62 protein-coding genes and 2 pseudogenes are annotated in these 81,852 nt (G+C 33.8%); 33 read left to right on the top strand and 31 right to left on the bottom strand.

Annotated elements, in window-relative coordinates; all coding sequences use genetic code 11:
* Window positions 1-110 (top strand): annotated as a pseudogene (locus AAEO57_RS20905) (IS982 family transposase); the annotation flags it as partial.
* A 226-nt stretch (window positions 111-336) separates the two neighbouring features.
* Here AAEO57_RS20905 and AAEO57_RS19055 read toward each other — a convergent pair.
* The 13 genes and pseudogenes from AAEO57_RS19055 to AAEO57_RS18995 all read right to left on the bottom strand — a co-directional run bounded on the left by AAEO57_RS19055 (window position 337) and on the right by AAEO57_RS18995 (window position 28,253).
* A pseudogene (locus AAEO57_RS19055) lies at window positions 337-913 on the bottom strand (REP-associated tyrosine transposase).
* 445 nt (window positions 914-1,358) lie between these two features.
* Window positions 1,359-1,772 carry a hypothetical protein gene (locus AAEO57_RS19050; RefSeq protein ID WP_341694625.1) on the bottom strand — a complete coding sequence of 138 codons (414 nt, stop codon included), beginning with the start codon at window positions 1,770-1,772 and terminating at the stop codon, window positions 1,359-1,361.
* Between the two features lie 289 nt (window positions 1,773-2,061).
* A complete protein-coding gene (locus tag AAEO57_RS19045) occupies window positions 2,062-3,252 on the bottom strand; it encodes a hypothetical protein (protein WP_341694624.1) in 1,191 nt (396 codons plus the stop codon).
* Entirely contained in the window at window positions 3,249-3,719 is a 471-nt protein-coding gene (locus AAEO57_RS19040; protein WP_341694623.1) for a hypothetical protein, read from the bottom strand. The genes AAEO57_RS19045 and AAEO57_RS19040 overlap by 4 nt, the downstream gene beginning before the upstream one ends.
* A 6-nt stretch (window positions 3,720-3,725) precedes the next feature.
* On the bottom strand, window positions 3,726-6,938 hold the full coding sequence (locus tag AAEO57_RS19035; RefSeq protein ID WP_341694622.1) for a fibronectin type III domain-containing protein: 3,213 nt from the start codon (window positions 6,936-6,938) through the stop codon (window positions 3,726-3,728).
* A gap of 31 nt (window positions 6,939-6,969) precedes the next feature.
* Window positions 6,970-9,429, bottom strand: coding sequence for a TonB-dependent receptor (locus AAEO57_RS19030; protein WP_341694621.1), 2,460 nt, complete (start codon window positions 9,427-9,429; stop codon window positions 6,970-6,972).
* Between the two features lie 96 nt (window positions 9,430-9,525).
* Window positions 9,526-16,089 (bottom strand): T9SS type A sorting domain-containing protein, encoded by a 6,564-nt coding sequence (locus AAEO57_RS19025; protein ID WP_341694620.1) that lies wholly within the window; start codon window positions 16,087-16,089, stop codon window positions 9,526-9,528.
* Between the two features lie 16 nt (window positions 16,090-16,105).
* On the bottom strand, window positions 16,106-17,488 hold the full coding sequence (locus AAEO57_RS19020; protein WP_341694619.1) for a hypothetical protein: 1,383 nt from the start codon (window positions 17,486-17,488) through the stop codon (window positions 16,106-16,108).
* Between the two features lie 3 nt (window positions 17,489-17,491).
* Window positions 17,492-18,763 carry a hypothetical protein gene (locus tag AAEO57_RS19015; RefSeq protein ID WP_341694618.1) on the bottom strand — a complete coding sequence of 424 codons (1,272 nt, stop codon included), beginning with the start codon at window positions 18,761-18,763 and terminating at the stop codon, window positions 17,492-17,494.
* Between the two features lie 3 nt (window positions 18,764-18,766).
* Window positions 18,767-20,491 carry a SprB repeat-containing protein gene (locus tag AAEO57_RS19010; RefSeq protein WP_341694617.1) on the bottom strand — a complete coding sequence of 575 codons (1,725 nt, stop codon included), beginning with the start codon at window positions 20,489-20,491 and terminating at the stop codon, window positions 18,767-18,769.
* 21 nt (window positions 20,492-20,512) lie between these two features.
* Entirely contained in the window at window positions 20,513-22,591 is a 2,079-nt protein-coding gene (locus AAEO57_RS19005) for a fibronectin type III domain-containing protein (protein ID WP_341694616.1), read from the bottom strand.
* A gap of 2 nt (window positions 22,592-22,593) precedes the next feature.
* The gene (locus tag AAEO57_RS19000) at window positions 22,594-27,381 is read right to left on the bottom strand and encodes a hypothetical protein (RefSeq protein WP_341694615.1); all 4,788 of its coding nucleotides are present in this window, start codon (window positions 27,379-27,381) and stop codon (window positions 22,594-22,596) included.
* A 254-nt stretch (window positions 27,382-27,635) separates the two neighbouring features.
* Window positions 27,636-28,253 carry an alpha-ketoglutarate-dependent dioxygenase AlkB family protein gene (locus tag AAEO57_RS18995; RefSeq protein ID WP_341694614.1) on the bottom strand — a complete coding sequence of 206 codons (618 nt, stop codon included), beginning with the start codon at window positions 28,251-28,253 and terminating at the stop codon, window positions 27,636-27,638.
* 86 nt (window positions 28,254-28,339) lie between these two features.
* On the opposite strand from AAEO57_RS18995, the gene AAEO57_RS18990 reads away from it, so the two are divergent.
* Together AAEO57_RS18990 and AAEO57_RS18985 are read left to right on the top strand one after the other, a co-directional pair.
* A complete protein-coding gene (locus tag AAEO57_RS18990; protein WP_341694613.1) occupies window positions 28,340-29,116 on the top strand; it encodes an XRE family transcriptional regulator in 777 nt (258 codons plus the stop codon).
* 116 nt (window positions 29,117-29,232) lie between these two features.
* Window positions 29,233-30,834 carry a Na+/H+ antiporter gene (locus tag AAEO57_RS18985; RefSeq protein WP_341694612.1) on the top strand — a complete coding sequence of 534 codons (1,602 nt, stop codon included), beginning with the start codon at window positions 29,233-29,235 and terminating at the stop codon, window positions 30,832-30,834.
* Between the two features lie 124 nt (window positions 30,835-30,958).
* On the opposite strand, the gene AAEO57_RS18980 is transcribed toward AAEO57_RS18985, so the two are convergent.
* Both AAEO57_RS18980 and AAEO57_RS18975 read right to left on the bottom strand, forming a co-directional pair.
* A complete protein-coding gene (locus AAEO57_RS18980) occupies window positions 30,959-33,412 on the bottom strand; it encodes an AAA family ATPase (RefSeq protein ID WP_341694611.1) in 2,454 nt (817 codons plus the stop codon).
* A gap of 6 nt (window positions 33,413-33,418) precedes the next feature.
* Window positions 33,419-34,471 (bottom strand): PKD domain-containing protein, encoded by a 1,053-nt coding sequence (locus AAEO57_RS18975; protein WP_341694610.1) that lies wholly within the window; start codon window positions 34,469-34,471, stop codon window positions 33,419-33,421.
* Between the two features lie 301 nt (window positions 34,472-34,772).
* Here AAEO57_RS18975 and AAEO57_RS18970 point away from each other — a divergent pair, with 301 nt between their 5' ends.
* The 28 genes from AAEO57_RS18970 to AAEO57_RS18840 all read left to right on the top strand — a co-directional run bounded on the left by AAEO57_RS18970 (window position 34,773) and on the right by AAEO57_RS18840 (window position 63,400).
* Window positions 34,773-35,414 (top strand): C40 family peptidase, encoded by a 642-nt coding sequence (locus AAEO57_RS18970; protein ID WP_341694609.1) that lies wholly within the window; start codon window positions 34,773-34,775, stop codon window positions 35,412-35,414.
* A gap of 1 nt (window position 35,415) precedes the next feature.
* On the top strand, window positions 35,416-36,342 hold the full coding sequence (locus AAEO57_RS18965) for a type VI secretion system baseplate subunit TssG (protein WP_341694608.1): 927 nt from the start codon (window positions 35,416-35,418) through the stop codon (window positions 36,340-36,342).
* A 2-nt stretch (window positions 36,343-36,344) separates the two neighbouring features.
* Window positions 36,345-37,295 (top strand): TssN family type VI secretion system protein, encoded by a 951-nt coding sequence (locus AAEO57_RS18960; RefSeq protein ID WP_341694607.1) that lies wholly within the window; start codon window positions 36,345-36,347, stop codon window positions 37,293-37,295.
* Window positions 37,296-37,319: 24 nt separating this feature from the next.
* The gene (locus AAEO57_RS18955) at window positions 37,320-38,390 is read left to right on the top strand and encodes a LysM peptidoglycan-binding domain-containing protein (RefSeq protein WP_341694606.1); all 1,071 of its coding nucleotides are present in this window, start codon (window positions 37,320-37,322) and stop codon (window positions 38,388-38,390) included.
* Window positions 38,391-38,443: 53 nt separating this feature from the next.
* On the top strand, window positions 38,444-38,941 hold the full coding sequence (locus tag AAEO57_RS18950; protein ID WP_341694605.1) for a DUF4280 domain-containing protein: 498 nt from the start codon (window positions 38,444-38,446) through the stop codon (window positions 38,939-38,941).
* Window positions 38,942-38,972: 31 nt separating this feature from the next.
* Window positions 38,973-42,140, top strand: a complete 3,168-nt coding sequence (locus AAEO57_RS18945; RefSeq protein WP_341694604.1) for a glycoside hydrolase family 19 protein — start codon at window positions 38,973-38,975, stop codon at window positions 42,138-42,140.
* Window positions 42,137-43,381 (top strand): hypothetical protein, encoded by a 1,245-nt coding sequence (locus AAEO57_RS18940; protein WP_341694603.1) that lies wholly within the window; start codon window positions 42,137-42,139, stop codon window positions 43,379-43,381. Before AAEO57_RS18945 ends, AAEO57_RS18940 begins: the two co-directional genes overlap by 4 nt.
* 86 nt (window positions 43,382-43,467) lie before the next feature.
* On the top strand, window positions 43,468-43,692 hold the full coding sequence (locus AAEO57_RS18935; protein WP_341694602.1) for a hypothetical protein: 225 nt from the start codon (window positions 43,468-43,470) through the stop codon (window positions 43,690-43,692).
* Window positions 43,693-44,056: 364 nt separating this feature from the next.
* A complete protein-coding gene (locus AAEO57_RS18930; RefSeq protein WP_341694601.1) occupies window positions 44,057-45,226 on the top strand; it encodes a hypothetical protein in 1,170 nt (389 codons plus the stop codon).
* A 21-nt stretch (window positions 45,227-45,247) separates the two neighbouring features.
* On the top strand, window positions 45,248-45,760 hold the full coding sequence (tssO, locus tag AAEO57_RS18925; protein ID WP_031457441.1) for a type VI secretion system TssO: 513 nt from the start codon (window positions 45,248-45,250) through the stop codon (window positions 45,758-45,760).
* Window positions 45,761-45,814: 54 nt separating this feature from the next.
* The gene (locus tag AAEO57_RS18920; RefSeq protein ID WP_031457442.1) at window positions 45,815-46,264 is read left to right on the top strand and encodes a hypothetical protein; all 450 of its coding nucleotides are present in this window, start codon (window positions 45,815-45,817) and stop codon (window positions 46,262-46,264) included.
* An 18-nt stretch (window positions 46,265-46,282) separates the two neighbouring features.
* Complete coding sequence (locus AAEO57_RS18915) at window positions 46,283-47,659, top strand: DUF5458 family protein (RefSeq protein ID WP_341694600.1); 1,377 nt, start codon at window positions 46,283-46,285, stop codon at window positions 47,657-47,659.
* 96 nt (window positions 47,660-47,755) lie between these two features.
* Window positions 47,756-48,289 (top strand): hypothetical protein, encoded by a 534-nt coding sequence (locus AAEO57_RS18910; protein ID WP_341694599.1) that lies wholly within the window; start codon window positions 47,756-47,758, stop codon window positions 48,287-48,289.
* Between the two features lie 76 nt (window positions 48,290-48,365).
* The gene (locus tag AAEO57_RS18905) at window positions 48,366-49,079 is read left to right on the top strand and encodes a type 2 periplasmic-binding domain-containing protein (RefSeq protein WP_341694598.1); all 714 of its coding nucleotides are present in this window, start codon (window positions 48,366-48,368) and stop codon (window positions 49,077-49,079) included.
* Window positions 49,080-49,090: 11 nt separating this feature from the next.
* Window positions 49,091-49,522 (top strand): GPW/gp25 family protein, encoded by a 432-nt coding sequence (locus tag AAEO57_RS18900; RefSeq protein WP_341694597.1) that lies wholly within the window; start codon window positions 49,091-49,093, stop codon window positions 49,520-49,522.
* Window positions 49,523-49,625: 103 nt separating this feature from the next.
* Window positions 49,626-50,012, top strand: coding sequence for a type VI secretion system tube protein TssD (gene tssD / locus AAEO57_RS18895; protein WP_110345063.1), 387 nt, complete (start codon window positions 49,626-49,628; stop codon window positions 50,010-50,012).
* 129 nt (window positions 50,013-50,141) lie between these two features.
* Window positions 50,142-50,537, top strand: a complete 396-nt coding sequence (gene tssD / locus AAEO57_RS18890) for a type VI secretion system tube protein TssD (protein ID WP_341694596.1) — start codon at window positions 50,142-50,144, stop codon at window positions 50,535-50,537.
* 28 nt (window positions 50,538-50,565) lie between these two features.
* The gene (locus AAEO57_RS18885) at window positions 50,566-52,371 is read left to right on the top strand and encodes a type VI secretion system Vgr family protein (protein WP_341694595.1); all 1,806 of its coding nucleotides are present in this window, start codon (window positions 50,566-50,568) and stop codon (window positions 52,369-52,371) included.
* Between the two features lie 2 nt (window positions 52,372-52,373).
* Window positions 52,374-55,466 carry an HET-C-related protein gene (locus AAEO57_RS18880; RefSeq protein WP_341694594.1) on the top strand — a complete coding sequence of 1,031 codons (3,093 nt, stop codon included), beginning with the start codon at window positions 52,374-52,376 and terminating at the stop codon, window positions 55,464-55,466.
* A 17-nt stretch (window positions 55,467-55,483) separates the two neighbouring features.
* Window positions 55,484-56,389 (top strand): DUF7738 domain-containing protein, encoded by a 906-nt coding sequence (locus tag AAEO57_RS18875; RefSeq protein WP_341694593.1) that lies wholly within the window; start codon window positions 55,484-55,486, stop codon window positions 56,387-56,389.
* 132 nt (window positions 56,390-56,521) lie between these two features.
* The gene (locus AAEO57_RS18870) at window positions 56,522-57,325 is read left to right on the top strand and encodes a DUF7738 domain-containing protein (RefSeq protein ID WP_341694592.1); all 804 of its coding nucleotides are present in this window, start codon (window positions 56,522-56,524) and stop codon (window positions 57,323-57,325) included.
* A 129-nt stretch (window positions 57,326-57,454) separates the two neighbouring features.
* Window positions 57,455-58,414: a hypothetical protein gene (locus AAEO57_RS18865; RefSeq protein WP_341694591.1), complete on the top strand. Its 960-nt coding sequence runs from the start codon at window positions 57,455-57,457 to the stop codon at window positions 58,412-58,414.
* Window positions 58,415-58,504: 90 nt separating this feature from the next.
* Window positions 58,505-60,367, top strand: a complete 1,863-nt coding sequence (locus AAEO57_RS18860) for a type VI secretion system baseplate subunit TssF (RefSeq protein ID WP_341694590.1) — start codon at window positions 58,505-58,507, stop codon at window positions 60,365-60,367.
* 3 nt (window positions 60,368-60,370) lie between these two features.
* A complete protein-coding gene (locus AAEO57_RS20900; protein ID WP_423972154.1) occupies window positions 60,371-60,688 on the top strand; it encodes a transposase in 318 nt (105 codons plus the stop codon).
* A gap of 160 nt (window positions 60,689-60,848) precedes the next feature.
* Window positions 60,849-61,217, top strand: coding sequence for a nuclear transport factor 2 family protein (locus AAEO57_RS18855; RefSeq protein WP_341694589.1), 369 nt, complete (start codon window positions 60,849-60,851; stop codon window positions 61,215-61,217).
* An 11-nt stretch (window positions 61,218-61,228) separates the two neighbouring features.
* Complete coding sequence (locus AAEO57_RS18850; RefSeq protein WP_341694588.1) at window positions 61,229-61,651, top strand: DUF1801 domain-containing protein; 423 nt, start codon at window positions 61,229-61,231, stop codon at window positions 61,649-61,651.
* Window positions 61,652-61,733: 82 nt separating this feature from the next.
* A complete protein-coding gene (locus tag AAEO57_RS18845) occupies window positions 61,734-62,861 on the top strand; it encodes a lactonase family protein (protein WP_341694587.1) in 1,128 nt (375 codons plus the stop codon).
* Between the two features lie 11 nt (window positions 62,862-62,872).
* Window positions 62,873-63,400 carry a GNAT family N-acetyltransferase gene (locus tag AAEO57_RS18840; protein WP_341694586.1) on the top strand — a complete coding sequence of 176 codons (528 nt, stop codon included), beginning with the start codon at window positions 62,873-62,875 and terminating at the stop codon, window positions 63,398-63,400.
* Window positions 63,401-63,437: 37 nt separating this feature from the next.
* Here AAEO57_RS18840 and ypfJ read toward each other — a convergent pair whose 3' ends face one another.
* From ypfJ to AAEO57_RS18800, 8 genes are all read right to left on the bottom strand, one after another.
* On the bottom strand, window positions 63,438-64,286 hold the full coding sequence (gene ypfJ, locus AAEO57_RS18835) for a KPN_02809 family neutral zinc metallopeptidase (RefSeq protein WP_341694585.1): 849 nt from the start codon (window positions 64,284-64,286) through the stop codon (window positions 63,438-63,440).
* Window positions 64,287-64,379: 93 nt separating this feature from the next.
* Entirely contained in the window at window positions 64,380-68,414 is a 4,035-nt protein-coding gene (locus AAEO57_RS18830; protein WP_341694584.1) for a PAS domain S-box protein, read from the bottom strand.
* A gap of 39 nt (window positions 68,415-68,453) precedes the next feature.
* Window positions 68,454-69,245: a hypothetical protein gene (locus AAEO57_RS18825; protein ID WP_341694583.1), complete on the bottom strand. Its 792-nt coding sequence runs from the start codon at window positions 69,243-69,245 to the stop codon at window positions 68,454-68,456.
* Between the two features lie 106 nt (window positions 69,246-69,351).
* A complete protein-coding gene (locus AAEO57_RS18820) occupies window positions 69,352-70,680 on the bottom strand; it encodes an aldehyde dehydrogenase (RefSeq protein ID WP_341694582.1) in 1,329 nt (442 codons plus the stop codon).
* Between the two features lie 75 nt (window positions 70,681-70,755).
* A complete protein-coding gene (locus tag AAEO57_RS18815; RefSeq protein WP_341694581.1) occupies window positions 70,756-71,445 on the bottom strand; it encodes an RluA family pseudouridine synthase in 690 nt (229 codons plus the stop codon).
* Window positions 71,446-71,504: 59 nt separating this feature from the next.
* Window positions 71,505-71,855 (bottom strand): four helix bundle protein, encoded by a 351-nt coding sequence (locus AAEO57_RS18810; RefSeq protein ID WP_341694580.1) that lies wholly within the window; start codon window positions 71,853-71,855, stop codon window positions 71,505-71,507.
* A 103-nt stretch (window positions 71,856-71,958) separates the two neighbouring features.
* The gene (gene panB, locus AAEO57_RS18805; protein ID WP_341694579.1) at window positions 71,959-72,777 is read right to left on the bottom strand and encodes a 3-methyl-2-oxobutanoate hydroxymethyltransferase; all 819 of its coding nucleotides are present in this window, start codon (window positions 72,775-72,777) and stop codon (window positions 71,959-71,961) included.
* 86 nt (window positions 72,778-72,863) lie between these two features.
* Window positions 72,864-74,291: an L-serine ammonia-lyase gene (locus AAEO57_RS18800; RefSeq protein WP_341694578.1), complete on the bottom strand. Its 1,428-nt coding sequence runs from the start codon at window positions 74,289-74,291 to the stop codon at window positions 72,864-72,866.
* Between the two features lie 321 nt (window positions 74,292-74,612).
* On the opposite strand from AAEO57_RS18800, the gene AAEO57_RS18795 reads away from it, so the two are divergent.
* Both AAEO57_RS18795 and AAEO57_RS18790 read left to right on the top strand, forming a co-directional pair.
* Window positions 74,613-76,760: a cation:proton antiporter gene (locus AAEO57_RS18795; RefSeq protein WP_341694577.1), complete on the top strand. Its 2,148-nt coding sequence runs from the start codon at window positions 74,613-74,615 to the stop codon at window positions 76,758-76,760.
* Between the two features lie 54 nt (window positions 76,761-76,814).
* Window positions 76,815-77,177 carry a VOC family protein gene (locus tag AAEO57_RS18790; protein WP_341694576.1) on the top strand — a complete coding sequence of 121 codons (363 nt, stop codon included), beginning with the start codon at window positions 76,815-76,817 and terminating at the stop codon, window positions 77,175-77,177.
* Here AAEO57_RS18790 and AAEO57_RS18785 read toward each other — a convergent pair whose 3' ends face one another.
* The 8 genes from AAEO57_RS18785 to AAEO57_RS18750 form a co-directional block, all read right to left on the bottom strand.
* Window positions 77,178-77,861 (bottom strand): 2'-5' RNA ligase family protein, encoded by a 684-nt coding sequence (locus AAEO57_RS18785; RefSeq protein ID WP_341694575.1) that lies wholly within the window; start codon window positions 77,859-77,861, stop codon window positions 77,178-77,180. It abuts the gene before it with no gap.
* A gap of 6 nt (window positions 77,862-77,867) precedes the next feature.
* Complete coding sequence (locus AAEO57_RS18780) at window positions 77,868-78,245, bottom strand: iron chaperone (protein ID WP_341694574.1); 378 nt, start codon at window positions 78,243-78,245, stop codon at window positions 77,868-77,870.
* Between the two features lie 20 nt (window positions 78,246-78,265).
* Window positions 78,266-78,733 (bottom strand): SRPBCC family protein, encoded by a 468-nt coding sequence (locus AAEO57_RS18775; RefSeq protein WP_341694573.1) that lies wholly within the window; start codon window positions 78,731-78,733, stop codon window positions 78,266-78,268.
* 19 nt (window positions 78,734-78,752) lie between these two features.
* Window positions 78,753-79,439, bottom strand: coding sequence for a DUF2490 domain-containing protein (locus AAEO57_RS18770; protein ID WP_341694572.1), 687 nt, complete (start codon window positions 79,437-79,439; stop codon window positions 78,753-78,755).
* Between the two features lie 97 nt (window positions 79,440-79,536).
* On the bottom strand, window positions 79,537-80,118 hold the full coding sequence (locus AAEO57_RS18765) for an LOG family protein (RefSeq protein ID WP_341694571.1): 582 nt from the start codon (window positions 80,116-80,118) through the stop codon (window positions 79,537-79,539).
* A gap of 127 nt (window positions 80,119-80,245) precedes the next feature.
* A complete protein-coding gene (locus tag AAEO57_RS18760; RefSeq protein ID WP_341694570.1) occupies window positions 80,246-80,533 on the bottom strand; it encodes a hypothetical protein in 288 nt (95 codons plus the stop codon).
* A gap of 39 nt (window positions 80,534-80,572) precedes the next feature.
* Entirely contained in the window at window positions 80,573-80,722 is a 150-nt protein-coding gene (locus AAEO57_RS18755; protein ID WP_341694569.1) for a hypothetical protein, read from the bottom strand.
* A 299-nt stretch (window positions 80,723-81,021) separates the two neighbouring features.
* On the bottom strand, window positions 81,022-81,465 hold the full coding sequence (locus AAEO57_RS18750) for a DUF1877 family protein (protein ID WP_341694568.1): 444 nt from the start codon (window positions 81,463-81,465) through the stop codon (window positions 81,022-81,024).
* Window positions 81,466-81,852 lie beyond the last annotated feature (387 nt).

The following is an 81,852-nucleotide window of genomic DNA, read 5'->3' as shown; positions in this document are numbered from 1 at the left end:
ACATCAAGAAAATGTTTCCTAGAACAATACATGCAGTTACACTTGAAGGTTTTCTAATAAAGTTAACTCTGTTTGTGTTTGGACTCCAATTAAACAAATCAATTAACTAGCAACTTGAATTATCTAATAAATCAGCTATTTTTCCTTTTTTCAGGTTAATTATACTATTTTTATTATCGGTCAACCATCCTACCAACTTATCTTTCGTTAAAGTTGTATTTTTCAATCTCCATTGTATTTCTTCTAATGAGTTTGCTGTAAACAGATCGCGCTCAATAAATTGTTTTTGTATCTCCCCGCTAGCGCGAGCGTCCCGCTCGTGCCCGTAAAGCATCATCAATTAATATCAATTTCCAAAACAGTTTGGTCATTATCTCCATAATTTCTGGCAGAGCTATATTTCCAGTCTATAGGATTCGTTACAAAGCCCGTTTCGACTGGATTGTTATGAATGTAATTTAATTTTTGCTCAAAAACTTTTAAAGACCAGATTTCAATAGGTTTATTGTTTTGCTGCCAAAACTGCCTGAATTTGACGTTGCTGTTTTTCTTTCCGGCTCTTTCAAACATCCATAATATCCATTGGCTCCGCCGAACCACTTCGTTAGGTTTCTTTTCTGCTTTCTTGCGGGTTTTCTTCAATTGCTTTGAGCATTTTTCTGGAAGTAAAGCCTTTAAAGTCTCTTATTAATCCTGAAGGATCTCCGCTTGCCGATCTAAAAATTAAATGAATATGGTTAGGCATGATACAATAACCATAAAGTTCCATAGATTTATGCTTTCTGCAATAATCTAATGACTCAGTTATGTTAGCAAAATATTCGTCTCTTGTAAATACATCTATCCAGTAAACCGTAGCAAAACTTATAAAGTATGCTCCTGTTTTTTCTCCAAACTTGTATTTTCTGCTCATTTATTTTTTTTGAGCTAATGTAATAAATACTTCTCTTTTATGAGCAGGACGGTTTTAAGTTAAGGAATACTTTGTGTACACGAGCATGATGCTCGCGCCAGCGTGGGGTAGTTTTGAGTTACTGTAAAAGATATACTTTGTGTTCACGAGCATGATGCTCGCGCCAGCGGGGGTTGCATGTATTTCATTCTCAAAAATTTCTGCCCATTTTTTGCCTTTACTATCAACTAAAACAAGTTTGCCGTCAAGCTTTTTAATTGTCCAGGTACTTGGTAATTGTTTTGTGATTTCAAGCAGTTCAGCTAACCTTTTAGAGCCCAATGTTTTTTCAAGGTCTTCAAGTACTTGTTTGTCAAGATTCTCCCTCTGGCTCTCGTTTGCAACGAGTGCCTACTTAACTTAAAAGATAAATCGTAGCGTTTGCAACGCGGCTGTATTAAATACATTACCATAAAGGTTCAATATTTACGTTACAAAAAACAGTGTTGTCTTCTTCATAATTTCTATAACTACTATTTACATAATCTCGTTCATAAAAAACAATTTCTGCTTCAATTGGATTAGAATGGATGTAGTTTACACGTTGTTCTATTTTTTCCAAAGTATCTAAGATAACGGGATGAAATCCATCTTTCCACAATTTATAATTTTTAGCTCTTCCTGATTTTTGAGCTTCAAAACTAAATTTTTTTAATAACCATTCTCTCCTGCTTTCTGGATGTTCTTGTATTGCTTCTATTAATTTTTTAGAGGTATACTTTTTAAAATCACGTATAACATTTTGCAGTTCCCCATCAAATGAATATGACTTGTCATATAGACATAGGCATGTACACTCAATCCTTTTTCCTTGATGCAATAATTCAAAGATTCATCTAAGATATTGCAATAAACGGGACGGACAAATATATCAACCCAATCAACAACAGTAATGGTAATAAAAGTGGGCACTGTACTATCAATGACTTTGTATTTTTCAGACATTCTTTTTTTTTTAATATATTGATTTTAAAAGAAAAGTAATAAAAAAAACAGGAATATACTTGCTTTAAAATTACTCCTGTTTTAGTTAACCGCGTTGCAAACGCTACGAGATGTTTTTACAAGGTAAGTAGGCACTCGTTGCAAACGAGTACCAGAGGGGGTTATTAGTTGTCTAAGTATTTGGATAGTTTGTTTTTGTCCTGAACTACCAAATCTGATAAGTTTGATATATTTATTCCATTTGTGTTTCCTGCGGATTTAGCCATGATGTCTTGGAAATCTTTTCCGAAATTCCTGCGTAAAATATCTTTAAAAGTTTCACTTTTAACCGTTCTAAAAAATTCGGTTAAATTATCAATGTTAGCAATATCAAGATGTTGAGAGTCTGTCAGTAGTTTAGCATAAAATTTATCATTTAATTGATATTTTACAATCTCAATCTTTGAATTATTTAATTTAAATCTAAGCTTGTGAACAAGTTTAATGGTATCATTATTGGTCGGAATAATAGAATTAACAAGTTCATTTTTATATTGATTTTTAATTTTTGGATCATTGTATAATCTTTCTTTTTTTCCATATTCAGAAAAAACGGCATTTTCGAATATAAAAGTCTGTAGAGTTTTATTTGATATTGTTACATTATTACCATTTTTGTTATAGTTTAAACCAACTTTTGGATTCCATATTCTTTCATCCTCAATTTTTCGTTTTTCAATAGTAGTCAATGCTTGATAATTATCGAATAATAAATCAAAATCAACATATTGATATCTTGAGGATTTGTTTTTCATTGGATTTGAAGAATTAGGAGCTAAAATATCGAGTAAAAAGGAATTGTTTAGATTTGTCAGACACATACTAATTTTTACCTGGTTTGCTAAGTTGTATATATACCATCTGCCACCCTCATTTGTTAGTGATAAAAAATTTACAATTTGAAATGGAACACCTTCGAAAGTAAAGGAAAACTTTACGTACGCCATAGACTTATTATTATATTCGAATTTGTAAATGTTCTCAATTTCGACATAATTTTTTTCCTTATCTAGACTTTTTAACTTATCAAAATGCTCCTGATCTCTTGAAATGGTCAATAATGAGTCTTTATAATCGCTTTTTGCCCATTCCAGAGTGTTTGCCGAGAAATAAGATTGTATAACACCCTCAATTGAACTATAATCTATTTCATTTGGAGAGTTTACTAATTTTAGTTTTTTTGGTTTCAAAGCTGTATAATCAAAAGTCTTTACCGAATTGTATTCTAAAACCACTCCATTGGCATCATTTACCTGGCTGTAAAATACACTAGTTGAGAATATAAAAGTTAGAAGTATTATTAAATTATTGTTCATTTTTTATTTTTCATTTTTAAAATTAATAAGTACAGAATCAAAAATATTGATATAAAGAATAAGACAGGATCTATAAAGTATGTTAATCCTAATGTTAAAGCACTATCCGGTTTTTCTATGAATAAAAAGTGACTGGATAGATTTGAATGATATACAATTATTTTATTCGGTTTTATTTTTGCGTAGTCTTTTCGTTCATTAAGATACGGATATACACTATTAGACAATGTTATTTGCGCAGTTTCATTATTAGAACTTAATATGCCTTTATATACTATAGATGTAGAGGTTGTTCCAGAATGTGAAGCAGGGTCATTTGAACTAACTAAAAGAGTATCACGGACTATTCCTCCTTTAACACATAAAAAAGAATAACTCGTTTTAAACTTTGGAAAATTATATGTTAATTCAATAATTAAATAAAAGCTTGAATAGATAATGATAAGATAAATAATAAATTTTTTCATGTTTTTTTAGTTTGTGTTTGGTTCTACAATTTGAATGTGATATAGTTTTCCTTTTTCATATTTTAGTCCTGCAACGTTTACATATCCGTTAAAAAGGACATCCATGGCTACGCCTTCGCTAAAAAACTTACTATTGATCTTTCCATCAAAATATCCAAATCTAAAGATTTCGGCTTTTGCAATTCCAGATGCTTCTCCGCCGAATGAAAAATACTCATTATTTTCAAAAGCTTTAATTTCACCTATCACGCCAAGATCCATATTAAATTTAACTATTGCAGGATTGAGTGATTCACTATATTTGCTTTTGTTTGTTTCGACATATTTTTTTTGTATCCCGGTGTATTTTATTTCTCCAGCGGATGACGCGGTAGCATCAATTCTTATTTCGATTTTGAGTGATTCTGTAACCCAGCTTGGCGTTCCCGGAAAATAAGCCAAAGGATTTGGGTTCCACTTCATTAGTGTAGCAGTTCCTTTTAAACCAATTTCAACACCAGTTTTTATTTCTGTTTGTCTATAATATAAGCGAGAATCTTCATCTTCAACGTTTTTGGCTTCGGTAGATCCTACAGCAAAATCTGCATAAAACGAAATATTACCACTACTTCTCTCATTCTTTTTAAGGAGTTTAATTCCAGGTATTTTTTCTATAATTTTAGTAGTTTTAGCCATTAAAGATTTCCATTTAAGAAACTCTTCAAGAACTTTAAAATTACTAGTTGAACTTGAAAATCCACCTTTTATAATATTTTCATCAACCCATTTTACATATACGTCTTTTGTTGTTATTTCAGGAGAACCTGAAATATTTGTAAATTTAGAATCTAAAACTTTATTATCATCAGCAAGACGAATTTTAATTTGTGTTGTTCCGTCTTTATTTTCATCTGCGACATCATTAATTTTCCATTTTATATAATCTTTTGGAATTTTTTTAAGATCTGTTTGACTTAAAACAGCCTTTATTTCCGTATTTCTGTGGTCAGTTTTTCCAGGTCTGTTTACATAATATAGTGTTTGCCCAGCATTTGCTATCCTGGTTTTTGGAGTTTTTATAGAATTTGGTATATGAGTAGCTGTTAATTTATCTTGTGTAAATTTTTCAACAACTTTTTCAATCTCCACTCGTACTTTTGGATTGCCTTCAACACTCGTCGCTTCTGCTTGTAAATCCTGTTTTAATAAATTATATGCAATAGTATTATCTTCAATTGGTAAACTATTCTTAGGAGTACTACCATTATAACCACGAACCATTTTTTGTTGGCCAGGTTCGTAAATACTGTAAGTAACTTTTGCATCACTTGGTAGAGTTTTCATTTCAAAGATTTCTTCCATATAGCGTCTATATGGTATTTTGATTCGACCACCATTATAATATTTTTGTCCTTTGTATTCTATATAATAACCATTTTCTGTTACAGTTCCATTACTTGGAGTTGTCTTAGACGGCTCTCTGGTCTCATTTTTTACAGGAGTAGTATCTTTTATTGGAGGAGGTGTAGGTAATGGTTCGTCTACATCTACAACAGTAATAGGATTATATTCAATTGGAGTTTCTGAAGGAGGTGTTGGATTATTAGGCTCAACAGTTTCTTCTTTTTCAGCAGCATCTACTTCTTCTTGTGTTGGTTTTGGCCCGAAAATAGATTCCATAATAGGATCGTATTCTTCTGAAATATCATCAGCCAATTTATCTATATCCAGCATTTTGTCCCAGTTACCTTCATCATAACTGGCAACAATCTCACCTGAAATCAGTTTAAAATCGGTATTGACTCCAATATTGGTAAAAGTAATTTTGATACGGGAAAATTGACCAATATTGATTTTTTCTCCACCAAGAGCATCGGCAGCATCAATCAGTTTTCTGAATTTCTCAAGGAAAGGCAGCGTTACATAACCGTCTCCGGTAAAGGTTCCGTTGCTTCCCGTACTGTGAAGAACCACAATAGGGAAGTCACCTGCCGTAACCACATCATTCGGGAAAAGTTCTGGTAACGGATTTTTATTGGCTAAATCCTTAGGATCCGGTTGAATACCACAACCCTGAAACGCAATTTCATCTCTGACAAGGGTTGTAAATTCTTTGATGGTGCTGTGAGTGTATTTGCCAACATCGCAGGATGCACCAACAGTATACTCATAAGTTGCATTTGGTTTTAAATTACTTATCGTGATGTTTTCTCTCGGGGTAACGAGTTTATACCATTCTGAATCTGCATTTTTTTCACGGTAATTTACCTCATAATCATAATTATCAATATTACCGCTCCAGGTTATTTTGGCCTGATTTTCACTAACTCCAGAAGTTGTGATGACAAGTGGGGCAGTACAAAAAGTTTCGTAATCAAAAGAAAAGATTTCGCTGTAACCATTATTCTTAAAAACACCTATTTCTTCAGCTCCAAAAATAGCCTTTGCCTTGATGCGCCATGCGTATTTTTTGCCCGGAAGCAGCTGAGGTTCACTAACCCCGTATTGCAGTGTGGTGTTTCTGGTAGTGGTAGTGTATAATGGAGGAGAATAAGCAAATGCGTTTTGTACAGGTGTGTATTTGTCCCAGATTTCGACTATCGAAAATTCATATTCTACATTGCTTACATTGACACTTCCGGGCGTCCAGCTGAAAATAATGTTCTGAATATTTTGCTGCATAAAAGAAGCATTATTGGAAGGCAGGTTTAGAAATGGAGGTTGGTTCTGAAAAATAATAGTACTGGTTGCGGTTTTTTGGGAGAGTTTTCTACCTGTAGCAAAATCATATACCTCTACATAAATATTGTAAGCACCATCCGGCAAAGGCTGTGCATATTGATAAGGAGTTAGCCCCAGTAGATTCTGATACTCGAAGTAAGGAGCCAGATCCACATTGGTTAACTGTAACGGAACCCCTCCTTCGAGATACAACGGACGTGCTCCTGTTACAAAATCATTTGTACTGAAAGAAATTTTGTTGCCCTGAAAATAAATTTTCAGTTTTACCTGTCTGCTGGAGATGGTCAAATCGTTTAAGACCAGCTGAATTTTTATTGGGCTGTTAATAGTTGTGGCATCTGCATAATGGCTCAGATAAATAGGAGAGGGCTGTGTAATTTGTGTAGATACCGATATAGGAAAGGTCTGTGCATAGGTTCCAACTCCAATGAGGGAACTCAACAGTAATAAGTACAGGTGTAATTTTTTCAGCATTTTGGGTAATTGAGGTTTATCCATTATTTTGTTATTTATAGCGTGCGGACTGCTTTTATTTTTGAATGTATTTTAAATCGATTTCATCATTTGAAGTGTTTTTAATCGCAAGATCATGATAAAACGGAATTATTTTTATTTCGATGGCATTGACTATTTCTGCTGCATTTTTCTTTTCTTTTATTAATTTAAAAATCCCGTCAATTGTTTGCTCGCTAAACGCTGCTGCATTTTCGTTTTGCTGTATTTCTTTTGCAGGTGTTTTTGCGGCTAATGCCATTTCATTAAGCATCCATCGGTGGTTTTTTAGCTGGTTGCGGCTGTTGTCGCTCCTTTCTACCAGTTTCAGATACGAATTGTAACTGTTTTTGTTGGCAGCATCAGCTTCATTTACCCCGTGCATCGGATGACCGTTTACCCTCCCGAGGGTTGCTACATAAACATTTTCAAGACTTTCGTCCCTTTGTTTCATGTCAGTTTCCAGTTTTTGGAAAGCCTCAACAAAATAGTTATTGTATTTTTCTAAAGTCTCTTTTTCTGTTGAGTAGGCGTCCAGATAATCCAGAACTTTTTCTTTTAAATCCTTGTCATCTGGAGTAAGGCTGGCAAGTGTGATTAAATGTTCTAAACTGGCTGTCGATTCTGTTGGCAAAGGATGAAGAACAGATTGTTTCTCTTTCAGTTGTGCAATAATCTGATCTCTTGTTCCTTCGAACAGCTGATCTTTGAAATTGATTTTTAAAACAGGATCAGCAGTTTTTTTCTCTGTTGCCGCTTCGGTTTCAGGCACCCTTTTCGGACGCAATTTTATTTTATCAAACGAATAAGTATAAGAAAGGGTAGCGGTTAAATCATTATTTTTTTGAGAAGCCGAATTACTAAATAAAGAAATTACACCCATATTAAAATTATGATTTTGAAGATAGATGTAAGATCCGTTAAGCCTGAAGTTTAAAATATCGTTTTGTTTATCACCGTTGGCGTAACTGGTATTGTAGCTTGTTGAGGCATTGGCAGTCAGTTTTTTATCAAAAAACAGTTTTGAAGCCCCGATGGTTGGTCCGATAATAAAGCTGTTCCCTGAACCGGTGTTTCCGTAAGTGTTGTTTATGGATCCGGTAAAGTTCATGTCCTTTTCGGGATAGCCAATCATATATGACACCCCCGAATTGTAATAGGTAGAAGCACCTCCCTCTATTGTTCTGCCTTCCTGTTGGTTTATGGCGTCCTGCATAGAAAAATTAGCACTTAAAGCTCTTTTTAAATGTTTGTCATTTTTTAATAAATAATTGATGTTCAAAGAAGCATTCTGGTTTACCTGTCTGAAATTTAAAGTATCCAGATATTCATAATCAGAAGTCTGGTTGATGTAGTCAAACTGGTTTCTGCTGTTGGTATAGGATTGAAAATTTGAATAGTTTACACTGAGGTTTAATTTTTCATTAGGTCTGTAATCCGCATTAATGGAGGAGACCAGACGTTTCATCTGACTTTGTTTTTGCTTGTCAAGGTTGTCTTTTTGAAGTCCCAGATTTAAGGCTAATGAAACTTTGTCTTTCAAGATGTTTTGAGTTGCATTTACGGTAATATTTTCTAAATCGTTATTGAAATAATAACCTCCTAAAGTTCTGTAATTAGGATCGATTCTTTCGTAACCCAATCCAAGGGTTCCTTTTCCGGCAGGATAAGTCAATTGACCTTTAAAAGCATCATGGCTGCTTGTCGTACTGTTTTTGTTTAAAAATAAAGAAGAAAGACTACTTCCTTTTCCGTTTCCTTCAGCGCGAGTATCTTCGGTAATACTGCTGTTGGCATATTCCGCAAAAACCTGTAATTTTTTTAAAAGTTTAAAAGAAGATTCAATACTGATGGCAGCATTTTCCTTTGGGGCTACACCTAATCCAAAAGGAATCGGGTTTGATAATGAACTGGCTTCATCTTTTGCTCTAAAAAAGGTCAATCCCAAATTTATTTTTTCAAAAGCGTATGAGGTTTTAAAACCGTATCCTAATCTTTTGTAAGTTGGTACAATATCTGGATAAGCAATATTATATTCGCTGCTTTTTAATAATCGTCCGTACATCGCACTGACTTTAAAATTACCCTGTGGCGTAAGATCGACCCCAACTCCTGAAAATTGATGCCCACTTAATGTATAAGGAGAAAAAGTCATGCTTACATCACCAATATGACCAGTAATCCATTTATATGACGGATGTATACTTAACCTGTTCATCAATACCGGTTTGCCATATCCAAATTTTTGATTGGTGTATGAAAATGAAAAAGGCAAATTGTATAAACCTGCTATATTTAAATTAATGTTTCCGTTTAGGAAAAAACTGAAAGGATCCCTGGCAGCATTTCCTGAATAGAAAACGGAACTGGCAGATGCCCCCCCGCTTACATTAACTAATTTGGCTTTGCCTAATTCCTGTACATTGAAGTTCTGTGAAAAACCAAATGCACTTATAAGAAGCAATGTTGTATTAAATAATAGTTTCTTTAAAATCATTCTTTATCTGCTATGAGCATCAAATACCCGAAAGTTATTTCGCTTTTTGAATTCTTAATTATTATTTGAAATTGATGTTTTGTATTTGATATTAAATTACTGAATGATAATTTTTCTCAGTTTACTGCCTTGCTGGGACTCAAATAGTACAAAGTATAGTCCCGGGGCAAGACCGCCCAAGTTAAAATTGAACATATAATTATCTTGGCCTTCACCTGTTTTAGAATCGATAAGCAGATTGTTGTTCAAATTGTAAACTTTTACACGGGCTGGCATGGCTTTATCCAGAGTTACATCTACGGTAAAAATTCCCTGTGACGGGTTCGGATAAATTTTCAGGTCAAATTTTTTATCAATAATAGTATCATCCGGATCTTCTTCATATTCTCCTTCTGTAACCAGAATTTGTTTGGTCTGAAAAGCGGTACAGTTTCCTTTCTTTGTATTTAAGGTAACATCATACGTTCCAGCCTCGCTAAAACTGATTTCAGCATAATCCTTATTCCTCGTAACAACGTTTGCTTTGGCAGGTAAAACCCATTCGATTTCATCAGCAGCAGGATTACTGATATCTACAATTACAATTTTTTCATTTTTGAATACCTGACTCGATACAGCAAATTCAGCACTGATAGCTGTGTTTTGACTCAATATCTGAATCGTATCTGTTGCCTCACAACCTAATTTATTGGTAACGATTACTGTATAATTGGCAGGTTCAGAAACCGTAATCATTGCTTTGTTGCTTGAGAAACCTTTGTCTGATTTCCACTTGTAGGTTGCCTGGTCATCGTTTATAGTTGCGTTTATAGTCAGGGTCTGTTCCCAGCAAAGGGTTACATCATCGCCAAGGTTTATAATGTCTTTTGGAGGATCTACAATTGTATAATTTCTTGAAATAACACAGCCTTTAGAATCTGTAATAGTTACTGAGTAGTCTCCTGCCTGGGCGTTACTCAAAGTATTTGTTTTTTCACCCGTATTCCATAAATAAGTATACGGCGCAATTCCGGCAGTAGGAGTTACTGTAATTGTTGCATCAGAACCGCCATAGCAGGTTGGTATTTTTATGTTTGCTGAAGCATCCAGATGTGCAGGCGCTGTCAGTGTAATGGTTTTGGTAATGGTACAGCCATGACTATCACTTACAACAACAGAATAATTACCCGGAGGGACGTTTTGGATGCTGGCTGTTTTAGCTCCGGTATTCCAGGCATAATTATAAGGTTGGGTTCCTCCGGTAGGGGTAGCATTAATAGTCCAGTCATTAAAATCTCCGCAAAGCACGTAGTCTGAGGTTAATGAATTGGCTAAAACAGCAGGTTCGGTAACCGCTAAAATCTGACTTGTAGCTTTATTGCCGTTAGAATCGGTAGCAATTACAAAATAAGAACCTCTGCCAATACCATTTAAAATAGCAGTTGATGCCAGTGCTGTTGGATTTCCGTTTTCAAACCACTGATAGGTATAAGAATCGCCGGCTTTTAAGAATCCGCCTGTGGTAGTTGGTTTTAAACTTCCGTTTTTATCTCCATTACACAAAATAACATTTTGAACCGCAATAACGGTTTCCAGCAATAGAGGTTCTGTTACTTCTAATAATGGAGAAGTCAGTTCACAGCCTTTTAAATCTGAAACGACGACGTAATATTTGCCTGCAGCTAAGTTTGTCGCTGTATTTGTATTTTGGCTGATATTAGTATTATCACTTTTAAACCATTTATAAGTATAGCTGCCATTGCCACCCTGAGCAGTAATAGTAGCAGATCCGTTGCTGAGACCTTTTCCGGTAGCAGGAGTTGTACTGGCAGTAATGCTTAATGCTGTTGGAGCAGTAATTTTGATAATAGCGTTTAGACTTTCACACCCCTGTGAATCTTTTACATAAATGGTATAGTCTCCTTCGGCTAAATCTGAAATAGTAGTATTTGCTACATTAGTGAAACTTTGCCAGTCTTTAACTAATATTCCTTTATTAAAATAACGATAACTGAAATTTCCATTTCCTCCTGAAGCTGTCAGTGTAATTTTTCCGTTACTGTCTCCTAAGCATTTTACAGGTTCTTGCGTTGTAGTGAATGCTAACGGATCCGGCTGAGTGACAATAATTGTGTTACTTGTCACTTCCACCTTTTTGGAATCTTTTACTACAGCATAATAATTGCCCGGTTTTACATTCAAAAGAATATCATTGTCCTCGTTGACTAATAAAGCATTATTTCTGTACCATGAATATTTTTTCTGCCCATATCCGCCATCTGCATTTATTTTTATAATAGCATTATTGGCATCATAACAACTTATATTTTGAGTTTGGTTTACACTAATGGTTAATGGATTATCCCTGAAATCAAAGTCTGTATATTTTGTACAACCTGTGTCATCTTTAGCGGAGATATAATAATGATCTTTAACCAGCCCTGTGAAATCTGCAGTTTTTAAAGAACTATCAGAAATCGTTTTTAGTATTATTTCAGTTCCTGAAGTATTTTTTGTATAAAACTTATATTCATAATTTGGTTTTCCTCCCGTAACTTCAAAATGTAGTGTACCATCATTACCATTTAGTGCAGTAGGATTTGTGTAAGTTATTTTATCGATATCAAATTTAAAATCATCAGGTTGTGTGATTGCAATATCTTCGAGAATACCAATACAATGAACAGCATCGCTGGCATTATAATTTGCATCACGGACCTCAACAGCATAAATGCCTGCATACAGTTGGTTTAATGCGGTAGGAGTAAAGTTTTCGTAGATATTGGTTACTGTATTTTTTTTCTTCCATTGGTAGGTATATTCAGGGGCAGTCGTAAGCGGAGTTCCGCCTGATACGGAAATAGTTATTGAACCATCCTTATCTCCAAAACAGTTAACGTTGGTTTTCGAAACTAAAGAAACTACAATTGGTGTAGGCTGAGTAAAAAGTACATCAACAGTATTTGAATCAACTCCGCTTATGTCAGTAGCAGTAAGGGTGTACTCACCATCAGCAATATTGGTAAAACTAGCAATATTTCCGCTAATCGAGTTAACAGCTCCGCTAGTTTTATTCTTCAATTTATAAGTATAAACTCTGTCCGCCTGATTCTGATTGTAAGTCGCTCCTCCCGTTGCTGTGGCTTCTAATGAACCGAATAAACCGTTGCATTTTGAATTCTGATGTGTTTCGGTAAGAACAGGTTTTGCAGGCTGGTCAATTGTGTAAACACCCGAAGCTGTACAACCGCTCGCATCGGTTACCAAAACGCTATAAGTTCCCGCAGCTGCATTTATTAAATTTGGGCTATTGGTTCCCACTACAGCATCTGAGTTGTTTTTCCATTGGTAATTATATCCGATAGTACCTCCTGAAGCCGTTATTGCTATTTTTCCGGTGGTCAGGCCAAAACCTGTAGCAGGGGTTACAGTACTGTTTGCAATGTATACGGATGCTGAAGGTTCGGTAATTGTAATAGTTTGCTCAGTCTGACAACCATTGGTATCCCTTACTTTTATTGTATATAACCCTTCGGCTAATCCTGTCACAATTGCATTTTGGCTGTCGGCTGTTCCTCCATTACTAATGATTGTGTATGGTTTGATTCCTCCTGAAATGTTCAGCCTTATAATACCATTATTACCTTCAAAACAGGATACATTTTGTGTAGTATAAGTAAAAGCTAATTGGTCCGGTTCAGTGATAGTAAAGGTATTGGTACCAAAAAGGGTATTGCTATTGGCATCCTTAACGGTAACAACATAATTACCTGCACCTAAATTAGATGCTTTTGAAGTCGTTGACTCTGCTAAAATTGTCTCAGTTGAAGTATATTTTGTTCCCGTTGTTATGTTACGCCACTCAAAACTGTATTCTTTAACACCACCTTTTACTATAATGGTATATTCTCCGGAAAGATTTCCCCTGCAGGCTATGTCTGTAAAAGGAGTCTGGGTTAAACTAACCACTTCTAATTTGTCAGGCTGGTTAACAGTATAGTCAATTTCCGGAAGTGTACAGTTATTGGCATCTTTTACAAGTAAATGATACACACCTGCAGCTAAACCGGTAATTGAAGATCCGGTACCAATTATCGTTGCCGATGCATCTTTACGCCATTGATAAGTATAATTTGGGGTTCCGCCGGAAACGGTAACAGATATACTTCCGTCAGCGGTTTCAAAACCCTTCAGATGAACAGGTCCAGGGCTTGAAACTTGTAGTGGGGCAGCAGGTTGTGTGATTGTAGCAGGCTGGTTTAGAGTAGCAGTACATCCGTGCCCAACGGCATCGGTAACAATAACATTGTATTCGCCTTTTTCAAGCTGATTTAAATTACCTGTATAGATCACACCATCTTTAGTCCATTGCTGTGTGTAAGGAGCAGTTCCTCCCTCAATAGCAATTTCGATAGCTCCGGTTGCGGCACCATGGCATAAAACATTGGTTTGTTTGGCAAGTGATACTTTTAATACGTCAGGCTGTGTTAATTTAAAATTGAGTTGTTGTGCAGTAGCAAATGGTCCCGGCTCAGGGTTTGCACTATCTGTTACATAAACGCTGTAGTCGCCAAATCCTATAGCTGGGAGGCTCGATGAATTTTCCCCGGATAGTGTGACCCCATTCTTTTCCCATCTATACTTATAAGGAGCAACTCCCCCTGTAACTTCTGCGACCAGCCTGCCATTAGAATCTCCATTACACTTAATAAATGCAGATTCTTTTATAGTAACTTCCAGTTTAGGTTGCTCATTAACAGTGAAAGTGTATGGAGTTGACAAACATAATTCTTTATCAGATACAGTTAAGTAATATGTACCCGCTTTTATACCACTTAAATCTCTTGTACTTGCCGAATAACCATTATTGGATGTCCATTGGTAGCTATAATTTCCATTTCCGCCCGATGGGTCAGAAGGAAACAGAATAGATCCCGTACTTTGACCGTTGATAGCAACATCTTTTATTACTGGTGTAGGTATGGTTATTTTTTCGGGCTCAGAAATTACAATACCGCTTAGTGTTTTTTCGCATCCATTTGCATCTGTAACAGCAACATAGTAGGTTCCTTCTGTTAAGCCTGAACGGTCTTTACTTGTTGAGCCATCATTCCATTTGTAACTGTACCCCGGAGTTCCTCCGGAAACATTAATTGCAATCGTCCCACTATTGCCTCCGTGGCAGGATACATTTTGTTGTTGTCCCGGGCTGCTTGTTATGGATAGCTGGTTTAGTGGTTCAGTAATTTCAAATGATTCAGACCAAATGCCGGAAGTATCTGAAAGCAGGGTCACACTATCACCAATTCTTACTTTATAAAATCCTTTAGATAAATCTGTAATTGCAGGATTAGTTTTCCCACTAATTTTATTATAGGTTCCATTTGCAGTACTGCTCTCATACCATTGATAAGTATAATTTTCGTTAGTGTACAATGTGCCACCATTAGCCGTCACTGTTATACTCCCCATACTTGCTGGATCGCCCTTACATAATATATTTACATGTAAAGTTTCAGTAACAATCAATGGTTTTATGGCTATAGGGGTTGGATAATCTACGGAGCAGCCGTTTGCATCAGATACTCTTAATGTATATATGCCATTAAGATTAGTAATTGAGCTTGAAATATATTTGACTTCCGTTTCATTTTCCTTTTTTAGAAAATAGCTGTAACTGCCTGTACCACCTGTAACTGAAAGGTTTAAGGTTCCGTCTAAAGCATTGACTGATGTTGGGGTGGTTTGGGATATTATATCGATTTTTATAATTTCAGGTTCAGAAAATCCTATTTCTATCGGATTCTTTGAAAATGAGCATCCTTTGGCATCGGTAATAGTGTAATAATAAGTTCCTGTTTTGGCAGTTAATATGGTACCATTATTGGTTATTGTTGCTGTAGCGATATTGTCTCCTGTCCAGGCTACAGTATAAGGAGCTGTTCCTTCTGAAACGGTCAATGAAATAGTCCCGGTACCACCTTTGCATAAAATTGGAGAAACTGTTTCAGTAGCTAGAATTTGAGAATTTTGTTTTAATTCTTTTATATAAGGATCGGATAGATTTTTAGAATCAGATACAATAACCATGTAAAAACCAGCTGCTTTGTCGCTAAGTTCTGAATCAGTTTCGCCAAATATCTCACTTTTATTTGCACCTGATTCATCACATTTATACCATGTATAAGTATAATTTCTTGCCTGATTTGTTTCATAAGGGTATCCGCCAGCCGCCTCAGCGTTTAAAGTTCCTTTACCGCCTGGACAGTCTATTATCGAAGGCTCTTTTATTATCACTTCAAGTTTTGCGGGTTGGAATATTTCGAATGAAAAAGCTTCTTTACTTTCGCATAAATTTCCATCAATTGCAGTTATCGTATAAATTCCGGCTCCGAGAGCATTCCAGGGCCAGGATCCGGGGTTGAAAGGCTGATTATCTTTAGTCCAGCTATAAGTATAGGACTCGGTTCCTCCTTTAAATACGATGTCAATAGAGCCATTTGCTGAACCAAATTTTGTTGCATGTTTAATGGTCGGTGTGCCATTAACCACAATAGGGGCAGGATTAACAAAAGTTACCGTTCTTGATCCTTCTGATAAGCCAGAGACAGTAGCCTGAGTTGTTTGAGAGTAACCCAAAAATCTTGTGAAAACCAATAGTAAGAGTAAATATTTTTTCATAGTTTTTATTTTAGGATTATTGCTCGATGCATTTATTGGTATCAGTTACTTTGATGTTGTATTTTTTTAATTCCAAATCTTTTAATTCAACTGTGGTTCTAGTTATGTCAGAAGAATCAAACCGGATTCTTTTAACCTGTGACACCCCATCGATAATTTCAGTTTCTCCGTTTAGATGATCATAATAATAGGGTGGGGTACCGCCACTTGCTTCAATGGTTATATCAACTTTATCGTTATTGCATACTGGATTTTCTGCATTGATTTTAAAAGTGAGGGCTGGGGGGGCGCTATATGTAAAAAAGTTACTAATTTCTAAAGCTCTTGGTTTATCATTTTTATAGGCTACATACTTTATTTGATAATTCGCCTTCGATATTAATGTCACATCGTCAACAGGGAAATAAAAGGTTTTGTTTGTATAAGTAACAGAAGTATTGATTGTTTTTACAGGTGTCCCTGGTGTAATATCATTATACAAAGACATGTCTCTTAATTCTTCACCTTCCTCCAAATCCCTATCAAACGGTATTTTTATTTCAGTGATGTTTTGATAACTGCAATCTGGAGCTTTTACGATAATATCTCCATCAACAACAGGGGCACATTTTAAATATAAAACACCGTAGTCAAGGCTTGCGTAAGTGATATTTCGATAAGGCATACCATGTGGATCAAGATGCGCATTCAGGTCTAATCCTAATTGGAAATAAATAATTTTATTGTAAAAATCTTTGTGATTTAAGCCAATGATTTCATCAATACTAGCGGTTAACTTTGGTGTATTATAGCTGGTGTTCTTTGTTGAGACTCCATTTTTTACTATATATTCGGGAACATTTATCCAGGTTTCTTTGTTATCAATAGAATATTGCCAATGAAATGCCGAAGGAGGGTAATAATTTTCAGCTTCTACAATTGGGTCTTTGTTTGCAATGGTTGCAAATACCTCTAATTGAGCACCAGAACATATTGTATAGTGTGGAGGATTTCCTGAAGTAGATTCAGGTAGCATCGCTGAATTCAAAACTATTTCAGTAGGTTTAAAATAGAGAATTTCACCAGTGCCCCAACATCCATCACTAACAACATCCCCAGATAGTATATTTTGTACAGAGAACTTCATAAATTGGCCTGGATTCCAACCACAAGCACTAATCATGATGTCATCTAATTCAAAGAGTAAATTGTCTGTAGGACTGAGCTGTAATTCATAGTCTTTGTATTCGAACAGGCCATTGTTTTTTTGATAGTATTTATCAATTTGGGAATTTCCAACTTTTAGCGTGTAAGATTCTCCAGCCTGTAGTACGGGATGCCAAGCAAATGTAAATTTATATTTTTGTCCAAATCCATTTATTGAACAAATTAATAAAATTATAAAGTATATTTTCCTCATAAACTAAAGTGTCTTTTCTATGCAGTTATTCTCATCCATTACTTTAATACTATTTACCGCTGTTGGGACTAATCCTTTGATATGATAATAACCATCAGCTTCCTTTACAGGTTTTGGGCTTGTTTTTTCTACACCATCTACATAAAATTTATAGTCACCTGTTCCACCTCTAACATCTATAGACACTTCCACAGGATCATTAGTACATATAGGGTTATCTGCTTTTTTTATTTCAAATTTTAAAGGGGCGGGTTCAGTATACTTGAAATTGAATTCTTTCGGAGAATATAAAACACCTCTCATAATAGGGTTTGAAGCATCATTAGGATTTGGTATTTGTGCCTGATATTTAATCCTGTAGGTATGGCCGTTTTCTAGTTGTTGAAAACTTGTATACGTATATTTTTTTGTATCGTTTGCATATGATATCGGTCCTGGAATCTGCATAAATATTTTAGAATCGTCTTCGATGTCTACAACAGAAAGTGAGGCCAATTGTTCGCCTATTTCAGAATTTAATTCTTCTTTAAAGGTGAATGATAATGATTTTACAATATCACCATTGCAATCAGGACCTTTAAAGGATATATCTGAAACGGTAGGGCCACAAGCATAATATTGGATAGCTATTGGAGATGTAAAAGGTCTATGCTGATTGTATCCAAGTCTAAAATAAATAGTACTAAAATACTTGATTTCATTATTATTAAGATCCTCAATTTTAAAACCCGTCCTAGGCGTATTGTTTTTACTTTCAGGTAAATCTATCCAATTGGAAATTCCATCTAAAGAATATTGCCAGTGATAAGCTTCATCTGGAAATTTATGGGGAGCGATACCAGGTGAAGCCTGAAGAATAATTTCTTCGCCACCACAAATTTCAGAAGTTGCTTTTGAATTTTCTATTGTAACATTTGGTCTAAAATTTGACGTTTGTATATTTACATAACATCCAATTATACTTAAAACTGAACCCTTTATTAATTCAATAGCGGTTCTCTCATCTTTATATATGCTGACACTTTCACATTTAGGCGGTATTTGATAACCTTCGCAAAAAAATGTTGATGACAACTTAAATGTTGTAAGATTGGGTATATCATTGTATGTTTTACTTCCCAAAATAATGTAATCTTCAAAAATGTGCTCATTTAAATACCACCATACTTCGTTACATGCAATAGTTGGTTTCTTGAAAGTAACATCCATTGTATAAGTTTGTCCAAAACCAATTAATCCCACGCAGAAAAATAATAATAAATATATTTTTTTCATAGACTAAAGCGTTTTTTCAATACACCCGTGTTCATCTGTTACTTTTATTTTATAACTTTTTTTGGCATCAGTTATGGGCAAGGTTACAGGTTGGCTTGCACTTCTGCTTACAGTAGTAATATTGTTTGTAGTAGTTGATGTTTCAACTGTCGTAACAGTAAACGGGATTGGAGTACCATCGTCAAGTGAATAATTATATACTCCGGAACCTCCTTTAACGCTTAAGGTAATACCGCCTTCACCATTATGGCATAATGGGTCTGTAGGGGTTATAGAAAAGGAAAGTTCTTCTGGGTCTTGGTATAGGAAAGGTTGTGCCTCAGCCATCGTTCCTTTCGGAACTCCGTTTAATGCTGCTTGATATTCGACAACATACTTTTTGTTATTTTCTAAGGTGTTGTTTGACGTTGGTATTATGAAAGAATATTTGTATTGATCTTTTATGGGATCATAAATAAGATTTTTTATTTCAGGCTGAGAAAATCTAACGGCATCACCGCTTACTTTAGGAAAAGGGACAATTCTAAAAAGCGAAAAAGATTCTCCCGAAACTAAATCCCGGTTAAAATATACGTCAATGCTTGTTACTGCATTTCCATTACATTTTGGTGGAACATATTCTATATTAGTTATTACCGGTGCACCGGGTTTATAAATAATACGATAGGCAGTAGTAAAAGCTCTGTCATCAGGACCATAACCGAGTCTGAAATCAATTGCTCCAAATGGAGCCCAAGGTAAGTCACGCATAGTGAAAATTGGCCTTGGAGTGTTGTTGGTTTTTAATGTGTTTATAACAGTATTAGGAACATCTTCCCAAGACTGGCTTCCTTCTGGACGATATTGCCAGTGGTATACAAAATCGGGGAACGACATGGTAGTATTTACGCTGGGAGTTGATGCTATTAAATCAAAAGTTTCACCTGCTAAAATTTCCGGCGGTGTGTAAACTCCTGTAGCATAAGGATTATATCCGGGTTTGGAAATAACTAAGTCGTTTGGGCGGAAGTTACTTAGTATAATTTGGCCATCTGGAACGTCATCAGCACTATCATAGGCAATACCCCCTGTTACAACTGAACATTCTACACAATAATCACGGTCGTTTGGATCGCTTGCGATATAAGTGGTTGAATTTGACTGGCGGTCATAGCAGTTGGATCCGGCCATTCTGGTCATCGGTATTTTTACAGATAAAAAGTCCTGTGTATCTGCCGTTCCTGATGTATTTTGTGGTTCCCTGTAAGCTTCATAATTCCAGTTAATATATCTTCCCTGAAAAAAAATACGCCCTCTGGATTCACTATAATATCTGTCGCCACCCGGATTATTCCAGGGTTCATTAGCGTAGTCTTTTTTGTAATCGCAATAACCGCAGCTGGGCTCATAAACAGCTCTTCCTGGCGGTTTAGCATCTAAAGTATAAAATGAGTTATCATAATCATAATTCGTAGTAAGAATAAATTCATAATCAATTGCTATTGTTGAAGTAATTTTTTTAGGGGATGATCTGGTGCCTCTGTGGTAATCATCGCCGGCATTTCCAAAATTCCAGGAAAAAACATTAAAAGGTTCCGAAAATCCAGTTGATGTAATAGTGGTATTAGGCTGGCAATATTGTGAATAATAGTTTCCGCACGAATAATACTCCACATCAAAAGTATAAGTAAGCTGTCCAAATGTCCAGTAAGAATTTATAAAAACAAAAAAGAGTAGAAGTTTTTTCATATTCAAATTTATTATGGCAATCTAAAATTTTAAGCTAAAAAAATCCATTTTAGAGGTCCTTCCATCTTTATACACGGCTCTGATACCATATTTGTAAGTGGTATTAATGGTTATAGTTGGATCGGATAAACGTTTTATTTTTCCGGCAAGCACCTGAATAAGCTGAAGAGGTTCTGTATCAGAAGCTTTGTAAATTTCAAAACTGCCCACTTCAGTATTAGGATATTCCCATGATAAGTCGATGGTATTGGTGGTTTTGTTCGCCTGTGCAAAAAAGCCTTTTACAGAAGGTATAACTGAGTATTTAGGAACAAACATAGCTATCTCTGGCGATGGTTTCGAAATCAGGTTGCTCTCATCTTTGGCAAAAATCGCATAACGGTAGGTATTGCCTTCCACAACGGTTTTGTCCTGATACTTTTCTTCCTTGTTTTTGGTGTCCAGAATTAATGTCCAGTCTTTTTGGTCATTTTCTTTTCTGTAAAGATGATGGCTGGCAACGTCCTCGCTCTGACTATTGATCCATTCAAGGAAAACGGATCCTTCTTTTATTGCAAAATGGGTAAAAACAGGTGATGTTGGCGGAATCACATCTGGCTTCTTAAGAATCAGTACTTCTGAAAATGCCGACATATTATAGCGGTTGTCAACAGCAATGATTTTATAATACACTTTGCTGTTTAAGTTTTTAATGATAACCTTATCTGTATAAGAATTAGATTCATGCGGGCTAACGGTTAGTTGGCTGAATTCTTCCTGAGCAGTATTCCCTTTATAAATACGATAGCCAAATAAATCCTTTTCTTTATTAGGAGTCCAGGTTAATTTTACAACTCCGAGACTGTCAATAACGCCTTTTAATCCAACAGGTCTGTCAGGAGGTATAGAATCCACCGGCTGAACAAGCATAGGAAATGAAGTCCTGTTGCTCCCTTGTTTTCCTATGGCGGTAATAGTAAAATAATTGGTTGAAGAAAGTTTATTATACGTAACAGAGCGGTTTTTGGGAGGTATGTTTTTTACAACGGTAGTATAATTTTTATCGTCATTGTCAGAACGGTTTAATTCAAATCCCGAGATTTCGCTGTCGCCTTCTTCCGGGAATTCCCATGATAAGGTAACAGTTGTATCGTCTTTAAATTCCTTAACTCTCAGGTGAGGTACAAATTTTAAAATAGAAGTTCCTTTTCCGGTAATAATTTGAGAATAAGGTCCTAATTCCCCAAACGGAGAAATTCCCTGAATTCGATAACTGTATGGTTTGTTGTTCGCAATAGAATCAACGTAAAAAATACGATTATTATTTGCGTTTTCCTGATTCAGGCTAGTATATGGTTTATCTGTAATTCTTTCAAAAGTTTTTTTGTCAGTTGAACGTTCAATATAGTAACTTCCGTAAACCTGTGACAATGTTTTGAAATTCCAGCTAAGCATACTGCTTTGATCTGTAAAATGAACAGTAAAGTCCATAGGCTGCGGTAATGGCTCATATTCTTTTAAGCTAACGAAAACTCCACCATAATCAATGCTTAGTTCGTTTTCCGGTACATTTGACAATATCCTGTAGGCATATTTTTCATTTAGTTTCACATTTTTGTCTTCAAGGCCAAGACCGGCTTTTTTGGCAATTTCAAAATCCTTATCGGCACTAAATAGGGCAAATGTGAATCGTTGCTCATTTTCTTCAGAAAGATTTACAATGCTTTCAATAGTACTGTTACTGCCACCTTCTACCGCAAAGCTTTCACCATAAAGGGCCTGGGCAATAATAGCGGCATTATCGTTGTTTTCAATAAGTTTTTCCCAAGTTTCGGCAGGTTCCGGCTTAAGCGCCTTTGCTAAAACAACTTTTTCAGGCTGAGATAATGTCTTATTATCGCGGGTTACGGTATATCTTTCTACAGTATAGCCATAAGTGTTTAATTTTTTCCAGGCAATAGGCGTGGTTACAGCCCATCTCAATAAGATTCTGTCTTTTTGTACTCTGGCTATTACTTGTATTTCAGGTTTCTTTTCAGGTGCAACAGTATCTTTTTTACTTTGGGAAAAACTGGTAAAACCTATCATAAAAAGGAATAGGATTGAAAATTGGAATCTCATGCTTAATTTGATTTATTGAAAGTAAAAATAGAACTTGTTCCTGCCTGACCGCCCGGAAGGGTATAATTTAGTTTGATATTATAAGTACCTTTTTTTAGGTATGGAAATTCCCCGTTGATTATATAATCGTATTTCGTTATCATCGCCTGATTATTGGTAGTCACATATTTGTTTACGATTTTATACCTTAAATCAATAAAATCATTTTTAAAATGAAATGGCAAATTGTAACGATAAGGGAGATATTCTTTCAGCATAAAACTGGTTGGGTTGTTAAATATATAATCCTGATACCAGGCCATGGTTTCTACACCCTTTACAGGAGGAATGCCTAAAGCCAAATTACTGCTTTTATTCAGTTTTAAATCAGCTTCTAAAGGATATCCCTTATAAATTAGTGGATAAATTTCGTTGTTGTAATAATTGTTATCCAAAATAGCTTCTGTACTTACCAACGGCTGAAACAAGGTTTTGGCATTACCAATAAGTTCTGCTTCATCAAAAGGCTCTGTAGAACTATTTAAAGACTGCAAAGCATGGACATCCATATAAATAATTTCTACTAATGTCTGTTTAGGCTTTTTGGCGGCCATCTTTTCCTGAAACGTATTGTATTGGCTGGTATTGAAATTGTACTGTACAAGTTCAATAGATTCTGCCCCTGAAACAACTTCTTTAAGCTCATTATCTTTTACATCTATATTATTGTCATCTTCGAGATTTTGGGACTGGTAATTTTCAGTCAGATTACCATTGGCATCACTTTGGTTTTCAAGTGTCATCAATGATAAACTATAAGGCTTTGTTGTTTCCAACACAGGTATGTCAATACTTATTTTTCTTATATCGTTATTATATCGGATAGCACTATTGGCAATTTTATTCCCTGTTTTATAAAAAGCTTTTTGGGATTGTCCCGGCTTTAAGTCAAATAAATAAGGCTGACCTTGTTTTAATACGATATAAGCTTCTTTGCTTTCGTTTTGATAGACATATTTTTGGTCAAAAACAGGATAGCAATACGCAATATTGCTTACAGGAATATTGTTAGGGGCTGTACCAGTTGTAAAATTTCTTACTTCATGTTCTATAGCAACCTGGCCCTGGTCCATAATAGTTTTCCATGTACCGTTTACATTTTCCTGAAAACTTACTTTAACAGTTAATGTCAGGTTAGAGTTTTGAGGCAATACATCAGTAGCATTAAAACTTAGTAAATCTTTGGTAGTGTTTGTACTTAATGTACCACTTATAGGAACTCCATCTTTTTTTATAGTGTATTCTTCCAGTTTGAGTCGATATGTTTTAGTTCCTGCATCATCTTCAAGTGTAAAGTTTTTATCGATAGGCATATTAAAAGCAACCTGTGGAATAGCAAAGACATCTACTTCTTTTGATCCTTCTGTTGGTGTAATGTCAGCAATAGATTTCAACCCTGCGAGTGGATCCGCATTTATAAATTCGCACTCTTTTCCAAACTGTAATTTAAATCTGAAACTGCCTCGGACAGCACCTCCAAGTATACTAAACTTGCCGGCCATATACCCGCGAATCCATAACGGATTAGGCAATTTGGCTTGTAATAAAACCGCTCCGCCTCCTTTGATAATGGATATTTTTTTTCGGACAAAGAATATTTTTATATTGATACCCAATTCTCCCTGCATGTAAGCATAGGATTGCCCGCTTGCATACCAGCCGTCTAAACCAATCTCTCCGGAACCTTTGCAGACAGCATTCTCATATTTTTTTACCATAATATCAAACCCGAACCCTGCCTGAAAATTAGCATAAAACATTAAAAAGCTTAAGTTGCCTGTTTTTAAACTGAAATCAGATCCAAAGGCAAAACCTCTTCCTCCTTTTAACATGTTTTCATTACGCATGTAATCTAGCTTAGATGCATCCACACCTAAAAGCTGAGCAACAATAGCGGGAGGTGGCGGACTTGCGGGAATGTCATCACCTAGCATAAAGTAACCTCCGGCTTCCACTTCAATTGATCCTACAGCTAACTTAATACCTAATCGGTCTGTAGGTGTCCCCATATGAATATACCATTTGTCCGGACCGAAATGAAGAACGGCCCATCCGGCTCTGTTGCCTGACGCACGGCCTTTTATAAAACCACCAGGGGTATCGATATATAAGTCGAAGGAACCATGTAGTGTTTTCGCTTTGAAATCATATTCTATAGCTGCAAAGGCATTGATACCCATGGAACTTTTTACATCATTTGGATACAAAGTAGCCGCCGCTTCTGATAAATTGGATGTTTTTAAGGCTTCAAGAGCTACCTTTCCCATTAATGATTCGTTTTCGGTAACCGTTTTTAATACTTTGGTTAATTCTTCAGCACCCGGAATTTCAAATGGCTGCATGACATGGCCTTCTCCGTAAAGGCTTATCCTGTTGATACCTCCGTGACTATTAAATGCAATTTCAAATCCGGCACCTCCCCAAAAAGCATCAGCAGTTGCGGTGCCGGCAAATTTTATCATGGCTTTAACCCCAAGCCCTGATTCTGAATCCGGTACATAGTTGGATCCGGAAGCTGCAAATCGGTTGCTGAACCCGTCTTTTTTCATTCGGTAAAAGGCTCCTCCGCCAAAACCTTTAAAAGTAATGGCTCCGGCAGGGATATTCAGGTTATCTACCATCGCATCCACATACCAGTACCTGAAAGTGGTAGAACCAAAAATAGCATTAGCTTCAACAGAAATTCCTCCTGAGAAATCGGCTTTAAGAGATCCCCTGAAACCTTTGCCATAAACAGGATGATCATCCATTATTTCAATACTTCCCTTGAATTTCATTCCGCCTAAATCGGCTGCAATGTCTACCCGCTCAAATTTTAAATGAGAAAATTTCCATTTCTGTATCCCTTCATCTTTCCCGAATTTTCCAACAATATTAAATTTGGTTCTTCCGTTAAACTGGTCCTTCATTAAATTAACGGATAAATCTATTTTCAGGGAGGCGGATACATCATCTGCCGTAAGCGCAATCTCATGAATCGTTATCGGGAAATTAGCGACTTTAGAAGAGTTAGGGTCGGTTTCGGCTTCATTTTTATAACCAAAATAATCGGCCTTAAAAATAGGGGTTACGGTTTGTAATTCTAAATTTTGAAACAATATCCCTTTAAAGGCGACAGCCCCTTTCTCATCTTCATCCTCCTCAGGAAGGGCAGGAGTTGTGGAGGCTGGGGTGGTGGTTTTTACTTGTGTTCCCTGTGCCATAGGGATTCCCATGCCTGATAATTCAGGGCTTTTGGTTTCCGGTTCCTGGTCAGGATTGGGTTTGTTGCTGCCTTTTATGGCTATGCTTCCATTCAGGAAAGCTTTAGGTAGAAATTTGCCTTCTTTTACTTTTAGTTCAATGTAAGAGCCTTTGTCAAATTTGGCAGTAGCTTTAAATGCCTGAAAACATACATTTTCACTTACTTCTGCTTTTAAAAGATATTCGTTGTCTATTGGGTTTATGAGAGCGTTATACGCAATTTCGCCACGGGTTTTGGCAGCACATTTCTTTGATTTATCCGATAAAGGCAATACAATGGCACCATTAAACCTGGCTAACATTAGGGCATTTGCCTTAAATTCCATTTCAATATGATCAACAGAAAATTGCCAGCCTGAAGCACTTCCTTTCCCTAAATCTAAAACGTTATCTCCTGAAAAATTACCCGAAACACCCATTCTGTCTATTAACAGGTTGGTTGCCTTAAAGGTAATCCTGTTATTGGTTTCTTTGTCTTTGAATTCAGGAGGCAGTACAACTTTCAAAGAGTTTACATAAAATCCCCTCCATAGGTTTTCATTTCCTGGAACTAAATAATCTTTTTGGTAATCAGGCGGCCAGACGATATTGCCGGAGTTTCTGATATCACTAAAATCAACTACAGCTTTGTTGAGTTCAAAGCAGGTTCCTTTATATTTTGTGAGTTGAAATGTTGGCAGGGATACTTCTACCAGAATATCGTTCCAATTGGTGATAACCGTTTTAAAAGATGCTTTAACTCTTTCTGTATCAGGAAGTGGTTTGTAGCTTGCGTCAACAGGTTCCAGTAAATTTCTTGAAAAAATGACTTCAGCATCTATACCGAGCTCTTTAAAACCATTACAATCGATCGTAACATAGGTTTTGTTTTTAACTTCACCGGTAGACATTTCCATGCCGCCTTTAAGTACGAGCAATAAATTTTCGCCATTAATTTTAATCGGAACATCACCTAATAAAACCAGATTAGTGTCACCTACTAAACCTCCTTTGTGGGAAAGTTTGATATTATTAGCACCGAAAAATAATTGTTTTTGTTTGCCATCTTCATCCTGTGGGATAGTAATTCTGACAAAAGCCGTTAATTCGGTATATTCAGGAGTAAATTTAGCATTACTGATGCCTAGCAGGTATTGTATTCCGCCAATCGTCTTCTTTATTCCTAAAGGCAGGGTAGAAAGTTTTTTTGGCTCTAAAAAATCAGTAAGAAGGCTCATGTTCTTGTCGATTTCTTCGCAGGTGGCCATCGCCTTGCTTAAATCATCATTGGTCTGTGCCGAAATAGGGAAATTCTTTTTGAGAAAGGCATTGGTAAATTCGCTTTCGGAAGTCGCAGGTGCAGAAAAATTGGTTAGTACATGAAGTTTAGATGCAGCTTTATGTAAAATTACATTATCTCTTTTTTGACCGGCAATTGTATCGTTAGTATTCGAAAAAGAAGTAGTACTGATTATAAATAAAACAAAACTAAATACGCAATAAATAGACTTCGAAGTAATTTTTTTCAATTTGACACAGGTTAAGTTGAAATTAAGTTTTTATTTACAGTTGGATTTACGTGTAAATAATCACTTAATAATAATTGATTTAACGGGCGGTCAAATATAAGATAAAATTAACAGGAAAAAAGGAGGTAACCTTTTTTTTGAAACTTTTTTGAAAAAAAACAACAATAAAAAAAGGACTACAAAAAAAAATAACAAACAATAATATAGAAATGATATTTTTTTGATAGAAAAAAGTAAAGTTTAATAAGTAATATTTAGCTCATAACTCTCCTAAAAGTAAGGTTAATTCTAGGCAAAACTTCTCTGGAGGTTTTAGGCACCTGATGCTGCCAGAAACTATTGGTGGTTCCGGCCATGAGCAAAAATGTACCGTGATGTAGAGGAATTTCTATCTGCGGGATTTCCTTTCGAAATTTATGACGAAGTCGGAACATTCTGGTTTCCCCAAAAGTGACCGAGGCAATATTCATGTTTTTATTACTGCTTACAGTTTTGTCACTATGCCATCCAACTCCGTCTTTTCCATTTCTGTAAAGATTAAGTAATACGGCATTAAATCGTATATGGGTTTCGTTTTCAACACGCTGTCTGATGGTTAGCAGTTCTAATGGCCAGTTTGGATTGGGTTTGTATTCATCTAACTTATTATCTCTATACCAGGAAACCATGCGCGGGGCAGTAACTATTTTATCATACATAGGTATTTCATATTCATGCCATTGGGTTTGGCTTAATAGTGTATTGTAATAGTAATCTGATTCTTCTTTCGAAAAAAAATTGTCGATTAAAAGTAAATCAGCGTCAGGAACTTCAAATGTTTTTTTGCCTCCTGTACCGCTCGAAAAGAATTCGGTATCGTCAAATAGTCTCATTTTTCATTGTTTTTGGAAAAACAAAATTAGCTCATATGGTAACAATTTTATGTATATTTGTTGTTATAAATTATAACATAATTATTATGTCGCTATTTTCAGATAACATCAGGGCATTAAGGGTAAAACAGAAAATTTCACAGGAAAAACTCGCAGAGAATCTCGGAATCACAAGAGGCAGGTATGTTAAATACGAAGACGGAACTTCAGAAGCACCTTACGAAATACTAAAGAAAATAGCACAGCATTATCATATCAGTATCGATTTATTGCTTTCAGTTGATATACGAAAAATTGATACATATGATTTGTTAAAGTTGGAAGACAATAGATTAATCCTGCCCATACAGGTGAATCGGGAAGGAGAAAATTTCATTGAGTTAGTAACCCAAAAAGTAAAAGCTGGCTATCTGAACGGCTATGCAGATCCCGAATATATAGAAAACCTACAGCAAATCTCATTGCCTTTTTTAGGACCCGGTAAACACAGGGGCTTTCCTGTAGAAGGAGACTCAATGCCGCCTCATGAAGACGGAAGCATAATTATTGGCCGTTATGTAGAAAGGCTGGGTGAGGTACAGGATGGTAAAACCTACATTCTGATTACGAAAAATGAAGGAATGGTATACAAACGTCTGAATAAAAATAAAAAAAATGCCTTGGTTTTGGAGTCTGATAACAGCTTTTATCCTCAATATGAGGTTAAAGTTTCAGATATTGTCGAAATTTGGGAGTATCAATGTAATATTGGCCGTACAGATAAAAAAAAGGAATTAAACGAAATAGAAAGCATGAAGCAGTTACTTCTGGAAGTAAAAAGAGAAGTAATGGAATTGCAAAAAAATAATTCAAATGAGTATTAATTGGAAGACTGACAACATAATAGATTATATAATCTCAGATATTTTTAAGGACTAAATTCTAAAGGTTAAAATATTATATTCGTACTCTTGAATATAAATTACCAAAACAGTTTGAAATGGAAAATATTACCGTAATTATAATGTTATTATTTGGTGTCGCATTCCTTAGCCTTATTAGTAAAAGATATAATTTTCCTGTTCCCGTTGTACTTGTGCTTTGCGGAGTTGTCATTAGTATTATCCCCGGACTTCCGGTAATTGCTTTAAGCCCTGAAGTCGTTTTTATTGTCTTTCTTCCTCCACTTTTATATCACGCTGCATGGTATACCAGTTGGTCTGATTTTAAACAAACCATTCGGCCTATAACTTTGGCAGCCGTTGGTTTAGTGCTTTTTACAACCGTTGCAGTTGCAGTTGTCGCGCATATGTTAATCGATTATATTTCCTGGCCGTTAGCGTTTCTTTTAGGAGCGATTGTTTCACCTCCTGATGCTGTTTCGGCAACTTCGATCACAAAAGGCTTGGGGTTACACCCTAGACTGATTGCAATTCTCGAAGGGGAAAGTCTGGTAAATGATGCCAGTGGTCTTGTAGCGTACAAATATGCTCTGACTGCAATTACGGCTGGAAATTTTGTGCTTTGGGAGGCGGGATTGAATTTTGTTGTAATGTCGGTTTTAGGAATCGGGATTGGATTGGCTATTGGTTATATAATGAGTTTTATTCATAAAAGGTTTGTGTGCGATGAGGTTATCGAAGCAACTTTAACTTTATTGACGCCTTTTGCTTCTTATTTAATTGCAGAACATTTTGAGGCTTCAGGAGTTTTGGCTGTAGTAGCAACAGGACTTTTTCTCTCGGCAAGATCAGGAACTATTTTTACACACGAAAGCCGAATCATGACTGGAACAATCTGGAGTGTTTTAACTAATATATTAAACGGATTAATCTTTATCTTAATTGGATTACAGTTGCGGCAAATTATTTTGGGCATTGGAGATTATTCAGGCTGGTCTTTATTTGTTTGGGGGACTTCAGTAAGCTTGGCCGTTATTTTGGTTCGTTTTTTATGGGTAATTCCAGCAACATTACTTCCCAGGGTCATGAGTAAAAAGATCCGTCTGCAAGAAGAATTTGATTACCGGAACATGATTATTTTTGGCTGGTCCGGAATGCGTGGTGTAGTATCTATGGCAGCTGCTTTGGCACTTCCATTAATGATTAGTGAAACACAGGAATTTCCTTTGAGAAATCTTATTATTTACTTAGTTTTTTGTGTGATACTTTCTACTTTGGTTATTCAGGGATTTAGTTTACCCTGGCTGATTAAGAAATTAAAAATCGAACGTTATTCCATAATTGCTGAAGAATACGAGATTCGAAATAGCATCGTTTCACAAACTATTACGCATATCGAAGATAATTTCTCGTTACTCAATGATGATTTGCTGCACAATATTAAAAGCAAATATGAAGTAAAATTTAATCGTTTACAGAAAACTGAACTTCCGGCCAATTTCTTCGGAAAAGGAAATCTGATAGGAGGAGAGATTTTCAATGACTTTACAAAGCTCCAAATAGATCTTTTAAATGTAGAACGCAACAAATTGGAATCAATGCACAAAGCTGGTACTGTTAATGAGGAAATTTTTAGAAAGATTGAAAAGGAACTGGATCTGGAAGAAACCAGGCTATGGATGGAAATGTATGAGGAATAGGTTATATAATTTAAGATATATCCAGGCACCACTACATTTTTAAGTATTTTATGTAATTCAGATTAAATGAGCGTAGAAGTAAAAATGAAAAAGCATGACCTTTTAAAAATCATGCTTTTGATTATCATAATGTTAAAACATCTTCCTTAATCCATTTTACTTCTTCATTTTCTAAAGCAACAATGATTTTGTCCCCATCTTTGACTTCTCCCGAAATTATTTTCTTGGCCAAAGGTCTTCGTAAATGACTTCTAATAATACTTTTTATAGGCCTTGCTCCATATTTTGCGTTATATCCGTTTTCGGCAAGATATAGTTTGGTTTCCATTGGAATTTTAACTTCGATATTAAGGTTTTGAAGTAAATCCATAAATTCCTTTTTAAGATGGATTTCAAATATTTTTAACGCATTTTCCTTGTTGATAGGCGCAAAAGGTACAATTTCTGTCAAACGTCCTAAAAATTCAGGTCTAAAATAGTTAGCCATAATTTCCATTAGCGAAGATGAAGCCGGAATTTGACCATTATTGAACGTTTCTACAATATGATCTGACCCAATATTTGAGGTAAAAAGAATGATAGCATTAGAGAAATCTCCTTCTTTTCCTAGTCGGTCATGTAATTTTCCTTCGTCCATAATTTGAAGAAATACATCATAAACAGAGGCATGTGCTTTTTCAATTTCATCAAATAATACAATAGAATACGGTTTTTGTCTTATTTTATTCACCAGCAATCCGCCTTCTTCATAACCTACATATCCTGGAGGTGCTCCGTAAAGTAATGCTGCCGAATGTTCTTCTTTAAATTCAGACATGTCAAAACGGATAATAGCATTTTCATCCTGAAAAAGAAACTCTGCCAGACTTTTGGCTAATTCTGTTTTTCCTGTTCCTGTTGGTCCTAAAAAAAAGAAGGATGCGATAGGCTGACCTGCTTTGCTTAATCCGGATCTTGATTCTAAAATTGATCCTGCAACCGTTGCAATACAATGATCCTGACCAATTACTCTGCGGTTTAAAACATCCTCAATATTATTCAGTTTTTGTTTTTCTTCTTCTTTTAATTTTCCTGCAGGAATACCTGTTTTTTGAGCAATTATAAGGGATAAATCAAAAGCCTCAATATGAATACGTTTGTCCAGTGCTCTTTCTTCAAGAGTATTGATAAGGTTTTCAATATGTTTGATGATAGCTTCAGAAGTTTGAAAAATTTGTGGTTCATTTTCATCAGCCGCAATCATTAAAAATGTTGTTTTGCTGATTAAATCAGAAAGGAACCAATGGTATTCTTTTAGTAATTGATCTTCAGGTAATTCATTATCATTTTGTTTTAAAAGAGATAATTTATCCAAAAGAGATTGCTTCTCTTTTAAATAAGTTTCACCCGATGTCTTTAAAACCGACATGGTATGATCAATAAGGTTGATTGCAGATTCGGGTAAGCTTTTTTCTTTTAAATATCTTCTTGATAAACGTATAGATTCTGTAATTGTTAAATCATCAATTTGTATTTTATGATGCTCCTGATAAGGTTTTATAGATTCCCGAATCATTCTGAACAAAGTTTCATCATTTGATTCTTCTAATTTTACAATTTCAAACATTCCGGAAAGGCCTTGTTCTTTTTCAATTCTTTTGGAATATTCATCAATTGTAGATGTAGCGATAATGTTTAATCCTTTTGTCAATTCACCTTTCAATACGTTTGATACGCCAGAATCTCCTCCGTTTTTATCTAATAAAGTATGAATTTCTTCAATAATTAATATCGCTTTTGGAAATTGTTTTAATTCTAGGATACAATTTTTTAAGCGGTCTTCGATTTCGCCTTTGTAGGATGCGCCAGCAATAAGTGTAGATAAATCCAGTTCAAAAAGCTGCACTTTATTTAAAACCTCAGGAACCTGATTCGCAACTACATTTTGAACAAGTGTGTCAATTAAAATTGATTTGCCAATGCCTCTGTCACCAATTAATAATACATTGGGTTTGGAAAACCGGCAAAGAATTTCTTTCATCGTATTTAACTCTGTTTCACGTCCAATGGCAAGGATTTTTTTATTCTTTTTTTCAGAATTTTTATGGATGCAATATTTGCTTAAAAAACCTTTTTTTATTTCTTTTTGAGGAATGTTAACTTCAGAAGGAGTAATTGCAATATTTTCTAACAATTCGTTTCGGGAAATAGGGTAGGTCTTCATTTGGTCAAAATTAAAACCAACTCCGGGCGAACTTAAAGCGACTAAGATTGCGTAAATACTAATTTCATCTTCATTTAAAATTATGCGTACCGATTCGGCTTCTTTTATGATTTCATCAATAAGATCGCCTGGTTCTGTATCGGAAATATTTGTTGATTTTGGTTCATCTTCCATACGAACCTCTGCCCATTCATCAAGATAGTACACATCCTTGCCCATAGTCTCAAGACGTTTTAATAGAGATAAATCCCTGTTAAGTATGGCTTTTAACAGATGTGATGCAGAGTAAAATTTATTCGAATTGTTCTTAGCGATTTTTTTAGCGATTTCTAATGCGCTAAGTAATTCTGTGCTGAAAATATTTTTTTCTTCCATCCTTTTTTAATCTTTAGACCAGATCAGGTATTTTTTTACTTTATAACTAATATTTAATCCCTTTACGCAATTGTTTTGTTTGTCTTTATTGAGACGAATTGATTCTATCCTTATTTTTTTTCCTTTAATGGAGGCACATAGTTGAGAAAAAGTCAATAAATCAGTATCGTTTTTGACAATTGGAATTTCTAGATCATCACATAAAAATTCTGAAAAATCATCTTTTACTTTGCTTCCTTCAGCTACTTTGTTAAGTAAAATTTCAAATTGGTCTTCGGATATTTTTTGGGCTTTTTTTATTGCTATAATGCTGTCTTTTTGTGTTTTAGTTTTAGGAGCTACAGGGACATATTGCAGCATATCCTCAAGAGGATCTTTCTTTGCTGCACCTCTGGGTAATGAAAAAGCTTCTGCTTTTTTTTCGTACTCATAAGAGGTTATATCAAGAGGATTTGTTTTTTTTATTACTTTGGGATGTACGTAAATAATCTTCTTTGCCACTGTGCCAAAGTTTCCGTTTACAACAAGAGTAACTGTTTTTTCACCCGGTGTTGAAAATGTATAAACCGGATTTGGAGAGGTATCGTCAATTCCTTTGTTTTCCCCAAAAGCCCATTCCCAGGTTTTAGCATCTTCGGATTCTGAATTGAAATAGGTGGGTTGACCAGCAGTAATAATTTTTGAAACAATAATTCTAGGCGTTCCTAATTTATCAGTTTGATATTTGTTTGTTATTGTAATCTCTTTATTATGAATGCATTCTCCGTTTATGGTCAGGGTAATTAGGTATTTACCAGGTGTTTTGTAAACATGAAAGGTATGTTTTCTTACATCGGGTTCAGAGCCATCTCCAAAATCCCATTTCCATGATTTTGCATTTGGTGTTTTATCAAAAAACTCTATCGATTCTTCTGTTCTTGGATTTTCAGCCAATACATAAAAACGGACATCTTCGCAATCAACATGGTTGAAAAATTGAATTAAAAAAGCAATAATCCCAATTAATAGTAGGATTACAAAGAAAAATACAACCCTGATATCGATATTTTTTTTATTCATTTTTTTCTAAAGGCTAATAATTAAGTAAGATATTTTTTATAAAGGCGGTGGCAAAAATAGTTTTTATTATTTAAAAAAAGTAAAATAATTGCTATAAATTTTTATAAAATTCATAACAATTCTTACAAAATAATTTCTTAGGTTTGCGACCTCAAATATTTATGAAAGTAATTTTTTCATAAACAAACGACAAACTGATAATACCACCTTTCGTCAGTTTCGAATCCAAAAACCGTAATAGTTAAAGATGATTTTATCATTGCCATAATATATAAATATGGTAAAACAACAAGTATTTTTTATGAATAAAACAATTGTATTAGTACTCATAATACTGTTTGGTATAGGATGTAGTAGTAAGAAATATATTTCTCAGGTTCCTTTTAAATATGATTATTCTTTGGAAGCACTCAAAAAGCAAGCTAAAATGGAAGAGTCAGGTTTGAGCAATAAAACAGTTGTAAATGATAATTCAGAAAATTTAAGCGATGCTGTTTTAGCTTTAAAAGAAAAATATTCTATAGTGTTGGGTGTAATACCCAATAAGATTACGAATTACAAATTGTATTCATACATAGATCCCTGGATCAATACGCCTTACAAAGAAAAAAGCTTTTCGGATAAAGGGATTGACTGTTCTTATTTTGTCCAGTCCTTGTATAGCGAAGTTTACAAAGTTACTCTTCCTAAAGACCCTGCCGGAATGTGGAAATCAAAATCGATTCAGATTTTTACTGGACGAAGTTTTTTAGCAGAAGGGGATTTGGTTTTTTTTAGATATGATAAGGATCATCCTATTTCTGATGTTGGTTTGTACCTGCATAATGACAGGATTTTGGCCTGTACAAACAAAGGATTGGCTATTTATAATTTTAATGACGAATATTTTCAGTTACGATACATAGGAGCAGGAAGAATCAATGAAGACACAAAGAAAAAATAACATGAATCTTGAAGACCTGGTTCAGGAAATAGAGAATATCTCAGAAGACATAAGGGCTGAGGTAGTTGCTAATGAACTTTTGGAGAATACTTCTATTGTCCAGGATGAAATTATGATTTCTAATCAGGGTCAGTTTTCCAGAGCATTCAGAAGCGATATTTTAGGAGCAGGTATTAAGGATGATAATTACGATAAACGTGAATACCTTAATTTACTCTTGTCAAGAGACAGTATTTATGATACACTGCCTGAAGGATATATACATAGTTTAAAGGAAAATAATGCTGATAAATCTGTGCAACAGATGATCAGGGAACATAAGCATCAGAAAAAGCAGGAATCAGAAGCACGTAATTTTTTCAGCCCTTTTGAGAATGAAATTTTTCATTACAAAACTAAAATAGAAAGCGTCGAGAGGAATTTTTTGTACAAACTTAATTCAGCTAAGTCACTAGATTTTTTCTATGATTTTTGGGGTTTACCTCACATTTATCCGGATGTATTAGTCTCTAAATTTATCAGGCTTTTACCGTATGCATACAAAATTGTTGGAGATATTGATTTGGCCTGTAAATGCTTATCAACTATTATAGAAGAAAAAGTGACTTTTGGAACGACAACATCCAAAGAACTTAGTGAAGAAGGTGAGCAGATTGTATTGGGTGAAAACAGATTAGGAGTAGATTTCATCAGCGGAAAAAATTATACCGATTATTCTATGAATGTAACCATAGAAATAGGCCCGATAGTCAATAAACCTTTTCATAATTATATAAATGAAGGAGATATAAAAAAGTTTATAGATTGTTTTTGCGAACATTTTTTTCCGATGGAAGTAGAGATCAAAATAGTCTTATTGATAAACAACGAAATAGAAAAGTTTAATTTTAATAATGAGCCTGTGTTGGGCTATACAACACGACTTTAGAAATGGTAAAAAAGCATTTAGGAGCACTTATTGATGTCAGGCTCATTGTATTTTTGGTTGTAATTATAGCAGTTAGTGTTTTACTTACAATGGTTTTTAGTGATAAAGTAAAAGAATTTGCAGTAAAATATAAAAAGAAATTTTATATCTATATTTTCTCAGCCGTACTCATTTATGCTCTGGTTGGGTTTTTAGGTTACAACAAATTATTTACAGAAGTATCAGATGAGTTTCTTTTTTACCAGACGGCTTCTTTACTATTTGGAACGCTTCACGTTTACTTGTACCGCATTTATTTTAATGAATTTAATCAGAAGCTGGTTGCTAATGAATTACTGTTTTCGTGCCTGATTATGCTTTATTCGAGTGTATTGTTTATCATTATTTATACAGCATTAAGTGGTATTGGACTTACTTTTTTGATGTGCTCACACTTTCTGGTATTTATTGTACCTACCGGAATTTATGCTGTGTTCAATTATATGCTGCAGATACCTCCCAAAGAATACGTAACATGGAAGATACCAGAAAGAGACGACCCTTTTCCAGTTATAGAGAATGTAGAAATGAAAGATCTTTTATTGATTACGCTATTGATCCAAAAAGATTCGGATAGCGAAACATACACTTCCTTAAGGTCAAAAGGACCGGTAAGAATTGATTTCGGTGCTCTGTTTTACCATACCGTTACAGGATATAATAAACATAATGCGGAGAGTAAAATACAATTAAAACATAATGGACAAAATTGTAACTGGGTATTTTTTCTACAGCCAAAATGGTACCAGCCAGCCAGATATGTAGATGCAAAATATACATTAGGAATGAATGGTATAACAGAGAATTCGGTTATTATCTGTAAAAGGCAAAAAGAGAAAAAGGCTGAAATAAATAAAAAAAACAAGCCAAAGGATCCAGAATTTGTATATGGTGCAAATGCAGGAATGAATTGATAAAATTTAGATCTATCTGAACAAATGTATTATATAGAAGAATCAGAAGTTTCATTTCACGGCCGGCACCGTACTTACAAAGTTAAAAAAGGAGATACGCTCGAGAGTGTTTCTCTTGATCTTGGTATTGCTGCCAGTGAACTCAGAAGGTATCATAATATGTATTGTGAGATTCCCGATCTAATCGAAGCCGATTTTAAAAGACATTTAGAGTTTTTGATTTTGGCTCCGGAAAAAAGTGAGATTTCGAAAACGGATATAATTGATAAAAGGCCTCAGGAAGTCATCTTAGGTAAAAATTACAGATTACCTTTTACGCCTGAACAAGTCGACCAAAGTTATAACGTAAAATATACTTATGAACGAGAGGATGAGATTGATGTCACGGAAATAAAGATTAATGTAAAATGGATTGCTGCTGATATAAACAAGTATCATCTTTTTGAAATTAACAGAGCATCTGATATTTATATAAACGGTAAAATTCCGGACACCATGATGGACGGATTGGCAGCTAAAACAGCAGAGGTTTTATATCCGTTAAAAATTGTTGTGGATGAATTTGGTAAATGGATTGATATTTATAACCATGCTGAAATAGAAAGCCGTTGGGGTAAGATTAAAAGTGAAATTTTAGATTATTATGAAGGTGAAGTAGTTGAAAAGTATATAGAGCATTTAGAACGTACACTTGAGAGCTCAGAGAGAGTATTGAGTTCACTTCGTTCTGATTATTTTTTAAGGTCTTTTTTTAATGGTATTCATGTAGGTTATACAGCTGATTATGAATTTGAGAAAGATTTGTCATTTCCGTTACAAAAAGAAACAGAATCTGTATTTAGAGTACAACATAAAATGGCTCCTAATTTAGATGATGCGGAGTATATTAGAATAGAACAAAGAGGAAATTATACAGATTCAGGGTTTGGTTTTTTATATGGACATGCTCATTTAAAAGTAAATTATAATGCCGCTTATTTTATAAATTCAGATACTTATACTATAGAAAAAATGAATCTGGAATGCAATATTGAGAAAGCCCAGCCCATAAAAACAATGATTGAAATTGAGCTTTTGAAAATGAAAAAAGTATGAAATAATTGAAAATAAAGGAGAGTAATTTTTTTAACATCTTAAAAGGTAAGGTTATGAGTGCAAAACATGTAGTGGTACAAGGAGCGACCGTAAAATGTAAGTTTAGTGTAGAGCCTAAGTTAGATAAACTGAAGGTAAAATCACATAGTAAGCATTATGCGAATGACAAAGACGCTGCAAATAAACTCATAGCAACCGATAAAGAAATTGGACAGACATTAGAGAAAAATACTTTTGGTAAATGTAAAATGCAGCCCAATGGAAGCGGGGATTACTTGCCATGTCAGGCAGTAATTACAAAATGGAGTGGTTTTTATGAAAAAGTTACATTATCTAATAAAGGAAAGATATTACTGGAAGACAGTAAAGCCACCTGTCCTATAGGAGGTGCTGATTGTATTGAAGTAGATAAACACGGACAAAAAGCAGAAGTGGCTGAACAGAATGTAAAGAATGCCAAACCCGAAGTCCAAAAGCAAATAAACCCGATGGTAGATATAGAAGAACTATTTCAAAGGGAACATACAGACGAAGGAATACTATATAGTTAAAAAGTAATTTCATTATTCTCAAAACATAGAAATGGCAAAGGGTGTAAAAAAAATAAAGGAATCAGAAACAAGCAATGTTCTTGAAAATTATACTTCAAGAGCAAATAACATTATATGCATAAAACCCAATCAAATGGTAAATTTTGTTGTTAGCGAATGGTATGAGGACACGACGCCAGCAGATAAACAACGAGACATTACATGGTTGTGGCAAGATCAAAAGAAAATTACAGTTTTTAAAAGTACAGTAAAATTAGCCAATAGCCCTTTTGGAGTTACTATTCCTAATAACCTTTGCGGTTCCTATGCATATTACTTAGAAGCCAGTCTATTTGGTGTACATGATCCTAGAAAAACAGGATTACATGTATATGGTAAATGCGACCAAAAAATAATATCCTCCTCTTGGAGTAAAACAAGAGGAGCTGTAGATACTAGCGAAATAAGTTATGGTCATAACTTATTTATTACATTAAAAACGGAAGGAGTAAATGGGGATACCCTTTCAATAGAATTATATAGTGAAAAAAATCCTCAGAGCATCCAAACAAAAAGTGAGAAATGTATTGATGGTAAAATAGTGGATGTGAAGTTTTCTACTTTAGGATATAATTTTTTTATTCCAGGAGTAAATACACTCATGTCAGGTCAAAATCCTCAGTCAGAAAAATTTTATATAAAAGTAAAAGACATAACAGGGGAGTACCTTAAAAATGCTAGCGGTAACGACAGAATACTGTCTTTTTCCATAGCAAACAAAGTGGTACAACCCGTAATTGAAATACCAACTAATACAGCTCCTTTGACAATTGATACAACTCCAGTTGAGGAAATAGTTAGAACAGAAGGTATTTTTGCTGCTTATTTTGCTAAAGAAGAATTTTCGTTGGAAACTGCAGAGACTGCAGGTCAGCATACATACATATTTAAAAATCCATATTCTAGCATTAACAAAGATGTAATTGCTCCAATCATCAAAAAAAGAGTAGATGCAGAAGTAAAAGCAGATAAAAAATATGCCAAACTTGATGATATTAAAAATGCACTTACAACTGGTCCTTATGCAATTGGGGATCCTGTTTCTTTTAATTTGTGCAAGTTAGGAGCAAACTATATAAAAATAAATAATGCCCCACTGGAAGATGAAGTATATGTTGTTGCAAAAACATTTTTGTTAGATGGTAAAGAAGTATCGATTACGATAAAAGAAAAAGAGGCTGTTTTAGGTGAAACTGATGCAGATTTGACTGTCTTAGAAGCCAAAGAAAATGGAGAAGAACTTACTATACTAAAAGCAACTGTTGAAAACGGCATAGCAAAGGTAAAGGTGAAATTACGCCCAAAAGCTGATGAAGATTTAAAAATATGGAAAGAAAAACTGCTTAAAGGAAAAAAAGAAGAAGCTTATACCTATACATTTAAAAGTGAAGAAACAACCATTACAGTTGACAACAAAAAGCAATTTGCAGCAATAATACTAAAAAATGCAAAAGAAGGAAAACAAGGCAATACCAAGATAGCAGCCGGAAAAACGGTCTTTGTAGACGATGTAGAAAAAGCATTACAAAATGGAACTTACGGCAGAGGTGCCACGATTAGTTTTGATACCTACAAAACACAAGCAGAGAGTCTATGGTTAAAAGCCGAATGCCAAGGGGATACTGTAAAACACGAAGGGGAATTTTTGAAAAGAGATGGGGAGTATTTTGTGATTGGGAAAGGAAAATGTATTAGATGCGGTATATTAACACTTGATGAACTAGATTTAATCTTTACTAGCGCAACTAAAGCTAAAAAAGAAGAATTAATGAATGCCTTTAATTTAGCAAACGGTAAATTTGGATTAAATACATGTCAACAAAAAGCTCATTTCTTTGCTCAGGTAAGAGAAGAAGTCGGACTAAGTATTGATATAAAAGATGGAGAAGGCTTAAATTATGCTGTTGAAAAATTAACAGAAAACTTTGCGCGATTTAGCACAACAGGATTCTTAAATGGTCCTCCAAATGATTTAGCTTTTGCTTATGGAAGAATTGATAGTAATAATATTGCTTTTTTAAGGAACACATACAATAGACATAATTTAACTCAGCATTCGGCTAATGTGCAAATGATAGCAAATATTGCCTATTCAAATAGAAATGGAAACGGTGATATTGCAAGTGGTGATGGATGGAAATATAGGGGAAGAGGTATTATACAAATTACGGGAAAAGATAAATACATTAAAATCAATAACAGAATCGATTCTGATTATGTAGATTTTACTACAGATATTGATGCAAATAACATCAATAATATAAATGAAGGAACTGTTGCTAGCATGGCGTATTGGAAAGAATACAAGTGTATGGATGAAGCAAATAAAGGATATGAAAAAAGACATTTAGATAAGATAGTAGATATAATAAATAGTAATACACCTACAAGAAATGCAAGATGGGAAAATTTGAAAAAAATGATTGAAATATTCAAGGTAAAAGAATGTTCTAAAGATAATGCCGCTAATGAATTGATAGAAGGACAATCTGAATATTATATTTATAAAACTGGAAAAGTTAAACTTATAAAAGGAACCCAAAAAAAGCATTCTTATTATGTTGAAAAAATGGAAGGAGAATTTAAACTACTTTATTGTTTAGATGAAAATGAGTATGGGATGGTTCAAATACCAGCTTCAGGTAGTGGTTTTAACAGATATGGAGGTGTAGATGCAGGAGGGGCTTCAGGAGGAGAGATAGTTGGGCAAGGGGATCATTACTTGCTACCTAAAACAGCATCTGCGTTATTTGGTATTATCAATGATGTTAATGAAAAAGGATGGGAAATTCATTTAGGAGATATGTCTTCTAAAAATGGTAGCGATCCGTGGGGACCAGGTTCCTTTCATCATGCGGGGCATGGTCATAATGGAACTAGGAAAGGTTTAGACTGTGATTTTAGATATTTAAACACTTCAGGTAAAAGTTATCAAGGCTTAAATACTAGTTCAGTTTTCGATAAAGAAAAAAATAAAACGGTTTTTACTTTTGCTTATAAATATGGCTTTAGAAAAAATTTTTGTGCTAATCCAGTTACTGTTTTAGGAAGTACTGTTTCAGGTGTGATACATCAAAATGATCATGATGATCATGGGCATATAGGATTAACAGATTTAGACTTAGAAGAAGTTTCGTCAATTAATGTAATAAAAATATGAAAAAAAAATTGATGCTTTTATGGAGTCTATTTTTAATAGGATGTAACGGTCAAACAAAGAAGGACGATTTAAACGAGAAAACTGATATAATTAAATTAAATTTTAAAAATGTATCTGTAGCTCTTTCGGGAATTAATAGTGTGAATAATAATGCTCAAGAAGATTTTAATATTAAAAATGATGCAACGAAAATTTTAATGCAACCTGCATTTTTAGAAAGTGATTTATTGGATGGAAAAGAATTAAAATTTTCAAATGAGAATGTCAAAAATATCAAAATAACTTTTAGTTATGATGCAGTTTTTTATGGTGAAGAAAAAGTTAAAACTACACTTGGATTCAAACGAGATACTACAATAGTTTTGAAATTTGAAAATAAAAAAGTTCAAATTCCAAGTTTTGAAGACATAAAAAAAACAGTATTTAAGAAATTTGAAAAAAAAGAAATATATGATGTTGCATATTTAGTCAATCGAAATTATTTTAATAAAATAGTTGAAAATTATGAAGTTTATGGAGGTAAAGATTCTCCTGATTATAAATTAGCTGTAGCTTTTTTAAAGAGTAAAAAGAAGTCTCAAAAATTAGAAGATTTATTTATAAATATTGACTACATGAAATTTAATATTGAATTTGAAGATAATTCGAAGTTACATTCTATAGTTTTTGATAGAATGTTTCAAAATTATGTTTTTTCAGAAAAAGAAAAAATTTCAAATGTGGGCGAAATAATTCCTAAAGGATTTTATGTCCTAGACAGTAATATCCTTAACCTAAAAAAAAATGGATTTAAAATATTAGCATTAGAAAAAAATGAAATAAAAAATAAGGATAATGCTCAACACAATTCTAACCCTATAATTGTTTTACAAAAAAAAAGTAATCAATATCAAAAAGTTAATGATAATTATAATTTGATTTTTAAATATGATGACAATTGTCCTGCTGACGGATATGGAGGTATTGTAAGTAAAAATAATTATTTTACTGTTCAACAGATATTTTGTGTAGATTTTTTATTTGTTAATTCATATACAACATTTAAAATAGATGAAAATACAGGAAATATAAATCTTTATAAATATGGAGAAGAATACACTAACCGAAGTAATACAATGTTAAAAATTCCTTCAAAAGTATGGTCAGTAAAAGATTTCGGCATGGTCAAATTTGAAAGCGTAAATGAAGGTTTTTTATTAAATCTTAGAAATAAGAAACCATTAGAAAAACTAAATAAATGAAGCTCATTGACATATGAAAAGAAAAAGCAGCAGTTAGCAAAAAAATATAAAAGTTTTTGTTAGCTGAGGATTTATAAATATAAATTATGAAGAAAGTTATAAATGTTATTTCACTTGTTACTATATTTTTTAATTACTGTAAAGGACAAAATAAGGAGTATTCCAATGTAAATACAAATAACGCAGCTCAAACTATTATATCAGAAAGCGGAATGTATTATTATACACCAAACCTTAAAGTAATAGATTCTCTTAAAAAAACTATGGGAGAAAAGAGTTTTTATGTTATAGCAGACGATATTCATATTTAAGTTTTAAAAAGATAAAATAGCTCAATATTCAATAGTTCCTCCTGACTTAAAAAGTGATTTAAAATATGTTTACATTGAAAAAAAACTGAATTTATAAGTAGGTAATGTACCAAAGGCAATATAAAGGTCAATAAATGAAATCCTGTGAAATAAAAAATATCCAAATCTATAAAATGATTAATAAAGATTTTAGAAAATAATCTAGGTAAAATTTGCCATTAAATAATATTTTTAAAGATTAAACCTGCTTAATTTAAAAAATTAACCCAATAAATCTTTAAAATTAATATTTAGCACAAACCAACACAATTAATTTAAGGAAAAATGCAATAAATCTTTGTTTAAAAAGAAATACATAAAAGATATGATAGAAAAATTAAATCATTTTCCCGTAAACTGGATTGACGGGATGAAAATAAACAAAAGCCATTTCTTATCCATGCAGAACAATGTTTCTGAATTGGTAAATGACGCAATAGGTATTCATACCACTCCGATGAGTTATGGATTACTGGATTCCGGAAATCAGAATAAGGAGGCTACAAAAATTACACTCGGAATCGACAATCACAAATTACTGCGCGTTCGGGTAGAAGAATGTCATGCGATTACACCAAACGGATCGAGAATTGAAATTAGCAGGAGCAGTACTGATACATTAGATCTTCAGGTTCCGTACCCGGAAGATACTTATGAAATAAAAGATGGAGAACAATTGGTTTTGCTGGCTTGTATATCGGTTAATTCAAAAAAAAGAATTCCGTTTGGAGAGCCAGATCCGGAGGAAGTTCCGCCAAGATATCCATACACGCAACCTGAATATAAACTTCATTTAATTAAAGCTGAGGAATTTCGTTCCGGAATAGGGTATGGTGGTTTTTATCTGGCTATTGGTAAAGTTATAATTGGGGATAACACAATCCTTGATGAAAATTATATTCCGCCATCAGTAACTGTTGCCTGTCATCCAAAACTGGTTGATATGCATGCACAGATCGCACGTACGTTTGGTCAGATAGAAATTTATTCAGTTCAGATTTCTCAAAAAATTAATCGTATTCAGCAATCTGGAATTTTACCTCAGACGGTAATTCAGTTAACAGATACGACTAGTTATTATCTAGGAAGTTGTCTTACACAGTTTCGTTGGTTCGCTTTGCATCAGCATCCTGCAGCAATGCTGACTACCGTAGTATCATTTGCAAGAGTCATCAAAAATTTTATTGATTCAAAATCGGGAGCGGGTAAAGAGGAACTGCTTAATTATTTTGCCGAATGGTGTGATATATCACAAGGGGAGTTGGAAATGCTTTTTGCATCCCTTATTAACTCCGGATACGATCATGTGCATATCGATAAAACGGCAACGCTGGTCATGAACTTCCTGGTTAAGATTGAAAAGTTATACGAGACCTTAAACAAACTGGATTATATAGGTAAGAAGAAAGAAAATATCGAGTTGTTTGTTGCCGAAACAGATCAGAAAGATATTCTTCATACTTCTAAAAGACACAGTTTCTTCATAAAAGATTAAAAACAATTACGAATAACAAATATGGAAGTATTAAATAAACAAGAACGTCAAAAAGCATTTATAGCTTTTTTAATAGCATTTATCCTGACTTTTTCAGTGATGTTAATTGCAGTATCATTTAATTTTTATATGCCAAAAGCAGAAAATAAATTACTTAAGGCAGAAAACGAAATGATGAAAAGAGAATACGATTATCAAACCAATTTTTCGGTAAAAATTGACAGCATCAGAATGACCATTGATTCTATCAATTCACCAAAAGTAGATAACGATTTTCAGCAGCGTCTGGCAAATGTTATGATTGCCAATATGTATCAGAAAATTCCAAAAGATACTACAGACAATAAAAAGTTGTATAACAATATCATTCTCGCATACAAGAATATTATCGATTATAAAAAGCAGATCAGAAGCCTTACACATAATTCACACCTTATAGACAGTTTGAACCAATCGGCAAAAACCTACAAAGAAGAGCTGGAAAAAGTAAGCAGGGATTTAGATGTCTGTCGTCAGATTTATCAAAATCAATAAATAGAGTTTAGAGTAAAAAAGAATTAATAGAATAATCACTAAAAATTAAAAATTATGTTATCAAATTATGGAATTGGAGGTAATGAAGTAAAATTAGATGCTGATGAAGCAATCATTGCCATCCCACAAAACAGAACACTTGTTGCTCAGAAATTAACAGTTGATGCACCTATTAAACCAGAATTGGTTGAAGGAATTACAAGTATCGAAAAAGCATTTGAACACTTTAAGCCAGAAGTAAAAGTAAACTTTGAAACTGCTGAAGGTGCAACAAAAGTAGAAGCTTTAAATTTTAAAAACCTGGGAGATTTTGGAATAAAAGGAATTACATCACAAAGCAATTTCCTGTCTGAACTGGAAACAGAAAAAGATCAGTATCAAAAAATCATTCGTCAGTTAAAGTCAAACAAAATCCTGAAAGCGGCTTTAGAAGACGGAGAAGCAAAAAAAGCTTTATTAGAAAGTCTTGGAACGCTTATCAATGAACTAAAACAAAATAAATAATATAAAAAATACGAAGAAATGTCAAATAAAGAAGCATATAAAAATAACGACGGCGATATTGCAGTATTAGAACCTAGAGTAATTGCAGGAGCAGGTTCAATTGAAAAAAATGTTGAAAAACTGGCTAAATACGGTGGTTTTGATTTACTGGAAATGTCAATTGAAGGCATTCAGAATCTTAATCCGGAGAGAAAAGCAAGAAGAAAAATTTTTCTTGGAGAAGTAAACAAAGCAAAAGAAAGAGAAACACTTTTAAAGACGTTAGAATTATGGTCTTCAGTTTTAAGCAGTAACGAAGCTTTGACTGATATGGTGGCACAAAGTGAAGACAAAAGCAAAGAGTCTGAAGCATTATTGAAAAAGAATCTTGCGAAAGCGGTTGAAGATACAAGAGAAATCGAAGCAGCTTACAGAACAGTTGCATTGTTCTTCAAAAACACAGAAACAGATAAAGTAAAAAATGTTACGATTGTAAATGCTGATTTAGAGCAATTAAAAGATCTTGACAATACACGTTTTATTGATGCTATTCATGCTGAACTAGTAGACAATTATGATCGTTTAGATCTTAAAAACAACTACGGTATTTTGGTAATTCCAGGATATTTAGGTTCAAATAAAGTAATCGAAAAATGGGCAAAAATTGCACATGAAAATAAAGTAATGCTGGTTACCGATTTCGAGCACCTTGACGAACCGGATGATGTAATGGAAATGTTTGATGCAGCTTCTTTAACAGGTGGAGATGTGTACCGTTCTAACGTAATCATGACTTGTAACTGGTTAGTAGGGCGTGGCAGATTTGACCAGATAGGAGAAAACGAAGATTTACACATAGCTCCTTCTGCAGCACTTGCCGGAAAAATTTATAAAACGTTGATGTCTCAGGTTACAGCCGGTAAAAAATTCGGTGGAATCAATGAAGTTGACGGAGTAAAATTTGACCTTAAGAAAAGCGAAATCGCAAATCTTGAAAACTTAGGATTGGTTCCTATGGTAAACGAGTACGGAAAAGTTATGGCTTTCTCTGCCAAAACATTATTCAGCGGTGATAATTTAGGATTGCAAACCTACTCAGTTGTTCGTGTTTTTGATTACGTGACCAAAGTATTAATGGATTTCCTTAACCGTCGTGCTTTCGAAAACTTTACAGCAAAAACGCGTAAAGAAATCATGAATCAGATTGTGGCTTTCCTTGATGGAATCACAGGCCCTGATAAATTGATTGAAAATTTTGAAATCCGCAGATTCGAACAGGATCCAATTCAGAAAGACAGAATTTACATGGATATCCACATGAAACCTTATTTTCCTGCAAAAAACTTCCTGATCAAAATGGACGGACATAAAGGAGATGACGGAACGGAATGGGATACTGATTACGAACAAAAATAATAGTAATACCTCTATAAAAAGGAAGCATATTTTTATGTTTCCTTTTTTAAACAAAACATTGATCTTTTGAATGGTCAAACCAAATAATTCAAATTTATGAACCTACTGAAAATTTTGCTTGCAATCATTGTATTGTTTATAGCTTCAAATCGGGTTAAAGCTCAAAAAATACCTGTACTAAGTGAAATAAACTGCCCCATTACGCAAAATGACTTACTGCTTTCGGGGAAACTTTTTGCAAGTGCACCGCCAATTTTGTTAAGAGTTTTTAATGAAGATTCTGAATATGCAGTATTACAGCTTGGCAAAAGAAAAAGTAGTTTGTATCTATACTTCAAAATATTTACAGATAACGTTTGTGTAAAGCAGGAACAGCCATTAGAACTTTATTTCAAAAATGGAGATACGTATATTTTAAAGAATTCATTTGCAGTAAATTGTGATGGTACAGCTGTTATGGAACTCACAGGTGCAGATATAAAAAAACTGAATGCTAACACAATTAATTCAATAAGATTTTATACGCTTAAAAAAGATTATGAATTTAGTCCGAGTGCGGCTGATAACCAGAATTTAAAACATTATCTCAATTGTTTGAAGGTGTATAAGATTAGAAAAAAGCAGCGTTAGTTTTAATTTCAAGCAGTTTATATATAAGCTGTCTTCTTTCAAATAAAATTAAAATTCATCAAATAAATAGCTAAATATGCCATTTCCAGAATTAAATCTTTCATTAGGACTTACAGATAACAAAGGTTCTGTTTTTTATGCAGGCAGCGGTGAGGGCGATGTGGTTGTCAGAACAGATTCGGCTTTAACGAAGCATACGATCAGTATCATAATTTCAGAACAGGAAGTGGGGACAGTAAATCTCAAAACATTTTTTGAAAGCTCTGAAATTCCTGTAGAAATTGAAGTTCCTACGTATCAAATGATTGTAACTGATGATAAAACCAAGGAAAAAGAGATATATAAAGTGACACGAGATACTTTTTTTTATAAAGAGAAAACCACCAAAAAAGGAATCTGGAGTTTTTTTGGACTGAAATTTTTAGCTCCAAAGAATTTTCTTTTTGAAAATATACCTTTTGAGCCTTTAAAAGAAGAAATAGAAGTGTTTGATATTTCGAAATACAGAAAATTAAATGATGAAGAACTCTGTTATACTTTTCAAAAAGAAAATCAAAACATTCAGCTTTTTGCCGGAGACATCAATACACTGAAAATTGAAAAAGGGACGAGTTATTTTATTATTGTTGATGAAAATAAAGGAAAACGTTTTATTGGTGATATTTTGTATCGTGAAAAATTTTTGAAACTTACTCCAAAAGTAACACTCAGTATTATTAAGAGGAAAAAGGTTTCTAAAGCTATAGAAACAGGATATAACGGAAAAACGGACAGGATAATTTATATATAAATTAAAGAAAAATGAAAGGAGCTTTTTATAAACTGCCGATAGATTTTAATGCCATCATTCAGAAAAAAGAATTAGAAAAAACATCGATTGAACATTCTATTGCCCAACAAATAATTTTGCTTGCTACCACAACATTTGGTGAATGCAAGTTTGATGAAACCTTTGGATCTAAAATATGGGAAATCGATTTTGATTTGCTGATGAATGAAAACACCCTGAAAGATATAATTTCGAAAACGATGAAACAATCTTTGATTTTGCATGAAGGAAGAATTAAACTTAATGATTTGAGGGTTGAACTTTCTGAAGAGTTTTTTTTTGTTGATAATATAAGCAGAGCAAAAAAACGTGTTGATATTATCATTGATGCAACAATAAAAAGTACCAATAGAAATTTCGATTTCAGAGGATATTTTTTTGTTGGACCATTGTCTTATAAATAAATATAAAAAGTAAATAAAATATTATTAATTTATTTTTTATTGTAAGAATTATTTTTATATTTGCTGCATGAATAAATAAATTAATAATTAAAAAATTTTTATTATGTCGTTTTTAACATCGTTGTCAGTAGCCGGAAAGGATTACAAAGTATTAAATGTGAGCTATGATTTAGCTCAGGAAACAGACGCTTCTGGGCGTCCATCTACAGTAACTCGTGGTGGAAGAATTATGCTTGAAGTTGAGTCTACAGGAAGTACTGAATTGTTTGAGTGGATGACCAATAATTTCGAAAGAAAAGATGGTTCTGTAAAATTCATCAAACGTGATTCTAATGCTACTTTAAAAGAGCTAAAGTTTACAGAGGCTTACATGGTTAAGTACAAAGAAAACTTTGATCATAACAGTGACACTCCTTTAACGGAGACTTTTATGATTTCAGCACGCAAAATTTCGATGGGCGGAGGAGAATTTGATAATGCATGGGTATAATCCTTGGACTTTATCAAACTTTTTTAAGCTTGAAACTATTAAAGGGAGTCCTGCTATGGGACTTCCTTTTTTGTTTAATAAGCACTAAATCTATTTTTATATCTTTTAATAACCTAACAAAATCTAAACATGAGTTTTTTATCTAAATTAAATATAGACGGAGAAGAATACAACATTCTTGAATTCAATGTAAACTTCAAACAAGAGATTGACAACACAAGTAAGCCTACCGGAAATGCTAAAGGCGGAATTGTAAAAATGATAATAGAAGCCACTAAGGATACTAATTTTTTGAGCTGGATGCTAAATAGTGATTTAACAAAAGACGGTAAAATCATTTTTTACAGAAGAGATGCAATGAGTAAAATGAAAGAACTTACGTTTACGAAAGCATTTTGCATTGGTTATGACGAACAGTTTACAAGCACTACTGAAGTCCCTATGAAAATTACTATAGAATTAGTGGCTAAAGAACTGACTTTTGGAGATGCGAAATTTTCTAACAACTGGATTGCCTTAAGTTAATTGTAAAGAACCAATAAATAGTATTATTATGGCACATTTTTCAGAGCAGGTACATATCAGCATAGGAAGTTTTACCCAAAACGTGGTTTATCATAATTTAGAACTGTCCCAAAAGATGGCCGATCATCATCATTTTTCTTTTGTATGGCAATATACCGGCAAAGCTATCATAAATCCTGCAGATCAGGCAAAGGCAATACGAACATATCTGGGAGATGAAGTTATTTTTACTTTTAAAAGCCTTACCGGAATCCGGTTGATGAGCAAAGGAATTATAACAGAACTTACCTCTGTAGACCTTCACGGCAGCGCCGAAGGATTACATGTCAAAGGTATCAGCCACAGTATCGTTCTGGATGATATGAAAAAATCAAGAACTTATCAGCAAAGAGGTATGGATGATATTGTTCTGGATATTTTAGCAGAAGGACCGGGAGAATTCTATGAAAGAGATGCTATAAAATCTACTTATCTTCAGGAGTTCAAATACATGGCTCAGTACAATGAGACCAATTTTGATTTCTTAAAAAGATTAGCCAGACGTTACGGACAATGGTTCTATTTTGACGGAATGCGAATGCAGTTCGGACAAACCAAAAGCAGTAAAATAAAACTCATCAATGGAGCTTCGCTGCATGGATTTAAAATTCAGGCTAATATGGCATCCCATAAAATTTCTCTGGGAGGTTATGATTACAATGGCGCAGCCAATATTCGTAATTCCTCAGCAAGAACCTCTTCAGGAAGCAAAGACAGTTTCTCGGCTGTTGTAGGTCATAACCAGGGAACCGTTACCCAAAACGATTTGAGCAATGGTGCTTATACCACCAATGCCCAAAGCAATGAAGAAATCGAAGAAATGGTTAAACTGCAGACTGCAGGAAGTGACGCCAATAGTGTATATTACAGTGGAATATCCTATTTTCCGCTAGGACTTGGGCAGGTTTTCAGCATCATAAACCAAACAGTTGAACACGAACTCATTGTGACAGAAGTATCACACCTTTCACAGGTACACGGAAATTATACGTGTCATTTCAAAGCAATTCCGGCAGATGTTGCAGCACCTCATTATACAGACGTAAATGTATTTGCCAAAGCCGAAACACAGCCAGCCAAAGTAAAAGACAACAATGATCCTGAAGGATTGGGACGTGTAAAAGTACAGTTCAACTGGGCAGGCGGAAACAATTCAAGTGAGTGGCTTCGTATGATACAGCCACATTCAGGTTCAGGAAAAGGATTTTACTTTATTCCCGAAATTGACGAAGAGGTTTTAGTAGGTTTTGAAGGAAGCAATGCACAGAATCCTTACGTTTTAGGAACGCAGTATAATGGCAGTGAAACCAGCGGTTATGCAGACGGTCAAAATAATGTTAAGGCGATTCACACGCGTTCAGGAATCAAATTTATTTTGAATGACGGTGAAGGAAGTATTTTAATCGAAGACCCGAGTGGCAATACCTGGAAAATGGATGGTCAGGGAAATATTGATGTTAATGCGCCAAAGAATTTTACAGTAAAAGCCGGAGAAAATGTTAGTATTACTGCAGGTAAAAATGTTTCTGTTAGTGCAGGAGAAAACATGGATAATTCGGCAAATAATGATATAACAGTAGTTGCAGGAAACGATATTATGCAAACCGCTGCCGGAGAAATTATGGAAAACTCTGATGTAAGAAATGAAATATCATCAGATAAAACACATCGACAAACCGCTGATTTTAATACCCTTGCCGAAAAAGTAACTATTTTTAGTGAAAAAGAAAACATGACACTCCAAAGTGGTAAAACCATAGAAAAAAACAGTACCGAAAAATCTAAAATGTTTTAATTATGGGTATTACTAAACAAGCTAAAAATATTACAATACATGCTAAAACCAGCTATACTGTTAGAGCTAAAGAATTGGTCGAAATTGCTGATAAAGTAAATTATGAAGCTCATAAGGACAATCTGGTTTTAAATAGTAATGCAAGCATTGATTTAAAAGGAGAGGAAAATGGTGTTATATACAGTGATTATTCTCCCCCGGAATTAAAAGTAGAAGAAAGTGAGTTTATATTAGAAAGTAAATTTGCCCTTGAACAATTATTTGCTTTTGCAAAAAAGGATAGTAAAGCTATGTTCTGTTTCTGGATGGCAGATATATTCGGAGCAGATATTCCTTTAAAAGCTTATGAAAAACTTTATGAGGATGCCTCAGAAAAGAAAGAAAGTTTAAATCCAAAGATAACAGTTGCATTAAGCTTACCTGGTTATGGCGCAGCTTATTATTCCGGAGAAAATGAAAAAATAAAAAATCACATTATCATTTCTGAAGGATTTATTTTAAATGCGATCAAAGACAATAAATACCAAAAACTGTTAATGATTGCTTTGGTGGAAGAATTTGGGCATCATCTTGATTACTTATTGCGTAATAAATATTCAACTAAAAAAGGAGATGCAAAAAATGACGAAGGAGCCCTCTTTAGTGGAAGAATGAACAGAAAATATAAAAAATATTATATAGATCCGTTTAAAATTAAAGAACAGCATTATGCGACAGCGACTATTAAGGGAGAAGAGAAAAAATTAACTTGGGACTTTGCCGATTTAAATGAAAAATTAAATGAATTTGTAGATAACAGGGTTGAAAAAGATGATAATTATTTTGCCGGCTATGAGTTTTTTGGGGCCGGTCTTGGAGATGATTTACACGGTTTAGGACATCAATCTATAGAAAATGAAGCTCTTGGAAGAATTGCCAGATATAGAAATAATAGTAAAGGAGAAAATATAGAAAGATCTCAAATCTATTTTGGCAACTGGTTACGGGATTTTTCTCAGTTTGTCGACCCTATGGTTGTGAGACCGATGGCAAACTCTTTAGATAAGTTAAGTAAAGAATATGAAGACAAACACGTTAATAAAGACGAGAATAAAAAGATACTTGATGAACTAAGTGATTTAATGGATAAAAATTATGTCACTAAAGCTGATGAGAGAACCTTTAATCTTCCTGTTGGATTTAGACTTAAAAATTTTGAGGCTGAAATTGTATGGGAACCGACTAAATTGTCTCCGGTTAAATTAAGCCGTGAATCGATAACATCTTTGGTAGAATTAATTGGTTTAAAGGAATTTGGAGATTTAAAAGAACAAAAAGCTAAGGAAGACAAGGATAAAAAACCTCAAAATTACATTAAATATATCCAGGACTTCCGCTCTAAATATGCAAAAGTTAGTACAGAATTATTAGGAGTTTACAGACCACAGGAACATATTGATAATCCCGCAGCCCTGCATCGTAAATTAATCTGTGAAGAGAATAAAAAGAAAGGTAAGGCCTGTCCTCCTGAAAATTTAAACAATCAGCTGGATTCTGATTTTGTAAAAGATCCTGTAGAAAAGCAATGGGATAATAATAAAGCAACAGGTACCAAGAATTATATAAGGGGTTTTAATGTTGAAAAAGATAAAGACGGTAATCCCGTTAATGGTTTTGAAAGCGCTTATAATTGTTTTATAAATTACATTAATAACTCAAATCCTAATACCGTTGAAGGGCGAATAAATTTTGGGGCAGCCTTGCATATCCTTGAAGATTATTTTGCCCATAGTAATTTTTGCGAAATTGCTATTATGAAAGTATACGATCCAGAGGTGTTTCCTTGGGATAATATGCCTGTTACCTGTAAAAATGAAGAATTAAAAAATCATAAAGCAGACATTTCTAAAAATAGTCACGCCATAAATTCTGTAATAGACCGGAATAAAATAAAATTTAAAACCATAAATAATAGTGATTTATGGTCGAATTCTGTTAAAGATTTTATGTCGGATAAAGATCCTAAAAAAGTGCATCCGGCACAATATTATGCTAATTTAGGACACAGTAATTATTTAGAAAATAAAGGATTATATTACGCTCATGCAGAATGCCCCATAGTTCAGACAGGTAGTTTTGGATTATTGGATACGATTGCAAGTATAGCCCCCAAAATCATTAATAAACAATTTTCGATTCATGTTGAAAAACAAGACGAACTTAAAGAGGGAGAGAGGACTTTTAATGATGCTTTAATTTATGAATTTTTAAAAGATATATCAAATGCCCAGGCATCGGATACCAAAGAAAAACAAGCGTCTTACAAAGGAACTGATGATAATGTTTATTCGGAAGCATTTTTAACCTATTTGAGCTTTAGGGATTTTATGGTGACAGAAAGATGGTTTGGGGCTTCTTACAAAGATATTATGAGTGGTTTTGGAATATTAGAATACGTTACGGGTTATATTAATGTGGTAAAAAATGTTTTTTATCATTTTTTATTTTTAAGTGCTGCAAATTTAATAGATGATTATCAAACGTATTTAGATAACGAATTGAATTTATTAGAATCGGGGAACTGGAAGGTAAACCAATATGGCCCTACCCATACACAGCTGGCGAAAGACAACGGTATCCAGCCACTACACCACCTGGCAGTAGAATTAGCAGAAGATGCAGTGTATGAAGTAGGGAGATTGTTTGGGAAAGATGATTATAAAAGATTAATTATAAATTATGCTGATAAAATTTTATTTCAGCATCCTATGCATACCGACTGGATGGATGAAAAAGTTATTAATTGGTGTAAAACTAATCCAAAAAAGGTTAAGTTAGCCCATGAATCAAGCGTTGTGCTATATGGTATACGGCATGGTTATCAGGAAATTGCCAACCTTTACAATCAAATTTCTGTAATTAGTGACTTTAATACAACGGATAAACAAAAAGAGGAATTTAAAGCGGCAATCAATAAAATTCCGGCGAAATGGAATGCAGGTTGGGAACGTTTGAATAAATTATGGGAAGAAAAAGGTTTAGAGAAAATTAAAACAAAAACCGGAAAACAAAGTTATGAAGATGTTATGAAAGAAGCAGGCCACGATCACAAATAATATAATAACCATAGAGAATGAAAATTTTAAAAATCATCGTATTAATTACATTTGTTCAACTGATGAGTTGTCAATCTAAACAAGAAAAAAAAATGGAATCAGGTTTTGTTATACAAGAAGGTAAATTATATTATGATAGTAAGGAGATAGCGTTAGGTATGCCTATTGAAAAGTTTACAGATGCGATGGGAATGTATGATAGAATAGATATTGATTCTTCAGGTGGTTTTACAAGTAAAAGATGGCTTTGGACTAAAGATAATTATTATGCTTTTTACCTTAAAGAAGAAAAAAAATATAGTTTTTATTTAAATAATGAAGAATCTATTTATGACTCTATGGAAGAAATAGTATCTAAATATGGAAAATATGATAGTATTGAGGAAATAAAATCGCCCTTACTCATTGATAAACTATTTATTTGGGACAAATTAGGGATCAGCTTATCAGCATATCCGGAAACTAATATTGTAGGTAACATACACATACAGACATTGCACGTAACCAAATATTGGGAACTCGACTTAGGTTTGGTTAAGAATTTTGAAGAACAGAATGGTTTTCCCTTAACAAAAGAAGTTAAGGAAAAGAGAGAACAAGACAAAGAACATTTCGAAGAAGCACCAAAGGAAGAATACAAAGGTAATTTTACTTATAACGGTAATACGATTAATTTAAAAAAAATAGGATATACAGGCTGGGATAAAGGAATAAAAGGTTTAGGTCTTGAAGGTCCAGATTTTGACCCGCCGGGAGATTCCTCGACTTCATCAAGATGGATTAAAGACGATTATGATATGTATGTTACGATAGATCGATTTTCTAATGCACAAGAATATGAAGGATTAAGTCCGGAAAAAGTGGGCAAGTTTGATTGTATTAAAGATATTGTAATATGGTGGCATAAAACCAATGATCAATAAATGAAAGGAATAAAAATAATTATACTATTAACTTTTTTTCAATTTTCTAGCTGTCAAAACAAAAAAATGGAATCAGGTTTTGTTATACAAGACGGTAAATTATATTATGATAGTAAGGAGATAGCACTAGGTATGTCCATAGAAAAGTTTACAGGTGCAATGGGAATGTATGATAGAATTGATATAGATTCATCTGATGTAAGTGTTGTGAAAAACTATTTCTGGAAAACCAAATTAATAAATGTCAATAAACATTCAGACAATGATTATTTTACTATAATAAAAATGATTAGAGATAAAGTAACAGGAGAAATAACTGAAGATACTGAAAGTTATAAAAAAGTTAAGACTCTGGAACAAATCATTAACATATATGGTAAATATGATAGTATAGAAGAAGAAAAATCGCCTCTACGGATCGATAAACTATTTATTTGGGATAAATTAGGGATCAGTTTATCAGCGTATCCGGAAACTAACATTGTTGGGAACATTCACATACAAACACTACATGTAACGAAATATTGGGAATTGGATTTAGGCTTGGTTAAGAATTTTGAAGAACAGAATGGTTTTCCCTTAACAAAAGAAGTTAAGGAGAAAAGGAAACAAGACAAAGAACATTTTCAAGAATCACCAAAGGAAGAATACAAAGGTAATTTTACTTATAACGGTAATACGATTAATTTAAAAAAAATAGGATATACAGGCTGGCATAAAGGAATAAAAGGTTTACGTCTTGAAGGTCCAGATTTTGACCCTCCGGGAGATTCGTCGACTTCATCAAGATGGATTAAGGACGATTATGATATGTATGTCACTCTGGAACGATTTTCAAATGCAGAAGAATTTGAAGGATTGAGTCCGGATAAAGTTGGTAGATTTGATTGTATTAAAAGTATTGTAATATGGTGGCACAAAACGAATGACCAATAGATGAGGGTAATAAAAATAATTTTGCTATTAGTATTTTTACAATTATTAGCAGTCAAACCAAAAAGCAATTAGGTTTTGTTATACAAGACAGTAAACTATATTATAATTGAATTTGCCAAAATATTAAAAATGTATATAAACGATTTATTTAGTACAGCGTTTAAAAAAAATAAAATCATGTTTATCTTTTTAATTATACTTTCTTCCTGTACAGAAAAAGAAGGAAAAGATAAATATCCTGAAATCCCTGAGTTTCCTAAAACAATAAATGCAAAAATTAAATTCAAAAAAATTTTTGGAATAGGAGGAACCCAATTTTATAATGATTCTCTTTTGATAAAATTTTCTGGAGATACTATTGCACTTTATGATATAGCAAAAAGAAAAACTTCAGAAATGAAGGGTTATTATATATGTTATGAAGATGATCAGTTTTTATTATCCAGTTCAGAAGGATATTTTACTATTGACGATACTAATTTTAAAAAACGCAGTATAGATAGTTATAATGAATATTCAAAATTTAATTCAATAAGTGATAGTCTTAGAAAAAAAAGAACAAATCCTAATTCAGATATTAATGAAAAGCAATTAGATTCTATTTATCTTAATTTTTTTTGCAACAAATATAAAATAGATAATAAAACGAAACCTTATAAAGCAGTCGAACTAGGGAATCGAAGTTATTTAATACAGACTAGAAATAACAAGTTTGTTTTAAATGATACCCCATCTTGTCTGGTGACGTTTTTTGATGAAAATGCTCAAAAAATGAAATCTAATATTGGGAATTTAAAAAAAATGCAGGATGCTGAGTATGAAAAAAGCTATTTTGAAGTATATGATTATGCTATGATACATAAATTTTGGACTTCAAGTGGTGGTGGAAACCATTTTATTCCATCCATTCCCTATATGGACGAAGCGGGTTATTATTATATCAAATATGAGATAAATAATAGTAGAGGAAATTTTAAAGTGCTTTCTTATGATAATGTTACTTTTCACGATCTAACAAAAATAAAGGATGATAGATTTTTAACTTATGCTCCAGACGGAATATATGAAGTCGTATTGCATGATAATTAGGTAAATTTAAATATAATATACTTTCTAATTAAGTGTAATATAAGTTAAAGAATTATAGATATAAAGAATATTTGATTTCAAGAACGAATAATGAGACAAGAACGAATAAAAGACAGGGTATTAAAAAGAGCAGCCAGATCATGGGGTTTTTCAGATGTGGAAATGGAAACTTCATTTGATCCTGTTGTGTCCATGATGCTAAATGCATTATCGTATGAATTAGAAAAAGTGGCACACGAACTTGAAGACTCCAAAACACGGGTAGTTGAAAGAGTCTTGGAAATTATGTTTCCTGAAGTTGCTGCCGGTGCTAAACCGGCCAGAGCAATCATGCATGCACTGCCAATAGATAACAATATGAAAGTTTCTCTGCAAAACCAAATGACGGTGAGCAGAAGGTTGCACAATATTTATAACCCTTTGGCACCTATTACTAAAGAAATTGTTCTTTCACCAACCCTGGAAGTAAAATTATCTTCCTGTGAGGTTAGATATGTAGCGTACGAAAGAAATCTGTATGAGGTTTCCAATCTGTTTTATAAAGACGCAGTTAGAGATTACAAACATTCGCTGCCTTCCGGAGAAGTATTTTTAGGAATCGAATTAAAAGACACCAATGTATTTGAGTTGGAGGATTTAATGCTGTACATTGATATTAAAAATATCCATCAGAAAGAGATGTTTCATTATTATCTAAAGCAAATGAAATGCTATCATGATGATATAGAAATTAAAGTAAAAGAGGGGTATAATGTTCCGGTAAACAGTCTTGATATCGAAAACATCATAAACCGCAACTATACGCACCTGAGTGAATTGATGCAGGAAGTAAACGAGTTTTATTTTGATAATTTTTATACGCTAAAAGGCGTATTAAAACATAAAAAAATAAACGAATATCATCCTGAATATAAGTTTTTTGAGAATATAACAAATCATAACGAAAATCCTGTTATTTGGATAAAAATGGTTTTTCCGGAATCTTTAATTCCTCAAATAATAGACAATGTATCTTTTACCGCAAATTGTTTTCCGGTAATTAATAAAAAACGCCATGTGATAAACAAAACTCTTGGAGGATTTTTGTCGTACGTAGCATTAGATACAGGTAGTGATATTTATCTGGATGTAGATACTGTTGTAGATACCTATGCAAATCATTATGAAATTAAGGATTTTAGCGAAGGTGTAATCGAAGAAGGAAATGCGGTATTACGTGCAGGGGGAGTTTCCAGATTTGATTCAAGATCAGCTTCAGAACTGCTTCAGAATGTATTGGATTTATTAAAAGATGAAAGTTCTTCTTTTGCAGGTTTGGGGAAAGATTTTATGAATAGTTCTTTGATAGAGATTAATCAATTGTTGGCCTCTGTTGAGCAGCAAGCCAAAGAAAGTAATTTTTCTAAAAACAACGATCCCTATTTAATGATTAAGCCTAAAGTAAATGAATCTGCCGGAAAAACATTTACAATAAGTTATTGGTCAACTTGCGCAGAGGACGGTAATGATATTAAAGCCGGGACAGTTCTGGAAGCTAAGGATGATTTGTTCTTTACGAGTAAGGCCGCAACATTAGTTACAAATACAGTAGGAGGAACAAACAAACAAAACAATAAAGACAGAATTTTAGAATACCGAAATGCCTTATTAACAAGAGGAAGAATAGTAACTTTTGCTGATATAAAAGCATTTAGTTTTAATCATTTTAAAAGTTACATTCAGGATGTTAAAATTGAAAAAGGAACCCGAAAAGAAATTTCAAGCAAAGCAGGTTTTAGCCGTACTGTAGATATTCATATAAAAACGAATCAGGAAGAAAAAGAATCTTTATCAGCGACAGAGTGGAATTATTTATGTGAAAGCTATATGAAAAACTTAATTAATAAATCTTCGAATGTGTTTCCGTATCGATTATTTATAGAAAATGAGCCTGTAGCCTTAGGAAACCGGTAAGAAATCCATTTTAAACTTAAAAATGTTTTTCAATTAAGTAAAGAAGCCGTCTTTGGACAGCTAAAAAGCAATAATAAATTTAATCGATTTACTTTCAAAGGATTAGATAAAGTAGAAATGGAATTTCTATTGATGGCTATTGGACACAATTTTAGAAAAATGGTGGCAAATAACAATAAAAAGCATAATACTCATATAAAATTTTCTATGCGAGTTCGAAATAGAGTTGTAGAAGTCGAAATTTACCTTTTTAAAATCGCAACAGAATATTTTTTCATAAAACAACCAATGCAAAATCAATCCCTAAAATTTGCTGCATAAAAAAGGCTGCCCTTTTCGGACAGCCTCTTTACTTAATTAATATGTTGATATTGCCGAAAGATTAATTTGGATAAGAATTCGATATATTCCAAATCTATTTGGATCATGCTTTCACATTCGTTTTTAATTCATAATTTTATTGTAATCTAAAATGGAAATCATGACAAAGAAAAAAATTGCTGAGGATTTTCTTAAACTAGCCGTTGCTGGGCATTCAAACGAAGCTTTCCGATTATACACCGGCAAAAATTTCAGGCATCATAATGTTTATTTTAAAGGAGATGCAGAAACATTAATGCAGGCTATGGAAGAATCAGCAAAAACAAATCCCAATAAAATTTTCACCATTCATCATATTTTAGAAGACGGAAATTTAGTTGCAGTTCATTCACATGTCAAACAAAATTTAACAGATTTGGGTGCTGCTGTTGTTCATATTTTTCGATTTGAATCAGACAAAATAGTCGAACTTTGGGATTCAGGACAGCCCGTTCCTAATAAAATAATTAATGAAAATGGAATGTTTTAAACTGATTCAAAATGGCTAAAAATAAAACCACAGAAACAGAAAGCATTGTTATTGATTTTATTAATACTATTACTGATGAAGGGAAAAGAAAAGACGTTTATGAACTTCTATATATAGCACAGAAAGTTACCGGTTTTGAACCTAAAATGTGGGGAGCAGCAATTATTGGCTTTGGAAATTATCATTACAAATACGATAGCGGGCATGAAGGCGATGCTCCATTAGTTGGTTTTTCTCCCAGAAAAGATGCGATTTCACTTTACTTGTCTTCTTCTTTTGAAAATAAAGAGGAACTACTTTCTAAATTCGGAAAACATAAAGCCGGAAAAGGCTGTATATACATCAAAAAACTAACGGATATTGATATTGAGGTTTTAAAAGAAATGATTTCACTTTCAGTCAACAGTTTTAAAAAAATATATCCTTCAAAATAAATGGTTACATTCAAAATAGCACTTATGCTTTTTTTAAAGCCAAAATATCAAAGCGTAATTTTAAAAATAAAACCCAAAAAAATTGAATTATAAAAAACTAATACCCGTATTTATCTTGTTAATTTTTGAAAGTTCTTTCTCACAAAACACTTACGTTTTTTTAGGTTCATACAACAAAGATAAAACGGCGGAATCAATTCAGGTTTACCAGTTGGATACCCTAAACGGAAATCTGAGTAAAATAACCGGAGAGAAGAATATAATTAATCCGTCGTTTTTAACTGTTTCTCCAAACGGAAAATATGTGTATGCCTGTACCGATACGAAAACAGCAAATGCCGGGAGTGTAAGCAGTTTTGAATTTAATGCACAAAATAAAACTCTTACCTTTTTAAATAAGCAGGCAAGCGGAGGAGAAAATCCGGTTTATGTTACCATTCACAAAAATGGAAAATGGATTGCTAATGCCAATTATAATGAAGGAAGTGTTTCGGTTTTTCCTGTTTTAGAAAATGGAAAAATAGATTCTATAGTTCAAAATTTTAAATATACTGACGGAAGTATTCACAAAGAAAGGCAAACACGTTCTCATGTTCATTCGGCGGTATTTTCTCCCGGTTTTGATTATCTCTTTTTACCGGATTTAGGGGCTGATAAAATAAGATGTTATCAATTTGATGAAAAACAAAAGAAGCCTTTATTTGAAGCTAAACTTCCTTTTACAAAAACCGATTTAGAAGCCGGGCCAAGGCATTTTACTTTTCATCCGAATCAAAAATTTGGATATTGTATTGAAGAGATGGCTGGTCAAATAAGTGTTTACCAATATAAAAAGGGAAGCTTAAAAAAGATTCAGCGCATTAGCGCAAATCCTGATACTATAACAGAAGGTTATGCAAGTTCGGATATTCATATTTCTCCTGATGGGAAATTTTTATACGCCTCAAATAGGGGAAAAGAAAATAATATTGCTATTTTTTCTATTGATAAAAAAGGGCTCTTAAAAAATATAGGATATCAGTCTACTTTTGGGGATCATCCGAGGGTTTTTGCTCTTGACGAAACCGGAAATTTTTTAATTGCAACAAACGTCAATTCTGGAAATGTAGTCGTTTTTAGAAGAAATAAAAAAAGTGGTCTGTTGACCAAAACGGGAGAAGAAATTAAAATGCCAAATGTTTCGTGTGTAAAAATCAAACAAATACTGTAAAAAAATAAAAAATGAAAACACTCAATTTCAATTTACAGCCTGAAATTTTAGAAAATAAAATCATAAAGTTAATTCCGCTTCAGGAAGATCATTTTGAAACCCTTTATGAAATAGCCTCAGATCCTTTAGTTTGGGAGCAGCATCCAATAAAAGACCGATATAAAAAAGATGTTTTTAAATCTTTTTTTGAGGGAGCCATGAGTTCAAAAGGTTCCTTCTTGATTCTTGACCAAGAAACAAACGAAGTGATTGGAACAACACGATTTTATGATTACAACCCAGAGAAATCAAATGTAGGTATTGGTTATACTTTTATAGGGCGAAAATTCTGGGGAGGTCCTTATAATGCTGCTGCAAAAAAAATGCTTATTGATTATGCTTTTAAAACAGTAGATTCAATACTTTTTCATGTTGGCGCAGAGAATATCCGTTCACAAAAAGCAGTTTTGAAATTAGGAGCTGTAAAAAGAAACGAAATAATTTATCCAGATAATGGAGGAGTTCTACATTTTGAATATGAATTGGCTAAAATTGAATAGTAATACCTATTGACAATTAAAATTGATGTTGAGGATGTTATCGTATCTCGTCAAAAGTATTTCCCTGATGGATATCACCGCTGTTATATCCTTTTTTAAACCAGTACATTCGTTGTTCAGAGGTGCCATGGGTAAATGAGTCAGGTACTACATGCCCCTGCATTTTGCTTTGGATGGCATCATCACCAACAGCGTGCGCAGCACTCAGTGCTTCCTCAATATCGCCCTCGTCCAGATTTTGTTTGTTATAATGTGCCCATACACCCGCATAGAAATCTGCCTGAAGTTCCAGTGCTACAGATAGTTTGTTAGCAGCAGCTTCACTTTTTCCTTCCTGTGCTTCACGCATTTTGGCAGAGGTGCCCAGTAAGGTCTGTACATGATGTCCTATTTCATGAGCAATGACATACGCTATGGCAAAATCACCGCCTTTTGCGCCAAACTTAGTTTTTAATTCTTCAAAAAAATCAAGATCCATATATACTTTTTGGTCGCCCGGGCAATAAAAAGGTCCCGAGGCAGATGAAGCACCACCGCAGGCAGTCTGAACACTTCCTCTAAAAAGAACGAGTTTTGGCTCTTTATATGTCATTCCGTTTTCTTCAAAAATTTTTCCCCAGATATCTTCAGTATAAGCTAAGGTTACTTTAACAAAATCACCGAGTTCTTTATCTTCAGCACTTAGTGGTGCAGCAGTTTCAGTTTGGGGTTGACCACCTTGTAATTGTTCGAGTATAGGCGTAATGACTTTTGCATTTTCACCACCGAAAACATTCACTAATAAAATGATAACACCAATGATTCCGCCTCCCAGAACGGCTTTACCTCCGGATACGGAACGCCTGTCTTCAACATTGTCGCTTTGTCTTCTGCCTAACCATTTCATAGTATATTATTTTTAAGTTCCTTTATTGATTTGTGAATAACTAATTTATATTATTTTTTGCAATAAATGGGCTTCTAAGAATATTATTGTTTATTAAACTAACCATTTAAGTAAAATAGTTTCAATAACTCCCTTCATAATCGGTTTGGCAATATAATCGTTCATTCCTGCTAACAGACATTTGTCACGCTCTTCTTTTTCTGCACCAGCTGTCACTGCAATGATAGGAATTTTTTCGCCTTTAAGCGTGTTGCGTACTATTTTGGTAGTTTCATAACCGTTCATAACAGGCATCTGGATATCCATAAAAATTAAATCTGGTGTAATGCTTTCAAACTGAAGAAGTGCTTCATGACCATTTTCGCTACCATAAATAGTACTTTCCGGGCATAGGTTTTTAAGAATTGTTTTTAAAAGCAGCATGTTTACCTTATTATCTTCCACAATCATAAAAACCGGGGTTTGTACAGGTGGTAAGTTTAGTACTGCAGGGATATCATTATCTTTGATTATGTTTTTTTCGTTTGGGTTCTCATGGCTTGTGAAGAGTTTAAGGTCAAAATAAAAGGTACTTCCTTCTCCGATAGCACTTTTAAGCTGTAGATGACTGCTCATTAATGCCAGTAGCTGGTTCGAAATTGTAAGACCTAGTCCGGTACCACCAAATTTTCGGGTAGTAGAACCGTCTTCCTGTGAAAAAGCCTTAAATATCTTTGCTTGGTTTTCTTCCAGAATTCCTATACCAGTATCTGTAACCGCAAATCGCATGGTGCATAGCGGCTCTTGGATTTCTATCACTGTAACATCGAGTCTGATTAACCCTTTTGGAGTAAATTTGACAGCATTCGACAATAAATTGATTAGTATTTGTTTTAGGCGTACAATGTCGGTACGAATATATTTTGGAACATTGGTTGCAACATGAAGCTCAAGGTTAAGGTTTTTGAGATTTGCTTCATACCGAATAAGATCGAATGTCTGCTCTAGTAATTTTTTGATATCATATAGGTCGATAAACAGTTCGAGTTTGCCTGCTTCAATTTTAGAAAAATCAAGAATATCATTGATAATCTCTAATAATGAATGTGCCGACTGGTTAATCGTAGTCATGTATTTTTCCTGTATTGGGGCAAGTTCGGTTTTCATAAGCAGGTTAGTAAAACCGATAATACCGTTAAGAGGAGTCCTTATTTCATGCGACATATTGGCAAGGAATTCCGACTTAGATTTATTGGCCGCTTCCGCAAGCTGTTTGGCTTTTATAGCGTCTTCTGTTTGTTTTTTATTCGTTATATCGAAATAAATACCCCCTACAAATTCAATTTCATCTCCCTTTTTGATAACATCTCCAAATTCCTCTATCCAGATATATTCACCGCTTTTTCGTTTAATTCGGTAAGTATTGTGTAATGGTTTTCCGTGCTGTAAATTTTGTACCTGATTATGGATTACATCCTCTTTGTCGTCGGGATGAATAAGTGATAAAAAAGAAAGGTTATGCTCTAGAAATTCGACTTTGGAATAGCCTGTAAGATTAAGAATCTGGTCATTCAGGAATATTTTGGTCGAGAAAGCATCAAATTTAGACAGATAGACTGTACCAGGAATATTATTGGTAATTAGTTTAAACTTCTCTTCACTTTCAAGGATTTTGCTCTGATTCCGGTTTCGTTCAAGGGCAGACGAAATATTGTTGGCAAGGGTCTGGAAAATATAAATCTCTTCTTCGGACCATTTATGTTCGTTTTTGCAATCATCAAAACCAATAAAACCGCTAAAGATATCATGCACATACAGAGGAAGAATCAATATCGATTTGATATGATGAGTTTCTAGTAAATTTTTAAAAAAAGAATCATCAAGCTGACGGGTCAGCGTGTTCAGTATTTTCCTGCTTTGTGCTTTTTCAACGATTTCTTTTAAATTGGTTTCAGTAAACTTTTGAAGAATGATATTTTCGTTCAGATCTTCAGCTCGTGACCATTTGTATTTTTGGCTAATGGTATTAGTCTCAAAATCCTTTTCATAATAATAAATATGGTCGGCATTGGCTACTTTTCCTATGATATTATAGGTTTCCTGAAACATTTCTTCAATAGTCTTACTTAGTAAAAATTTCTCTGTGCAAAGAGCCAGTGCAGAGAGTAACTGACTTTTAAGTTCCAGTTTACGTTCAGCTTTCAGACGCATTTGTGACGAAATGGCAAGTGAGATGACATCGGCAATAGTCCGGGCGTAATTAATATCCTCATTGTCCCATGTTCTTTTCTTTTTAGTACTTTCAAAACAAATTACACCTGAGAGCCGTCCACTATAAAAAACAGGTACATCCAGCATAGAAATAATCTTATTCTGGATAAAATATTCTTTTTGAAATTCTGAGGTCTCCTTTTTGTTAAAAACATCAGGAGCATTAATGATGGCTTTCTTTTGCAAAGTCTCAAAATAAACAGGCAGGGAGGCCTTGTCAAGGATATGGGTATTGTAAAAATCAGATTTATCTTTGTTGTAAAAGTTTTTGCAGATAAGAGTGTCATTACTGTATTTCCAGAAACTGATTCGGTTGGCTTTTGAAACAGCAGCTTCTTTAATGATAAAATCAATTAAACTGTGCAGGTTGTCAAAAAGGCTAAAGTCGGTCGTAGATAATTTTTTGGTAGAATTAGTGTACGATTCGATTTTTTCAAGCCTGATTCTTTTTTCGTTTTCGTTGTTTTTAAGTTCCGTAATATCGCGGGCAATACCAGCAAAACCGACTACTTGTCCCAGATCATTTTTCTGTGTGATAACTTTTTGAGAAATCCAGATAGCATCACCGTTTTTCTTTAAAATTGGAAATTCAATAGTGTCATAATTGAATTTATTTTCTTCGAGGTTTTCATAAAAATCAGCAACCTTTTTTCGGTAATCTGGATGGATGAAATTAGAATAATGAGCAGATATGACCTCTTTTTCGGTATATTCCAGTACAGAAAAAGCAAAATCATTTATAAAGGTAAAATTTCCTTCTGTATCAATTTCAAAAATAATATCGGCTGCGGTCTGGATCAGGTTTTTATACTGGTCTTTTATTTTGAATTGCTCCGTAATATCCTGTCCTATACCAATAATCAGATCTTCGGTAAAACGTTTGTCTTTCCATTGAATGTATTTGTGTTCGCCGTTTTTACATTTTAATTTTCTAACGTACGGGACATTGCTCTGGTAAGTGTCCCAAAATTGATCACCAATAAAATCGGGATCTTCGGTAAGTTTCCAAAATCCCATTCCCATTACTTCCTCGCTAGTATATCCAAGTATTTCGGTAATAGACTCACTGCAAAATATAAGTTCACCTTTTTTATTGCAGGCGAGTGTGAGTGAATTGCCCTTGTGTACTATTTCATTGGTAAACCTGAAATTATCCCGGGTATTTAAAAAAATGGCGTATTTAACATGGTTGATTACAAAAATAACCAGGCAGAAAGACATCAATAAAACAGAAGATTTTAGCGGTATCGAATTAAAAACAAGGTTGACTATGTTGAAAATAAATACAGCAACGACAAAAAAACGGTAAATTTTTATGGGTCTTAGAATACTATACGAAAAATAAAAAGATATTAAAAAACCGATAATTGGTACGTTGTCATTCGGGAAAATAATAATATTGCGTGCTATGTGGGCTGTAAATAATAAAAAGATACTGATGAAAATGATACCAACTTTGTTTTTGAAAGACTCATTTTTATAACTTAAAAAATAAAGCAGTAAGATAGAAAACCCTATAGAAAGATTGACGGCCAGAAGACTTTTTGACCTTATTTTAAAAATTTCATTGATGATTTCGATCACTATGATAGTAATACCGAAAAATAAAAGGTAAAGCTGATATTCTTTATTAGTAACTTCTTTTTCCTTATTTTTTTCAATGAAGGAACCAATCTGTTTTTTGATATTAAAAAAATTGTAAACCAGCATCCCCAAAAACAAACAGAGACCGAGCCCCAAAAGAATAAGTTTTGGGATGTAATGAAAAACAAAATCCGGAGGCAAAAAAAGCTGGAGTCCCCATGATAGTTTCAGGCTATTGCCAAAAAAAGCAAGCCCTGAAAATTCAAAATCATAAAAACTGCAGCTTCCTCCCATAAGATTTGGATTGGTGTTGTTCTTAAATAGTAAGCTGAGTTATTCCCAATCTGACTGACCTATTGAATCAATAGAGTCCTGATTTTCAATTCCGATGATTGCGCTGTAAATCGCATATTTTACAGAATAAGTAATAGGAATCGTAAACACTACGCCAATACAGCACCCGATAAAACCAACAAGGGAACCAATGAATGCTACAATAAGCAGAAGTGCAATTACAACGGGTTGTTTGCTTACAATAATAATACTCGATTTAATAGCGTCTGTTGTGTTGAGATTTCCAAAAATAATTAATGGTATCGTTAATGATGTAAAGAGCGAAATCCCTAATGACAATAAAGTATCGATAAAAGTAATTCCAATAAAGTTTAACCCAACTGAAATCAGACCTGTTAGAAGGCTGATTAATAATGAGGCAATAAAAATTCTGGAAAAATAAGGCGCTTTATAATAAGTAAAAATAGTCGAAAAATTAAAAGACTGGTCTTTTTCTGCACAATCGGCCATTTTTAAAAATCCTGCGGAAAAAGGACCAAAAATAGCAGTTAAACCAACAATGACAGCGGTGTAAATTAGAAGCATTTCTGGTGTCGGTTCCTGTTTTTGTAAGGATTCTAAAAACTCTTTGTTAAAATTTTCAACCCCATATATGCTGGCAAAGATTCCTCCTCCCAAAAAAAAGGAGAGTATTGAAATGACCAATAAAATAAGTCCGGCGTAAATGGCTATTTTTTTATAATTTTCGAAAGTATTGGTAAAAACTTCCGAGAAATCTATGTTATAACCGTTGTTTTTTATCTCTTCGATTTGATTAAGGGTAGACTTCATAATCTGATAAAATTGTATTAAACTGTTTAGGTTTTTAGGTTAAAATTTAAACGTAAATATAGATGTTTTTAATCAATTTTATTAGAGTCTGTCCGGTTATTATTGGCTATATCCAGTCTAACAACTTTCGGATGTTTTTCAATTTATCTTTATAAGGGGCATAACGCATAGGAAGGTCAAGCCAGTTGGCTTTTTTAACAATGGATTTATGGTGTGAAAAAATATCAAAACTGAGTTTTCCATGGTAGGCTCCGATACCGCTGTACCCAACACCTCCAAAAGGGAGTCTTTTGTTCGAAAAATGAATTACAGTATCATTGATACAGCCACCTCCAAAGGAATAACGTGAAATCATCTTTTGAGAAAAAGAATCATTTTCGCTAAAAATATAAAAGGCGAGAGGTTTTTCATATTTGCTGATAATCCTATCAATGTCCTCTTCTGAATCATAAGACAGAATTGGCAGCACAGGACCAAAAATCTCTTCCGACATGATTTTACTGTTTAGTTCGGGTTCGTCAACAAGAGTGGGGGCGATGTAAAGATCGGCAGCATCCGATTCTCCTCCGAAAAATACTTTTTCCGGGGAAATCATATCTGTCAGACGCACCCAGTTTTTAGCGTTGATAATACGGGCATAATCAGGTGAGTCTTGTATTTTTTTGCCATAAGCGAGAATGATTTCTTCAATGAGGTACGTAATAAAATTAATTTTCATATTTTTTTGTACCAGAATATAATCCGGAGCGATACAGGTTTGTCCGGCATTAATAAATTTTCCCCAGATGATGCGTTTGGCAGCAAGTCTTAAGTTCGCGGTTTCGTCAATCACACAAGGATTTTTACCACCCAGTTCCAGTGTTACTGGAGTTAAATGCTCGGCGGCGGCTTTAGCTACAATTTTGCCAACAGTAACGCTTCCGGTAAAGAAAATATAATCCCAGCGTTTTGCCAAAAGTTTTTCTGAAATTTCAACACCTCCCTGAACAACTTCCACATGATTGATGTGGAATGATTTTTCGATAATTTTGGCGATGATGGCAGAAGTATGCGGAGTAAGTTCTGAAGGTTTTAATACGACCCTGTTTCCTGCAGCTACGGCAGAAATTAAAGGACATAAAGCCAGTTGAAAAGGATAATTCCAGGGAGCAATAACCAAAACGTCTCCATAAGGTTCTTTATAAATATAATCTGTCGATGGAAAATTGAGCAGGGAAGGAAAAACGCGTTGAGGTTTTGTCCATGTGTTTATATTTTTTATGGTCGTTTTCAGTTCTGAAATAACATAATTTGTCTCAGTTAAAACGGCTTCGAATTCCGGTTTTTTAAAATCATCATACAAGGCCTTCACAATTAAATCCTCACTTTTCTGAATGTTAAAAAGTAATTTTTTAAGCGTTTCTTTTCTGTACTTTATATCGTTTTTATAGTCCATTTTAGTGAAAACTTAAATTTTGGCTATGCAAGTTAACAGATATAAATTGAAAATATTACAATTAAATCATAAAAATCATACAGCATTCCAGATTGTTTCATCCGGAGTTGGGGCAGTTATAATGATATTTTCTTTGGAAACAGGATGAACAAAAACTAATTTTCGTGCATGCAGGTGAATGCCTCCGTCAGGGTTACTCCGGTCAGCCCCATATTTCAAATCTCCTTTTATGGGAGAACCAATAGCAGATAACTGAGCACGGATTTGGTGATGACGGCCTGTATGAAGATTAATCTCTAAAGCCGTATAATTTTGAAGTTCTTTAATAATGGTATAATCCAGACTCGCCAGTTTGCTGTCCGGAACTTCTTTTAAATGTGCTTTTGAAGTATTGTTTTTTTCGTTTCTTTTTAAATAATGAACCAGTCTGGCTGAAGCTTCTTTTGGTTTGTTTTTTACCACAGCCCAATACGTTTTTTTAGTTTCACGATTGCTGAATAATTCATTCATTCGGGACAAAGCTTTACTGGTTCTGGCAAAAACCACAATTCCGGTTGTGGGACGATCCAGTCGGTGAATCACACCTAGAAAAACATCGCCAGGTTTATTGTATTTGTCTTTTATGTATTCTTTTACAATATCAGACAAGGGTTTGTCTCCGGTTTTATCTCCTTGTACAATATCTCCAACACGTTTATTGACTACAATAATATGGTTGTCTTCGTGGAGGATTTGGAGGTTATTTTTGTTGGAAACGATTTTCATTTAGACTTGCTTAGATTTTTAGACTGGCTTAGGCTTTTAGATTTTAATTTTCTTTGGAATTATAACAAAGTTGCTCTGAATCTTGAAGTCATTTTAGTTATTTCTTCTAGCAGATTTATCAATTCTATTATGTTTTCTTCATTAATAAACCCTAAATCAGATGAAATTAAAAGTTGAGTTTCTACTTCGTAAGCAGAACCAATTGCAATTTCTAAGAATCGTGCAAAATCTTTATTAGAATTTCTTGAAGACCCTTCAGCAATGTTTGAAGGAATAGAAACAGCAGCTCTTCGTAATTGATTTGTAATTCCAAATTTTTCTTCATTCGGAAAATTAGCTGTTACATTGTAAATTTTAGAACAAAACAATCTGCTTTTTTTCCAAATTAAAAGTTCTTTAAATTGATGCATAATATCTTTAGATGATTAGATTTTAGACTGGCTTAGACTTTTTAGATTAAATTTAGAATTCAAATCTAAGAAGTCTAATGTCTAAGAAGTCTAAAAATCTAGACTAGTATTGTTCTCTTTCATTAGGAAAGTCCTTCGATTTCACATCAGCTGCATACTGACCGATGGCTTTGGTCATTTCTTCATATAAATTCAGGTAACGGCGAAGGAAACGCGGACTGAATTCATTGTTCATTCCCAGCATATCATGAATAACGAGAACCTGTCCGTCAACACCGCCTCCGGCACCTATTCCGATAACCGGGATTGAAATACTTTTAGCCACTTTTTCGGCTAAATCAGCAGGTATTTTTTCAAGTACCACTGCAAAACAACCCACTTTTTCAAGCATTTTGGCATCTTCAATTAATTTTTCTGCTTCTTCGTCTTCTTTGGCACGAACGCTGTAAGTTCCGAATTTATAAATAGACTGAGGAGTTAATCCCAAATGACCCATTACAGGAATTCCGGCATTTAATATTTTTTTGATGGATTCTTTAATTTCTTTTCCGCCTTCCAGTTTCACAGCATGTCCACCGCTTTCTTTCATGATTCTGATAGCAGAACGCAAAGCTTCTTTAGGATCAGACTGGTAACTTCCAAAAGGTAAATCAACCACGACCAAACCTCTTTCTACTGCACGAACAACCGATGAAGCATGGTAAATCATTTGATCTAAAGTAATAGGCAAAGTTGTTTCATGACCAGCCATTACATTAGAAGCCGAATCTCCCACTAAAATGACGTCTACACCAGCAGTATCAACAATTTTTGCCATCGTATAATCGTAAGCCGTTAACATAGAGATTTTTTCTCCATGACTTTTCATTTCTATTAACGACTTTGTAGTGATTCTTTTATAATCTTTTTTTGCTACTGACATTGATACTTTTTTTAGTTTTTTTGAATAGTTTTAAAGTTGATTTTCTTTAAAACGAATTTTTTTTTGCAAAATTAAGCAATATTATACTAACAATCGGCCATATTTACCGCAATTGCCAAACCGCCTTCTGAGGTTTCTTTGTATTTTGAATTCATGTCTTTAGCTGTTTCCCACATCGTATTGATTACTTTGTCTAATGGAACTTTGGCATTTTTAGAATCGGTTTCCAAAGCAAGTTCGGCTGCGTTTATGGCTTTTATGGCACCCATCGTATTTCTTTCAATACACGGAATCTGAACCAGACCGCCAATTGGGTCACAGGTTAAACCCAAATGATGTTCCATGGCAATTTCGGCTGCCATTAAAACCTGTGCAGGAGTGCCGCCCATTAATTCGCAAAGTGCTGCAGCAGCCATTGAGGACGAAACGCCAATTTCGGCCTGACAACCACCCATTGCGGCAGAAATGGTAGATCCTTGTTTGAATAAACTTCCTATTTCTCCGGCTACCATCAAAAATTGTTTAATTTCTTTTTCGCCAGCGTTATGGTTTTCTATTACCAAATAATACATCAAAACTGCCGGGATTACTCCGGCACTTCCGTTTGTTGGGGCTGTGACAACACGTCCTAAAGAGGCATTGACTTCATTTACAGCCAATGCAAAACAGCTAACCCATTTTAGGATTTGACGAAATTTTACCTCGGTTTTCCTGATTTCTTCCAGCCACGATTGGGGATCATTATAATTTGATAAACCAATTAAATTCTGATGCATATCAAAAGCTCTACGGCGAACATTCAATCCTCCGGGAAGAATTCCTTCAGAATGGCAGCCAATATACATGCATTCTAACATGGTTTTCCAGATACGCATTAATTCGGAGTGAATTTTGTCTTCAGAGCGCATTGATTTTTCATTTTCATATACGATTTCAGAAATCTTTTTATTTTCCTGAATTGTATACTTTAATAAATCATCGGCATTGTCAATCATAAACGGAAAAGCACATTTTATGGCAATTTTATTTTTGGCATTCGTACGTTCTTCTTTTACTACAAAACCACCGCCAATAGAATAAAAGGTAGATTCGTATTCAGAATCATCATTTTTATAAGCCGTAAACTTTAATCCGTTGGCATGAAAGGGAAGAAAGTCTTTATTGAAAATAATATCCTGAAGAAAATAAAACGGAATTTTAACCTGATCTCCCAAAAAAATCTCATTTTTAGTCTCAATCGTTTTGATGATTCCCGAAATATTTTCAACGGGAATGTATTCAGGATCCTGACCGCTTAGTCCAAGCATAACAGCCAGATCGGTAGCATGACCTTTGCCTGTTAACGAAAGCGATCCGTACAGGTCAACTTTAACTCTGATAATTTGTTCTAAAATGGTTTGCTCTCTTAACTCTTTCAAAAAGCGTTCTGCTGCGCGCCAAGGTCCGAGCGTGTGGGAACTTGATGGGCCGACACCAATTTTAAGCATATCAAAAACAGAGATACATTCTTCCATTGTTTAGTTTTTTATTAAAACAAAGATAGTTGAATAATGCAAAGAAGTTTCATTTTTATTTGTTAATGTTGCGGTTTTGTTAAAAAATATATTAAATATTAATAATTCGTCAAGGAAATAAAATTTATTACTTAATATCGGGCTTTAATAAAAAGTTCAGTCCTTTTTTTAGGTATTTTTGTAATGAGGCTTTCTCTGAAAAACTGGTCTTTTTTAGTTTTTTAATAATTGAAACAAATAGCACACTATGGGTATTTGGTTTGAATTCTGAAAAGATAATTTTCAGGGAATAGTTATAATACCAGCAGCTAAAACTACACTATGATAGAATTTTTCAGGCATTTTATACAAGAATTTGAATTACCGCTTACCAATCCAGTATTGATTTTTTCGTTGATACTTCTAATCATTTTATTAAGCCCCATTTTGCTCAAAAAAATTAACATTCCCGGAATTATAGGTTTGATTATTTCGGGTGTAATTATTGGGCCTCACGGGTTTAATATTTTGGCTAAAAACTCTGCTGTCGATTTATTTTCAACTATTGGATTGCTTTATATTATGTTTATTGCAGGTTTGGAACTCGATATGAATGAGTTTAAAGCCAACCGAAATAAAAGTTTATTATTCGGTTTTTTTACTTTCATATTTCCGCTGACTATTGGGTTTCCGGTTTGTTTTTATTTGCTGCAATACGATTTTAACGCCAGTTTTTTAACGGCAAGTATGTTTGCAACCCACACGTTGGTGGCATATCCGATTGTGAGTAAATTAGGGATTGCCAAAAATCAGGCGGTTGCTATAACCGTAGGAGGAACGATTTTGACAGACACAGCCGTTTTGATTATTCTGGCGGTGATTATGGGAAGCAGCCAGGGAAATCTGAATCAGGCTTTCTGGATAAAATTAGGGGTTTCACTGGCTATTTTTTCGGCAATTATGTTTTTGGTGATTCCAAGAATTGCAAAATGGTTTTTTAAAAAACTGGAAAGTGAAAAACACGCACATTATATTTTTGTACTTTCTGTAGTTTTCTTTGCTGCGTTTTTGGCAGAAGTAGCAGGAGTAGAACCCATTATTGGTGCTTTCGTAGCAGGTCTGGCTTTAAATCCTTTAATTCCGCATTCATCAGCGTTAATGAACAGAATTGAGTTTATAGGGAACGCTTTGTTTATTCCTTTTTTCCTGATTTCGGTAGGAATGCTCGTGGATATTAGTGTGATTTTAAGTGGACCAACAGCATTGATTGTTGCCGGAACTTTGAGCGTTGTGGCCATTTTTGGAAAATGGATTGCAGCTTTCTTTACACAAATTGTTTTTAAATATACAAGAACAGAAAGACAGTTGATTTTTGGATTGAGCAGTGCACATGCAGCAGCAACACTGGCCGTAATTCTGGTTGGGTTTAAAGCAAAAATTCTGGATGAAAACATATTAAACGGAACGATTATTTTAATATTGATTACTTGTATCGTAGCTTCTTTTGCAACTGAAAAAGCAGGTAAAAAGATTGCCATCTGCGAAGAAGAAGTTTCGCCGGAAGATGCCAGTAAAGATTTGATTTTAGATGAACATATTTTGATTCCGCTGGCAAAAACTTCGGCAACGGCCAGTTTATTAGATTTTGCACTTTTGATAAAAGATAAAAAGTCTTCAAATCCTGTAACTTTATTAACGATAGTGCCAAACAATGACCAGGCAGAAATTAATATTTTAAAATACAGAAAAGCAGTCGATAAATTTGTGATTCAGGGTTCTGCTTCAGAAGTAAAAATTAATACCATAGCCAGAATAGACCATAATCCTGCCAGTGGAATTGCGAGAACTTCCAAAGAAATCATGTCGGATATTGTGATTGTGGGATGGCCTAGAAAAACAGGTTTTCTGGATAAGATTTTTGGTGAAAACGTTGACTCTATTATTAACAATGTTGACAAAAGCTTATTCATCTGTAGATTTCCGAAAAACTTTATAGAAGAAAAAAGACTGGTTTTTATTTGCCCGCCTTTTTCTGAGAGAGGAATAGGATTTCATCTTTTATTACAGAAAATCTGCAGACTGTCGCAGGAATTTAGTATTCCGATTGTCATTTATGCCGAATATAAAACGCATCAGGCCATACAGCAGATTGCTAATAATTTGAGATTAAATGCGAAATTAGGTTTTAAAAGTGTTTTAGACTGGGATGATTTTGAGGCTATTACCGATGAAATTAAGCCAACCGATTTGATTGTTTTCAATTTATCAAGAAAAGGTTCTGTTTCTTACCAGTCGATTTTTGATAGATTGCCTCAGAAATTTGAGAAGTCATTCAGCGAAAACAATATAATTTTGGTATACCAGCAGGATGACCGTAAAGAAAGTGCCATGGATGCTTATGAAGATTTTACAGCCACGCCTTTAACCAAAGGAATAGAAGCCATTGAGCAGATTGGCAAAGGATTGGGGAATATTTTGAAGAAGGGGTAAATTAAGAATTAAGAATATTCAGATTATTGCTCTTCTGTTTAAATTTAATAAAAAATGAATCATAATATCAAATCTATCCGCCCATTTATAGGTTCTAAAAACTTTGAAACTTCAAGACGTTTTTATAGGGATTTGGGGTATGAAGAAACAATTTTAGATTCTAAATTGTCCGTATTTAAATCAAACGAAATAGCATTTTATCTACAAGATGCCTATGTTAAGGATTGGATTGACAACACCATGATTTTTTTGGAAGTTGATGATGTCGATTGTTATTATAATGCCCTTTTGGCTTTAAATCTTCCTGAAAAATATCCTGATGTTAAATTAATTCCAACTCGTAATTTAGACTGGGGAAGCGAATGTTTTTTGCATGATCCTTCCGGAATTTTATGGCATTTCGGAAAGTTTAAATAATTATCTTAAATAAAGATCACACATATTTACGGTGTTCTTTTCACGCTGATACCAGTCGTTAAAAACCAGTTCAATTTTTTCAGCAGTAAATTTTCCAAAATTATGATTTCTGAATTTTTCAATTACTTCTATTAGTTTCTCAGGGTTTTCTAATTTTTTCTGAAATCGCATTATTGTCGAATGCGCAGCAGTGATAATGTAACGGCTGTCTATGCTTTGAGGAAGAGAAGAGCTTTTGAAATTTTCGCGCAGTTTGTCCCGTAAAACATTCAATGAGTTGTCAGTTGGAAAACCCTGAAGCATAATAGCAGAAGGGGAGAGAGTTACCCCCTGAAAATCAATTTGTATTTCATTTACATCTACAAGGCTTTTCTCGATGATATCAACATACTCAGACATACTAAATTTATCCAGTGAAAAACCTTGATAACATGAAATTAAGGACATGATGGTAATATGAATATCAGAGTTGGGATAATAGTACTGATGAGGTTCTGTTTTTTTTAATTCTTTTAAAAATGCCTGAATATTAGCCTTTATTTCTTCATTTGGACGAACCAGTAAAGTAATGCCGAATCTCCTGTCTGACTCATCATTGATTTTGGAATCAATAGTATAATTTCCTGATAAAATGAGTTCAGATGATTTTTTGAAAAGCGCATTATAATGTTCAGATAAATTCATATTTGATTATTTATTTTTTACTTTTTCAAGATTTTCTTTAACTCTGAATTTGACAATTTTGGTAATTAAATCAAAAGGCATGGGCTGATTTAACGGAAATTGTACAGAACCTTTACCTGATTTGTATTTTGAAAGAGCTTCCTTAAATTCTTCATGTCCGCTTGGCAGCGCATAGAGTCCAATGTGATTTTTAAAAGCGGCAAAATAAACAAGGATTCCGTTTTGCTCAAAAGCTGGCATGGAGTAACTGATTTTTTCTTTGGCATCAGGAGCAGCTTTATGGATTGTCATTCTGACTTTTTCTAAAATTCCCTGTACCTCATTTGGAAAACCACCGATATATTGATCAATTGTAGTAGGTTTTGAAATCGGAATTGTTGCCATGACAATTATTTTTTAGATGATTAACTCAAACCTTTCGGGAATCGGTCTAATACCAAATTCAACTGAATCTGATGTTCTAAAAAAGCTTTAGCTCCTGCCAAAACAAGGGTAAAACCTTCAGTAGCATTTCGAACTTCAGAAAGTATTTTATCAGCATCGCCCTTAAAATTAGAATTGGTAATGCTAACAAAAGTTTCTTTTTCGTTCAATGGGTTGAAAATCCATTCTACAATGGTTTCCTCTCCGCTATTTCCCCATTCGATAACAATTCGTCTGTCTTCTTCAATTATTTTAGTTAAAACAGTAAGCGAAAAACCATACATCTCCCAGCTCCATACGGTTGATTTGCCTTCTTCTAAATTTTCGGATCCCTTGGTAAACCAAAATTTGCTGGTAATTTCAGGATTTATAAAAGCCTGAAAAACTTCTGAAACAGGTTTTCTAATCAGCATTTCGGCTTTTGCAAAATTATTATTCACTGTTGCCATATTTACAGATTTTGAAACGTTATTTACTACTGTTAAAAGGGATATTGTTGTAAACCACTATCTGAAATTGATTCCTCCCTGTGTTTTCCTGAATCTGTCTCATAAATCCGGCTTCTACCCTGAAATTTTTATTGATTACATATCCTAAAGCTCCATATATGCGATCGCGGTCAAAGGCTGGTGATTCTGCGTTTATAAAAATTTCATTATAAGCGGAGAAATAAAAAGCATTATCTTCCATTTTAGGCTTGTTCAGCGGAACATTTATAGCTAAAAAATAGCGAAAACGCATTTGGAAGTCATCTTTTAAAAAACGTTCTTCCACGCGATAACGGTGCTGCAGATAAACTCTTCCAAAATTTTGGCGTGTTATAAACTGTTGAAAAATACGATGTTCATTACTGTCTGCTTTATTGTCTGTTCCCGGAATATAATTTTGTGAATTAATAAAACCGTAACCTAATAAAACATTATTGTTGTTTTCAGTAAGATTGTATCCGATTCCCGTTCTTAATAATAACTGTTGAGTGTCTCCTGCAAAATTATAATTTCGGTATTGCACTTCGTTATGCCAGTTCCATTTTTTATTGATGGCCTGATTTCCAAAATAGATAAACCAGTTTCCGGTATCTGTGTCTTGTGCATTTATGAAATTTACTGATAAAATAAGGGCGAATAAGAGAGAAGTGGCTTTTAAATGTTTCATTTAAGATAACTGATTTTCTGTTTTTTTTGGAGTCACAAGATAAGAAAGTTATTCGGTAAATTATGTTAAAAACAGAAAATCAGGTTGTCAAAAAAGACTAAAGTTCCTTTTTTTCAATCCATTTCCCAACACTTGGAGCTTTGTAATTCTTCATTTTATCCAATAATTCATCAATGTTATCACTTACTAAAAGCATCTGTTGATTCACATCCTTCAGTAAACCTTTACTAACCATGATTTCAGTCAATTGTATCAAAGAATCATAAAAACCATTAATATTTAAAATTGCAATTGGTTTTTTATGCAGTCCTAATTGAGCCCAGGTAAGCATTTCGAAAAGTTCTTCCAATGTTCCAAAGCCGCCTGGGAGCGCAATTACACCATCACATAAATCATTCATTCTGGTTTTTCTTTCGTGCATGCTTTCCACCAGAATAAGTTCTGTTAAGCCCAGATGTGCAATTTCTTTAGATCTTAAAAAATTAGGCAAAACACCAATTGCTTTTCCGCCGTTATTTAAAACACTATCTGCTACTGCACCCATCAATCCTACATTGGCACCGCCATAAACCAATTCTATATTTTCCTGTGCTAATGTTTTACCCAGTAAAGCTGCCTGTTCTCTATAAATTTCTTCGGTACCAAAACTGGATCCGCAGAAGACTGTTATTCTTTTCATTTTTTTTTAGGATTTAGGGCTAAATTAACCCCAATCTTTGTATTTGCCAAATCATCCAAATACAAAACCTACTTTTCATTAAGCCAAATGCCCAATTCCGTTGTAGTGGCTCTTGTGTGGCGTGCTTTTATTTCTGATTTAGAACCTCCAATATTTCTTCAGAAGGAGCATCACATTCTGAGCTCGTTAAGTACAAGTCAAAAGCTTGATTCAAGACTTCTTTGACAATATTAGATAACTGCTTTTTGGTAACACTTTTTTCTGGAAAGTCATAATCCATTTCAAGATTAAAAATAATATCGTCAACTTCCGTTTCATAATCATTTAAATCTGGAATGCTATGTTCAGCATTTCCTAGTGGATTCCATTGCTTTAGTATCGACTTGATTTGTTCGATTTTTTGTTTTTGATTCATTTTGTCTGTGGATGTTTGTATTTGGCTTAAGAGTCTTCCTTAGTATTGGATTTTATATTTAGTTTTGATATGGATTTCATAATAGAAATCTTCATCATAATTACTTGGTGAAATTCCAAGAATGTAATTTTGGTCGTTTTGTTTTTCAAACGACACTAATACATAAGGATTATATTTTGAACTATCCATAAATTAATTAAGTCTTGCATTTTACGATGCGTTTTGCAAAAATAGCAACTAACGTCAGTCTGTGAAAAAACCTCTTCAAATTTAGAAAGTATTCGGAGAGCTTCCGGAGAAAAATCTCAAATATGATATTCTCAAGACGTTGATTTTAGTTTTTTCACAGACTGACGTTCTCGTGCGACAAGCAGTTTGGAATTAAATTTGCGTTATCTTTCGGATTTGCCAAATCATCCCAAATACAAAACCATCTTTCCATTAAGCCAAATGCCCAAATTGCTTGTAGCGTGTGGTGGCAGTAGTTTTTATCCTAATCTAAAAATTAATGCCATATTTTCACTTACAGCTTTTTCGTATGCTTTTTTAATGTTTTCAAAATATTGCATTAAAAAATCTCTATCTCTTTTCGGAGTATTTGGGTTATTTTCAATTTCTCCTTTATTTAAATATTCAATGAAATTTTCTGAAGTTATTTTGTCCAATATTTCAGTTTTGTTTTTTTTTACTTCATTAGATTTTGAAAATCCAATAAAACCGTCTTCCGGACTAAAAGAATTATTTCCCTGCAAAATTTTACCAACTGAGGCACTGTTTAAATTAGAATATTTAGACAAAATTTCTAAAAGGTTTATTGCGAAATAACTTAAATCCGCAATTTCGGTTAAAGATTCTAATAAATCAAAATCATTTTTAATTAAGGATTTTAATTTATCGTCTGTAGTCTTATATAATGAACCTGTTAATGACATAATTTTCAGTTTTTTTATTAAGGATTTTTGATTCTGCGCTAAAATTCTAACTAATGTTTTTTATGTTTATAAAATCAATAATTTTTTCTAATATTCATCCAAACTCTCACTTTCTTCCGTTAGCTGAAGAAGTCAATTTCGTGTAAATATGTGTAATTACTGCCAACGTTCTCGCGCTACAAGCAGTTTGGGACTAAATTAAGCCCATTATTCTGATTTGCCAAATCTTCCAAATACAAACCAATTTTTCCATTAAGGCAAATGCCCAAATTGCTTGTAGCGTGTGTGCTTGTTGCACAACTGTTCAAATATATAAAAAACGTTGTTTAAAAATATGATTTTTGGTATTTTTAAGTATGCAAGGAAGAAAGGAACTCAGCCCAAAAA

The organism is Flavobacterium calami, from assembly GCF_038290035.1.
GTDB lineage: Bacteria > Bacteroidota > Bacteroidia > Flavobacteriales > Flavobacteriaceae > Flavobacterium > Flavobacterium calami.
This window is presented reverse-complemented; position numbering and strand designations above follow the sequence as displayed.

Coding starts and splice junctions, on each gene's coding strand:
- tssO (WP_031457441.1), top strand. CDS start 45,248: ATGGAAGTATTAAATAAACAAGAACGTCAAAAAGCATTTATAGCTTTT.
- AAEO57_RS18875 (WP_341694593.1), top strand. CDS start 55,484: ATGAAAATTTTAAAAATCATCGTATTAATTACATTTGTTCAACTGATG.
- AAEO57_RS18850 (WP_341694588.1), top strand. CDS start 61,229: ATGGCTAAAAATAAAACCACAGAAACAGAAAGCATTGTTATTGATTTT.
- AAEO57_RS18950 (WP_341694605.1), top strand. CDS start 38,444: ATGAGTGCAAAACATGTAGTGGTACAAGGAGCGACCGTAAAATGTAAG.
- AAEO57_RS18790 (WP_341694576.1), top strand. CDS start 76,815: ATGAATCATAATATCAAATCTATCCGCCCATTTATAGGTTCTAAAAAC.
- panB (WP_341694579.1), bottom strand. CDS start 72,777: ATGTCAGTAGCAAAAAAAGATTATAAAAGAATCACTACAAAGTCGTTA.
- AAEO57_RS18855 (WP_341694589.1), top strand. CDS start 60,849: ATGACAAAGAAAAAAATTGCTGAGGATTTTCTTAAACTAGCCGTTGCT.
- AAEO57_RS18870 (WP_341694592.1), top strand. CDS start 56,522: ATGTCCATAGAAAAGTTTACAGGTGCAATGGGAATGTATGATAGAATT.
- AAEO57_RS18905 (WP_341694598.1), top strand. CDS start 48,366: ATGCCATTTCCAGAATTAAATCTTTCATTAGGACTTACAGATAACAAA.
- AAEO57_RS18795 (WP_341694577.1), top strand. CDS start 74,613: ATGATAGAATTTTTCAGGCATTTTATACAAGAATTTGAATTACCGCTT.
- AAEO57_RS18800 (WP_341694578.1), bottom strand. CDS start 74,291: ATGGAAGAATGTATCTCTGTTTTTGATATGCTTAAAATTGGTGTCGGC.
- AAEO57_RS19030 (WP_341694621.1), bottom strand. CDS start 9,429: ATGATTTTAAAGAAACTATTATTTAATACAACATTGCTTCTTATAAGT.
- AAEO57_RS18880 (WP_341694594.1), top strand. CDS start 52,374: ATGGGTATTACTAAACAAGCTAAAAATATTACAATACATGCTAAAACC.
- AAEO57_RS18970 (WP_341694609.1), top strand. CDS start 34,773: ATGAATAAAACAATTGTATTAGTACTCATAATACTGTTTGGTATAGGA.
- AAEO57_RS18965 (WP_341694608.1), top strand. CDS start 35,416: ATGAATCTTGAAGACCTGGTTCAGGAAATAGAGAATATCTCAGAAGAC.
- AAEO57_RS18770 (WP_341694572.1), bottom strand. CDS start 79,439: ATGAAACATTTAAAAGCCACTTCTCTCTTATTCGCCCTTATTTTATCA.
- AAEO57_RS18760 (WP_341694570.1), bottom strand. CDS start 80,533: ATGAATCAAAAACAAAAAATCGAACAAATCAAGTCGATACTAAAGCAA.
- AAEO57_RS19025 (WP_341694620.1), bottom strand. CDS start 16,089: ATGAAAAAATATTTACTCTTACTATTGGTTTTCACAAGATTTTTGGGT.
- AAEO57_RS18915 (WP_341694600.1), top strand. CDS start 46,283: ATGTCAAATAAAGAAGCATATAAAAATAACGACGGCGATATTGCAGTA.
- AAEO57_RS18885 (WP_341694595.1), top strand. CDS start 50,566: ATGGCACATTTTTCAGAGCAGGTACATATCAGCATAGGAAGTTTTACC.
- AAEO57_RS18830 (WP_341694584.1), bottom strand. CDS start 68,414: ATGGGAGGAAGCTGCAGTTTTTATGATTTTGAATTTTCAGGGCTTGCT.
- AAEO57_RS18990 (WP_341694613.1), top strand. CDS start 28,340: ATGTCGCTATTTTCAGATAACATCAGGGCATTAAGGGTAAAACAGAAA.
- AAEO57_RS19040 (WP_341694623.1), bottom strand. CDS start 3,719: ATGAAAAAATTTATTATTTATCTTATCATTATCTATTCAAGCTTTTAT.
- AAEO57_RS18940 (WP_341694603.1), top strand. CDS start 42,137: ATGAAAAAAAAATTGATGCTTTTATGGAGTCTATTTTTAATAGGATGT.
- AAEO57_RS18975 (WP_341694610.1), bottom strand. CDS start 34,471: ATGAATAAAAAAAATATCGATATCAGGGTTGTATTTTTCTTTGTAATC.
- AAEO57_RS19035 (WP_341694622.1), bottom strand. CDS start 6,938: ATGGATAAACCTCAATTACCCAAAATGCTGAAAAAATTACACCTGTAC.
- AAEO57_RS18935 (WP_341694602.1), top strand. CDS start 43,468: ATGAAGAAAGTTATAAATGTTATTTCACTTGTTACTATATTTTTTAAT.
- AAEO57_RS18930 (WP_341694601.1), top strand. CDS start 44,057: ATGATAGAAAAATTAAATCATTTTCCCGTAAACTGGATTGACGGGATG.
- AAEO57_RS18920 (WP_031457442.1), top strand. CDS start 45,815: ATGTTATCAAATTATGGAATTGGAGGTAATGAAGTAAAATTAGATGCT.
- AAEO57_RS18840 (WP_341694586.1), top strand. CDS start 62,873: ATGAAAACACTCAATTTCAATTTACAGCCTGAAATTTTAGAAAATAAA.
- AAEO57_RS18945 (WP_341694604.1), top strand. CDS start 38,973: ATGGCAAAGGGTGTAAAAAAAATAAAGGAATCAGAAACAAGCAATGTT.
- AAEO57_RS18820 (WP_341694582.1), bottom strand. CDS start 70,680: ATGGACTATAAAAACGATATAAAGTACAGAAAAGAAACGCTTAAAAAA.
- AAEO57_RS18750 (WP_341694568.1), bottom strand. CDS start 81,465: ATGTCATTAACAGGTTCATTATATAAGACTACAGACGATAAATTAAAA.
- AAEO57_RS18985 (WP_341694612.1), top strand. CDS start 29,233: ATGGAAAATATTACCGTAATTATAATGTTATTATTTGGTGTCGCATTC.
- AAEO57_RS18765 (WP_341694571.1), bottom strand. CDS start 80,118: ATGAAAAGAATAACAGTCTTCTGCGGATCCAGTTTTGGTACCGAAGAA.
- AAEO57_RS19045 (WP_341694624.1), bottom strand. CDS start 3,252: ATGAACAATAATTTAATAATACTTCTAACTTTTATATTCTCAACTAGT.
- tssD (WP_110345063.1), top strand. CDS start 49,626: ATGTCGTTTTTAACATCGTTGTCAGTAGCCGGAAAGGATTACAAAGTA.
- AAEO57_RS19020 (WP_341694619.1), bottom strand. CDS start 17,488: ATGAGGAAAATATACTTTATAATTTTATTAATTTGTTCAATAAATGGA.
- AAEO57_RS18825 (WP_341694583.1), bottom strand. CDS start 69,245: ATGAAGTCTACCCTTAATCAAATCGAAGAGATAAAAAACAACGGTTAT.
- AAEO57_RS18810 (WP_341694580.1), bottom strand. CDS start 71,855: ATGCATCAATTTAAAGAACTTTTAATTTGGAAAAAAAGCAGATTGTTT.
- AAEO57_RS18775 (WP_341694573.1), bottom strand. CDS start 78,733: ATGGCAACAGTGAATAATAATTTTGCAAAAGCCGAAATGCTGATTAGA.
- AAEO57_RS18955 (WP_341694606.1), top strand. CDS start 37,320: ATGTATTATATAGAAGAATCAGAAGTTTCATTTCACGGCCGGCACCGT.
- AAEO57_RS18755 (WP_341694569.1), bottom strand. CDS start 80,722: ATGGATAGTTCAAAATATAATCCTTATGTATTAGTGTCGTTTGAAAAA.
- AAEO57_RS19010 (WP_341694617.1), bottom strand. CDS start 20,491: ATGAAAAAACTTCTACTCTTTTTTGTTTTTATAAATTCTTACTGGACA.
- AAEO57_RS18815 (WP_341694581.1), bottom strand. CDS start 71,445: ATGAAAATCGTTTCCAACAAAAATAACCTCCAAATCCTCCACGAAGAC.
- AAEO57_RS18785 (WP_341694575.1), bottom strand. CDS start 77,861: ATGAATTTATCTGAACATTATAATGCGCTTTTCAAAAAATCATCTGAA.
- AAEO57_RS18960 (WP_341694607.1), top strand. CDS start 36,345: ATGGTAAAAAAGCATTTAGGAGCACTTATTGATGTCAGGCTCATTGTA.
- AAEO57_RS19015 (WP_341694618.1), bottom strand. CDS start 18,763: ATGAAAAAAATATATTTATTATTATTTTTCTGCGTGGGATTAATTGGT.
- AAEO57_RS18980 (WP_341694611.1), bottom strand. CDS start 33,412: ATGGAAGAAAAAAATATTTTCAGCACAGAATTACTTAGCGCATTAGAA.
- AAEO57_RS18865 (WP_341694591.1), top strand. CDS start 57,455: ATGTATATAAACGATTTATTTAGTACAGCGTTTAAAAAAAATAAAATC.
- tssD (WP_341694596.1), top strand. CDS start 50,142: ATGAGTTTTTTATCTAAATTAAATATAGACGGAGAAGAATACAACATT.
- AAEO57_RS18900 (WP_341694597.1), top strand. CDS start 49,091: ATGAAAGGAGCTTTTTATAAACTGCCGATAGATTTTAATGCCATCATT.
- ypfJ (WP_341694585.1), bottom strand. CDS start 64,286: ATGAAATGGTTAGGCAGAAGACAAAGCGACAATGTTGAAGACAGGCGT.
- AAEO57_RS18860 (WP_341694590.1), top strand. CDS start 58,505: ATGAGACAAGAACGAATAAAAGACAGGGTATTAAAAAGAGCAGCCAGA.
- AAEO57_RS18995 (WP_341694614.1), bottom strand. CDS start 28,253: ATGAGACTATTTGACGATACCGAATTCTTTTCGAGCGGTACAGGAGGC.
- AAEO57_RS18910 (WP_341694599.1), top strand. CDS start 47,756: ATGAACCTACTGAAAATTTTGCTTGCAATCATTGTATTGTTTATAGCT.
- AAEO57_RS19005 (WP_341694616.1), bottom strand. CDS start 22,591: ATGAGATTCCAATTTTCAATCCTATTCCTTTTTATGATAGGTTTTACC.
- AAEO57_RS18780 (WP_341694574.1), bottom strand. CDS start 78,245: ATGGCAACAATTCCGATTTCAAAACCTACTACAATTGATCAATATATC.